General features: G+C 71.6%; 103 protein-coding genes and 1 riboswitch (1 of these 104 only partly in view). Of the genes, 54 read left to right on the top strand and 49 right to left on the bottom strand.

Features of this window, described 5'->3' with window-relative positions; all coding sequences use genetic code 11:
* Both ABZX11_RS19765 and ABZX11_RS19770 read right to left on the bottom strand, forming a co-directional pair.
* A protein-coding gene (locus tag ABZX11_RS19765; protein WP_354914730.1) for a hypothetical protein crosses the window boundary here: on the bottom strand, positions 1-303 show its 5' end (the start). 696 nt of this gene lie to the left of the window's left edge; 303 of the gene's 999 nt are visible here — the first part of the coding sequence; the start codon lies at positions 301-303; its stop codon lies beyond the left edge, outside the window.
* A gap of 51 nt (positions 304-354) precedes the next feature.
* Entirely contained in the window at positions 355-648 is a 294-nt protein-coding gene (locus ABZX11_RS19770; RefSeq protein ID WP_176171803.1) for a hypothetical protein, read from the bottom strand.
* 58 nt (positions 649-706) lie between these two features.
* Here ABZX11_RS19770 and ABZX11_RS19775 point away from each other — a divergent pair, with 58 nt between their 5' ends.
* Entirely contained in the window at positions 707-3,328 is a 2,622-nt protein-coding gene (locus ABZX11_RS19775) for a valine--tRNA ligase (protein ID WP_176171802.1), read from the top strand.
* An 83-nt stretch (positions 3,329-3,411) separates the two neighbouring features.
* Here ABZX11_RS19775 and ABZX11_RS19780 read toward each other — a convergent pair whose 3' ends face one another.
* Positions 3,412-4,287, bottom strand: coding sequence for a LysR family transcriptional regulator (locus ABZX11_RS19780; protein WP_354914733.1), 876 nt, complete (start codon positions 4,285-4,287; stop codon positions 3,412-3,414).
* Between the two features lie 87 nt (positions 4,288-4,374).
* Here ABZX11_RS19780 and ABZX11_RS19785 point away from each other — a divergent pair, with 87 nt between their 5' ends.
* Positions 4,375-5,136: an alpha/beta hydrolase gene (locus tag ABZX11_RS19785; protein ID WP_354914735.1), complete on the top strand. Its 762-nt coding sequence runs from the start codon at positions 4,375-4,377 to the stop codon at positions 5,134-5,136.
* 3 nt (positions 5,137-5,139) lie between these two features.
* Entirely contained in the window at positions 5,140-5,916 is a 777-nt protein-coding gene (locus ABZX11_RS19790; protein WP_354914737.1) for an alpha/beta hydrolase, read from the top strand.
* Here the strand turns inward: ABZX11_RS19790 and ABZX11_RS19795 are convergent.
* On the bottom strand, positions 5,900-6,772 hold the full coding sequence (locus ABZX11_RS19795) for an SGNH/GDSL hydrolase family protein (protein WP_354914739.1): 873 nt from the start codon (positions 6,770-6,772) through the stop codon (positions 5,900-5,902). The genes ABZX11_RS19790 and ABZX11_RS19795 overlap by 17 nt on opposite strands.
* An 88-nt stretch (positions 6,773-6,860) precedes the next feature.
* Positions 6,861-7,481, bottom strand: a complete 621-nt coding sequence (locus ABZX11_RS19800) for a class I SAM-dependent methyltransferase (protein WP_354914741.1) — start codon at positions 7,479-7,481, stop codon at positions 6,861-6,863.
* Positions 7,482-7,555: 74 nt separating this feature from the next.
* Here ABZX11_RS19800 and ABZX11_RS19805 point away from each other — a divergent pair, with 74 nt between their 5' ends.
* From ABZX11_RS19805 to ABZX11_RS19815, 3 genes are read left to right on the top strand one after another with little or no spacing between them, the layout of a single operon-like run.
* A complete protein-coding gene (locus tag ABZX11_RS19805) occupies positions 7,556-9,211 on the top strand; it encodes a folylpolyglutamate synthase/dihydrofolate synthase family protein (protein ID WP_176171796.1) in 1,656 nt (551 codons plus the stop codon).
* Positions 9,208-9,597 carry a DUF4233 domain-containing protein gene (locus tag ABZX11_RS19810; RefSeq protein ID WP_217709610.1) on the top strand — a complete coding sequence of 130 codons (390 nt, stop codon included), beginning with the start codon at positions 9,208-9,210 and terminating at the stop codon, positions 9,595-9,597. Before ABZX11_RS19805 ends, ABZX11_RS19810 begins: the two co-directional genes overlap by 4 nt.
* Positions 9,598-9,616: 19 nt before the next feature.
* The gene (locus ABZX11_RS19815) at positions 9,617-9,826 is read left to right on the top strand and encodes a hypothetical protein (RefSeq protein ID WP_354914743.1); all 210 of its coding nucleotides are present in this window, start codon (positions 9,617-9,619) and stop codon (positions 9,824-9,826) included.
* A 30-nt stretch (positions 9,827-9,856) separates the two neighbouring features.
* Here ABZX11_RS19815 and ABZX11_RS19820 read toward each other — a convergent pair whose 3' ends face one another.
* Positions 9,857-12,214 (bottom strand): penicillin acylase family protein, encoded by a 2,358-nt coding sequence (locus ABZX11_RS19820; RefSeq protein ID WP_354914745.1) that lies wholly within the window; start codon positions 12,212-12,214, stop codon positions 9,857-9,859.
* Between the two features lie 125 nt (positions 12,215-12,339).
* Here ABZX11_RS19820 and ABZX11_RS19825 point away from each other — a divergent pair, with 125 nt between their 5' ends.
* From ABZX11_RS19825 to ABZX11_RS19855, 7 genes are all read left to right on the top strand, one after another.
* Positions 12,340-13,887 carry an alkaline phosphatase D family protein gene (locus ABZX11_RS19825; RefSeq protein WP_354914747.1) on the top strand — a complete coding sequence of 516 codons (1,548 nt, stop codon included), beginning with the start codon at positions 12,340-12,342 and terminating at the stop codon, positions 13,885-13,887.
* A gap of 122 nt (positions 13,888-14,009) precedes the next feature.
* Positions 14,010-14,420, top strand: coding sequence for a nucleoside-diphosphate kinase (gene ndk, locus ABZX11_RS19830; protein WP_176171787.1), 411 nt, complete (start codon positions 14,010-14,012; stop codon positions 14,418-14,420).
* Between the two features lie 52 nt (positions 14,421-14,472).
* A complete protein-coding gene (locus tag ABZX11_RS19835) occupies positions 14,473-15,186 on the top strand; it encodes a maleylpyruvate isomerase family mycothiol-dependent enzyme (RefSeq protein ID WP_354914750.1) in 714 nt (237 codons plus the stop codon).
* Between the two features lie 126 nt (positions 15,187-15,312).
* Positions 15,313-18,585, top strand: coding sequence for a phosphodiester glycosidase family protein (locus ABZX11_RS19840; protein WP_354914871.1), 3,273 nt, complete (start codon positions 15,313-15,315; stop codon positions 18,583-18,585).
* 30 nt (positions 18,586-18,615) lie between these two features.
* On the top strand, positions 18,616-19,572 hold the full coding sequence (locus tag ABZX11_RS19845; RefSeq protein WP_354914752.1) for an ABC transporter ATP-binding protein: 957 nt from the start codon (positions 18,616-18,618) through the stop codon (positions 19,570-19,572).
* The gene (locus ABZX11_RS19850; protein ID WP_176171784.1) at positions 19,572-20,375 is read left to right on the top strand and encodes an ABC transporter permease; all 804 of its coding nucleotides are present in this window, start codon (positions 19,572-19,574) and stop codon (positions 20,373-20,375) included. Before ABZX11_RS19845 ends, ABZX11_RS19850 begins: the two co-directional genes overlap by 1 nt.
* Before the next feature lies 1 nt (position 20,376).
* Positions 20,377-21,198 (top strand): ABC transporter permease, encoded by an 822-nt coding sequence (locus tag ABZX11_RS19855; RefSeq protein WP_354914754.1) that lies wholly within the window; start codon positions 20,377-20,379, stop codon positions 21,196-21,198.
* Between the two features lie 133 nt (positions 21,199-21,331).
* Here the strand turns inward: ABZX11_RS19855 and ABZX11_RS19860 are convergent, their stop codons facing one another.
* Positions 21,332-22,753, bottom strand: a complete 1,422-nt coding sequence (locus tag ABZX11_RS19860) for a S8 family serine peptidase (protein WP_354914756.1) — start codon at positions 22,751-22,753, stop codon at positions 21,332-21,334.
* A gap of 549 nt (positions 22,754-23,302) precedes the next feature.
* Between ABZX11_RS19860 and ABZX11_RS19865 the strand changes: the two genes are divergently transcribed.
* The 5 genes from ABZX11_RS19865 (at position 23,303) to proB (ending at position 29,692) form a co-directional block, all read left to right on the top strand.
* Entirely contained in the window at positions 23,303-26,239 is a 2,937-nt protein-coding gene (locus ABZX11_RS19865; RefSeq protein WP_354914758.1) for a translation initiation factor IF-2 N-terminal domain-containing protein, read from the top strand.
* Between the two features lie 165 nt (positions 26,240-26,404).
* Positions 26,405-26,719, top strand: a complete 315-nt coding sequence (gene rplU, locus ABZX11_RS19870; protein ID WP_086678418.1) for a 50S ribosomal protein L21 — start codon at positions 26,405-26,407, stop codon at positions 26,717-26,719.
* Between the two features lie 42 nt (positions 26,720-26,761).
* Positions 26,762-27,019, top strand: coding sequence for a 50S ribosomal protein L27 (rpmA, locus tag ABZX11_RS19875; protein WP_176171780.1), 258 nt, complete (start codon positions 26,762-26,764; stop codon positions 27,017-27,019).
* 109 nt (positions 27,020-27,128) lie between these two features.
* Complete coding sequence (obgE, locus tag ABZX11_RS19880) at positions 27,129-28,586, top strand: GTPase ObgE (RefSeq protein ID WP_354914760.1); 1,458 nt, start codon at positions 27,129-27,131, stop codon at positions 28,584-28,586.
* Positions 28,583-29,692: a glutamate 5-kinase gene (gene proB / locus ABZX11_RS19885; RefSeq protein WP_354914762.1), complete on the top strand. Its 1,110-nt coding sequence runs from the start codon at positions 28,583-28,585 to the stop codon at positions 29,690-29,692. The genes obgE and proB overlap by 4 nt, the downstream gene beginning before the upstream one ends.
* 178 nt (positions 29,693-29,870) lie before the next feature.
* On the opposite strand, the gene ABZX11_RS19890 is transcribed toward proB, so the two are convergent.
* Complete coding sequence (locus ABZX11_RS19890; protein WP_354914764.1) at positions 29,871-30,584, bottom strand: SDR family oxidoreductase; 714 nt, start codon at positions 30,582-30,584, stop codon at positions 29,871-29,873.
* Positions 30,585-30,646: 62 nt separating this feature from the next.
* On the opposite strand from ABZX11_RS19890, the gene ABZX11_RS19895 reads away from it, so the two are divergent.
* On the top strand, positions 30,647-31,285 hold the full coding sequence (locus ABZX11_RS19895; RefSeq protein WP_354914766.1) for a TetR/AcrR family transcriptional regulator: 639 nt from the start codon (positions 30,647-30,649) through the stop codon (positions 31,283-31,285).
* Here the strand turns inward: ABZX11_RS19895 and ABZX11_RS19900 are convergent.
* The 4 genes from ABZX11_RS19900 to ABZX11_RS19915 form a co-directional block, all read right to left on the bottom strand.
* The gene (locus ABZX11_RS19900) at positions 31,260-31,646 is read right to left on the bottom strand and encodes a PPOX class F420-dependent oxidoreductase (protein ID WP_176171775.1); all 387 of its coding nucleotides are present in this window, start codon (positions 31,644-31,646) and stop codon (positions 31,260-31,262) included. The two genes, ABZX11_RS19895 and ABZX11_RS19900, sit on opposite strands and share 26 nt — an antisense overlap.
* Before the next feature lie 12 nt (positions 31,647-31,658).
* On the bottom strand, positions 31,659-33,383 hold the full coding sequence (gene argS / locus ABZX11_RS19905) for an arginine--tRNA ligase (protein WP_354914768.1): 1,725 nt from the start codon (positions 33,381-33,383) through the stop codon (positions 31,659-31,661).
* A gap of 71 nt (positions 33,384-33,454) precedes the next feature.
* Positions 33,455-34,741: an MFS transporter gene (locus ABZX11_RS19910; protein ID WP_354914770.1), complete on the bottom strand. Its 1,287-nt coding sequence runs from the start codon at positions 34,739-34,741 to the stop codon at positions 33,455-33,457.
* Between the two features lie 99 nt (positions 34,742-34,840).
* Positions 34,841-36,952 (bottom strand): RecQ family ATP-dependent DNA helicase, encoded by a 2,112-nt coding sequence (locus ABZX11_RS19915; RefSeq protein ID WP_354914772.1) that lies wholly within the window; start codon positions 36,950-36,952, stop codon positions 34,841-34,843.
* Positions 36,953-37,137: 185 nt separating this feature from the next.
* Between ABZX11_RS19915 and nadD the strand changes: the two genes are divergently transcribed.
* From nadD to ABZX11_RS19950, 7 genes are all read left to right on the top strand, one after another.
* On the top strand, positions 37,138-37,731 hold the full coding sequence (nadD, locus tag ABZX11_RS19920; RefSeq protein WP_176171771.1) for a nicotinate-nucleotide adenylyltransferase: 594 nt from the start codon (positions 37,138-37,140) through the stop codon (positions 37,729-37,731).
* A gap of 60 nt (positions 37,732-37,791) precedes the next feature.
* Positions 37,792-38,187: a ribosome silencing factor gene (rsfS, locus tag ABZX11_RS19925; RefSeq protein WP_003067112.1), complete on the top strand. Its 396-nt coding sequence runs from the start codon at positions 37,792-37,794 to the stop codon at positions 38,185-38,187.
* On the top strand, positions 38,184-38,798 hold the full coding sequence (locus ABZX11_RS19930; protein WP_176171770.1) for a histidine phosphatase family protein: 615 nt from the start codon (positions 38,184-38,186) through the stop codon (positions 38,796-38,798). The genes rsfS and ABZX11_RS19930 overlap by 4 nt, the downstream gene beginning before the upstream one ends.
* Before the next feature lie 3 nt (positions 38,799-38,801).
* A complete protein-coding gene (gene octT / locus ABZX11_RS19935) occupies positions 38,802-39,530 on the top strand; it encodes a diglucosylglycerate octanoyltransferase (protein WP_176171769.1) in 729 nt (242 codons plus the stop codon).
* Between the two features lie 4 nt (positions 39,531-39,534).
* Positions 39,535-40,386 carry a DegV family protein gene (locus ABZX11_RS19940; RefSeq protein ID WP_176171768.1) on the top strand — a complete coding sequence of 284 codons (852 nt, stop codon included), beginning with the start codon at positions 39,535-39,537 and terminating at the stop codon, positions 40,384-40,386.
* A gap of 96 nt (positions 40,387-40,482) precedes the next feature.
* Positions 40,483-41,199, top strand: coding sequence for a ComEA family DNA-binding protein (locus ABZX11_RS19945; RefSeq protein WP_354914775.1), 717 nt, complete (start codon positions 40,483-40,485; stop codon positions 41,197-41,199).
* Between the two features lie 1,009 nt (positions 41,200-42,208).
* Positions 42,209-44,581 (top strand): ComEC/Rec2 family competence protein, encoded by a 2,373-nt coding sequence (locus tag ABZX11_RS19950; RefSeq protein WP_354914777.1) that lies wholly within the window; start codon positions 42,209-42,211, stop codon positions 44,579-44,581.
* 57 nt (positions 44,582-44,638) lie between these two features.
* Here the strand turns inward: ABZX11_RS19950 and thrC are convergent, their stop codons facing one another.
* Entirely contained in the window at positions 44,639-45,904 is a 1,266-nt protein-coding gene (gene thrC / locus ABZX11_RS19955; RefSeq protein WP_033261177.1) for a threonine synthase, read from the bottom strand.
* Between the two features lie 13 nt (positions 45,905-45,917).
* A riboswitch (SAM riboswitch) is annotated at positions 45,918-46,051 on the bottom strand.
* A 144-nt stretch (positions 46,052-46,195) separates the two neighbouring features.
* On the opposite strand from thrC, the gene holA reads away from it, so the two are divergent.
* Positions 46,196-47,176: a DNA polymerase III subunit delta gene (gene holA, locus ABZX11_RS19960; protein ID WP_176171765.1), complete on the top strand. Its 981-nt coding sequence runs from the start codon at positions 46,196-46,198 to the stop codon at positions 47,174-47,176.
* Between the two features lie 271 nt (positions 47,177-47,447).
* Here holA and rpsT read toward each other — a convergent pair whose 3' ends face one another.
* A complete protein-coding gene (rpsT, locus tag ABZX11_RS19965) occupies positions 47,448-47,708 on the bottom strand; it encodes a 30S ribosomal protein S20 (RefSeq protein WP_091316168.1) in 261 nt (86 codons plus the stop codon).
* A 348-nt stretch (positions 47,709-48,056) separates the two neighbouring features.
* Here rpsT and ABZX11_RS19970 point away from each other — a divergent pair, with 348 nt between their 5' ends.
* On the top strand, positions 48,057-48,920 hold the full coding sequence (locus tag ABZX11_RS19970; RefSeq protein ID WP_354914780.1) for a DMT family transporter: 864 nt from the start codon (positions 48,057-48,059) through the stop codon (positions 48,918-48,920).
* Positions 48,921-48,943: 23 nt separating this feature from the next.
* Positions 48,944-49,318, top strand: a complete 375-nt coding sequence (locus ABZX11_RS19975; protein WP_354914782.1) for a VOC family protein — start codon at positions 48,944-48,946, stop codon at positions 49,316-49,318.
* On the opposite strand, the gene ABZX11_RS19980 is transcribed toward ABZX11_RS19975, so the two are convergent.
* On the bottom strand, positions 49,315-49,935 hold the full coding sequence (locus tag ABZX11_RS19980) for a class I SAM-dependent methyltransferase (RefSeq protein WP_354914784.1): 621 nt from the start codon (positions 49,933-49,935) through the stop codon (positions 49,315-49,317). The genes ABZX11_RS19975 and ABZX11_RS19980 overlap by 4 nt on opposite strands.
* 115 nt (positions 49,936-50,050) lie before the next feature.
* Between ABZX11_RS19980 and lepA the strand changes: the two genes are divergently transcribed.
* Together lepA and ABZX11_RS19990 are read left to right on the top strand one after the other, a co-directional pair.
* On the top strand, positions 50,051-51,889 hold the full coding sequence (gene lepA, locus ABZX11_RS19985; RefSeq protein WP_176171761.1) for a translation elongation factor 4: 1,839 nt from the start codon (positions 50,051-50,053) through the stop codon (positions 51,887-51,889).
* A 132-nt stretch (positions 51,890-52,021) separates the two neighbouring features.
* On the top strand, positions 52,022-52,591 hold the full coding sequence (locus ABZX11_RS19990) for a Uma2 family endonuclease (protein WP_354914873.1): 570 nt from the start codon (positions 52,022-52,024) through the stop codon (positions 52,589-52,591).
* Positions 52,592-52,597: 6 nt separating this feature from the next.
* Here ABZX11_RS19990 and ABZX11_RS19995 read toward each other — a convergent pair whose 3' ends face one another.
* Positions 52,598-53,176 (bottom strand): hypothetical protein, encoded by a 579-nt coding sequence (locus ABZX11_RS19995; RefSeq protein WP_176171760.1) that lies wholly within the window; start codon positions 53,174-53,176, stop codon positions 52,598-52,600.
* Between the two features lie 26 nt (positions 53,177-53,202).
* Entirely contained in the window at positions 53,203-53,649 is a 447-nt protein-coding gene (locus tag ABZX11_RS20000) for a pyridoxamine 5'-phosphate oxidase family protein (protein WP_354914787.1), read from the bottom strand.
* A 299-nt stretch (positions 53,650-53,948) separates the two neighbouring features.
* Here ABZX11_RS20000 and ABZX11_RS20005 point away from each other — a divergent pair, with 299 nt between their 5' ends.
* On the top strand, positions 53,949-57,011 hold the full coding sequence (locus ABZX11_RS20005) for a hypothetical protein (RefSeq protein WP_354914789.1): 3,063 nt from the start codon (positions 53,949-53,951) through the stop codon (positions 57,009-57,011).
* 23 nt (positions 57,012-57,034) lie between these two features.
* Here ABZX11_RS20005 and ABZX11_RS20010 read toward each other — a convergent pair whose 3' ends face one another.
* On the bottom strand, positions 57,035-58,798 hold the full coding sequence (locus tag ABZX11_RS20010) for a family 20 glycosylhydrolase (RefSeq protein WP_354914791.1): 1,764 nt from the start codon (positions 58,796-58,798) through the stop codon (positions 57,035-57,037).
* 109 nt (positions 58,799-58,907) lie between these two features.
* Here ABZX11_RS20010 and ABZX11_RS20015 point away from each other — a divergent pair, with 109 nt between their 5' ends.
* From ABZX11_RS20015 to ABZX11_RS20025, 3 genes are read left to right on the top strand one after another with little or no spacing between them, the layout of a single operon-like run.
* Positions 58,908-59,417 (top strand): MarR family winged helix-turn-helix transcriptional regulator, encoded by a 510-nt coding sequence (locus ABZX11_RS20015; RefSeq protein WP_354914793.1) that lies wholly within the window; start codon positions 58,908-58,910, stop codon positions 59,415-59,417.
* A gap of 51 nt (positions 59,418-59,468) precedes the next feature.
* Positions 59,469-59,825, top strand: coding sequence for a nuclear transport factor 2 family protein (locus ABZX11_RS20020; RefSeq protein WP_354914795.1), 357 nt, complete (start codon positions 59,469-59,471; stop codon positions 59,823-59,825).
* Between the two features lie 17 nt (positions 59,826-59,842).
* Entirely contained in the window at positions 59,843-60,892 is a 1,050-nt protein-coding gene (locus ABZX11_RS20025) for a nitronate monooxygenase (protein ID WP_354914797.1), read from the top strand.
* On the opposite strand, the gene ABZX11_RS20030 is transcribed toward ABZX11_RS20025, so the two are convergent.
* The 3 genes from ABZX11_RS20030 to ABZX11_RS20040 all read right to left on the bottom strand — a co-directional run bounded on the left by ABZX11_RS20030 (position 60,889) and on the right by ABZX11_RS20040 (position 64,566).
* Positions 60,889-62,331 carry an amino acid permease gene (locus ABZX11_RS20030; protein ID WP_354914799.1) on the bottom strand — a complete coding sequence of 481 codons (1,443 nt, stop codon included), beginning with the start codon at positions 62,329-62,331 and terminating at the stop codon, positions 60,889-60,891. The two genes, ABZX11_RS20025 and ABZX11_RS20030, sit on opposite strands and share 4 nt — an antisense overlap.
* A gap of 89 nt (positions 62,332-62,420) precedes the next feature.
* Positions 62,421-63,464, bottom strand: coding sequence for an alpha/beta hydrolase (locus ABZX11_RS20035; protein WP_354914801.1), 1,044 nt, complete (start codon positions 63,462-63,464; stop codon positions 62,421-62,423).
* Positions 63,465-63,600: 136 nt separating this feature from the next.
* Positions 63,601-64,566: a zinc-binding dehydrogenase gene (locus ABZX11_RS20040; protein WP_354914803.1), complete on the bottom strand. Its 966-nt coding sequence runs from the start codon at positions 64,564-64,566 to the stop codon at positions 63,601-63,603.
* 59 nt (positions 64,567-64,625) lie between these two features.
* On the opposite strand from ABZX11_RS20040, the gene ABZX11_RS20045 reads away from it, so the two are divergent.
* The 3 genes from ABZX11_RS20045 to ABZX11_RS20055 are packed head-to-tail and all read left to right on the top strand — an operon-like array spanning position 64,626 to position 65,670.
* Entirely contained in the window at positions 64,626-64,829 is a 204-nt protein-coding gene (locus tag ABZX11_RS20045; protein WP_176171751.1) for a hypothetical protein, read from the top strand.
* An 11-nt stretch (positions 64,830-64,840) separates the two neighbouring features.
* Entirely contained in the window at positions 64,841-65,314 is a 474-nt protein-coding gene (locus tag ABZX11_RS20050; RefSeq protein ID WP_354914806.1) for a ribonuclease domain-containing protein, read from the top strand.
* Positions 65,311-65,670: a barstar family protein gene (locus ABZX11_RS20055; protein WP_354914808.1), complete on the top strand. Its 360-nt coding sequence runs from the start codon at positions 65,311-65,313 to the stop codon at positions 65,668-65,670. The genes ABZX11_RS20050 and ABZX11_RS20055 overlap by 4 nt, the downstream gene beginning before the upstream one ends.
* 17 nt (positions 65,671-65,687) lie before the next feature.
* Here ABZX11_RS20055 and ABZX11_RS20060 read toward each other — a convergent pair whose 3' ends face one another.
* From ABZX11_RS20060 to ABZX11_RS20105, 10 genes are all read right to left on the bottom strand, one after another.
* Entirely contained in the window at positions 65,688-66,455 is a 768-nt protein-coding gene (locus tag ABZX11_RS20060; protein ID WP_176171748.1) for an enoyl-CoA hydratase family protein, read from the bottom strand.
* A gap of 38 nt (positions 66,456-66,493) precedes the next feature.
* A complete protein-coding gene (locus tag ABZX11_RS20065) occupies positions 66,494-66,997 on the bottom strand; it encodes a DUF3291 domain-containing protein (RefSeq protein ID WP_354914810.1) in 504 nt (167 codons plus the stop codon).
* Between the two features lie 43 nt (positions 66,998-67,040).
* Positions 67,041-67,670, bottom strand: a complete 630-nt coding sequence (locus tag ABZX11_RS20070) for a cyclase (RefSeq protein ID WP_176171746.1) — start codon at positions 67,668-67,670, stop codon at positions 67,041-67,043.
* A 153-nt stretch (positions 67,671-67,823) separates the two neighbouring features.
* Positions 67,824-68,558, bottom strand: a complete 735-nt coding sequence (locus tag ABZX11_RS20075) for a sirohydrochlorin chelatase (RefSeq protein ID WP_176171745.1) — start codon at positions 68,556-68,558, stop codon at positions 67,824-67,826.
* Positions 68,555-69,817 (bottom strand): GTP-binding protein, encoded by a 1,263-nt coding sequence (locus tag ABZX11_RS20080; protein ID WP_354914813.1) that lies wholly within the window; start codon positions 69,815-69,817, stop codon positions 68,555-68,557. Before ABZX11_RS20080 ends, ABZX11_RS20075 begins: the two co-directional genes overlap by 4 nt.
* Positions 69,817-70,737, bottom strand: coding sequence for a sulfate adenylyltransferase subunit CysD (cysD, locus tag ABZX11_RS20085; RefSeq protein WP_176171743.1), 921 nt, complete (start codon positions 70,735-70,737; stop codon positions 69,817-69,819). The genes ABZX11_RS20080 and cysD overlap by 1 nt, the downstream gene beginning before the upstream one ends.
* Positions 70,738-70,757: 20 nt before the next feature.
* Positions 70,758-71,453, bottom strand: a complete 696-nt coding sequence (locus ABZX11_RS20090) for a phosphoadenylyl-sulfate reductase (protein ID WP_176171742.1) — start codon at positions 71,451-71,453, stop codon at positions 70,758-70,760.
* Positions 71,450-71,632, bottom strand: coding sequence for an Insertion element protein (locus ABZX11_RS20095; protein ID WP_254896876.1), 183 nt, complete (start codon positions 71,630-71,632; stop codon positions 71,450-71,452). The genes ABZX11_RS20090 and ABZX11_RS20095 overlap by 4 nt, the downstream gene beginning before the upstream one ends.
* Positions 71,596-73,284: a nitrite/sulfite reductase gene (locus ABZX11_RS20100; protein WP_354914816.1), complete on the bottom strand. Its 1,689-nt coding sequence runs from the start codon at positions 73,282-73,284 to the stop codon at positions 71,596-71,598. The genes ABZX11_RS20095 and ABZX11_RS20100 overlap by 37 nt, the downstream gene beginning before the upstream one ends.
* 105 nt (positions 73,285-73,389) lie before the next feature.
* Complete coding sequence (locus ABZX11_RS20105) at positions 73,390-73,599, bottom strand: putative leader peptide (RefSeq protein ID WP_354914820.1); 210 nt, start codon at positions 73,597-73,599, stop codon at positions 73,390-73,392.
* 48 nt (positions 73,600-73,647) lie between these two features.
* On the opposite strand from ABZX11_RS20105, the gene ABZX11_RS20110 reads away from it, so the two are divergent.
* Genes ABZX11_RS20110 through ABZX11_RS20120 form a run of 3 tightly spaced genes read left to right on the top strand, consistent with a single transcriptional unit; the run spans position 73,648 to position 76,322 of the window.
* Positions 73,648-74,064, top strand: a complete 417-nt coding sequence (locus ABZX11_RS20110; RefSeq protein ID WP_354914822.1) for a VOC family protein — start codon at positions 73,648-73,650, stop codon at positions 74,062-74,064.
* Positions 74,065-74,124: 60 nt separating this feature from the next.
* Entirely contained in the window at positions 74,125-75,342 is a 1,218-nt protein-coding gene (gene hemW / locus ABZX11_RS20115; RefSeq protein ID WP_354914824.1) for a radical SAM family heme chaperone HemW, read from the top strand.
* Positions 75,343-75,401: 59 nt separating this feature from the next.
* Complete coding sequence (locus ABZX11_RS20120; protein WP_354914826.1) at positions 75,402-76,322, top strand: NADP-dependent oxidoreductase; 921 nt, start codon at positions 75,402-75,404, stop codon at positions 76,320-76,322.
* On the opposite strand, the gene ABZX11_RS20125 is transcribed toward ABZX11_RS20120, so the two are convergent.
* Complete coding sequence (locus ABZX11_RS20125; RefSeq protein WP_303246964.1) at positions 76,319-77,023, bottom strand: TetR/AcrR family transcriptional regulator; 705 nt, start codon at positions 77,021-77,023, stop codon at positions 76,319-76,321. The genes ABZX11_RS20120 and ABZX11_RS20125 overlap by 4 nt on opposite strands.
* Positions 77,024-77,106: 83 nt before the next feature.
* Here ABZX11_RS20125 and ABZX11_RS20130 point away from each other — a divergent pair, with 83 nt between their 5' ends.
* From ABZX11_RS20130 to ABZX11_RS20145, 4 genes are all read left to right on the top strand, one after another.
* Positions 77,107-77,517, top strand: coding sequence for an SgcJ/EcaC family oxidoreductase (locus ABZX11_RS20130; RefSeq protein WP_354914875.1), 411 nt, complete (start codon positions 77,107-77,109; stop codon positions 77,515-77,517).
* Positions 77,514-77,846, top strand: a complete 333-nt coding sequence (locus ABZX11_RS20135; RefSeq protein ID WP_354914828.1) for a hypothetical protein — start codon at positions 77,514-77,516, stop codon at positions 77,844-77,846. Before ABZX11_RS20130 ends, ABZX11_RS20135 begins: the two co-directional genes overlap by 4 nt.
* 63 nt (positions 77,847-77,909) lie before the next feature.
* Positions 77,910-78,722 (top strand): siderophore-interacting protein, encoded by an 813-nt coding sequence (locus ABZX11_RS20140; RefSeq protein WP_354914830.1) that lies wholly within the window; start codon positions 77,910-77,912, stop codon positions 78,720-78,722.
* Positions 78,723-78,835: 113 nt separating this feature from the next.
* Positions 78,836-80,065, top strand: coding sequence for a serine hydrolase domain-containing protein (locus ABZX11_RS20145; protein ID WP_354914832.1), 1,230 nt, complete (start codon positions 78,836-78,838; stop codon positions 80,063-80,065).
* Between the two features lie 9 nt (positions 80,066-80,074).
* On the opposite strand, the gene ABZX11_RS20150 is transcribed toward ABZX11_RS20145, so the two are convergent.
* The 3 genes from ABZX11_RS20150 to ABZX11_RS20160 form a co-directional block, all read right to left on the bottom strand.
* Complete coding sequence (locus ABZX11_RS20150; RefSeq protein WP_354914834.1) at positions 80,075-80,599, bottom strand: GNAT family N-acetyltransferase; 525 nt, start codon at positions 80,597-80,599, stop codon at positions 80,075-80,077.
* Positions 80,600-80,653: 54 nt separating this feature from the next.
* A complete protein-coding gene (locus ABZX11_RS20155) occupies positions 80,654-80,821 on the bottom strand; it encodes a hypothetical protein (protein ID WP_354914836.1) in 168 nt (55 codons plus the stop codon).
* Positions 80,822-80,901: 80 nt separating this feature from the next.
* The gene (locus tag ABZX11_RS20160; RefSeq protein WP_354914838.1) at positions 80,902-81,570 is read right to left on the bottom strand and encodes a DJ-1/PfpI family protein; all 669 of its coding nucleotides are present in this window, start codon (positions 81,568-81,570) and stop codon (positions 80,902-80,904) included.
* 63 nt (positions 81,571-81,633) lie between these two features.
* Here ABZX11_RS20160 and ABZX11_RS20165 point away from each other — a divergent pair, with 63 nt between their 5' ends.
* On the top strand, positions 81,634-82,971 hold the full coding sequence (locus tag ABZX11_RS20165) for a PLP-dependent aminotransferase family protein (protein ID WP_354914840.1): 1,338 nt from the start codon (positions 81,634-81,636) through the stop codon (positions 82,969-82,971).
* A 21-nt stretch (positions 82,972-82,992) separates the two neighbouring features.
* Here the strand turns inward: ABZX11_RS20165 and ABZX11_RS20170 are convergent, their stop codons facing one another.
* The 5 genes from ABZX11_RS20170 to ABZX11_RS20190 all read right to left on the bottom strand — a co-directional run bounded on the left by ABZX11_RS20170 (position 82,993) and on the right by ABZX11_RS20190 (position 89,295).
* A complete protein-coding gene (locus ABZX11_RS20170) occupies positions 82,993-84,438 on the bottom strand; it encodes an alpha/beta fold hydrolase (protein ID WP_354914842.1) in 1,446 nt (481 codons plus the stop codon).
* Positions 84,439-84,508: 70 nt separating this feature from the next.
* Positions 84,509-85,507, bottom strand: a complete 999-nt coding sequence (locus tag ABZX11_RS20175; protein WP_354914844.1) for a TIGR03842 family LLM class F420-dependent oxidoreductase — start codon at positions 85,505-85,507, stop codon at positions 84,509-84,511.
* Positions 85,508-85,566: 59 nt separating this feature from the next.
* Complete coding sequence (gene hydA / locus ABZX11_RS20180; RefSeq protein ID WP_354914846.1) at positions 85,567-86,949, bottom strand: dihydropyrimidinase; 1,383 nt, start codon at positions 86,947-86,949, stop codon at positions 85,567-85,569.
* Entirely contained in the window at positions 86,949-87,731 is a 783-nt protein-coding gene (locus ABZX11_RS20185) for a nitrilase-related carbon-nitrogen hydrolase (RefSeq protein ID WP_249027179.1), read from the bottom strand. Before ABZX11_RS20185 ends, hydA begins: the two co-directional genes overlap by 1 nt.
* A 10-nt stretch (positions 87,732-87,741) precedes the next feature.
* Entirely contained in the window at positions 87,742-89,295 is a 1,554-nt protein-coding gene (locus tag ABZX11_RS20190; RefSeq protein ID WP_354914848.1) for an NCS1 family nucleobase:cation symporter-1, read from the bottom strand.
* Between the two features lie 220 nt (positions 89,296-89,515).
* Between ABZX11_RS20190 and ABZX11_RS20195 the strand changes: the two genes are divergently transcribed.
* The 3 genes from ABZX11_RS20195 to ABZX11_RS20205 all read left to right on the top strand — a co-directional run bounded on the left by ABZX11_RS20195 (position 89,516) and on the right by ABZX11_RS20205 (position 92,895).
* Positions 89,516-90,211: a response regulator transcription factor gene (locus tag ABZX11_RS20195; RefSeq protein WP_176171721.1), complete on the top strand. Its 696-nt coding sequence runs from the start codon at positions 89,516-89,518 to the stop codon at positions 90,209-90,211.
* Positions 90,208-91,200, top strand: a complete 993-nt coding sequence (locus ABZX11_RS20200; protein WP_354914850.1) for an ATP-binding protein — start codon at positions 90,208-90,210, stop codon at positions 91,198-91,200. The genes ABZX11_RS20195 and ABZX11_RS20200 overlap by 4 nt, the downstream gene beginning before the upstream one ends.
* Before the next feature lie 108 nt (positions 91,201-91,308).
* Entirely contained in the window at positions 91,309-92,895 is a 1,587-nt protein-coding gene (locus ABZX11_RS20205) for a DUF4173 domain-containing protein (protein ID WP_354914852.1), read from the top strand.
* A 31-nt stretch (positions 92,896-92,926) separates the two neighbouring features.
* Here the strand turns inward: ABZX11_RS20205 and ABZX11_RS20210 are convergent, their stop codons facing one another.
* The 4 genes from ABZX11_RS20210 to ABZX11_RS20225 all read right to left on the bottom strand — a co-directional run bounded on the left by ABZX11_RS20210 (position 92,927) and on the right by ABZX11_RS20225 (position 96,098).
* The gene (locus ABZX11_RS20210) at positions 92,927-93,139 is read right to left on the bottom strand and encodes a DUF397 domain-containing protein (protein WP_176171718.1); all 213 of its coding nucleotides are present in this window, start codon (positions 93,137-93,139) and stop codon (positions 92,927-92,929) included.
* A gap of 1 nt (position 93,140) precedes the next feature.
* Positions 93,141-93,986 (bottom strand): helix-turn-helix transcriptional regulator, encoded by an 846-nt coding sequence (locus tag ABZX11_RS20215; protein ID WP_176171717.1) that lies wholly within the window; start codon positions 93,984-93,986, stop codon positions 93,141-93,143.
* A gap of 83 nt (positions 93,987-94,069) precedes the next feature.
* The gene (locus tag ABZX11_RS20220; RefSeq protein WP_354914855.1) at positions 94,070-94,402 is read right to left on the bottom strand and encodes an SSI family serine proteinase inhibitor; all 333 of its coding nucleotides are present in this window, start codon (positions 94,400-94,402) and stop codon (positions 94,070-94,072) included.
* Positions 94,403-94,460: 58 nt separating this feature from the next.
* Positions 94,461-96,098, bottom strand: a complete 1,638-nt coding sequence (locus ABZX11_RS20225; RefSeq protein WP_354914857.1) for a PucR family transcriptional regulator ligand-binding domain-containing protein — start codon at positions 96,096-96,098, stop codon at positions 94,461-94,463.
* Between the two features lie 132 nt (positions 96,099-96,230).
* On the opposite strand from ABZX11_RS20225, the gene ABZX11_RS20230 reads away from it, so the two are divergent.
* The gene (locus tag ABZX11_RS20230) at positions 96,231-97,721 is read left to right on the top strand and encodes a CoA-acylating methylmalonate-semialdehyde dehydrogenase (RefSeq protein WP_176171714.1); all 1,491 of its coding nucleotides are present in this window, start codon (positions 96,231-96,233) and stop codon (positions 97,719-97,721) included.
* On the opposite strand, the gene ABZX11_RS20235 is transcribed toward ABZX11_RS20230, so the two are convergent.
* Positions 97,693-98,517 carry a helix-turn-helix transcriptional regulator gene (locus ABZX11_RS20235; RefSeq protein ID WP_354914859.1) on the bottom strand — a complete coding sequence of 275 codons (825 nt, stop codon included), beginning with the start codon at positions 98,515-98,517 and terminating at the stop codon, positions 97,693-97,695. The genes ABZX11_RS20230 and ABZX11_RS20235 overlap by 29 nt on opposite strands.
* Before the next feature lie 114 nt (positions 98,518-98,631).
* Between ABZX11_RS20235 and ABZX11_RS20240 the strand changes: the two genes are divergently transcribed.
* On the top strand, positions 98,632-99,690 hold the full coding sequence (locus ABZX11_RS20240) for an aldo/keto reductase (protein ID WP_354914861.1): 1,059 nt from the start codon (positions 98,632-98,634) through the stop codon (positions 99,688-99,690).
* Here the strand turns inward: ABZX11_RS20240 and ABZX11_RS20245 are convergent.
* Genes ABZX11_RS20245 through ABZX11_RS20260 form a run of 4 tightly spaced genes read right to left on the bottom strand, consistent with a single transcriptional unit; the run spans position 99,671 to position 102,067 of the window.
* The gene (locus ABZX11_RS20245; protein WP_354914863.1) at positions 99,671-100,165 is read right to left on the bottom strand and encodes a hypothetical protein; all 495 of its coding nucleotides are present in this window, start codon (positions 100,163-100,165) and stop codon (positions 99,671-99,673) included. The genes ABZX11_RS20240 and ABZX11_RS20245 overlap by 20 nt on opposite strands.
* On the bottom strand, positions 100,162-101,343 hold the full coding sequence (locus ABZX11_RS20250) for a hypothetical protein (protein WP_354914865.1): 1,182 nt from the start codon (positions 101,341-101,343) through the stop codon (positions 100,162-100,164). Before ABZX11_RS20250 ends, ABZX11_RS20245 begins: the two co-directional genes overlap by 4 nt.
* Positions 101,340-101,657, bottom strand: a complete 318-nt coding sequence (locus ABZX11_RS20255) for a type VII secretion target (protein WP_176171709.1) — start codon at positions 101,655-101,657, stop codon at positions 101,340-101,342. Before ABZX11_RS20255 ends, ABZX11_RS20250 begins: the two co-directional genes overlap by 4 nt.
* Positions 101,657-102,067: a YbaB/EbfC family nucleoid-associated protein gene (locus tag ABZX11_RS20260; RefSeq protein WP_254896872.1), complete on the bottom strand. Its 411-nt coding sequence runs from the start codon at positions 102,065-102,067 to the stop codon at positions 101,657-101,659. The genes ABZX11_RS20255 and ABZX11_RS20260 overlap by 1 nt, the downstream gene beginning before the upstream one ends.
* A gap of 210 nt (positions 102,068-102,277) precedes the next feature.
* Between ABZX11_RS20260 and hrcA the strand changes: the two genes are divergently transcribed.
* Genes hrcA through ABZX11_RS20275 form a run of 3 tightly spaced genes read left to right on the top strand, consistent with a single transcriptional unit; the run spans position 102,278 to position 105,252 of the window.
* On the top strand, positions 102,278-103,303 hold the full coding sequence (gene hrcA / locus ABZX11_RS20265) for a heat-inducible transcriptional repressor HrcA (RefSeq protein WP_176171708.1): 1,026 nt from the start codon (positions 102,278-102,280) through the stop codon (positions 103,301-103,303).
* Positions 103,304-103,334: 31 nt separating this feature from the next.
* Positions 103,335-104,498, top strand: a complete 1,164-nt coding sequence (dnaJ, locus tag ABZX11_RS20270) for a molecular chaperone DnaJ (protein WP_176171707.1) — start codon at positions 103,335-103,337, stop codon at positions 104,496-104,498.
* Position 104,499: 1 nt separating this feature from the next.
* On the top strand, positions 104,500-105,252 hold the full coding sequence (locus ABZX11_RS20275; RefSeq protein ID WP_176171706.1) for a 16S rRNA (uracil(1498)-N(3))-methyltransferase: 753 nt from the start codon (positions 104,500-104,502) through the stop codon (positions 105,250-105,252).
* The last annotated feature ends 371 nt before the right edge of the window (positions 105,253-105,623 follow it).

Below are 105,623 nucleotides of genomic sequence, written 5' to 3' on the forward strand. Positions count from 1 at the left end.
CGCGTACGGGCGCGCCAGGTCGACCGGGGCGACGTCCGGCACCGACGTCGGGTCCGGTGGGCCGGCGTCGTGGGCGGGCCGGCGGCCGGCCAGCACGATCGCCGTCGTCGTCACGGCCAGGACGAGCAGGAACGCCGCGAAGCCCCACCACCGGCGGCTCGGGCGGCGCCTGGCGCGGTTCTGCTGCTTGCGGAGCTGCTTGCGGTCCTTCTTCGCACCGAGCCAGGCATCGGTCTGCGCGTGCTTGCGCCAGTCCGGGTCCATCAGGTCCGGGTGCGTTTCGAGCAGGTTGTCCTCGTCCACGTGCGTCCCCCCAAGGTCGACGACTGACTCATCGACGGTGGGGGACGGGCGTTACCCGAAGTACGCGAATTCGTTGACGCCGACGCCCTGCAGCTGGTGCACGATGATCGCCGCGGCGACCAGGCCGACCACGATGAGCAGGGCGAGCACGCCCGGCCAGCGGCTCTGGCCCGGCTGCTGGTAGCCGCCCGCGCGGCGTTCTCGCCTGCGCCGCTTCTTGAGGTCCTTCTTCGCGCCCAGCCAGGCGTCCCGTGCGGCGTACTTCTGCCAGTCCGGGTTCATCAGGTCCGGGTGCGTCTCGAGGCGCCGGTCGTCCGGCTCCTGCGGCTGCTGAGGCTCTGCCATCGTCAGAGTGCCTTCCCCCTGGGTGACCCGCCGTGACGGGTTCGTAGACTTGTCCATTGTGACCGAGAACGCTCCGCAGCAGACCACCGACCTTCCGGGTGCCTGGGACCCGGCCGCCGAGGAAGCACCGATGTACGACCGCTGGGTAGCGGCCGGGTACTTCACGGCCGACGCCTCGTCGGAGAAGCCGCCGTTCTCGATCGTACTGCCGCCGCCGAACGTCACCGGTTCGCTGCACATGGGGCACGCCCTCAACCACACCCTGATGGACGCGATGAGCCGCCGCCGTCGCATGCAGGGCTACGAGGTGCTGTGGCTGCCGGGCATGGACCACGCGGGCATCGCGACGCAGAACGTCGTCGAGCGCCAGCTGGCCGGCGAGGGCCTTTCGCGCCACGACCTGGGCCGCGAGAAGTTCGTCGAGCGCGTCTGGGAGTGGAAGGCCGAGTACGGCGGCAAGATCCTCGGCCAGATGAAGCGCCTCGGCGACGGCGTCGACTGGTCGCGCGAGCGCTTCACCATGGACGAGAACCTGTCCAAGGCCGTCCAGACGGTGTTCAAGAACTTCTTCGACGAGGGCCTGATCTACCGGGCCGAGCGGATCATCAACTGGTGCCCCCGCTGCCAGACGGCGCTGTCGGACATCGAGGTCGACCACAACGACGACGACGGCGAGCTCGTCTCGATCCGCTACGGCGACGGCGACAACGCGATCGTGGTGGCGACCACCCGCGCGGAGACGATGCTGGGCGACACCGCGGTCGCCGTCCACCCGGACGACGAGCGGTACGCGCACCTGGTCGGCACCGAGGTCGAGCTGCCGCTGACCGGCCGCCGCATCCCGATCGTGGCCGACAAGCACGTCGACCCGGAGTTCGGCACCGGTGCGGTCAAGGTCACCCCGGCGCACGACCCCAACGACTTCGAGATCGGCCGCCGCCACGACCTGCCGATGCTGACGATCATGAACGAGCGCGCGGAGATCACCGCGCCGGGGCCGTTCGAGGGCCTCGACCGGTTCGAGGCGCGCCCGGCGATCGTCGCGGCGCTGCGCGAGCTGGGCCGGATCGTCGCGGAGAAGCGGCCGTACGTGCACGCGGTCGGGCACTGCTCGCGGTGCGACACGGTGGTCGAGCCGCGGCTGTCGCTGCAGTGGTGGGTCAAGGTCGAGCAGCTGGCCAAGCTGGCCGGCGACGCGGTCCGCGACGGCCGGACGAAGATCCACCCGCCGGAGCTGGGCAAGCGGTACTTCGACTGGGTCGACAACATGCACGACTGGACGATCTCGCGCCAGCTGTGGTGGGGCCACCGCATCCCGGTGTACTACGGCCCGGACGGGGAGGTCGTGTGCGTCGGCCCGGACGAGCAGCCGCCGACGGGTGAGGGCTGGACGCAGGACCCGGACGTGCTGGACACGTGGTTCTCGTCGGGCCTGTGGCCGATGTCGACGCTGGGCTGGCCGTCGTCGTCGGAGGACCTGGCCAAGTTCTACCCGACGAGCGTGCTCTCGACGGGCTACGACATCCTGTTCTTCTGGGTGGTCCGGATGATGATGTTCGGCGTGCACCAGATGCACGGCGCGCAGCCGTTCGACCACGTGTACCTGCACGGCCTGATCCGCGACGCGCAGGGCAAGAAGATGTCGAAGTCGCGCGGCAACGTGATCGACCCGCTGGAGTGGATGGACGCGTACGGCGCGGACGCGACCCGGTTCACCCTGGCCCGCGGCGCCAACCCGGGCGCGGACATGGCACTGGCCGACGAGTGGGCGGCGGGCTCCCGCAACTTCTGCACGAAGCTGTGGAACGCGACGAAGTTCGCAATGATGAACGGTGCTTCGGTCGCTTCGCCGTTGCCGGAGGCTTCTTCTCTGACGGAGGCGGACCGCTGGATCCTGGGCCGCCTCGGCGCACTGGTGTCCGAAGTGGACGGCCTGTTCGAGGAGTTCCAGTTCGCGAAGGTGGCGGGCGCGCTCTACCAGTTCACCTGGAACGAGCTGTGCGACTGGTACCTGGAGCTGGCGAAGGTCCAGCTGTACCAGGGAGATGACGCTCGGGTCGCCGCAACGCGCGCTGTCCTGGGCCACGTGCTGGACACGGTGCTGCGGTTGCTGCACCCGTTCATCCCGTTCATCACGGAGAAGCTCTGGACGGCGCTGACCGGCGGCGAGTCGCTGGTGATCGCTTCGTGGCCTTCCGCTTCGCCGGGTTACGCCGACCCGGTCGCGGACGCCCGGATCGCGGACGTCCAGAAGCTGGTGACGGAGATCCGCAGGTTCCGCGCGGACCAGGGCCTGAAGCCGGGCCAGAAGGTGGCGGCGCGCCTGGCGGGTTACGCGGGCGGCCACGAGGACGCGGTCCGTTCGCTGGTCCGGTTGACCCCGCCGGCCGACGACTTCGCGGCGAGCGCCTCGCTGGAGGTGGCCCTGGCGGACGGCGTGGTGACGGTGGAGCTGGACCTGTCCGGAACGGTCGACGTCGCGGCGGAGCGCAAGCGCCTCGAGAAGGACCTGGCGGCGGCCCGGAAGGAGCTGACCCAGACGGAGGCGAAGCTCGGCAACGAGGCGTTCATCGCAAAGGCCCCGGAGCAGGTGGTGGCGAAGATCAAGACCCGCAAGGAAACGGCGGAGGCGGACATCGACCGCATCACGGCCCGCTTGGCGGCGCTGCCGGCTTCCTGAGGTTGTGGACGAAAGCCCGGCACTCTTCCGCGGAGTGCCGGGCTTTGTCGTACCCCTCGGGTAGCGTGGAAAACGGGGGCTGCTCAGCCGTCTTCGGTCGCCCGCGCTGCTTCGATCAACGCCACCACCTCGGCCGTCACCCGACGGTCCGAAGGCGTCGCCAGGTACGTCTGCATTCGGGGCGTCGGCTCTTTCAACGGCCGGAAGGCCACCCCCGGCACCGGCAGCAGGTTCGCGTGCGCCCGGTAGAACACCGTCCAGTGTGGACGGCCGAACCCCAACGTGTCCTGCGCCGTCGTGAAGTCCGGTCCCAGCACCGGCTCGAACCCCGCCTCCCGGCAACACGAAACCACCAGGTCGTACAGCGGCTGGTTCCGCGAAGGCGGGCTCAGCCGCGCCGGGAGTGAAGCCAGCGAAGCGAAGTCCACCACAGCAGACGAAGCCAGCGGGTGCGAAGCCGGCAAAGCCACCATCACCTCGTCCGTCCACAACGGACTGAAGTCCAAGCCCGAGGAAGGCCACGAGCCCCGGACGATGGTGGCGTCCAGCGACCCGTCCCGGACCCGCCGCAGCCGCTCGGCCGTCGGCGCGTGGACCAGCTCCAACGACGCCGAAGGGGCCCGCCGCGCGAACTCGGCCAGCAGCACCTCCAGCCGGTCACCCAGACCCTCGCTCGTGCCGAGCCGCAGCAACCGGACGTCGCGCAGCGATGCCACCGACTCTGCCGCCCGCCGCGCCGCCGCCAGCACCTCCCGTGCCTCTGGCAGGAACCGCTGCCCCGCCTCCGTCAAGACCACCGAACGCGTCGTGCGGGAAAACAACGTCACGCCCAGCGACCGCTCCAGCCGCCGGATCTGCTGGCTCACCGCAGGCTGGACGATGTGCAGGCGCTCCGCCGCGCGGCCGAAGTGCAGTTCCTCCGCCACCGTCACGAAGTACCTCAGCTGGCGCAGCTCCACCGACCGGCCCCATTCATCAGGATTCGTGATCAGTGTAGGAGCGTCTTGGCCATCGAAAAGCCGGCGCCCGCGAACGACGCTGAACCCATGCCGATCACGGAAGTCAACGGAACCCGCCTCCACTACGAAGACGACGGCACCGGCCCGGCCCTGCTGCTCCTGCACGGCTGGGGGACCAGCGGCCGCGTCTGGGGCTCGTGCCTGCCCGACCTCGTGCGCGACCACCGCGTCGTCACCCTCGACTGGCGCGGGTGCGGCCGCTCCGACCGCCCCGCCGAAGGCAACACCATCGCGCAGATCGCCGACGACCTCACCCGGCTGGTCGAAACGCTGGAGATCGAGCCCACCGTCGTCGGGTCCAGCATCGGTGGCCTCTTCGCCACCGAACTCGCCCTCGCGCGGCCGGACCTGGTCGACCACGTCGTCGCCGTCGGCAGTCCCGGGTACTGGCCGGGCACCGGCATGCTCGACCAAGTCCTCAGCCTGCGCGAACAGCTCGTCGACGACCGGGCGGGCACGCTGGCGGGCTGGGTACCGGGCTGGTTCGCGCCCGGCGCCGCGCGCGAGCTCGTCGACTGGACGCTCCGCCAGCTGCTCGACTCCGGCACCTACATCGACGCCCTGTTCACCGAATGCACCACCTACGACCCACGGCCGCGGCTGAAGGACCTGAAGACCCCGATCACCTACCTGCACGGCGAGCTCGACGCCCAGATTCCTCTGGAGGTGCCGCGCACCTGCGCCGCGGAAACGCCCGGCGCCCGCGTGCACGTCCTCGCCGGCTGCGGGCACCTGCCGCACCAGGAAAACCCGCGCGCGTTCACCGCCGCCCTGCGAGAGATCGTCTGAACGATGCCGGAAGTGACGCTCGAAGACACCGTCGTCCACTACGACCGTACCGGCGGCGGCCCCGTGCTGCTCCTGCTGCACGGTACCGCCGCCTCCCGCGAACAGTGGGCACCGCTGACCGCGCAGGCGGACGGCTTCACCGTGCTGGCCCCGGACTTCCCCGGCTCCGGCCGGACCACCGACGACGGCGGCCCGATCACCGTCGAAGCCCTCGCCGCCCAGGCCGAAGCCGTCCTGGACGACGCCGGGTTCGACACCGCCCACGTCGTCGGGCACTCGCTCGGCGGGGTCGTCGCGGCCCAGCTGGCCGGTACCCGCCCGCGCCGCGTCCGGAGCGCCGTCCTGCACGCCGCCTGGCCCGCGACCGAGGTCCGGCAGGACGCCGAGTTCCGCTACTGGCTGGACCTGCTGGAGACCGGGACCTTCGCCCGCATGCTGCCGCTGATGGCCTTCGGGCCGCGGTACTGGGAACAGGCCACCGCGGAGAGCAACGAACAGCTCGTCAAGACGCTCGAGACGGTGATCCAGCCCGGCGCGGACCGGCAGATCGAAGCCGACCGCGCCGTCGACCTGCGGCCGGTGCTCGGCCGGATCACCGCGCCGGTGCTGGTGCTCGGCAGCGCGCACGACCGGATCGTCACCGCGGACCAGCAGCGTGCGCTGGTCGCCGCGATCCCGGACGCGCGCGCCGCCGAGATCGACGCGGGGCACGGTGCCCCGGCCGAACTGCCGGACGAGTTCGCCCGGCTCGTGCTGGACTTCGTCAGGTCAGCGCCTTGAGCACGGCCGCGGCGGCGCCGGCCATCCCGGCTTGGAACGGGTGGTAGGCGGCCGCCGCGAAGATGTTCGGGTCCTTGCCGTTGATCCACGCCGCCCCGCCGCGGGCGCAGGCGTCGTGGCCGGTCGACGGGCCGAAGGTGTCGACGTACTCCGCGGCGGTGTTCGCCGCGGCGGCGGCGAGGGCCGCGTTGAGATCGCTCTCGACGCGGTTGAGCCAGGCGTAGTCGCCGTCGGCGAACGGGAGGACGTCCGGGCACGACCCGGTGTCCGGGGCGATCCGCGGGTAGCCGACGACGATCACCCGGGCCCCGGGCGAGCGCTGGTGGATCGCGGCCAGAACGGCCTCGATCCGCGGCTGGATGGCGGTGACGGCCATCGGCACCGTCTCGACGCCGTTGACCGTGAAGTGCTGTTCGCAGGGGTTGCCGGCCGGGGCGCCCGCGCGCAGTCCCGGGCAGGTCGCCAGCAGCCGGCCGAAGAGGTCGAAGTCGTTGCCGCCGATGCCGAGGGTGACCAGGTCCGTGTCGAGGCGCAGGGCGTTCAGCTGCGGGGGGTTCGTGGCGTTGAACGCCACCGGCTGCGGCGCGGTCATCGAGGCCGTGGTCGCCCCGGCGCAGCTGACGTCGGTGAACACGCCGGGCTTCAGCGCCGCCGCGAGGATCGACGGGTAGTTCGCCGTCGACCGCCCGCACCCGAGCGGGTCGGACCGCTGCAGCGGGATGAACGGCCCGGAGGTGTAGGAATCGCCGAGGGCGACGTAGTGGTGGACGGTCCCGGCCGCCGACGCGGCGGCCGCGGTGGCGGTGAGCAGGACGGCTGCCGAAAGGACAGCGACGAGCAGCCGGGTGGTGCGCATGAAGACCTCGCTCTCACTCTGGGGACGGCTGTCCCCAGATTTAGCGAGCCCCGGGCGCCCACGGGACGGACTTCACCCGTCAGTCGGGTCACCCGTCGCCGTGCTCACGGTAAGTGATCAAGGTGCGCCAGAACAGCAACGGCCGGACCGTGCTCCCGGGGAGTAGCCGGGCCGACTCGCGGCGCAGCTCGGCCAGCGTCGGGTAGTCGTCGACGACCGGGGCCTTCGGGCCCTCCTCGGGGCCGCCGTTCAGCCGTTCGCCGGCGTAGACGACCAGCCGCGCGAGCGCGTTGACCGGGACCGCCGCGACCGCCTTCGCCCAGTCCGCCGGCGTGCTCGGCTTCGCCAGGCCGAGCACCACGAGCACGCCGCCCGGCACCAGCGCGCGGCGCAGCTTGGCGACCGTCTCGAACGGCATGTGGTGCAGCGACGCCAGGCACGAGATGTAGTCGTAGTGCGCCTCGGGCAGCGGGTCGGTGGTGACGTCGGCCTGCCGGTAGACGATCTCGCCCGGCCCCGGCGACCCCAGCCCGGCCGCCGCCGCGACCATCGCCGCCGAGACGTCGACCGCCTCCACCGCCATGCCGGTCGCGGCGAGCCGCCGGGCGAACCGGCCGGTGCCGCAGCCGACGTCCAGCGCGATCCCGGGTCCCGGCGGCAGCAGGTCCAGCAGCAGCGGGTGGTAGTGGTCGTTGTGGTTGAACGGCATGCGTCGAGAGTGCCACCGCTCACGCACGTAGACTCGGAAGGCAAGTGTGAAAACCCCAGGCCGGAGGAGATTCAGTGCCGCAGGATGAGACAGGTCGCAAGCCGGACCTGTCGGATCTGGACAGCTTCGCGGGCGTCGACGAACTGGGGACGTCGGGGTACGAGGAGTCCGACGACCACGACCCGGAACTGGACGTCCGCGACGTCGCGTTCGAAGCCGGCGGCGGCTCGCGCGGCGGGATCGGCGGGGTCGGCCAGCTCGGCGACAACCTGGCCACCGGCCCGGTGCCCGACCTCACCGTGCCCGAGGACACCGAGCTGCACGAGCTCGACGACCAGGGCGAACAGGTCGACTACGGCGACCCGGACGGCCCCGAGGCGCGGCGCGAGCTGATGGCCGTCGAGGCCGAGCTGAACCAGCGCTGGCCGGAGACGAAGATCGAGCCGTCGCTGACCCGGATCTCCGCGCTCACGCAGCTGCTGGGCGAGCCGAACCGCGGTTACCCGGTGCTGCACGTGGCCGGCACGAACGGCAAGGGCTCCACGGCCCGGATGATCGACGCGCTGCTGACCCGGATGGGCCTGCGCGTCGGCCGCTACACGAGCCCGCACCTGCAGCTGGTCACCGAGCGGATCGCGCTCGACGGCCGGCCGATCTCCGCCGCGCGCTACGCCGAGCTGTGGCACGACATCGCCCCGTACGTGTCCATGGTGGACGGTGCGTCGGCGGACGGCGTCGAGATGAGCAAGTTCGAGATCCTGACCGGAATGGCGTTCGCCGCGTTCGCCGACGCGCCGGTGGAGGCGGCGGTGCTCGAAGCCGGCCTCGGCGGCGCCTGGGACGCCACGAACGTCGCGGACGCCGACGTCGCCGTCATCACCCCGATCGGCCTCGACCACGTCGAGTACCTGGGGCCCGACGCGGTGAGCGCGGCTCGCGAGAAGGCCGGGATCATCAAGCCCGGCTCGGTCGCGGTGATCGCCGAGCAGGACCCCGAGGTGCTCAAGGTGCTGCTGGAGCGGGCGGTCGAGGTCGACGCCGCGGTGGCCCGCGCGGGCAGCGAGTTCGGCGTGCTGGAGAAGGAGGTCGCCGTCGGCGGGCAGCTGCTGAAGCTGCAGGGCCTCGGCGGCGTGTACGACCAGATCTTCCTCCCGCTGCACGGTGCCCACCAGGCCGCGAACGCCGCACTGGCTCTGGCCGCGGTCGAGGCGTTCTTCGGCGCGGGCAAGGACAAGCAGCTGGTCGTCGAGGCGGTGCGCGAGGCGTTCGCCGAGGTCGAGACGCCGGGACGGCTCGAGCGCGTCCGCTCGGCGCCGACGGTCCTGCTCGACGCGGCCCACAACCCGCACGGTGCCCGCGCGCTGGCGACGACGGTGTCCGAGGAGTTCGCCTTCCGCCGCCTGGTCGCGGTGGTCGGCGTGATGGCCGACAAGGACGCCCTCGGCATCCTCGACGCGCTCGAGCCGGTGGTGTCGGACATCGTCGTGACGCGCAACTCGTCGCCGCGGTCGATGCCGCTGGAGGAGCTGAACCAGCTGGCGATCTCGGTGTTCGGCGAAGACCGCGTGGTCGCCGAGACGGACCTGGAGACGGCGATCGAGACGGCGATCGCGCTGGTGGAGACCAGCGACGACCCGGAGGAGCCGCTCTCGGGCGGCGGCGTGCTGGTCACCGGATCGGTCGTCACGGCAGGCGAGGCCCGCACGCTGTTCGGGAAGGAGCCGGCGTGACCACGCCTGCGCAGAAGCCGAAGGACCCGATGAAGGGCTTCCGCGGCGTCATGTCAGGGACGCTGATCATGGAGGCGATCACGGTCGCACTGGCCCTGCCGGTGGTGAACAAGCTCGGCGGCGGGATCTCGACGGGTACGGGCTGGACGGTCATCGCGGTGGCGGTGCTGCTGGTCGTGACGTGCGGGTTCGTCAAGCGGACGTGGGCGGTGCCGGTGGTGCTGGCGCTGCAGGTGGTGCTGATCGCCCTGGTGTTCTGGCTGCCGGCGATCGCGGTGCTGGGCGTGATCTTCCTGGCGGTGTGGCTGTGGCTGCTGTGGCTGCGCCGGGACGTCGCCCGCCGCATGGCGGCGGGGACGCTGGCGAGCCAGCAGCCCCAGCCGTGACCCGTCAGAGGTAGTCGCCGTGCTCGGTGCTCACCCGGCCGGCGGGCATGACCAGCGTGCCGGACGTGCTCACGAACGGCTTGCCCGAGCCGAGCGGGGCCCGGCCGAGCGTCTCGATCGCGCTCCGGTCGCGGCGGGTCGGGTCGTCGAGCGTGAGCTGGCGAAGGCCGCGGCGATGAGCGACGCGCTGGCGAACCTGCGCACGTTGTCGGCGGAGACGGACGGCTGAGCGCCCGCCTCCGCCGAGCCGAGCCGGACGTCAGCGCAGCACGACCACCCGCAGCGCCGGCGAGCGGAGGATGTCGGTTTCGCAGAACCGTTCCCGCACCCACTCACCCCGGCTGAAGAGCTTCGTCTGGTCGCTGAAGTACGGCGATGCCGGGTTGGCCGACTGCGAATACGTCAGCAACGTCGACGAGTCCGGGCAGCCACGCCCGCTGAAGCCGACCACCTGGAGGTAGCTCGACCCGTGCGCGACCTCGACGTTGCCGCGGTTCGGGTCCCACACCGGTGTCAGCACGTTCAGCACCCCGAGGAAGCCCTGCCCGCCGTGGACCGGGATGCGCTCGCCGTTGCGCGTGACGGCCTGGCCGTCGCGCAGCCGCGCGTCCGGGGCCAGCCCCGCCGTGCGCAAGTCCACCAGCGCGTCCCCGAACGCCTTCCGAACGTCCGGGTTGCCGACGTTGAGCGTGTTCGGCGTGGTCAGCGGCGCCTTCGGGTCGAACGGCACGGTGAACCGGGCCACGTTGCCCAGCCGCGCGGCGAACCGTTGGAACAGCAGCGAACCGCGGCTGTCGAGCGAATACGTGTGATCCCAGTTCGCGAGCGCCTGGCACGCCGGGCCGACCGGCACCGGACCGGACGACGACGGTGCCTGCCCATCCGGGAACGACGCGCACAGCTTCGCCAGGTCCGCCGCCGTCAGGTCGGCGAAGAGGCTGTGGTCGGCGAAGAGCATCTTCTTCATCGAGTCCGTCGTGAACTTGCTCGCTTCGGCCGTGAGCAGCGCTTCCCGGGTGCGCGGCGAACGCTCGGTGTCCTGGTCGGCGACGATCCGCGGGAACCCGGTGAGCGGCGCCTTGGCGTTCGCCAGCCACGCGCTGTCGTTGGTGTTCAGCTCGTAGTCCCGGCGCTGCTGCCGCGGCAGCCGGTCCGGCGCGAAGATCCCCGGCTCCACCGCGCCCGGGTCCGCACCCCACCGGCACGACGACCGCGAACCGTCCAGAATGGCCAGTCCGTCGCTCGCGAGCAACTCCTTCCCGGCCGGCGTGCTGCACTTCGCGGCCAGCTCGTCGGTGACGTGCGGGACGACCTGGATGTCGGCGTAGAGCGCGTTGCCCGCCCGGTCGGTGGCGATCGTGTTCACCCACGGCACGCCCTGCGTGCTGCTCAGCGCGCGGACGACGTCGGCCGTGCTGTGCGCCTGGTCGAGCTCGAACCACGTGTTCAGCCCGCGCATGTTGGTCGCGTTGGCGTCCCGCAGCGCGTACACCGACTTCGCCGTCCACGGCACCGGGATCCCGCCGACGTCGTCCAGCACCGGGCCGTACCGCGTCGACCAGAACGTCTGCCGCACCGGCTTCAGCGTCCCGTCGGCCTGGCGCACCTGGACGGTGACCGTGCGGGAGGTCATCTTCTCGGGCTTGCCGTCGACCACGTACGTCGTCGGATCCCCGGCCGCCAGCGGCACTTCGAACAGGCCGAACGTGACCGGGGTGGACACCGTGTGCGTCCAGGCCGCGTCCGCGGTGTGCCCGATCATCACGAACGGCATGCCGAGCAGGCTCGCCCCGGCCACGTCGACCCGGCCCGGGATGGTCAGCTGGCTCTGCCAGAACCGGCGCCCGTCGTGCCACGGGTAGTGCGGGTTGCCGAGCAGCACGCTGCCCTTGCCCGCCGCGGTCCCGTCCGCGCCGACGGCGATGCCGTTGCTGCCCAGCCCGCCCTTGCCCAGCCCGTCCCGCAGGCTCGCCGACAGCTGCGCGGGCGTGCCCGCGGCCGGTGCCGGTGCCCCGGACGGCGGCGCGGCGAACAGCCCTTCGGTGACGAAGCCCAGGCCGCCGGTGACGGCGATGGAGTAGAAGTGCCGGTAGAAGTCCTGCTCGGTGATCGGCCGCACCCAGTCCGCGCCCCGGCAGGCCGGATCGGTGATCCCGGACCGGCCGGTGCGGGCGAGGTAGGCGTTGAACCCCTTGACGTAACCGGAAACGACCTGCCGGACCTCGGGCCGCGGCCCCTGCGGCGCGGGCTGCGCGACCAGCCGGTCGACCACGCCGGAGTCGTTGAGCTGCTGGAAGAACAGGTCGCTGTGCAGGTTGTCCTTCGCCTCGGACAGCGACCGGTAGCCCTCGCCGTCCGGGCCGAAGTACCGCGACCGCTGCGCGCTCACCGTGAGGTAGATCTTCGCGAGCTCGCAGACGTTGTCGGTCGCCGCCGCGTAGCCGTACCCGTAGCCGAGGCCGGCGAAGTCCCCGGCGACGATGTGCGGGATGCCGTGTTCGGTGTAGCGGAGGACGGCTTTCGCGCCGTCCTGCCCGGCGTTCGCCACCCCCGCGCCGAGCGTGGACACCGAGAGCGTGACCGCGAGAACGGCCAGCGCCTTCCTGATGTGTGACATTGCGGACCCCCTTGTCGTGATCACCACGCTACCGACGGCGATGACCGCGGGGATGGGGGAAATCCCCCGATATCCGTTCACCCGCGCGCAAGCCGGTGTTGGCCGCGGCGGGATAGAAACCGCGCATGACCGAACACTCCCGCCGCACCCTCATCAAGGCCGGGCTGACCGGCGCCTCCGCGGTCGCCGCCGGCCTCGTCGCGCCGTCCTCGGCTTTCGCCGCGGTCCCGCTCGTCCGCCGCGACCGGCCGGTGCTCACCCACGGCGTCCAGTCCGGCGACGTCACCCCGGGCTCGGCGATCGTCTGGTCCCGCGCGGACCGGCCGTCGCGCCTCGTCGTCGAGATCGCGCGGGACCCGTCGTTCCGGCACGCCCGCCGCGTGCCCGGCCCCCTGGTGGGCCCGGACAGCGGCGGCACCGGCCGGGTGCGCGTCCCCGCGCTGGCGCCCGGCACCGACTACCACTACCGCGTCACTGCCGAAGCTCTCGACGGCCGCGCCACGAGCGAGCCGCTGACCGGCCGGTTCGCCACCGCGCCGGTGGGCCGCCGCGACGCCCGGATCCTGTGGTCGGGTGACGTCGTCGGCCAGAACTGGGGCATCAACCCGGGCCTCGGCGGGATGACGATCTTCTCCGCGATGGCCGCCCGCTGCCCGGACCTGTTCCTGCACAGCGGCGACACGGTGTACTCCGACGGCCCGCTCACCGAGACCGTCACCCTCCCCGGCGGCCGGACCTGGCGCAACGTCGTCACCCCGGAGAAGTCGAAGGTCGCCGAGACCCTCGACGAGTTCCGCGGCCAGCACGCCTACAACCGCCTCGACGACAACTTCAAGCGCTTCGCCGCGCAGGTCCCGTCGTACGTCCAGTGGGACGACCACGAGGTGCTGAACAACTGGTACCCCGGCAAGATCATCGACAACCCGGCCTACACCGAGAAGCGCGTCGACGTCCTCGCGCCGCGGGCGTACCAGGCGTTCCACGAGTGGCACCCGATCGACTCGCGCCGGGCCGTCGACGGCCGCGTCTACCGCAGCTTCACCTACGGCTCGCGCGTCGAGGTCTTCGTCCTCGACATGCGGACCTACCGCAACGCCAACACGGCCGACCGGACGAAGCCGGGCTACATCCTCGGTGACGCCCAGGCCCGCTGGCTGGCCGACGCGCTGGGCCGCAGCACGGCGACCTGGAAGATCGTCCAGGCCGACATGCCGCTCGGCCTGGTCGTCCCGGACGGCGCCGACATCGAAGCCGTCGCGAACAACCTGCCGGGCGCGCCCGGCGGCCGCGAGACCGAGCTCGCGTGGGTGCTGCGGGAGATCCAGCGCCGCCGCGTCCGCAACGTCGTCTGGCTGACCGCGGACGTCCACTACACCGCCGCGCACCACTACTCACCCGACCGGGCGGCCTTCCAGGACTTCGACCCGTTCTGGGAGTTCGTGTCCGGGCCGCTGAACGCGGGCGCGTTCGGGCCGAACACCCTGGACCCGACGTTCGGCCCGCAGGCGGTGTTCGTGCACGCCCCGCCGGCGGCGAACACGGCCCCGATCGACGGCTTCCAGCACTTCGGCGAGCTGAACGTCGACGGCGCGAGCGGCGACCTGACCGTCGACCTCCGGGACGCCACCGGGGCGTCGCTGTGGTCGAAGACACTGCACCCGCAAGGCCGCTGAGCAGGGTCGGCTACGCTCACGCGCACCGAAACCACACGTACAAGGGACATCCGGGGCCTCGCCCCGAGCCGGGGGCTTCGCCACCCGGACCCCCGAAAAGATCATTGAGGAGAAGTACCGTCGTGACTGAACGCACGCTGGTCCTGGTCAAGCCCGATGGCGTCGCGCGCGGCCTCGTCGGCGAGGTCGTTTCGCGGATCGAGCGCAAGGGCCTCAAGCTCGCCGCCCTCGAGCTGCGGACCGTTCCGCAGGCGCTGGCCGAGGAGCACTACGCCGAGCACAAGGAGCGTTCGTTCTTCGGCGACCTGCTGGAGTTCATCACCTCGGGCCCGCTGGTCGCGCTCGCCGTCGAGGGCCCGCGGGCCATCGCCGCGTTCCGCCAGCTGGCCGGCGGCACCGACCCGGTCGAGAAGGCCACCCCGGGCACCATCCGCGGCGACTTCGCGCTGGAGACCCAGTACAACCTGGTCCACGGCTCGGACTCGCCGGAGTCGGCCGAGCGCGAGCTGAAGCTCTGGTTCCCCGACCTGTGATCGGCGCCGGGGCCGCGCCCTCCGCGCGGCCCCGGTTCTCCCGGGAGACCCCATGACGACCATGCCGTTCCCCGCCCGCGAGTACCTGCCCGTGCTGCGCGAGCTGACCGGTGCCTTCGCCGAGCGGCTGCGTACCGGCGACCCGGCGGCGAAGGTGCCGGACTGCGCGGGCTGGACGCTGGCCGCCCTCGGCACCCACCTCGGCAACGTGCACCGCTGGGCCGCCACCGTCGTCACCACGGGTGAAGCCCGCCCGCAGGACTTCGAGCGGCAACCGGACGCCGAGCTGGCCCCCTGGTACGCCGAGAGCGCCGGAATCCTGCTCGATGCGCTCGCCGAAGCCGTCCCGGAAGACCGGTGCTGGCACTTCGGCGGCACCGGGAAGACCAAGGCGTTCTGGTTCCGCCGCCAGGTTCACGAAACCGCCGTCCACCTTGCCGATTCGGGCAGCGGCCACGTGCTCGACCCGGCCGTCGCCGCGGACGGCGTCGACGAGGTCCTCGGCGCGATGCTGCCGCGCGTGACGCGCTGGCACGCCGTGCCACAGCTGTCCGGGCCGGTCACCCTGCGCGCCACCGACACCGGTGACGTCTGGACCGTGCACCCCGGCGAGCCGCCCGCGCTCGGCCCGGCCGTTCCGGACGGCGCGACCGTCGAAGCGCCCGCGCGCGATCTCCTGCTGCGCCTGTGGAAGCGCACCGGGCCGGACCCGCGCATCACCGGCGAGGCCGCGGAAGCGCTGCTCGCCGCACCGCTGACCCCGTGAGGGTGTTCTAGACCATTCAGGCGGCGTTCACCGGGAAGCCTTCCGCCGGCCGTGCCGCTGCGCTGTGCTGGTGCGGATCGCTCTCACTCGATACTGGGGTACCTGGTGAAGAAGTCACGCATCGCGTTGCCGCTCGTTGCCCTGTTCGCGACGGCGTTCGCCGTCCCCGCCGATCGCCTGGATGCTCCGCTCGGCACGCCGCCGGTCGAGGCCGCGCCCGCGGCATCTTCGGCCCACGAAGGCCCGAGCGTCTTCGCCGCCGCCGACCCCGACGACGGCCTGGTCACCGGCAGCGCGACCACCGAGGTCGCGCCCGGGCTGAACCTGACCCAGTTCGACCGGTTCGACCCGGCAGGCTGGATCCGCGGCGACACCTTGTCCGTCGACCTGGGCAGCAGGGTGCTGAAGCCGACGTACCTGAGCCCCGGCACGGTCTCCGCGCGCACGCCGCTGTCGCAGCAGGTCACCCGGGCGGGCGCGGTGGCCGGCGTCAACGGCGACTTCTTCGACATCAACGCCACCGGCGCGCCGATCGGCGTCGGCATCGACCGCGGGCAGCTGCAGACCGCGCCCGCCGCCGGGCACAACCTCACCGCATCGATCACCGACGCAGGGAAGGCGCAGCTGGCTTCGGTCTTCCTCGAAGCGAGCGTGACGCTGCCCGGCGGGACCGTGCGGGCGACCAACTTCAACAGCCCGGTCCTCGGCACGGACGCGATCGGTGTCTACACGCCGTTGTGGGGCGCGTCGGGCCGTCAGACGTCGGTCGCCGGTGCGTCCCGGGTGCGCGAGGTCGAGCTGCGCGACGGCGTCGTCACCGCCACGCGCGAGCAGCCCGCGGCCGGCCCGATCGCGGCGGGCACGACACTGCTCCTGGCCCGCGAAGCCGGCGCGGACGCCCTCGCCGCGGTGAAGCCGGGTGACCCGGTGGCCGTCACCTACGCGCCGCGTTCGGACGCCGGGAAGATCGCGGTCGCCGTGGGCGGCAACGAAGTCCTGCTGCGCGACGGCGTCGTGCAGCCGGTCGACGACGTCGCCATGCACCCGCGGACCGCGGTCGGTTTCTCCGCCGACGGCCGGAAGCTGTGGCTGGCCACCGTGGACGGGCGGCAGGCCGACAGCCGCGGGATGACCGAGCTCGAACTCGCGCGGCACATGAAGAGCCTCGGTGCCGACGACGCGATCAACCTCGACGGCGGCGGGTCGTCGACCCTCCTGGCGCGCACCGAAGGCGAAGCCGCACCGAGTGTCCGGAACGCGCCGTCCGACGGAGGGGAACGCCTGGTGCCCAACGGGATCGGCTTCGCGACCGTGCCGGGCAGCGGCCGGCTCACGGGCTTCGCGCCGGCCCCGGCGGTGGCGGCCGACGGCGCGGACCGCGTGCTGACCGGCCTGACCCGGCACCTAGTCGCCGACGGCCACGACGAAACCGGCGCCGCGGTCGCCGCCGACCCGCGCTGGAGCACTTCGGCGCCCTGGCGGGCGACGGTGACCCACGGGGTCGTCACCGGGCACGGCGCGGGCCGCGTCGACGTCGTCGCGAGGGCCGGTCGCGCCTCGGGGAAGACGACGCTTTCCGTGCTGGGCAGGGCGATCCGGCTCGGGACGAGCACCGAGCAGGTCGCGCTGTCGGCCGTGGGCGCGAAGAGCACGTTCAAGGTCTACGGCTACGACGCCGACGGCTACGGCACCTGGCTCGAGCCCGACGACGTCAAGCTCGACTACGACCACTCCGTGGTGAAGGTCGTGCCGGCGGGCGACGGCTACGAGGTGACGGCGCTGACCGCGTCCGGGGCTTCGGCGATCACCGCTTCGGCGGCCGGCCTGACCACCCACCTCGCCGCGTCGGTCGGCACGGTGGCGCAGGTGGCGTCGCCGCTGGACGGCCCGGCGGGCTGGACGGCGACGGTGTACCCGGCGGTCGTCGGCGCGGCGCTGTCGGCGGCACCCGGCCGCGACGGCGGCGCCGGGCTCGCGCTGGACTACCGGCTGACCGGCACGACCGCGACGCGCGCGGCCTACGTGACGCCGTCCACGCCGCTCGCCGTCCCCGCGGGCACGCAGAAGCTCGGGCTGTGGGTCGACGGCGACGGCAAGGGGGCGTGGCTGCGGGCGGAACTGCGGGACGCGGCCAACGTTGCGTCCATTGTGGACCTTTCGCTGAGCGTGGACTGGACGGGCTGGCGGTACGTCACGGCCGCGATCCCCGCCGGGCTGCCCGCGGGCCAGCGCCTGGCGCGCTTCTACGCCGTCGAGAACGTGCCGGACCAGCAGTACGAAGGCCGGCTGGTGTTCGACGACCTGACCTTCGAAGTCGCGCCGACGACCGCCGTGCCCGCCGACCCCGCCCCGCACGACCCGGCCCTGGTCACCGACGGCGTCCTGACCGGCGGCCTGCGGGTCGCGGTGGTCAGCGACGCGCAGTTCACCGCGGACGACCCGGCCGGGCCGCTGGTCGCCCAGGCCCGCCGGGCACTGCGTGAAGCCGTCGCCGCGAAACCGGACCTGGTGCTGCTCAACGGCGATTTCGTCGACCGCGGCACGGCGCCGGACTTCGTGCTGGCCAGGCAGGTGATCACCGAAGAGCTGGGCGAGCTGGTGCCCTGGTACTACCTGCCGGGCAACCACGAGGCCGAAGGCGGCAACGGGCTCGCGAACTTCCAGGCCGCGTTCGGGGTCACCCACCGCGTCGCCGACGTGCACGGCATCCGGCTCGTGCTGCTGGACTCCTCCCGCGGCTCGCTGCGCGCGGGCGGGTTCGACCAGGTCCGGATGCTGCGCACCGCGCTGGACTCCGCGGCCGCGGACCGGTCGATCCGCGGGGTCGTCGTCGCCATGCACCACCCGGTGAGCGATCCGAGCCCGACCGGGAACTCCCAGCTCGGCGACCGGAAGGAAGCGAAGCTGCTGACGCAGTGGCTGACCGGGTTCGAGCAGGCGTCCGGCAAGCCCGCGGCTTCGGTGGCTTCGCACGCCGGCGTGTTCTCGCTGTCGCGGGTCGACGGCGTGCCGTACCTGGTCAACGGCAACTCGGGCAAGGCGCCCGCGGCCGCACCCGGCGACGGCGGCTTCGTCGGCTGGACGCTGCTGCGCGTGGACCCGGCCGACCGGGACCAGCCGGTGCGGTTCGAAACGCGGCCGAACGTCGACGCGCTGACGCTGACCGGGCCGTCGTCGATGGCGCCGGGGGAGCGCGCTCCGGTGCGTGCTTCGGTGCGCCAGGGGACGCGGGACGTGCCGGTGGCCTACCCGGTGAGCGCGGACTGGACGGTCGGCCGGGGTGTCGTCGCGTTCGACCCCGATTCGGGTGTCCTGACGGCGTTGCGGCCGGGGGTGGCGCGGCTGTCCGTGCAGGTCAACGGGGTGTCGCGGACACTGGTGGTGACGGTAGGCGGGTAATCCGCTCGGTTTTTGTCGGTGGGGGGTCCTATGGTGCGAAGCGTGGACGATACGGAGGACCGGGAACCGGCACTGGTGCAGGCCAAGGCACTGGTGAAGCGCTTCGGCGAGTTCGAGGCGGTGCGCGGGATCGACGTCGAGGTGCGGCGCGGGGAGGCGTTCGGCTTCCTCGGCCCGAACGGTGCGGGCAAGTCGTCGACGATGCGGATGATCGCGTGCGTGTCACCCCGCACCGACGGCGACCTCCGCGTGCTGGGGCTCGACCCGGAGATCGCCGGCCCGCGGATCCGCGCTCGGCTCGGCGTGGTGCCGCAGCAGGACAACCTGGACGTCGAGCTGACCGTCCGGGAGAACCTGCTGATCTACGGCCGCTACTTCGGCCTGTCGCGCGCGGCGGCGCGGCGGAAGGCCGCGGAGCTGCTGGAGTTCGCGCAGCTGAGCGACCGGGCCGACGACAAGGTGGACCCGCTCTCCGGCGGCATGAAGCGGCGGCTGACGATCGCCCGCTCGCTGGTCAACGACCCGGAGCTGCTGCTGCTCGACGAGCCGACGACGGGCCTCGACCCGCAGGCCCGCCACCTGCTGTGGGACAGGCTGTTCCGGCTCAAGGCCCAGGGCACGACGCTGATCGTCACCACGCACTACATGGACGAGGCCGAGCAGCTGTGCGACAGGCTGGTGGTGATGGACCACGGCCGCATCGCGGCGGAGGGCTCGCCGGCGGAGCTGATCCGGCGGTACTCGACGCGCGAGGTGGTCGAGCTGCGGTTCGCCCCCGGGGAGCAGGTCGCGGCGGCCCAGCAGGCCGAGGGCCTGGTCGAGCGCGTCGAGGTGCTCCCGGACCGGGTCCTGCTGTACAGCGACGACGGCGAGGACACGCTGGAGCGGGCCCACTCCCGCGGCGTGCGGCCGGTGTCGAGCCTGGTCCGCCGCAGCTCGCTGGAGGACGTGTTCCTCCGGCTCACCGGCCGGACGCTGGTGGACTGATGGCGACGATCTCGACCGGCCGGGTGGTCGGCAAGTGGACCGGCGCCTGGCTGCTGGTCGAGGGGCGCTGGACCTGGTACCGCAGGCACTGGGTGTCCACTTTGTACTCGACCGGGCTGCAGCCGGTGCTCTTCCTCGCCGCCATGGGGCTCGGGTTCGGCTCGCAGGTGCGGCCCGGCGCGGTCACCGGCGGCCTGTCCTACCTGCAGTACATCGCGCCCGCGCTGCTGGCCGCCGGGGCCGCGCAGCAGGCCGTCGGCGAGTCGAGCTACCCCGTGCTCTCCGGGTTCAAGTGGCAGAAGGAGTACCTCGCCGTCACCGCCACGCCCGTCTCGCCGGGCCAGGTCTTCGGCGGCCACCTGATCTGGTCGGCCCTGCGGCTGACGCTGGCGGGCGCGATCTACGCCCTCGTCGCGCTGTTCTTCGGCGCGTGGACCGGTCCGGGCGTGCTGCTGGTGATCCTGGCCGGCACCGTCACCGGCCTCGCCTGCACCACGCCGATGAGCGCGCTCGCCGCGCACACCTTCGACGAAGGCCAGCGCTTCGGGCTGATCTTCCGGTTCGTGGTGATGCCGATGACGTTGTTCTCCGGCACGTTCTTCCCGATCTCCCAGCTGCCGGGCGCGATCCGCTGGCTGGCCTGGCTCTCGCCGCTGTGGCACGGCTCGCAGCTGGCCCGCGGCGTGAGCATCGGCGGCGTCGGCGGCTGGGCGATGCTCGGTCACTTCGCCGTGCTGGCGGCCCTGTTCGCGGCCGGGTGGGTGCTCGCGCACCGGGCCTTCTACCGGAGGCTGGTGGTCTGACGTGACGACCGTCGAAACCCGCGCCGGGTTGTTCCTGCGCATCCTGCCGCCCGGGCTGTACGCGGGCCGCGCCCGCATGATCGTCGAACGCTCGGTGATGGTCTACCGCGGCAGCTGGCTGATCTTCCTGTCCGGCGCGGTCGAGCCGTTCCTCTACCTGCTGGCCTTCCAGCTGGGCTTCGGCAAGCTCGTCACCGCGGTCGCGGGCCCGGACGGGCAGCCGATGAGCTACGTCGCCTTCGTCGCGCCGGCGCTGCTGGCGACGTCGGCGATGAACGGCGCGGTGTTCGAATCCACGTACAACCTGTTCTTCAAGCTGCGCTACGCCAAGCTCTACGACGCGATGCTGGCCACCCCGATCGGCCCGCTCGACGTGGCTCTGGGCGAGATCGGCTGGGCGATCACCCGCGGCGGCATCTACGCGGTCGCGTTCCTCGCGATCGCGGCGGCGATGGGGCTGCTGGCCTCGTGGTGGGCGCTGCTGATGGTCCCGGCGGCGCTGCTGGTCGGCCTGGCGTTCTCGGCGATCGGCATGGCACTGGTGACGTTCCTGCGCTCGACGGCCCAGTTCGACTACATCCAGCTCGGCCTGACCCCGATGTTCCTCTTCGCGACGACGTTCTACCCGCTGTCGGTGTACCCGGAACCCCTGCAGTGGGTGGTCCGCTGCCTCCCGCTCTACCACGCGATCGAGCTGATGCGCGGCCTGGCCACCGGCCTGCTCTCGGGCGGCATGCTGATCAACCTGGCGTACCTGCTGGTCCTGGGCGCACTGGGCCTGTGGGCATCAACCCGCCGGATCGCCAAGCTCCTCCTGACCTGATGCCCCGCCGATCACGCGAGATGCCCCGCCAGTCACGCGTGTGACGCGCCCGATCACGCGAGATCCGCCTCCGATCACGCGAGATCCGGCCACAAGCACGCGAGATCCGGCTTCCCGCACCAGCCGTGGCCGGTCAGCGGGCCGGGTCGGGCCGTCCGGACGGCACCCCCGACGGCGGGACGTGCACCATCCCGTGCCCGTAGAACCCGTTGTACCCCTCGTACCCCGCGCAGTACGCGTCCTGCAGCCCGTCCCCGGTCAGGTCGTAGTCGGCCGGGCAGGGCATCGGCGTCGCCTGGGCCTCGAGCGTCCGCCGCAGCTGCCGCGGCCGGGCCTCCGGGGCCGCCGACGCCAGCAGCGCCAGCACCCCGGTGACGTGCGGCGCGGCCATCGACGTCCCGCACAGCGGCGCGTACCCGCCCGGCACCGTCGAGAGGACGCATTCGCCCGTCTCGCCGCCCGGGGCGGTGACGTCGATCACGCCCAGTCCGTACGAGCTGTACCCCGCCTTCACCCCGTCCGCGCCGACGGCCGACACCGCGACGACGTCCCGCAGCCCGGCCGGCAGGGCTTCGCACCCGCTGCTCGCCCCCCGCGCCCCCGAGCGCGCCGACGGCGTCAGGTCCACCGCCTCGTTCGTCGCCGCCGCCACGTTCAGCGTCCCCGCCGACGTGCTGTACTCGACCGCGCGGGCCAGCACCTCGTGCACCACCCCGCGGTCGTGGCCGCGGATGCACGACAGCGACCACGGGTTGACGAAGAAGCTGCTGTTGGTCACCCGCATGTGCCGGGCGGCCGCCCACATCAGCCCGCACACCGCGGCCTCGGGATCGGCGTAACCCCGGTCGTCGATCACCTTCACCGACGCCACTTGCACCCCGGGGGCCACACCCGTCACGCCGTGCCCGTCGCCGGTCGCCGCGATGATCCCGGCCACGTGCGTCCCGTGCACCGACGTCGTCGGGGCCCACGCCGAGGGCGACCGGTCGGGTGCACCCGTCAGGCAGCCGGCGGAGTCGTCGCGGTCCAAGGCGCCGGCCAGGTCCGGGTGGTCCGGGTCGATCCCGGAGTCCAGCACGCCGACCACGACGTCACGGCGGCCGGGCGAGGTGTCCGGGCCGGCCGGGGCCCCGATCATCCGCATGTCCCACTGCTGCCCGCTCAGGTCCGTGGCCGGCACCCGCGCGGGATCGGTCACGGGCAGCGCGGCCCGCGCGGGCTGCGGCTTGACCTCGGCGGCGCGCTGCGCGGCCAGCCGCTCGGCCTGCGCGCTGAACGCCCGGTCCGGCCCGATCCGGGTACCGAAATCCGGGTCGCCGGAGGTGGCGACCGCGACGGCGATCTGCGGGTAGTAGACGGTGGCGGCGCCGCAGGCACCGCCGATTTCCGCACGGGCGGCGGCTTCGGTCGTGCCGCGGTCGAAGGTGACGACGTACCGCAGGGCCCGGCCGTGGGCGCAGCCGGGGTCGGCCGCCGCCGGGCCGGCGGTGACGCATCCCGAAAGCACCAGGACGGTGCACACGGCCGCCCGCAGGGGCCGCGCCAGCAGGGACACCGGACCTCCCACCGGATGCAGGAACCGCGGGTGCCGGCGCGCGAGAACCCGGGCACCCCGAGCCGCACCGTAGCCACCCGGTGCTCCGCGGACAAGCGCTGCGGCGAAGTTCCCCCGGCGGTGGGGCGAGTGAGAGCGCCACGGCACGCCCGGGTGCCTGCGGGAGGTACCGAGTACACCGGAGTGGTCACCCGGTGTGGGATACTCGGGGTGGCCGCTGGGCCGCGGGGCGCACGTGAGAGGTGCTGCCTGCGGCGTTGTGGCCCGGTGATGTGCGTGAACTCCCGCGGCGCGCGTCGCCGCCCGTGAACCGGGCGGCTGGACGACGTGGCGGGCGGTCGGGGGCCGCGAATGCCTCACGCACGCACGCCGCCGAGCAGACCTTTGACCGGGTTGCGCGTCACCGGAGAGCCGGTGCGACGTCCGGTTGTCGGGCAAGGATTCCCGCCGCTGGTGACCACCACGGCGGAACGAACAGAAAGGGGCCCCTGCGCGGCCGCGTCCCTGCCGGTGCGAACCGGCAGACGCGCCCGGGGGCGGAGGAGACACATGTCGAACGCGGAAACACCCGCCGAGCACACCGGCGGGAATCCCGCCACACCCACGGGCGGCCCGCTGGCCGACCTGCCCGCCCGGATCCGGGTGCACGCGCTGGCCAAGCTGCTGGAGTCGCACAGCCGGGACGTCCTCGCCAAGCTCGCCGAGCTGGGCGAAAGCGTGCGCAGCGCGCAGTCGAGCGTGACCAGGGACGTGGCGCTCAAGGTGGCCGAGGCCTTCGCGCCGGCCGAGCCCGCCGGTGAGACCGGGAACACCCCGGCCGAGCAGCCCGCCGAGACCCGCCCCTCGGTGCCCGAGGTGCCGGTCGCCGAGGCCGAGAAGCCGCGGCCGCGGCAGAAGACCCGCGCGCACCTGCCGGTGTTCGCCGCCCCCTCGCCGGTCTTCCTGCCGCCGGAGCCGGCCGAGGTCGCCGTCAAGCCGGCCCGCAAGCCGGCCGACCCGTTCGCGGAGCCGCCGTCGCGCCCCGAGCCCGAGGCCGCCGCCGAAGAAGAGGTCGAAGACACCACGCCGGGCGCCGACGCCGGTGCCGACGAGGACGGCGACGACGCCGGCAGCCGCCGTCGCCGCCGCCGCGGCCGTCGCGGCCGGGGCCGCGGCAAGGGCGCCGAGGGCGGCGAAGACACCGCCGAAACCGAGGACGACCAGGCCGAGGAACAGCCGCGCCGCAAGGGCCGCAACAGCGACGAAAAGCCCGAAGCGGACACCGAAGAGGCCGAGGAGACCGCTGAGTCTTCCGCGGACGCCGAGAGCGACGCCGACGAGGGCGAAGGCGGCAGCCGCCGTCGCCGTCGCCGCCGTCGCCGCAAGGGCTCGGACGGCGAGGACGCCGAGGCCACCGACGACCCGCCCAACACCGTCACGCACGTCCGCCAGGCGAAGGCCGAGCAGCCCGAGCGCCCGGCGCGCGACGAGGTGCGCAGCGTCCGCGGGTCGACCCGGCTGGAGGCCAAGCGCCAGCGCCGCCGTGACGGCCGCGAGGCGGGCCGCCGCCGCGCCCCGATCCTGTCCGAGGCCGAGTTCCTGGCCCGGCGCGAGTCGGTCGAGCGCACGATGGTCGTCGCCGAGCACGGCGACTCCACGCAGATCGCGGTGCTCGAGGACGGCGTGCTGGTCGAGCACTTCGTGACGCAGTCGGGCTCCGGCTCGATCGTCGGCAACGTCTACCTCGGCCGCGTCCAGAACGTGCTGCCGAGCATGGAGGCCGCGTTCATCGACATCGGCCGCGGCCGCAACGCCGTGCTGTACGCCGGCGAGGTCGACTGGGACGCCGCCGGCCTGGAGGGCAAGGCCCGCAAGATCGAGCAGGCGCTGTCCACCGGCGACTCCGTGCTGGTCCAGGTCACGAAGGACCCGGTCGGGCACAAGGGCGCCCGGCTGACCACGCAGATCTCGCTGCCCGGCCGCTTCCTGGTGTACGTCCCCGCGGGCGGCGCCACCGGCATCTCCCGCAAGCTGCCGGAGAACGAGCGCCGCCGCCTGAAGGACATTCTCAAGCGGATCGTCCCGGAAGACGCGGGTGTGATCATCCGCACCGCCTCCGAGGGCATCGGCGAGGAGGAGCTGGGCCGGGACGTCGACCGCCTGAAGGCGCAGTGGGACGTCATCAAGGAGAAGGCCGCCGCGGGTTCCGCCAAGAAGGGCGGCGCGCCGACCATGCTCTACGAAGAGCCCGACCTGCTGGTCAAGGTCGTGCGCGACCTCTTCACCGAGGACTTCACCAAGCTGGAGATCCAGGGCGAGCGGTCCTGGGAGACGATCAACGGCTACGTCAGCCACGTCGCCCCGGAGCTCACCGAGCGCCTCAAGCGCTACACCGGCACCGGCAGCGCCTTCGCCGACCACCGGATCGACGAGCAGATCACCAAGGCGCTCGACCGGAAGGTCTGGCTGCCGAGCGGCGGTTACCTGGTCATCGACCGCACCGAGGCGATGACGGTGATCGACGTCAACACCGGCAAGTTCACCGGATCGGGTGGCAACCTCGAGGAGACGGTGACCCGCAACAACCTGGAGTCGGCGGAGGAGATCGTCCGCCAGCTCCGGCTGCGGGACATCGGCGGCATCATCGTCATCGACTTCATCGACATGGTGCTCGAGTCCAACCGCGAGCTGGTGCTGCGCCGGCTCACCGAGTGCCTCGGCCGGGACCGCACGCGCCACCAGGTCGCCGAGGTCACCTCGCTCGGCCTGGTCCAGATGACCCGCAAGAAGATCGGCACCGGCCTGCTGGAGGCGTTCTCGACGCCGTGCGAGCACTGCAAGGGCCGGGGCGTGATCGTCTCGACCGAGCCGCAGCGCATCGCCGGTGGCGGTGGTGGCGGTGGTCACAACCACGGCGGCCACAACCAGGGCGGCAACGGCAACGGTGGTGGCGGCAACGGCGGCGGGGAGAAGAGCTCCCGCCGGTCGCGGGGCCGTGGCAAGGCCGAGGAGGCCGCCAAGGAGCCGGCCGAAGCCGCCAAGACCGAGGTGCACGCGGTCCCGCCGCCCGAGAAGCGCGAGTCGATCGCTTCGGCGGTGGCGGCGATGGCGAACGCCTCGAAGGCCGCCAAGGAGCACGACCACGGCGCGCTGAACGGCAACGGGCCCGCCCCGGAGCCGGCCAGGGAGGTCGCGGACGTCCCGGCGACCACGGAGGCGGACGAGACGCCGGTGACGGCCGAGCCGCCCGCCGAGCCCGCCCAGGAGGTCGCTGGCACCCCGGTGACCACCGAGGCCGACGAGACCCCGGTCCCGCAGGACGAGGAACCCGAGGTCGAGGTCTCCCCGGCGCCGGAACCGGCCGAGGAGCCGGTGACCGACGCCGTGGAGCCGGTCGTCGACGTCAGCGTGCCCGAACCGGCCGTGCGCTCCACCCGGCGCCGTCCGCGCCGGGCGGCGTCGCGGCCCGCGGGCCCGCCGGTGCACGCCTCCGACCAGAGCCAGTGAAAGACTAGGGGGACCCCGGTGGTAACGCACCGGGGCACCCCACGTAACCTGTAGTACGGCCTGCCACCAGAGCAGGTCGCCTGCGCGAGTCCAGGACCGCCGTTCCATCAGGTGGGCCGATCGCGCGGAGCCCCCACCCATTGTCGAGTAATGCAGGAGACTTCCGTGTCGGCGTACGCGATCGTCAAGACCGGCGGCAAGCAGTACAAGGTGGCCGTCGGCGACGTCGTCGAGGTCGAGAAGCTCGAGGGCGAGCCGGGCACCGAGCACATCCTCCCCGCCGTTTTGTACGTCGACGGTGGCGAGGTCACCACGGACGCCGACGCGCTGGCGAAGGTCTCGGTCACCGGCAAGGTCGTCGAGCAGACCAAGGGTCCGAAGATCCGGATCCACAAGTTCAAGAACAAGACGGGCTACCACAAGCGCCAGGGTCACCGGCAGAAGCTGACCCGCGTCGAGGTCACCGCCATCTCCCTGTAAGGGTTTCTCCGGATCTTCGTTTTGCAGAAAGAGGACTGAGCTATGGCTCACAAGAAGGGTGCGTCCAGCTCCCGCAACGGTCGTGACTCGAACGCGCAGCGCCTCGGCGTCAAGCGCTTCGGCGGCCAGGAAGTCAACGCCGGCGAGATCCTGATCCGCCAGCGCGGCACCAAGTTCCACCCCGGCGTGAACGTCGGCCGTGGCGGCGACGACACGCTGTTCGCCCTGGCCGCCGGTGCGGTCAAGTTCGGCGAGAAGCGTGGCCGCAAGACGGTCAACATCGTGCCGGTCGAAGCCTGAGTCCTGGCTTCGATCTAGACCTCTGACGAGGGGTGGGGCCGGAATATCCGGTGCCACCCCTCGTTTGTTTTGTGCATACCCTTTTCGGCTAGTGAAGTGAGGCAGAGTCATGGCGTCCCGGTTCGTGGACCGCGCGGTCATCCACCTGACCGCCGGTGACGGGGGCAACGGCTGTGCCTCGGTGCACCGCGAGAAGTTCAAGCCCCTCGGTGGCCCCGACGGCGGCAACGGCGGCAACGGCGGTGACGTCCTGCTGGTCGTCGACCCGAACGTGCACACGCTGCTGGACTTCCACTTCCGCCCGCACGCCAAGGCCGGCAACGGCAAGATGGGCCAGGGCAGCAACCGGGCCGGTGCGGCGGGGGAGACGCTGGTGATGAAGGTGCCGTCCGGCACCGTCGTGTTCACCGAGGACGGCGAGATGGTCGCCGACCTGATCGGCCCGGGCACCACGTTCGTCGCCGCCCAGGGCGGCCGCGGCGGCCTCGGCAACGCCGCGCTCGCGTCGAAGGCCCGCAAGGCCCCCGGGTTCGCGCTGCTGGGCGAGCCGGGCGAGGCCCGCAGCCTCACCCTGGAGCTGCGCTCGGTCGCCGACGTCGGCCTGCTCGGCTTCCCCTCGGCCGGCAAGTCGTCGCTGATCTCGGTGCTGTCCGCGGCCAAGCCGAAGATCGCCGACTACCCGTTCACCACGCTGGTGCCGAACCTCGGCGTCATCACCGGCGGCGACACGGTGTTCACGATGGCCGACGTGCCCGGCCTGATCCCCGGCGCGTCCGAGGGCAAGGGCCTCGGCCTGGACTTCCTCCGTCACATCGAGCGCTGCGCGGTGCTGGTGCACGTCGTCGACTGCGCCACGCTGGAGCCGGGTCGCGATCCGGTGTCCGATGTGGACGCGCTGGAGGAGGAGCTCGCCAAGTACACGCCCAGCCTGGGCGGCAAGCTCGAAGAACGTCCGCGCGTGGTCGTCCTCAACAAGATCGACGTCCCGGAGGCGGCCGAGCTCGCCGAGTTCGTCCGCCCCGACTTCGAGGCCCGCGGCCTGCAGGTGTTCGAGGTTTCGACGGCCTCGCGCAAGGGCCTGCGCGAGCTGACGTTCGCGCTGGCCGCGATCGTCGACAAGTACCGCGAGGCGCAGCCGGTGCTGGAGCCGGAGAAGATCGTCCTGCGGCCGCTGGCCGTCGACGACTCCGGCTTCACCGTCGAGGTCGACCCGGAGGAGGAGGGCGCGTTCATCATCCGCGGCGCGCGCCCGGAGCGGTGGATCCGCCAGACCGACTTCGGCAACGACGAGGCCGTCGGCTACCTCGCCGACCGGCTCAACCGCCTCGGCGTCGAGGACGAGCTGGCGAAGCTCGGCGCGCGGCCGGGCAGCCCGGTCACGATCGGCGACGTCCAGTTCGAGTGGGAGCCGTCGACGCCTTCGGTGGCGGTCCACCTGTCCGGGCGCGGCACCGACGTGCGGCTGGAGCGCACCGACCGGGTCGGCGCGGCCGAGCGCAAGGAAGCCCGCCGGATCCGCCGCGACGGCACCGGCGAGGACGACGACGAGCTGGACCTCGACGCGTGAGCGGCACCCGCGAAGCGATCGCGTCGGCCCGCCGGCTGGTGGTCAAGGTCGGTTCGTCGGCCTTGACGACGGCGGGCAGCGGGCTCGACGCGGCCCGGCTGGACGCGCTGGTCGACGCGATCGCCGAGCGCGTCGCCCGGGAAACCCAGATCGTCCTGGTGTCCTCGGGCGCGATCGGAGCCGGCCTCGCCCCGCTCTCGCTGGGCAAGCGCCCGCGTGACCTGGCCACGCAGCAGGCGGCGGCGAGCGTCGGGCAGCTGGCGCTGGCGCACGCGTACGCCGAGTCGTTCGGCCGGTACTCGTTGACGGTCGGGCAGGTGCTGCTGACGTCCGACGACGTCGTCCGTCGGTCGCACTACCGCAACGCGCAGCGAACGTTCTCGCGGCTGCTCGCGCTGGGCGCGGTCCCGGTGGTCAACGAGAACGACACGGTGGCGACCGAGGAGATCCGCTTCGGCGACAATGACCGCCTGGCGGCCCTGGTCGCCCACCTGATCGGCGCCGACGCGCTGGTCCTGCTGTCCGATGTGGACGGCCTGTACGACGGTGACCCCCGCAGCGGCGCCACCCGCAAGCTGACCGAGGTCCTCTCGGAGTCCGATGTGGACGGAATCTCGGTCGGCATGTCCAGCTCGGGCCTGGGAACGGGCGGCATGGTCTCGAAGCTCGCGGCCGCCCGCACGGCGGCCGGAGCGGGCATCCCGGTGCTGCTGGCGGCGGCTTCGGAGGCTTCGGCGGCGTTGACGTCGGCGTCCCCCGGAACGGCGTTCGCCCCGGCGGACACCCGCCTGTCGGCCCGCAGGTTCTGGCTGGGCTACGCGGCGGACACGACGGGCAAGCTCCGCCTCGACGACGGCGCGGTGACGGCGGTGGTCCGCCGCCGCCGGTCCCTGCTGGCGGCCGGGATCACCGGCGTGGACGGCGAATTCCAGGCGGGCGACGTGGTCGACCTGGTGGACGCCAAGGACCGTCCGGTGGCCCGCGGAGTGGTGGCGTTCGACGCCACCGAGCTCCCGGACCTGATCGGCCGCTCGACCCCCGAGCTCCCGGAGGAGCAGCGGAGAGAGGTCGTCCACGCCGACGACCTGGTCCCCCTCCGCCGCTGACCCCCGTGTCGACCCTCCCCTCACGCGTGATGCCCCCTCAATCACGTGTGATGCCTCCCCGATCACGCGAGACCCGCCTCTGATCACGCGAGATCCGGCTTCGATCACCCGAGATCCGCCTGGGATCACGGGTGATACCCGCCTGTGGCCGGCGCTCCGGCCGAAAGCGCCGCCGTACTCAGCCCAGCGAGACCAAGCGGGCGCCGCCGTCGGCTTCCAGGACCGTGCCGGTCAGGTTCCGGTTGGTCGCCGCCAGCGTCACCACCTCCGCCACGTCGTCCGCCGTCGCCACGCGGCGGGACGGGAGTGAAGCCGCCGCCTGCGCGAAGAACCCTTCGCGCACCTCGTCCGGGAAGCCGCTCCACCACGCCGTGTCGACCACGCCCGGCGACACCGCGTTGACCCGCCGCGGCGCCAGCTCCACCGCCAGGGGCTTGACCAGCGCTTCGACCGCCGCATTGATGGCGCCGATGCCCGCGGTGCCGGCCATCGCCGCCCGGGCCGTGATCGCGCTGAGCAGCGTGATCGACCCGTCCGCGGCCAGGTGCGGCAGCACCGCCTGGATCGTCGTGAGGTGCGCCCAGAACTTCGCGTCGAACGCCTGCCGCAGCACCGCGAGGTCCAGCGCGTCGATCGGCCCCATTCCCTCGGCGCCGGACAGGCTCACCACCAGCACGTCGACCGTCCCCAGCGTTCCGGCCAGCGTGGCCATCGCCTCGGCGTCGCCGCCGTCGGCCTGGTGCCCGGTCAGTTCCGGATCGCTCGAAGCGACGTCGTCGAGGCGCGCCTTGTCGCGCCCGGTGACGTGGACGTCGTATCCCCGCTGCTGCAGCCGCCGCGCGGTTGCCAGGCCGATGCCCGAGGTGCCGCCGGCCACGAGAGCGATGCTCATGTCTTGTTCCCCATTTCGAACCGGTACGTCTCGTTTCGAATTCGACGCTACCATCGGATGCCATGACCGACCAGTCCCGCCCCGGCCGCAAGCGCAGCGAGCACAGCCGGCTGGCGATCCTCGCCGCGACGCTCGACCTGGTCGCGGAGGCCGGCTACGGCGCACTGACGATCGAAGGCATCGCGGCGCGTTCGGGTGTCGGCAAGCAGACGATCTACCGCTGGTGGCCGTCGAAGGCCGACGTCCTCCTCGACGCGCTCGCGACGAAGGCGGACCTGCAGATCCCGATCCCCGACGCGGGCTCGTTCCGCGCCGACCTCGGGCACTTCCTGGACAGCACGTTCGAGCTGGGGGAGAAGAACCAGGTCGCGGACACGCTGCGGGCGCTGATGGCGCAGGCGCAGATCGACCCGGAGTTCGGCCACCGCTTCCGCGAGGACTTCCTGTACCGCCGCCGCGAAGCGCTGGGCACGATCGTGGACCGCGCCCGCGAGCGCGGCGAACTGCCGGCCGGTGTCGCTCCCGGCACGATCATCGACGTCGTCTTCGGCACGCTCTGGTACCGGCTCCTCGCGACGCGGGAGCCGATCGGCCGCGGCCTGGCCGGCGAACTGGTGGCGCTACTGGCGGGTCAGGGCGCCTCGACCGACTCGGCCTCCGGTAACGCGTCGAGGATCACGACGCGATCCGGTCCGCTTTGATCGTGAGCAGCAACCGCGTCTGGTCGCGCCCGCCCCACCACGGGTACGGGCCGCCGAGGTAGCGCTGCGCCAGCGCCTCGATGTGCTCGACGGCGCCGTCCTCGGTCGTGTCGATGACCCGCCCGCGGATCGCGTAGTAGCGCGACGGCCGCTCGCGGTCGGCGACGTTGAGCGCCACCCGCGGGTCACGCGCGATGTTGCGCTGCTTCTGGTGGCCCAGCACGGTGTTGACGAGGATGTGCGTGCCGTCGGTGTCCACCCAGGTCTGGGTGAGCTGCGGCGAGCCGTCCGGCATCAGCGTCGACAGGAAGCACAGGCTGGGCGCGCGCAGCAGAGTGAGCAGGTCGCCGGGCAGTTCCACAGTGGTCTCCCGCTAGAGCTGGTCGGGCGCTTCGATCCCGAGCAGCGAAAGCCCGAGCGCAAGCGTGTTCGACGTCAGCGTAGTCAACCTCAGCCGTGACGCGCGCAGCTCCTCCGTCGCGGCCTTCAGGACCGGACAATCGTCGTAGAACCGGGAAAACGCGACGGCCGTTTCGTACAGGTAAGTACACAGCTTGTGCGGCGCGTACGCGGCTGTCGCGGCCTTCACCGCTTCGCCCAACCTGAGCAGCTTCAAGGCCAACGCCCGTTCCGCCGGCGCTTCCAACAGGATCTCCGCGCCGCCGGGCGCCCCGCCCGCCTTCTGGAGGATCGACTGCGTCCGCGCGTGCGCGTACTGCAGGTACACCGACGTGTTGCCCTCCTTGGCCAGCATCCGGTCCCACGCAAAGACGTAGTCGCGTTCGCGATCACCGGACAGGTCGGCGTACTTGACGGCGCCGATGCCCACCGCCCGCGCGACTTCCGCCTGCCCCGCCGCATCGAGTTCACTGCGTTCGGCGACGACAGCCGCGGCCTGTGTCACGGCTTCGGTGAGCAGGTCGGCCAGCTTGACGGTCTCGCCGGCCCGGGTCCGCATGGCCTTGCCGTCCGCGCCCAGCACGGTGCCGAAGCCGATGTGCTCCGCGTGCCCGGTCAGCCAGCCCGCCGCGCGGCAGGCGGCGAACAGCATCGCGAAGTGCTGCGCCTGCGGCGCCCCGACGACGTAGAGCAGGTCCGTGGCGCCGCGCTCGGCCGTCCAGTACCGGACGGTCGCCAGGTCCGTGGCCGCGTACCCGTAGCCGCCGTCCCGCTTGCGGACGATCAGCGGCAGCCGGTCGCCTTCGCGGTTGCGGAACCCTTCGGGGAACACGCAGATCGCGCCGTCACTGACCTCGGTCAGTCCGGCGGCTTCGAGGTCGTCGACGACCGCGGCGAGGTACGGGTTGTAGAAGCTCTCCCCGTAGATGTCCTCGGTCGTCAGGGAAATCCCGAGCAGGTCGTAGACCTCGTCGAAGTGCCGGGTCGACTCGTCGACGAGCTCCTGCCAGACGGCGAGGGTCTCTTCGTCGCCGCTCTGCAGCTTGACGACGCGCGTGCGCGCCCGCGTCGCGAACGCTTCGTCGCTGTCGAACTTCCGGCGTGCTTCGCGGTAGAAGGCGTCGAGGTCGGCGATCGTGCGTTGCCCGGCGGAGACGTCGAGGAGGTGCTCGATGAGCATGCCGAACGGCGTGCCCCAGTCGCCGAGGTGGTTGTGCGGCAGTACTTCGTGGCCGGCGAACCGCAGCAGCCGGGCGAGGGCGTCGCCGATCACGGACGAGCGCAGGTGCCCGACGTGCATTTCCTTGGCGACGTTCGGGCTGCTGTAGTCGAGCGCGATCCGGCGGGGCGCGGGGGTTTCCGGCACGCCGAGACGCGGATCGCCGAGCAGCGCGGCGGTGCGCGCCTGCAGCCATTCCGTGCGCAGCACGAAGTTCAGGAAACCCGGCCCGGCCACTTCCGGCGGATCGGCGATCCCGTCCAGCACCAGCGCCCCGGCGATCAGCGCGGCGACCTCGCGCGGCGGGCGGCCGAGCTGCTTGCCCAGGCTCATCGCGAGGTTGGCCTGGTAGTCGACGCCCTCGCGCGGGGACGCCTGGACGAGCGCCTGTTCCGGCGTCAGTTCGACGTCCAGCGCCCGGCCGGCGGCGGTCACCACGCGGCGCGCCAGCTCCTCGGTGACGTCGGCGGTCTGCTGCACGGTGTCCCTCCTTCGGCTCGGTCGCGGGAAGCCCGCAGCGTAGCGAGCGTGACCGGCCGACGACGAAGGGTTTACCGCAGCTCGCTGCCCTTCGTTTCCGGGAGCGTGAGGATCACCGCGAACGCGATCGCGGCGCCCACGGCGACGTACCAGAAGTAGAGCGTCTGCGAGACCGCGCCGAACAGGGTGATGAGCAGGGGAGCGGTGCCGCCGAAGATCGCGACGGTCAGGTTGTACCAGGCCCCGATGCCCAGCGCGCGCAGTTCGGTGGGGAACAGCTCGCTCATGATGGCCGGCGCGATCGACGTCATGGCCGTGTACAACCCGAGCCCGACGCAGAACACCACGAGCAGCCCGCCGAAGTCCGGACCGATCAAAGTGGACAGTGGCACGACGACCACCGCGGTCACCCCGGACCAGACCAGCAGCTGCGGCTTCCGCCCGGCCCGGTCGGCGAGCGCGCCCATCGGGTACTGCAGCGCGATGAACAACGCCGTGCCGACCGACAACGCGAGGAAGACGGCGTCCGCGTCCGCGTGCCGGTTCTTCACCGCGAACGACGTCAGCGCGCTGAAGAACGTGTAGTAGCAGAGGGTCGAGAGCATCGTGAAGCCGACGAGCCTGCCGACGGCCTTGGGGTGGTGCGTCAGCGTCGTCAGCAGCGGCCGTTCGAGCTTGCGCGCCTTCGCCTTCGTTTGCTCGAACAGCTCGGTCTCGGCGATGCTCCGCCGCAGCCACAGGCCGACCAGGCCGAAGACCCCGCCCAGCAGGAACGGCAGCCGCCAGCCCCACGACGCGAGCTGCGCCTTGTCCAGCGTCCGGGCCAGCACGAACCCGAGCACGGTCGCGACCAGCACGGCCGACCCGGTCGAGATGTAGAAGAACGCCGAGTACCGGCCACGCCGCTCCGGCGGCGCGATCTCGCCCAGGTAGGCCGACGCGTTCGACACCTCCCCGCCGAGCGACAGCCCCTGCGCGACACGCGCGAGCAGCAGCAGGATCGGCGCAAGCCACCCGACCTGCGCGAACGTCGGCAGCAGCCCGATCGCCACCGACCCGCCCGCCATGAGCAGGATGGTGAGGATCATGGCCGGCTTCCGCCCGCGCGTGTCCGCGAAGCGCCCGAGCAGCACCCCGCCCAGCGGGCGGAAGAAGAACGCGAGCGCGTAGGTGGCGAACGTGTTGATCAGGGCGAGTGTGTCGTTCCCGGCGGGGAAGAACGCACTGGCGAAGTAGATGCTGAACGTCGCGTAGATCGTCCAGTCGAACCACTCCAGCGCGTTGCCGGCGCTCGCCGCGAACAGCTTGCGCACCGGCAGCCGGTGGCGCTGCGACACCTGGACGGCGGATTCGGTCATGGCGGCCTCCACGTCACCCGAAGGTGGAACGGGACTTTGCCACATTCCTTCGCAGTGCGAAAGATCCTGACTGTTTGGTTTGCTCGTGCTCCTCCTTCCTCAGGCCGTGCTGGCCAGCGCGAACGGCAGCACCGCGGGCGCCCCGGCCCGCCGCAGCAGCCGCGCGGCCAGCGTCATCGTCCAGCCCGTGTCGATCACGTCGTCCACCAGCAGCACCGGCCCGGACGGCAGCACGTCCGCGAGGTCGGTCGGCATGCTCAGCCGTCGCCACAGGTCCGCCAGCCGTTGGGCGCTGTTCGCCTGACGCGGGGGCGGCCCCTCGGCGTCGAGCGCCCCGAGGAAGTCCAGCCTGCCGACCTCGGCCAGCCGCGTCGCCAGGCTGTACACGAGCTGTGGGCGCGTCTCCGACGGAACGGCGACCACCGCGACCGGCCGTTGCGCCCACTGCCACCCCGCGAGCACCTGAACGCACGCCTTGAACACCGAGTCCGGCACCTCGGCGTCCGCCGCCTGCGGACCGACGAGCTCCCGCAGCCGGTTGCCCCACCCGACGTCGGTGAGGCGCCCGAGCACCTGGCCCGGCTCGGCCTGGTCGTCGGCCGAGATCCGCCCGGACACCGGAACGTCCAAAGAGGACATCCCAGTGGGCCACTGCTTCCGCGGCGCGACCTCGACGCCGGGCCGCTGCAGCCGTTCGCGGGTCGCCTCGGCGACGTCGTCGGCCACCGACGTGTCCCAGTGCTGCCCGGTGCAGTTGTCGCACCGGCCGCACGGCGCCGCCTCGGGATCGTCGAGCTGGCGCCGCAGGTACTCCATCCGGCAGCCGCCGGTGGCGAGGTAACCGAGCATCGCCTCCTGCTCGCGATCGCGCGCCTCCGCCACCCGCTTGTACCGCCCGCGGTCGTACTGCCACTCCTCACCCGTGCTCGTCCAACCGCCCTTCACCCGCCGGACCGCGCCGTCGACGTCCAGGACCTTGAGCACCATTTCCAGCCGCGACCGGGAAAGCTCGACCGACGGCTCCAGTGCGGCCGTCGAAAGCGGACGGTCGGCGTAGGAAAGGGTGTTCAGCACCTGGGTCACCCGAAGCTCGTCCGGGAAGGCCAGGGACCCGAAGTACGCCCAGATCGCCTTGTCCTCCTCACCGGGCAGCAGCACGACCTCGGCGCGCTCCACACCACGCCCCGCGCGGCCGACCTGCTGGTAGTAGGCGATCGGCGACGACGGCGCGCCGAGGTGCACGACGAACCCGAGGTCCGGCTTGTCGAACCCCATGCCCAGCGCGGACGTCGCGACCAGGGCCTTGACCCGGTTGCCGAGCAGGTCGTCCTCGGCCGCCTGCCGGTCGGCCGGGTCGGTCTTGCCGGTGTAGGCCGCCACCGGGTATCCGCGGTCTTTCAGCAGCGAAGCGACGTCGTGCGCCGCCGCCACGGTCAGGCAGTAGATGATCCCCGAACCCGGCAGCTCGGCCAGGTGCTCCGCGAGCCAGGCCAGCCGCGCCTGCGACGTCGGCAGCCGGCACACCGACAGCCGCAGGCTTTCGCGGTCGAGGCTGCCGCGCAGCACCAGCGTGTCCCCGCCGGTGCCGAGGCCCAGCTGCTCGGCGACGTCGGTGACCACGCGGTCGTTCGCCGTCGCCGTCGTCGCCAGCACCGGCACGCCTTCCGGGAGATCGCCCAGCAGCGTGCGCAGCCGCCGGTAGTCCGGCCGGAAGTCGTGGCCCCAGTCCGAAATGCAGTGTGCCTCGTCGACCACCAGCAGCCCGGTGCTCGCGGTCAGCTTCGGCAGCACGTTGTCGCGGAAGTCCGGGTTGTTGAGCCGCTCGGGGCTGACGAGCAGGACGTCCACCTCGCCCGCCGCGACCGCCGCCTGGACCTGGTCCCACTCCTGCGGGTTCGCCGAGTTCATCGTCGCCGCGTGGATCCCGGCCCGCGCCGCCGCCGAGATCTGGTTGCGCATCAGGGCGAGCAGGGGCGAGACGATGACCGTCGGCCCGCTGCCCTGCTCGCGCAGCAACGCCGTGGCCAGGAAGTACACCGCCGACTTGCCCCACCCGGTGCGCTGCACGACCAGCGCGCGGCGCCGCTGCGCGACCAAGGCCTCGATGGCCGTCCATTGGTCTTCGCGCAGCTTCGCCGCGTCGCCGGCCAGTGCCCGGAGGAGGGTCTCGGCGCGGTCGCGGAGTGCTGAGGTGGTGCTGGTCGTGTCCACGTCCCCACGTCTACCCCATGACACCGACAGACCGGGAATCGGCGGCGCCGCGAACGGAGGGTTCCGGACGCATACGGGCCGTAATGTGACCTGAATCACGCGTACTGACCGGTAGACTTCCCGGTCGGGCGAGGTGGCGCACAGCACCCCGAATCCCGGCCCTCCGCTGTATAGGCTCTCCGGTCATGTCACCACGGCGGATCGGGGTCATGGGCGGCACCTTCGACCCCGTGCACCACGGCCACCTCGTCGCGGCCAGTGAGGTCCAGTCCCGGTTCGGGCTCGACGAAGTGATCTTCGTCCCCACCGGGCAGCCGTGGCAGAAGACGGCCCGCGAGGTGACGAAGGCCGAGGACCGCTACCTGATGACGGTGATCGCGACCGCGTCCAACCCGGTCTTCTCCGTCAGCCGCGTCGACATCGACCGCGGGGGCCCGACCTACACCGTCGACACCCTGCGTGACCTGCACGCCGAGTACCCCGAAGACGAGCTGTTCTTCATCACCGGCGCCGACGCGCTCGAACAGATCCTGACCTGGCACAAGGCCGAGGAGCTGTTCGACTTCGCGCACTTCATCGGCGTCACCCGGCCCGGTTACCGGCTCAACTCCCACCACCTGCCGAGCGGCAAGGTGAGCCTGGTCGAGGTCACCGCGATGGCGATTTCCTCCACGGGCTGCCGTGACCGGGTCGAACGCGGGGAGCCGGTCTGGTACCTCGTGCCCGACGGCGTCGTCCGCTACATCGCCAAAAAGGACCTTTACCGGAAGAGCGACTGAACCCCTGCCGGTGCCTGCGGGTACCCTTCTCGGGCGAACCCGATCTGGAAAAGGAGCACCGTGGCAGCCACGTCCGAGGCTCGAGAGCTGGCCGTAGCGGCCGCCCACGCGGCGGCGGACAAGAAGGCCAGCGACGTCGTCGTGCTGGACGTGTCCGAACAGCTCGTCATCACCGACGCCTTCGTCATCGCCTCCGCGTCCAACGAGCGCCTGGTGGGCGCGATCGTCGACAACGTCGAGGAGAAACTGCGCGAGAGCGGGCACAAGCCGGTCCGGCGCGAAGGCGCCCGCGAAGGGCGCTGGGTCCTGCTCGACTACGTCGACGTGGTCGTGCACGTCCAGCACGTCGAAGAGCGCACCTTCTACGGCCTCGAGAGGCTGTGGAAGGACTGCCCGCGCATCGAGGTGGCCGGCCTCGAGGAGCCACCCGCCGACGAGGACCCGGACGTCCCGTGAGCCCGCGGCGGCTGGTGCTCTGGCGGCACGGTGAGACGGACTACAACGCCGCCGGGCGGATGCAGGGTCACCTCGACTCGGCGCTGACCCCGCGCGGCTGGAACCAGGCCCGGTTCGCGGTGCCCGCGCTGGCCCGCTTCTCGCCGGACCTCGTCATCGCCTCCGACCTGCGCCGGGCCACCGACACCGCCACCGTGCTCACCGACGCCATCGGTGTCCCGCTGCGGATCGACAAGCGGCTGCGCGAGACACACCTCGGCGAATGGCAGGGGCTCACCGGCGAAGAGGTCGACCAGGCCTACCCCGGCGAACGCGACCACTGGCGCACGGACGCGACCTGGGCCCCGCCGGGCGGCGAGAGCCGGGTCGACGTCGCCGAGCGCGCGGTCGAGGTCGTCACCGACCTGCAGCAGGCCAATTCCGCGGTGGGCGACACCGTGCTGCTGGCCGCGCACGGCGGGCTGATCATCGCGCTGACCGCGCGGCTGCTGGCCCTGCCGGTCGCGACCTGGCCGTCGTTGGGCGGCATCTCGAACTGCCACTGGGTCGAACTGGGCCGCCGCGACGGGAAGTGGCGGCTGCACGCCTACAACGCGGGGATGCACGGCTAGCCGATGGGGCCGCGCCTGCTGGTGTTCGGCGATTCGCTGAGCTTTCACGGTCCGGAAGGGCCCTGCGCCGCGGACGAACCGCGGCTGTGGCCGAACGTCGCCGCTGCCGCGCTGGGCGGCACCGCGGACCTGGTCGCGGGCATCGGCTGGAACGCACGGGACGCCTGGTGGTCGCTGACCGGCGACCCGCGGGTCTGGGCCGACCTGCACCACGTCGACGCGGTCGTGTTCGCGATCGGCAGCATGGACACGCTGCCCTCGCCGCTGCCGACGTACCTGCGCACCGGCCTGCGCTACCTGCGGCCCGACCCGGTGCGCCGCGTCGTGCGCAAGGCCTACCTCGCGGCGCAACCGCGGCTGGCGGTGGCACTGCGCGGGCGGCCCGCGGTGCTGCCGGCGAAGCTCACCGTGCAGTACCTCGACACCGCCGTGGGCGCCCTGCGCGTGCTGCGGCCGGGGCTCCCGATCTTCGGCTGGCTGCCGTCGGTCCACCGCGCGGCGGCCTACGGCGGCGTGCACACCGCGCGCCCGGCCGCGGCGGCGGCGATGACCGCGTGGAGCGCGCGGGCCGGAGTGCCCTTGCTGGACCTGGAAGCCGTCGTGGGCGAGCACGTGCTCAGCGGGGCGGGCAATCCGGACGGCATGCACTGGGGCTGGGCGGGGCACGCCGCGGTGGGCGAGGCGATGTCCGCGTTGCTGGCGCCGGTGGCGGCCCCCGGCCACGTAGGCTGACGGCGTGTCGGTCGCCGTAGTCACGGATTCCACCGCCCACCTGCCGGAGGGCTTCGCCGAACGGCACGCGGTCCGGGTGGTGCCCCTGCACGTCCTGGTCGACGGTGTGGTCTCCCTCGACGGCGTCGAAACCGGGCCCGCGGCGGTCGCGGAGGCGATGAAGCAGCGGAAGATCGTGACGACCTCGCGGCCGACACCGACCGAGTTCGTGAAGGAGTACCAGGCGGCCTTTGCCGAGGGCGCGGACGCCGTCGTGTCGGTGCACCTGTCGCGCGAGCTGTCGGGAACCTGGGAAGCGGCGGTGCTCGCGGCGCAGGAGGTGGGCCCGGAGCGGGTCCGCGTCGTCGATTCGCGGACCACCGCGATGGGGCTCGGGTTCGCGGCGCTGCACGCCGCTTCGGCGGCTGCCGCCGGGGCTTCGGCGGCCGAGGTCGAGGCCGCGGCGGTGACGGCGGCGGGCTGCTCGTCGACGTTGTTCGTGGTGGAGACCCTGGAGCACCTGCGCCGCGGCGGCCGGATCGGCCCGGCGGCAGCGCTGCTGGGTACGGCGCTGGCGGTGAAGCCGGTGCTGCACATGTCCGACGGCCGCATCCTGCCGCTGGAGAAGGTCCGCACGATGAACCGGGCGATCGCCCGCCTGGTGGAGCTGGCGGCCCAGGCGGCGGCCGAGGACGACGTCGAGCTCGCGGTCCACCACCTCGCCTCGCCGGAGCGGGCGGTCGAGCTCGCGAACCGCCTGGAGGAGGCCGTGCCGCGTTCGGCGGGCTGCGTGGTGTCCGAGCTGGGGGCGGTGATCGGGGCGCACACGGGTCCCGGCGTGCTGGGCGTGGTCGTCCAGCGGACGGTCCCGAGCTAGCCCGGCTCCGGGAAACCATCCACAACACCCCGGTTGTCCACAGGACGCGACGCCACCCCTGTCGGACCCCTCCCCGCGGGCCCTAACGTCGATCGTGTGTTCGAGCAGTCCGCCCGGGATCCGGGCTCTCCCGTCAACGACCGGCTGTCCTGGCTGGCCGACCAGCTCTCGCCCGACGCGAGCACGGTCGGCCCGGGCGGCCGGTTCATCCGGCGCTGGCTGCCGGGCGGAGCGGCCGGAGCAGGCCGCCGCCGCTGGGCACTGGCCGGCGTCCTGGCCGCGGTGGTGGCGATCACCCTCGCAGCGGTGGCACTGGCCGGCACCGGCCCGGCACCCGAGCCACCGCCGGCACTGCCGGCGGCAAAACCGGCGGCGGAGGCCCGCGCGGCGCCCCCGGCGGGCTTGGTGATCAGCGTGATCGGCCGCGTCCGCTCGCCGGGCTTGATCACGGTCCCCCAGGGCGCCCGCGTGGCGGACGTCCTGAGGGCGGCAGGAGGCCCCGAGCCGGGAGCGGACGTGGGAACCTTGAACCTGGCCCGCAAGGTAGCGGACGGCGAGCAGGTGGCAGTCGGCATCCCGGCCCCACCGGCACCGGACCCAGGCTCCCCGGCGCCAGGAGGAAAACTCAACCTCAACACGGCAACGGCCGACCAGCTGGACACCCTTCCGGGAGTGGGAGAGGTAACGGCCAAGCGAATCGTCCAATGGCGTACGGACCACGGCGGCTTCGCCAAGGTGGAGCAGCTGAGGGACGTCGACGGTATCGGCGAGAGCCGGTTTGAGAAGCTCCGCGAGCAGGTGACGGCCGGATGACCACCATCCCCGCACCCGAGGCCCGCCAGGCGGTTTCCGCGTGGCAGGAAAGCGCGCTGGGCGCCGACCCCGCACCCAACACCCGCCAGGACGTGCGCCTTTCGCGCGGCAAGGAAGCGCCCGTGGGCGCCCCCCGCACCCAGCACCAGCGAGGACATGCGCCTTCTGCATGGCAGGGGAGCGCCGCTGGGCGCCCTCGCACCCAACACCAGCGAGGACATGCGCCTTCCGTGTGGCAGGGGAGCGTCTCCGCGCGGCGGGTCGTCGCCGGCCCTGATCCGGGGCGCTGGCCGGGCGTCCCTGTCTTCTGGAGCGAGCGGCAGACTGTCGCCAGCTCTCCCTGGCGGCAGCCGGATGGTCCGCTTCGCCGGTGCGAGCGGCAGGCTGTCGCCGGCTCTCCGTGGCGGCAGCCGGATGGTCCTCTTCGTCGGCGCGAGCAGTACTTCCGCCCCTGCCTTGCGGGGGCAGGCGGGCGTGCTCGCTTGCCAGCAGCGGCTACGGCCGGCGATTCACGTCTGCTCCAGTGTGGGCAAGCATGTTCGGTCCCTGGAGTTGGCGGCCGGATGAGCACCTTTCCCGCACCCGTCTCCCGCCAAGACATGGGGCTTAGGCGTGTCGGGGGAGCGACCCTAGGCGCCCGCGCCACCTGCCAGGGCGTGTGCTTTCTGCATGGCAGGGGAGCGCCGCCGGGTGCCCCCGCACCCGATATCCGCCAGCACATGCGCCTTCCGCGCGGCAGGGGAGAGTTCCCGGGCGGTGGGTCGTCGTCGGCGCTCATCCGGGGCACCAGTCGAGCGGTCCCCTTGTCCGGAGCGAGCGGCAGGCTGTCGCTGGCCCGTAGCAGCAGCCGCACGGCCTTTTCCGCTGGAGTGGGCGGCAGGCCCTCCGCCCGTGTCTCGCAGTGGCAGGCGGGCGTGCCCGCTTACCGGCGGAGGCAACGGCAGGCGAGGGCGGTCCGCGTCTGCTCCGGTGCGGGCAAGCGTGTTCGCTACCCGAAGGTGATGGCCGGATGAACACCATCCCCGCACCCGACACCCGCCAGGACATGCGGCTCATCCCAGCCGCAACAGCATGCTGGCTGGCCGCCTTGTCCGGCCTGCTCCTCGGCTGGTGGATCGCACTCGCCACCGGCCTCGCCGCGGCAATCCTCGCCGTCCTGATCCTATGGCGTGCCCGACGAAACCCCCGGGCACGCGACACCGCAGCAGCCCTCCTGATCCTGGGCCTCCTGGCTGCCGGCCCCATCTCCTGGCGGATCCGCGACGCCCAGCGAGACGAGCTTCGCACAGCCGCGACCGAAGGTCGCCCGGCGGCGCTGCGAGTCACCATCGCCGAGCGTCCGAAACCCGTACGCAGCGCCGGATACGCCGACCAGCAAGCAGGAGCCCGATCGGTGGTGCTGGCAGCCGACGTACACACGGCATCGGTCGACGGACAGCCTGTCTCCACAACCGGTCGCATCCTGCTGCTGGCCCCAGTCACACAGTGGGCGCCCCTGCTGCCAGGCCAAGAGGTCACCGCAACCGGCATGCTCATGCCCCCGCGAGGCGCGGACCTGACCGTCGCCGTGCTGTCGGTCCGCGGCCCACCCGCCGCGCCCGGCCTGGCACCATGGTGGCAACAGGCGGCAGCACAACTACGCTCAGGCCTTCACGACCTGTGCCAAGCCCTCCCGGACGAACCCGCCGGACTCCTCCCGGGCCTGGTCCTGGGCGACACGAGCGCGTTGTCCCCACGCGTCGAGCAGGAGTTCGTCGCCGCCGGGCTGGCGCACCTCACCGCCGTCAGCGGGGGCAACCTCGCGGTCGTCTGCGGGGCAGTCCTGCTCCTGTTGCGCCTGCTCCGGCTCGGCCCCCGGCTGTCGGCCACAGCGGCCGGGGCGTGCCTGGCGGGATTCCTCGTCCTGGTCGGCCCGGAGCCGAGCGTGCTGCGCGCGGGCGTCATGGCCGCCGTCACTCTCCTCGCCCTGGCGCTGGGACGCCGCGGATCTGCGCTCCCCGCGCTGGCCTTCGCGGTGTGCCTGCTGGTGGTGGCGGATCCAGCAATGGCCACGGACTTCGGCTTCGCGCTCTCGGTCTGCGCCACCGGCGGGCTGGTCCTGCTCGCGCCCCGCTGGGCCGACGCCCTGGTCCGCCGCGGGGTGCCGCCGGGGTTCGCCGAAGGGCTGGCGGTCCCGCTCGCGGCCTTCCTGGTGACGGCGCCCGTCCTGGCGGGCATGGCGGGCTCGGTGAGCCTGGTCTCGGTCCTGACCAACGTCCTCGCCGCACCCGTGGTGGCCCCGGCGACGGTGCTCGGCGTGCTGGCGACGGTCACCGGCCCGTGGTGGCCGGGCGCCGGGAAGGTGCTGGTGCACCTGGCCGATCCCGAGGCGAGGTGGCTGATCACGGTGGCCCGCCACGGCGCGCGAGCCCCGGGCGCCGTCATCGCCTGGCCGGGCGGCTGGCTGGGTGGGCTCCTGGCCGCCGCCGTCCTCGTGGGGCTGGTGCTCGCGGTCCGGCACCGGCGGGTGCGGGTGCTGCTGGCCCTGCTCGTCGCCGGTGCGCTGCTGGTATTCGTGCCCGTCCGGGTGCTGGCGCCGGCGTGGCCACCGCGGAACTGGGCAATGGTCGAGTGCGACGTCGGACAGGGCGACGCGGTCGTGCTGGCCACCGCCGATCCGGGGCGCGCGGTCGTCGTGGACGCCGGGCCCGAGCCGGGGCCGGTCGACGAGTGCCTGCACCGGCTGGCCGTCGACCGGATCCCGCTGCTGGTCCTGAGCCACCTGCATGCCGACCACATCGGCGGTCTCGCCTCGGTCTTCGACGGCCGCACGGTCGGCGCGATCGCCGTCGGCCCGGGGCGGTCGCCGGGGTGGGCGTGGCGTCAGGTCGCCGCCGAGGCGGCCCGGCAGGCGGTCCCGCTGGTGGAGCTCAACCCGGGCGAGCGGCTCGACTGGCCCGGCCTGGCGCTCGAGGTCCTGGGCCCGCGCTACGTCCCGGCCCGCGCGGACGGCCCCCAGGACGGCACGACGATCAACAACAGCTCGGTGGTGCTCCGGGCCGAGACACCGGCGGGTCACGTCCTGCTGACCGGTGACGTCGAACTGGCCGCGCAGGCCGACCTGCTGGCCGACATCGGCAATCTGAAAGCGGAGGTGCTGAAAGTACCCCACCACGGCAGTCGCTACTCGCTGCCATCGTTCCTCGCGGCGGTGGCTCCACGGGTGGCGATGGTCAGCGTGGGCGCGGGAAACACATACGGCCACCCGAGCAAGTCCACAATGGACACGCTGGTGGCGCTCGGCGCACGAGTCACCCGAACCGACCTGGACGGCGACACGGCGGTGATCACCGGAGCGGCAATAGTGCGCCGGGGCGAGCCGCGTGGGCCGCCCCGGCGGTGACAGCCCGCGGCGCGCCTGAGCCCCGGGGCGGGCCGAGGTGCCCGCCCCGGGCGGTGCTCAGTAGCCGAGGGCCTCGTTCACGGCCGCGGCCGACGGCGGCAGGGTTGCCTTGGGGCCGACGTGGTTCTCGATCGCGTCGAGGGTCTTGAGGCCGTCGCCGGTGATCAGGAGGACCGTCTCGGCGTCCGGGTCCAGCTTGCCCGTCTCGACCAGCTTCTTCGCCGTGGCGACGGTGACCCCGCCCGCGGTTTCGGTGAAGATGCCTTCGGTGCGGGCCAGCAGGCGGATGCCCTCGACGACCTCTTCGTCGGAGACGTCCTCGATCGCACCGCCGGTGCGGTTGACGATGTCGAGCACGTACGGCCCGTCGGCCGGGTTGCCGATCGCCAGCGAACGGGCGATCGTGTCCGGCTTCACCGGCTGGACCACGTCGTGGCCCTCGCGGAACGCGGCCGACACCGGCGAGCAGCCGGTCGCCTGCGCGCCGAACACCTTGTACGGGCTGGCTTCCACGAGACCGAGCTGGCCCAGCTCGCGGAAACCCTTGTCCACCTTGGTCAGCTGCGAACCGGAGGCGATCGGGACGACGATCTGCGGCGGGATGCGCCAGCCGAGCTGCTCGGCGACCTCGAAGGCCAGCGTCTTCGAGCCCTCCGAATAGTACGGCCGGACGTTCACGTTCACGAACGCCCACTTCGGGTGCTCACCGGCGAGCTCGGTGGCGAGGCGGTTGACGTCGTCGTAGTTGCCGTCGATGGCGAGGAGGTCGCCGTCGTACACCGCGGTGGTGAGGATCTTGGCGCGCTCGAGGGTCTTGGGGATCAGCACGACCGACCGCCAGCCGGCGCGGGCCGCTGCCGCGGCCGTCGCGTTGGCCAGGTTGCCGGTCGAGGGACACGCGAGCACCTCGAACCCGAACTCGCGGGCCGCGGCCAGCGCGACGGCGACCACGCGGTCCTTGAACGAGTGCGTCGGGTTGCCGGTGTCGTCCTTGACCCACACGCGCTTGAGGCCGAGTTCCTTGGCGAGGCGGTCGGCGCGCACCAGCCGCGTCGCGCCCGGCTCGGTGTTCGGGATCTCTTCGACGTTGGACGGAACGGGAAGGAGTTTCTTGTAGCGCCAGATGTTCTTGGGGCCGGCTTCGATGTCTTCGCGGCGGACGCGGCCGAAGTCGTAGGCGACCTCGAGCGGCGAGAAGTCCTCGGCGGAGACGAATTCCGGAGCGAGCGGCTGCCGGTGGCCCTCTTCCTTCGACACCAGCTCGACGGCCGGACCGAGATCCGGGGTCTTCGTGGTGGAGGTCGTGCCGAGGGTGGCGGTCATCGCGAGGTTCCTTTCCTCATCTGCCCCGCCGAAGCGGGCCGGAATTGGCACCGTGGTCGTCAGCTATCCCGCGATCGCGGGATGACAGGCTGTACGCCGGTTGCCGGGGCTTCGTCGGGCCGTTCCCTCTGCCCCTCTGGATGAGCGGTATTCGGTTGTCGGTGCCACGCGCCGGAGATCCGGGGCGGCTGCCTCGGCTACACCGTACGACATCGCGCTCGGCCCGTGCCACGGTGGCGGCCCGACATCACCGGAGCGGGCGCACAAGAGCGCAAGTGAGAGGATTTCGGGGTGACCGCGCAAGCCACCGCCCCGGCCCCGCTGCACCTGGTGCTGGGAGAGGAAGAACTGCTGATCGAGCGGGCCGTCCGCGAGACGCTCGCCGCCGCCCGCGCGACGGACGCGACCGCGGAGCTGACCCGGGTCCGGGTGTCCGATCTCACAGCGCCTGAGCTGGCCGAACTGGTCAGCCCGTCGCTGTTCAGCGAGGGCCGGGTGATCGTTCTCGAGTCGGCGCAGGACATCTCGCAGGAGCTGTCCGACGCCGTCGCGGCCTACCTGAAGGACCCGGCGGACGGGGTCGTGCTCGTCGTCGTGCACACGGGTGGCGGCCGCAGCAAGGCGGGCAAGTCACTCCCCGCGACGCTCAAGAAGGCCGGCGCCGAGATCACCGAGTGCCCGAAGCTGACCAAGCCGGCCGAGCGGGAGCAGTTCGTGCGCCACGAGGTCCGCCGGGTGGGCGGCAAGATCGACCCGGCCGGGGTCGCCGCCCTGCTCGACGCCGTGGGCTCCGACCTGCGGGAACTCTCGTCGGCGGCGACGCAGCTGGTGGCGGACACGGGCGGTGCTGTCGACGCCGATGCGGTCCGCCGCTACCACCGAGGCCGCGCGGACGTGACGGGGTTCGCGGTCGCGGAGAAGGCGGTCGGCGGCGACCGCGCGGCGGCGCTGGAGTCGCTGCGGTGGGCGATGCAGCTGGGTGTCCCGCACGTCCTGGTGGCCGACGCACTGGCCGACGCGGTCCGCACGATCGCCCGGGTCTCCGGCGCGGGCCGGGGCAACCCGAACCAGCTGGCGGGCGAGCTGGGGATGCCGCCGTGGAAGATCCGCAAGGCCCAGGGCCAGTCCCGCGGCTGGAACCCGGACGGCCTGGCCACGGCGATGCGCGTGGTCGCCCGGCTGAACGCCGAGGTCAAGGGCGTGGCGGCCGACCCGGGCTACGCGCTGGAACGAGCGGTCCTCGAGGTGGCGGCAGCCAAGGGCGACCGCTGATCGCTGCCCACCGGCACGAGCTACTCGCGGCCGCTGGCAGGGCCGCGCCGCCACAGGCGGTCGCTCTGGGCTATTCGCAGGGGCCTCACCGGCGCGAGCGGCTCGGTGGTCGCCAAGCTCGCGGCCGCTGTCTGCATCGCTCCGGGGTAGTTGCCGGCGCCGACCGCAGCCAGGCCCTGGCGCCGGGTCCGCGCCGGGCGCCGCCCTAACGCGGTCCAAGACACGAAGAAGGCCCCGGCCGAAGCCGGGGCCTTCTCAGAAATCAACCAGCTCAGAGCGCGTTGACGCGCTTCGCGAGCGCCGACTTCTTGTTGGCGGCCTGGTTGGCGTGGATGACGCCCTTCGAGACGGCCTTGTCCAGCTTCTGGGCGGCGTCGCGCTGCAGCTCGGCGGCCTTGGCCTTGTCGCCGGCCTCCGCAGCTTCGCGGACCTTGCGGATCGCGGTCTTCACCGAGGACCGGATCGCCTGGTTGCGCTGACGCGCCTTCTCGTTCGTCGTGATGCGCTTGATCTGCGACTTGATGTTGGCCATAGGGCAACTCCTGTTTCACTCGGTGAGATCGCCGCCGCGCTGAAGTGGCCCCGCGAAAACGCGGGTTTCCTCCATGACGGAATGCCGCACGGGCAGCGAGCCGTCACTCTACCAACCCGGCCACGCGCGGCCGGAGCCGGGAGTACCGTGGGTGACGGCAGTGCCTAGGGTTCCGTCGCCGGTCCGCGCAGCCAGAGCATTCGGTGCAGCCCGCACCACACAACCAGGGCCGGCGGGGCTGGTCCGAGCGGCACCATCGGCGGGCCCGGACGGCCGGTCGTTCATCTGACGGGGCAAAAGCCTGGAGGACCCGGTTTTCGCGCGCGCGAAAACCCACGAAAGGGTCCCGTGAACGCCACCGCGCTTTCCCTCGTCCTCGTCGCCGCCGTCGTGCACGCCGTGTGGAACCTCGCCGCCAAGCGGGTCACCTCGGGCGGCACCCAGTTCGTCTGGCTCTACTACACCGCCAGTGCCGTCCTGCTGCTGCCGATCACCATCGTGCTGGTCGCGGTCGAAAACCAGCGTCCACAGTGGAGCTGGCTGCTCGCCGCCGTCGTCACCTCTCTGCTGCACATCGCCTACGGGATCGTCCTTCAGCGCGGATACCGCGTCGGGGACCTCTCCGTCGTCTACCCCGTCGCGCGCGGTACCGGGCCGCTGCTTTCCGTGCTGGCCGCCGTCCTGGTGCTCGGCGAACGGCCCGGCCCTCTCGGGCTGCTCGGCGCGTTCCTCGTCGTCGCCGGGGTGCTGGTGATCAGCACCGGCCGCAAGGCCGAGGACCCCGGGGCCGTCAAAGCCGGCGTCCTCTACGGCCTGCTGACCGGGGCCGTCATCGCCGGGTACACGCTCTGGGACGCGCACTCGGTGACCGGCCTCGGCGTGCCGCCGGTCGTCTACTTCGGCCTCGGCTCGATCCTGCAGAGCGTGCTGCTCGTGCCCGGCGCACTGGCCGACCGCGCCCAGGTGCGGCGGCTCTGGCGCGAACAGCGCCGCGAAGTCCTCCTCGTCGCGGTCCTGTCGCCGATCGCCTACATCTTCGTGCTGTTCGCCCTCACCATGGCGCCGGTCAGCCTGGTCGCGCCCGCCAGGGAGCTGAGCATCGTGCTCGGCGGCCTCGCCGCGTGGCTGGTCCTCGGCGAGCGGGACGCCGTGCGGCGGCTGGCCGGGTCGGTGATCGTGCTGTCCGGCATCGCCGCGATTGCGGCCGCCTGAACCCGTCGGGTAGGGATGGTCGGATGGAGATCCTGAAGAGCCGGCTGCTGATCCGCCCGCGGGACGCCGCCGCGTCGACGGCCTTCTACCGCGACACCCTGGGCCTGGCCGTGGAGCGGGAGTTCCCGGGCGGCACCGTGTTCTTCCTCGGCCACGGCTCCCTGGAGGTCTCCGGCGCCGGCGAGACGGGCGCGTCGCCCGATCTGGTGCTCTGGCTGCAGGTGCGCGACCTCGCCGGAACCCTGGGCGAGCTGAAGGCACGGGGCCTGGAACCGGTGCGGGACGCCCAGCGCGAGCCCTGGGGCCTCGACGAGGCCTGGATCGCCGATCCGGACGGCACGCGCATCGTGCTGGTCGAGGTGCCCGAGGGCCACCCGATCCGCACCGACACCCGCTAGGCGGGCTTGACCGCCCGCAGCTGCGCGGCGAGCGCGGCGAACCCCGGCGGCTCCCAGGTCCAGGTTTGCAGGTCGGCGAAGCCCGCGGCGGCGGCTTCGTCGGCCAGCACGTGCCTGCTCACCGGCAGCCACTTCTCGTGCGCGGACAGCAGCAGCCGCCCGCCGGGGCGCAGGACTCGGAACAGCTCGGCGAACCCGGCCGCGCGGTCGTCCCACAGCATGACGTTGTTCACGCTCAGCACGACGTCGACGGACGCGTCGGGCTCGCCGGTGTGCGCCGCCGACCCTTCGCGCAGCTCGGCCCGGTCGCCGCAGCGCTCCTGGCACAGCGTGAGCATCTCGAGGGAGGGGTCGACACCGACGGCGCGGCCGGCCAGGCGGGCGGCGGCCTCCAGGCCGACGCCGGGGCCGGGGCCGACGACCAGGACGGTCTCGTCCGGCTCGATCTTCGCGAGGTCGACGACGCGGTGTTCGGTGGCGGCGTTGCCGCGGGCCATGACCCAGCCGCCGAGGCGGCCGAGTGCGCCGGAGGGGTGACCGAACGTCCGGTCGAGGACGCGGGCGAACCCGCTGGTCTCCGGCTGGGGAGGGGGTGCCGGCTGGTGCGGAGTGCTCATACTTCGAGGGCACCACGGATCGCGGAACCCCGCATCGGGGATGACCCCCACCCGCACCCGGAGGGCCATGGGAACATAGAGGTGGCCATCCCCGACTTTCCGAGGACTCATTCGAGTGACGACGTTCGCCGACACCACCTTCACGCCGCCGGAGCTGATCCGGAACTTCTGCATCATCGCGCACATCGACCACGGCAAGTCGACCCTGGCCGACCGCATGCTGCAGCTCACCGGCGTGGTCGAAGAGCGCGCCATGCGGGCCCAGTACCTCGACCGGATGGACATCGAGCGCGAGCGCGGCATCACGATCAAGGCGCAGAACGTCCGGCTGCCCTGGCAGGTCGACGGGCAGGACCACGTCCTGCACATGATCGACACGCCCGGCCACGTGGACTTCACCTACGAGGTGTCCCGGGCCCTCGAGGCGTGCGAAGGCGCGATCCTGCTGGTCGACGCCGCGCAGGGGATCGAGGCCCAGACGCTGGCCAACCTGTACCTCGCGCTGGAGAACAACCTCCAGATCATCCCGGTGCTGAACAAGATCGACCTGCCCTCGGCCGACCCCGACAAGTACGCGGGTGAGCTGGCCCACATCATCGGCTGCGAGCCGGAGGACGTGCTGCGGGTCTCGGCCAAGACCGGCATGGGCGTCGCCGAGCTGCTCGACGAGGTCGTCAAGCAGGTCCCGGCGCCGCAGGGCGACGCCGACGCGCCGGCCCGCGCGATGATCTTCGACTCGGTCTACGACACCTACCGCGGCGTCGTCACCTACATCCGGGTCGTCGACGGCAAGATCACCCCGCGCGAAAAGATCAAGATGATGTCGACCGGCGCCACGCACGAGCTGCTGGAGGTCGGGATCATCTCGCCGGAGCCCAAGCCGAGCAAGGGCCTGGGCGTCGGCGAGGTCGGCTACCTGATCACCGGCGTGAAGGACGTCCGGCAGTCGAAGGTCGGCGACACCGTGACGTCGGAGCGCCACGGCGCCAAGGAGGCGCTGGCGGGCTACCGCGAGCCGAAGCCGATGGTCTACTCCGGCCTGTACCCGGTGGACGGTTCGGACTACCCCGAGCTGCGCGAGGCGCTGGACAAGCTCCAGCTGAACGACGCCGCGCTGGACTACGAGCCGGAGACGTCGGTGGCGCTGGGCTTCGGCTTCCGCTGCGGCTTCCTCGGCCTGCTGCACCTGGAGATCACGCGCGACCGGCTCGAGCGCGAGTTCGGCCTCGACCTGATCTCGACGGCGCCCAACGTCATCTACCGCGTGGTGCTGGAGGACCGCAGCGAGGTGGTCGTGACCAACCCGTCGGACTGGCCGACCGGGCTGAAGATCGCCGAGGTCCACGAGCCGGTGTCGAAGGTGAGCATCCTCGCGCCGTCGGAGTTCGTCGGCACGATCATGGAGCTGTGCCAGACCAAGCGCGGCACCCTGCTCGGCATGGACTATCTGTCCGAGGACCGCGTCGAGCTGCGCTACAACATCCCGCTCGCCGAAATCATCTTCGACTTCTTCGACACGCTGAAGTCGCGTACGCGCGGTTATGCGTCTCTCGATTACGAAGAGGCGGGCGACCAGATTTCCGACCTGGTCAAGGTGGACATCCTGCTGCAGGGTGAAACCGTGGACGCGTTTTCGGCGATCGTCCACAAGGACGCGGCCTACGGCTACGGCAACCGGATGGCGACGCGCCTGCGCGAGCTGATCCCGCGCCAGCAGTTCGAGGTCCCGATCCAGGCGGCGGTCGGTTCGCGGATCATCGCCCGCGAAACGATTCGCGCCATCCGCAAGGACGTGCTGGCCAAATGCTACGGCGGTGACATCTCGCGGAAGCGGAAGCTGCTGGAGAAGCAGAAGGAAGGCAAGAAGCGGATGAAGACCGTCGGCCGGGTCGAGGTTCCGCAGGAAGCCTTCGTCGCTGCACTGTCCACTGAGGACTCCGGCAAGAAGAAGTAACTGTTCCGTTGATGTGACAGTGGCACCCATATTCACGCCTCCGCGTGAATATGGGTGCCGAACTCGCGTTCGATGCGGTTTCTGTCGGTGGTCTCTGGTTTGCTCTGGTGCGAAGAGCGAAAGGAGAGCACCATGACGGTCATGGCTGACATCGAGCATCCCGCCGATTCGGGCCCCCTGACGGTGCAGGACCTCGCTGGGATGCCGGACGATGGCCGACGTTACGAACTCATCGACGGGGTGCTCCTCGTGAGCCCCGCGCCCGGTCGAAGACACCAGAAGATCGCTTACCGGCTCTACGGTGTGCTCGAAGCATCGTGCCCGCCTGAGTTCGAGGTGGTCGGCGCGCCGTTCGCGGTGCACTCGGGTGACAAGGTCGAGCTCCAGCCGGACGTCCTGGTCGGCTTGGACGAGGACTTCACGGACAAGGATCTCCCGGCAGCACCGGTGCTGGCGGTCGAGGTGCTGTCGCCGAGCACGGCGATCCACGATCTCAACACCAAGAAGGCGGTCTACGAACGACTCGGGACCCACAGCTACTGGGTGATCGACCCGGATGAGCCCGCGCTGACGGTGTTCGAGCTGGACGAGGAGGGGCACTACTGCCAGGTGGCCAAGGCGGCGGGCGACGAGGTCTTCGAGACAGAGCGGCCCTTCCCGGTGCGGGTCGTGCCACGGGAGCTGCTGGGCCGCCTTGGCTGAGCTGCGTCAGTCCTGCAGGAAGCGAGTGCCGCGGAACTGGGCGTCCAGCTGCCGGTTGCGCAGTTCCTTCCGGAGCCGGTCGAGCATCGCGTCGAACAGGGCCGGGGGCAGGATCGCCGTCTGCTCGAACTGCCGCCGCCCGGGTGGCGCCGGCTGGAGCTTGCCGCGCGGTGCGTAGCGCTGCACCGAGCTCTCGACGCCGCCGCCGGTGACCAGGTCGACCCAGAGGGCGTCGCGCAGGTAGCCGTCGCCGAAGCGGGCCGACCGGCGCACGGTCACCTCGGCGATCTCCGGCCAGGGGACCAGGCGCGTGCTGAGCGTGCCCGCGGGCAGGCGGATGCCCTCGTCGCCGATGGTGAGGTCACGCAGGCCCTCGAAGCCGCGCTTGAGGTCGCGTGCGCGGGAGACGCGGAAGGCCACGACAGCGACGAGCACGGTCGCCGCGTAGGCGCCGCCGATCAGCCACGGCGAGAGACCGCGCACCAGCCCGGTGGCGAGTGCCGCGCCGAACCCGGCGTCGGCGACGACGAGCAAGCCGACGAGGACCTTGACCGGTCTGGTGACGCGAGGCGGTGACTCGGACAACGGGACGACTCCTGGGGCCGGAGGGGTCAGGGATTGCCGATTATCCGGTCTGCCCGGATGAACACCGCGACCCGCCGCTCTTCGGCCATGACGCGGTCGTACTCGGCCCAGTCGTCGTGGGTCCCGGTGGCGGCGATGAAGACGTCCCGCAGCAGCTGCGGCAGCCCGGCGGGGTCGAACGCGGGGTCGGGGTCGTCCGGCCCGATGAGGTGGGTGGCCCCGGTGACGGAGAGCCAGTTCCAGCCCCGCCGGAAGGTGAGGGTGGCGTGCCCGGCCCGCCGGAGCAGCGCCAGCTTGTGCGCCTTCCCGACGGCGACGTACGCGACACCGGGAGCCCCGGTCACCGGATCGTCGAAGACGCCGGCGTTGACGACGGAGGCGTGCACGGTGCCGTCCGCGCGGGTGGTGGCCACCGTGGCCAGGCCGTGTTCCTGCAGCGACAGCGTGCGAACCTGCTCCAGATCAGCGCTCATGACCCCAACCTAGCCCGGCGCGCAGCTGGCCCGTCCGGAGTTGACGTTACGTAGTGCCCCGACGACCGCTCGTACGGGACGGCTCCGGACGCGAGCAGCAGACAGCGCGGCACACCGTGGTTGAGCGGATCTCACCGGAATTGCAGCCACCATCGAACCCACGTGGGTGGTGCGTTCGGGTGACCGTCGAGTCGGCGCGTTGCGGAGCAGCACCTCGCGGCGATCTCCTGGGTCGACACCTAAGGGGGACGATGGCCAGGGGTCTTTGCTTTCGCGACGCAGTTCGGGTCCTCGGCGGTGTGGACAACCGGACCGTTACCGCGCTCGACAAGCTTGCGGGCGGCATGCTCCTGACCGCGGCAGCCGGTGGCGTGGACTTGGTGCTCAGTCTGTTCGATCCGAAAGCCGAGCTTGCTCGCCTGACCGGCGCTCTCGCCTCGGGCCTCCGGGACCGACTGAGCGGCCTGGGCCGCGCGGAGCGTAGTCATCGGCTCATCGCCGCGCATGCGGTCGCGGTCCTGGCGGCCTTCTTCGAGCTGTTGTCGGAGATCGAGCTGCCCCCGGAGCTGCGGGACCTCCGGCTCGATCGCGCTGATCAACTGCGCGTGGCGCTCGGCGGCCCGCACTTGGCCCGCCGGCTGGATCGCCTGCTCGCCGCCGTCGTGGAGGACGACATCCCGATTCCCGCTCCGCACCAGCCGTATGAGGCCGTGCTCGGGAGCTTGACCCACTACTACCGGCAGCTGGCGACGCGGGCACGGGATTTCCTGGCCGGGCTGGCCGGGTGGGAGTCGATGGACGAGACCGAGCGCGCCCGGTTCGAGCGGAAGCTGGCCGAGCTGGACACCCGAGCCGTCACCCGGTACGAAGCACATTACCGGCGGCTGGCCACGGAGTTTCCCGAGTTCGCCTTCTGGGCCGGCCTGCTGGACCACCAGGCGACCAGGGCCGCGGTCCGTGACCTCGGTGCCGGTCTGGCCGGATTGGAACGCGCACTGACTGGCCTCACCCGCACGCCGCCGGTCGCCCACCCCTTGCGGCTCGTCCACCGCGATGCCCTCGACCGGCCCATGATCTCGATCCGGGACGCCCCCGCCGGCCTCTGCATTCCGGCGCTGGGTGATGCCTACGTGACGCCCAGGTTTCGCGTGGCCGAGGTCGGTGTCTCCGATCAGATCGCGTCGGAACGCTGGTGGTCGCAGCGGGAAGTGCGCGTGGATCTCCCGGCATTCCTGGTCGGCCATCTGACGGCGCCGCAGGCGACGCGGACTCCGCTGCTCGTCCTCGGCCAGCCCGGCGCCGGAAAGTCGATCCTCACGCAGGTACTTGCGGCGCGGCTCGCGACGGCTGAATACCTCGTGGTGCGGGTGGTGCTGCGTGAGGTACAGGTGGAAGCCGACTTGCAGAGCCACATCGAAGAGGCGGTGCGGATCGCGACCGGGGAGAACCTCACCTGGCCGGCGTTGACCCGCGAGGCCGCCGGCGCGCTGCCGGTCATCCTCCTCGACGGCTTCGACGAGCTGCTTCAGGCCACCGGAACCAGCCAATCCGACTACCTCGAGCGGGTCGCCGAGTTCCAGCGGCGGGAAGCCGCACTCGGCCGGCCGGTGGTGGTGCTCGTGACCAGCCGGATTGCCGTCGCGGACCGGGCGCGCCCCGCCGACGAGATGATCGCCGTGCACCTCGAACCGTTCGACTCTGGCCAAATCGGGCAGTGGCTCGATGTGTGGAACGGTAGCAACGAGGCCTACTTCACTGCGAACAGCCTGTGCCCGCTGACCGCTGATGTGGTTGCGCCTCACGCCGATCTCGCCGGCCAGCCGCTGATGCTGCTCATGTTGGCGCTTTATGACGCCGACGACAACTCACTGCAACACCACGACGTCGCGCTCGGTCAGGCCGAGCTGTACGAACAGCTGCTGGTCCGCTTCGCCGCGCGGGAGGTGCTCAAATCCGGTGGCGGGCTGACACCCACCGAGTTCCACCGCGCCACGGAACAGGAGCTGCTGTGGCTGTCGATCACGGCGTTCTCGATGTTCAACCGCACCCGGCAGTGGGTCACCGAAGCGGAGGTGGACGCCGACCTGGCGGCCTTGCTGGCTGCGCCGCAGCCGCACGCCAGCGGACTTCGGGCCGGTCTGACTGCGGCTCAGCTGATGTTCGGGCGCTTCTACTTCATCCACGAGACCCAGGCTGTCCAGGACGACCGGCGGCTGCGCACTTACGAATTCCTCCACGCGACCTTCGGTGAATACCTGGCCGGCCGGCTCGTGACGGAAGAGTTGGGCGACCTCGTCGCCGCCGCACGGACGGTGGCTCATCGAGGCCGCCCCGGAGTGCTCGACGACTCCTTCCTCTACGCGCTGCTTTCCTTCGCTCCTCTGGTCACGCGCGAAACCACCGTCTCGTTCATCGGTGAGCGGCTCGCCGCGGTTTCGGAAGCCGATCGTGCGATCCTGCGTGAGTTGCTGCTTTCGCTGGTGCGGCAGGCACTTCAGCCGAGGCACACTGACGCGTTCGCAGGCTACCGGCCGCGGTCAGCGAACCAGCCGGAACGGCATGCGGCATACTCAGTGAACCTGACCGTCCTGCTCGTCCTCGCGAGCGGGCGCCTCTGCGTCGACGATCTGTTCCCGGACGCAACCGAACCGGTCGACGCATGGCGCCGGTGGACGTTGCTGTGGCGTTCGCAGCTGCCCGGCGAGAGCTGGAAGGGGCTCATCCGCCAGTTCACGGTGGAGCGCGAGTGGAAAGGCGAGCGCCGCACCGCGTCCGTGGTCCCGATGCACTCGGCAGACGCGTGGACGCCGGACACTTATTGGACCTACGGCCGCTTCTGGCCAGGTCACCCGAAGCGGCCGATAGAGCCGTTCGAGGGATTGGGGTGGTACGAGGGGACTTACGGCTACCTGCGCAACCAAGGCCGATTCCACTGCGAGGCCGACGACGAAGTCATCGTGCACGCACTCGACCCGTTCCACCCGCACCTGAGTGCGGCCGTCTTCACCTTCCACCACACCGGCGGCCGGCCGCGACCGGTGTCCGGAGCGCACGCGCTGATCACCTTTTGCCTGGCGGCCACCAGCACCGCTGACCCCGAGGCCCTGACTCAGGCATTCACCACGGCCTGGGAGTTCGCGGCCCACGGCTTCGCGCCGAGCGACGTCGACCAGCGGCATCGGTACCGGGGTCACGTCCTGCGGCAGCTGGCGCTGATCGCCCGGCGGATGCCCCGCAGCTGGCTCGCGGCACAGTTGTCCGCACTTGGCGACTTGGCGCTTGAAGAAGACCGGGAGCACGACAACAGCCTCCTGGTCCTGCTCGAAGACCTGGAACTGAACGACCCCGACGCCCTCGCTTGACGACGTCGGGGTCGCCGCTCGGCTTAACAGGCGCCGTTGTCGGTCCAGACGCCCCACTGGCCCGTCGTTCCCGGCTCCTCGCCCTGTGTCCACCACTTCGCCGTCCACTTGTGGCCGTTGTGGGAGACCACGTTCCCGCCCGTGTAGACCTGCGTCGCGCTCCAGGCCGGGTCCGTGCACGTGCCCGGGTTCGTCGTTCCGCCCGTGTCCCACGCGACCTGGGACGACCGGTAGAAGTTGATCCCCTGGGCCACCCAGCGGGGCGCCTGGGCGCCGAGCCGGGTGCGGAAGGCCGTCCAGTCGTGCGTCGACCACGGGGACCAGCCCAGCTCCGCGTACGCACCCAAGCGCGGGAACGCCAGGTAGTCGATGTCCGACGGTGTCACCACCGTCTCCGTCCACAGTGGTGACTCGACGCCGCGGACCGCGGACTCGCCCACGCCCGACAGGTACGCGCCCGGGTTCCAGTTGTACGCGTCCTGGACCTCGATGTACCCCGCCCACGACAGGCCGATCGGCGTCGAGCTGTTGTACTTCATGTCCAGGTACGCCTTGTTCGCCGGCGACAGGATCACCTTGCTGCCGCGGGAAACCGCCGCCGTGACACCGGCGTCCGATGTGGACGTTCCCCAGAACTGCGGGCTGGCCGAGGCAGGCAGGGTCGCCTTGGCGATGTCGTGCCAGCCCACCACCGACTTGCCCGTCGCCGCCACCAGCGGGAGCACCTTGCCGACGAACGTCAGGTAGTCGGCCGAAGAGGTGGAAGATGCTTCGTCGCCGCCGATGTGGAGGTACGGGCCCGGGGTCAGGGCCGCCAGTTCGCGCAGGACGTCCGCGACGAACGTGTACGTGATGTCCTTCGAGATGCACAGCGAGCTGTAACCGACCGCCGTGTCGGTGCGCAACGCCGGCGCGACGCCGTTGCAGTTCAGCTCCGCGTACGACGCCAGGGCCGCGTTCACGTGCCCCGGCATGTCGATCTCCGGGATGATCGTGATGTGGCGTGAAGCCGCGTAGTTCACGATGTCGGTGTACTGCGCCTTCGTGTAGTAGCCACCCGCGCCGCCGCCGACCTGGGTGCTGCCGCCGTAGGTCGTCAGGCGGGGCCAGCTGTCGATCTGGATGCGCCAGCCCTGGTCGTCCGCCAGGTGCAGGTGCAGGTGGTTGATCTTGTACTGGGCCAGCTGGTCGATGTACCGCTTGACCGTCGACACCGGGTGGAAGTGCCGGGCGACGTCGAGCATCGCGCCGCGGTAGGCGAACCGCGGGTAGTCCACGATCGTCGCGCCGGGGATGCTCCACGGCCCCGGCTGGGCCGAAGCGCTCTCGACGCGGCCGGGCAGCAGTTGCCGCAACGTCTGGACGCCCGCGAACAGCCCGTCGGCGGTCGTGGCCCGCACGGTGACCGAGGACGCCGTCGACACCAGCTGGTAGCCCTGCGCGCCGACCGACGCGGGTGCGCCGCTGAGCAGCAGCGCGATGCTGCCGGAAGGCACGGACGCGGGCGCGTCGGACACCGGCAGTGCGAAGCCGGTCGACGGCCGCAGCACGCCCGCCAGGTAGTCGCCGACCTGACGCGCGGGTGCCGAACCGGCTTCGGTGACGATCGAAGTGGTCGCGACCAGCGGGAACGTGACGCCGGCCGCCGGGGTCACCGAGACCGGCACCGGCACGATCGACTGCAGCGCCGGCGTGGCCGCCGCGGCCGGCGTGAGCTGGGTACTGGCGCCGATCAGGGCCAGCACGGCGAGTGCGCGGCCGAGCCGCCGCGCCAACGAATGCTTCACCGGGGGACCTCCAGGCAGAAGGGGGCGCGACCTCGCCGTCGCACCTGCCCGGATCGTCGCACTTCCTGCGCCGATGGTCTAGACCAGTTTGGGTGGTTAAGCTCGCCGCGTGACAGGGGACTTCGCGCCGGGGTCGCCGTTCGCGCTGCTCTCGGGCGCCGAGACGGCCGCCTGGTACGCCTACATGAAGGTGCACCTCCGGCTGGAGTACGAGCTGAACCGGCAGCTGCGCGCCGACAGCGGGATCTCGCTCGCCGACTACCACGTGCTGGTCGCGCTGACGAGCGCGCCCGGCGGCCGGATGCGGGTGACCGACCTCGCGGTCCGCATCGGCTGGGAGCGCAGCCGGCTGTCGCACCACCTGAAGCGGATGCGGGCGCGCGGGCTGGTCGAGACCGGGACCGCCGCCGACGACCGCCGCGTGACCGAGGTTGAGCTGTCGGGAACGGGCTGGGAGACGCTGCGGCAGGCGGCGCCGGACCACGTCGGCTTCGTCCGGCAGGCGTTCCTGGATGCCCTCGGCCCGGAGGAGAAGGCGCAGCTGACGACGCTGCTGGACCGCGTCTACGACACGCTCGTCGAGCACGGCAGCCTGCCCCGGCCGGACGACCACCCCTGACAGTTACGTGACATGTCACGTAATATGGGTGCCGACCCGAGGAGGACGTGCATGGCGACGGTGGCCGAGCTGATGGAAGCCAACCTGCTGAAGGTGTTCAACGAGCGCGACGACGAACGGCGGGCGAAGGCGATCGCCGAGACGTACGCGGCCGACGTCGAGTTCGCCGACCCGGAAGGCGTCACGACCGGCCACGAGGAGCTGAACGCCAAGGCGAAGGGCCTGCTGGAGCAGTCCCCGGGCTTCGTGTTCGCGCCCGACGGCCCGGTGCTGGTCAACCACGACCTGGGCCACCTCGCGTGGCGGCTCGGCCCGGAAGGGCAACCGCCGGTCGTGCGGGGGATCGACGTCGCGCTGGTCGGGAACGGGCTGATCACGAAGCTCTACACGATGCTGCTGCCCGCCTGAGGACTACGCTCGGTGGCATGTTCGACGAGCTGACGTTCCCGGTCGTCGCCGCGCCGATGGCGGGCGGGCCCACCACCCCGGAGCTGGTCGCCGCGGTGACCGAGGCCGGCGGCTACGGCTTCCTCTCCGCCGGCATGCTCACCCCCGCCGCGCTGGCCGCGCAGATCGACCGCACGCGGGAGCTGACCGACGGCGAGTTCGGCGTCAACCTCTTCGTCCCGCAGCCGGACACCGGCGCCGACATCGGCGCGCACCGCGAGCGGCTCGAGGAGTTCGCCCGGGAGTACGACGTCGAACTCGGCGAACCGAAGTGGGACGACGACCACTACCCGGCGAAGCTGGACGTCGTGCTCGAGAAGCGCATTCGCGTGGTGTCGTTCACCTTCGGCCCGCCCACGCCGTCGGACGTGCTGCTCCTGAAGGAAGCCGGGAGCGAGGTCGTCGTCACCGTGACGACTCCGGAGGCCGCGCACCGGGCCGCCGACCTCGGCGCCGACGCGCTCGTCGTCCAGGGCTTCGAGGCCGGCGGGCACCGGAGCCTGTTCACCGACGACCCGCGCTTGCCCGGCGGCGGCGCCGAATACGGCGTGCTCGCGCTGCTGCGGCTCGTCGCCGCCCGGGTCGACCTGCCGCTGATCGCCGCCGGCGGGCTGGTGCACGGCGCGGACGTCGCCGCCGTGCTCGCCGCCGGGGCCACCGCGGCCCAGCTGGGCACGGTCTTCCTGCGCGCGGACGAAGCCGGGACGTCGGAGGCGCACCGCAAGGCCCTCGCCCTCGCCGAGCGCGAGACGGCCTTCACCCGCGCCTTCAGCGGCCGCCCCGCGCGCGGGCTGGTCAACAAGTTCATGGACGCGCTGTCCGAGGGCGCCCCGGCCGCGTACCCGCAGCTCAACCACCTGGCGGGCCCGGTGCGCAAGGCCTCGGCGAAGGCGGGCGACCCCGAAGCGATCTCGCTGTGGGCGGGCCAGACGTACCCGCTCGCCTACGACGCTTCGGCCGCCGTGATCCTCGAGCGGCTGAAGGTCGAGGCGCGCGAAGCCGCCGCGCGCCTCGACCGGATCCGCTAGGCGTCCGTGCGGTTCAGCACCGAGTGCCGCCGGCTGTACAGGAAGTAGATGACCAGGCCGATCACGAACCAGACGGCGAACCGCAGCCAGGTCGCCGGCTGCAGGAACGTGATCAGCCAGATCGAGAACACCACGCCGATCGCGGGCACCACCGGCATGCCGGGCGTCCGGAACGTCCGCGGCAGGTCCGGCTGCTTGTAGCGCAGCACGATCACGGCGACGCAGACGACGACGAACGCGAGCAGGATGCCGATGTTCGTCAGCTCCGCCGCCTCGCCGATCGGCAGCACCCCGGCGATGACCGCCGACGCGCCACCGAGGATCCAGGTCATCCGGCTCGGCACCTGGCGCTTCTCGTTGGTCTTGCCGAACCACGCCGGGAGCAGGCCGTCGCGGCTCATCGAGTAGCCGACGCGGGTCGCGCCCATCAGGAACGTGAACAGCACGGTCAGGATGCCGACGATCGCGCCGATCGCGATGACCGTGGCCAGCCCGTCGAGGCCGACCGACTTGAACGCCGTCGAGAAGCCGCTCTTCGGGTCGATCTCGGTGTACTTCTGCATGCCGGTCAGCACCAGGCAGGCCAGCACGTACAGCACCATCGAGATGGCCAGCGAGTACAGGATCGCCTTCGGCATGTGCCGCTGCGCGTCCTTGGACTCCTCCGCGGCGGTGCTCATGGCGTCGTAGCCGAAGACGGCGAAGAACACCGTCGCGGCTCCGGTCACCGCGCCGCCGAAGCCCGCGGGCGCGAACGGCGTGTAGTTGCCGGTCTTGACGTAGAAGAAGCCGACCAGGATGACCACCAGCACGATCAGGACCTTGATCCCGACCATCGCCGTCTCGAACCGGGCGGCGCTGCGGATGCCGCGGTTGAGCAGGAACGCGATCAGCAGGCACAGCAGCGCGGCGAACAGGTCGACCTTGTGGCCGGGGCCGGTGCCGGGCGCGCCGAGCATCCACGCGGGCAGGTCGAGGCCGATCTGGCCGAGCAGGAAGTTGAAGTAGCCGGAGATGCCGATCGCCACCACCGACACGATCGCGGTGTACTCCAGCAGCAGGTCCCAGCCGATGAACCAGCCGACGACCTCGCCGAGCACCGCGTAGCCGTAGGTGTAGGCCGAGCCGGCTTTCGGGATCAGGCCGGCGAACTCGGCGTAGGAGAACGCCGCCGCGGCACTGGCCACGCCGGCGATGAGGAACGAGATCAGCACGGCCGGGCCGACCCCCGGGATGCCCGCCGCGTCGTCGCCGTGCGCGACGCTGCCGGCGAGGGCGAAGATCCCGGCGCCGATGATGCCGCCGATGCCGATGGCGGTCAGCTGCCACAGCCCCAGGGTGCGTTGCAGGCCGCCGCTTTCCGTCGTGTCCTGGATCTGGTCGATCGGCTTGCGCCGGAAGATGCCGGAGCTCGAGCCCAAGCCTCCTGGAGCGGACATCATCGTCTCCCGAACGGTCGGTGGAAGGCCCGGATCACGGGCCTTCGCGGAACCTACCGCCATCCGCGCGTGAAGACAGCGTGAGCCGCTCAGCCCGCCGCGGTGTCCTCGCTCACGGCCTTCGGGGCCGTCGCCGCGGCCCGCTTGGCCTGGGTGGTCCGGACCGCGCTCGCCGCGAAGTAGGTGAGCAGCTCCGCGATCTCCACCGGGTCGTCCAGCTGCGGGCAGTGGCCCCAGTCCTCGCGGACCAGCAGCCTGCTGTGCGGCACCAGCGTGTGCAGCTGCCGCCCGGACGCCGCGGTGACGAGCTTGTCCTTGCCGCACGCGACGACCAGCAGCGGCACCTCGACCGAGTCGAGCCGGTAGGCGTCGGCGAGCTCCGCGACGAGCTGCCGGGCCTGCTCGAGGCGGCTCTTGGTCGCGCGGTAGTCCGGGAAGAGGGCGGTGAACCGCTGCACCTGCACGGCGTCGGCGACGCTCGAGTCGGCGTACAGCAGCCGCGGGACGAGCTGCTCGGCGACCTTGCGCACCAGGAACCCCGGCACCGGGACGGGCAGCGACGAGTACAGCCGCAGCGGCAGCGGGTAGCGCGCGACCGTGCGGATCAGCCACGAGTCGACGAAGCCCGGCGCGGCGATCGAGACGACGCCGGAGATCGGCAGGCGGCTGTTCTGCGCCGCGCGCAGGCTCATGGTGCCGCCGAGGGAGTTGCCGGCCAGCACGACCGAGCCGAGCACGGCCTGCTCGCGGACGACGGCGGTGGTGAACGCGTCGAGCTGGGGCAGCATCGGACCCGGCCGCAGCGGCTGGGCGTCACCGAAACCCGGGAGGTCGACCGCGACCGCCGGGATGCCGGCGGCCGCGAGCTGCTCCAACGCGGGGCGCCAGGTGTCGGCGCTGTCGCAGTAGCCGTGCAGGAGCACCAGCCGCGGGGCGCTGGGCCGGACGTGCGGTGCGGCCGCCCGGCGGCGCAGGGAACGACGGGGAGCCTCCGGCTCGGGGGCGAGGTCGCCGACCTCGAGCACGCGGGTGCGGACGCCGGCGTAGCGCCGGAAGGAGACTCGGATCGGGTCCGGGTCGCTGCTGGGCCGGCCGTCCGGTCCAGCCGGAGTGGGCCGCTTCGTCGCGGTCATACCCCAAGATTACCTTGCAACCATTGGGTTTCGGTCGAAAATAGGGGCTAACAACCAGATCTCGAACTGAGTACGTCGAAGAATCACCGAATGCCGAGCCGGGCGGACACGCCGATCCGCCCAGCTCAGCGGCGGTCTAGCGGGTGAACACGATCTTGCCGGCGGTGTCCCCGTCCAGCATCGCCTGGAAGCCCTTGGGTGCTTCGGAAAATGAAAGTTCCGCGCCGATCTGCGGCCGGACGCCGGTCAGGTCGAGGTAGGCGAGCAGGTCGGCGAGCTCGTCACGGGTGCCCATGGTCGAGCCGGCGACCCGCAGCTGGAGGAAGAAGACGCGCTGCAGCTCCGCGTGCGCGTCCGGGCCGCTGGTCGACCCCGAGACCACGATGATCCCGCCCGGTTTGAGCGACTTCACCGAGTGTGACCAGGTGGCCTTGCCGACGGTCTCGAACACCGCGTCGACGCGCTCGGGCAGCCGCGCGCCGGACTCGAACGCCTGGTGCGCGCCGAGGCTCGTGGCGAGGGCCCGCTTCTCCTCGGTGCGGCCGGTCACCCAGACCCGGAACCCGGCCGCGCGGCCGAGCTGGACCAGCGCCGTCGAGACACCGCCGGAGGCACCCTGCACGAGCATCGTCTGCCCCGGCCGCAGCCCGGACTTCACGAAGAGCATCCGGTAGGCGGTCAGCCAGGCCGTGCCCATGGTGGCGGCCTCGGCGAAGCTCAGCGCCGCGGGCTTCGGCACGACGTTGCGGGCCGGCACGACGACCTGGTCGGCGAAGGTGCCCTGGTGCTTCTCGGTGAGCAGGGTGCGCTTCGGGTCGAGGGTGTCGTCGCCCTGCCAGCCCGGCGCGTTGATCACCGAGTGGATGACGACCTCGGAGCCGTCGTCGAGGGTGCCGGCGCCGTCGCAGCCGAGGATCATCGGGAACTGCTCCGGCTTGATCCCGACGCCGCGCAGCGTCCAGAGGTCGTGCATGTTGAGGCTGGCCGCCTTGACGTGCACGCGGACCCAGCCGTCGGGCACTTCGGGTTCGGGGCGCTCGCCGACGACGAGCGAGTCCAGCGGGCTTTCGGCGTTGGGTTCCTGCGCGTACACGGCGAACATGCTTCGCAACGTACCGCCCCTGAGGCGCGGTGGCAGCAGGGCGCGCGTAGGCTCACACCGTGTTCAACGGGCTTGCCGACTGGTGGGACGGGGTCGAGCTGTGGCTCGCCCAGGCCTGGTTCCCGGTGCAGTTCGTGCTGGTCATGGTGGTTGTCGTGCCGTTGTGCCTGGCTGCCGCGTGGGTGCTCGACAAGGTCGTCGGCCTGTTCGCCCGCCGGCTGGCTCCGGGGCGTGACGACGAGTCCCCCGACGGGTCGGCATAGGCTCGCGAACCATGTTCAACCGAAGGCGGATCACCGCCGCGCTGATCGGGCTCCTCGTGCTGGTGCTGGGGGGCTGGCTGGTCAAGGACAACCTCGGCAGCAGCTCGACGTCGTCTTCGCCGAGCACCTCGGCGAGCGCGCCCGCGAAGAGCAGCACGCCCGCCAAGGGCAGTGCCGCCGTGCCGGGCGCGGACTCCGGGCTGCCGGTGAAGGCGCTTTCCGCGCTCCCGCCGCAGGCCACGGACACGTGGAAGCTGATCGAGGCGGGCGGCCCGTACCCCTACCCGCGCAACGACGACGTCGTCTTCGAGAACCGCGAGAAGAGATTGCCCGGCAAGAAGTCCGGCTACTACCACGAGTACACGGTGAAGACGCCCGGGAGCCCCGACCGCGGTGCCCGGCGGCTGATCACCGGGCAGGCGCACGAGCTGTACTACACCGGCGACCACTACGCGTCGTTCGTCGTCGTGGACCCGGCCCGATGAGCGCCGGCGAGCTGGCGAAGGCCGCCGCGGAAGAGGCGTTCGCCCGGGGCGCGTACCCGCACCTGGTGAACTCGCGGCCGACCGTCGACAAGGCCAGCACGCTCGAAGCGTTCGCCGAGGCACTGTCCTTTCCGGACTACTTCGGCCACAACCTCGACGCGCTCTACGACTGCCTGACCGACCTGTCGTGGCTGCCGCCGGGGGAGCACGTGCTGATCTGGCCGGGTTCGGACGCGCTGCGCAAGGCCGAGCCCAAGACGTACCTGGCCATCCGCAGCGTGCTCTCGGACGCCCAGCGAGCGCTCGGCCCCGGCGCCGGTTCGTGGCGGCTCACGGTGGTGCTGCCGGACGCCTGAGCGGCGTCCGGCCCGGCTCAGTCCTGCGGGACCCAGTTCGGCTTGCGCTTCTGGGCGAAGGCCAGGATGCCTTCCTGGCCTTCCTCGCCGGCGAAGAACTTCGCCGACAGGCCGAGCATCTCCTCGAAGCCGTCCGAAGGCGTGGCGGGACGGGGGCGGCTCAGCAGCGCCTTCGTCTCGGCCAGCGCCTTCGGGCCGCCCGCCGCCAGGGCCTTCACGAACCGGGTGACCTCGGCGTCGAGGTCGTCGGTCGCCGAGTTCAGCAGGCCGATCTCGACCGCGCGGCGCGCGTCGAAGGTGTCGCCGGTCAGGAACAGCTCGTGGGCCGCGCGCGGGTTCAGCCGCGGGAGCACGGTCAGGGAGATGATCGCCGGCACCACACCGATGCGGACTTCGGAGAAGGCGAACGTCGCGTCCGGCACGGCCACGGCGATGTCGCAGGCGGCCACCATGCCGATCCCGCCGGCCCGCGCGGGCCCGGCCAGGCGGGCGACCACCGGCTTCGGGCTGGTCCACAGCTGCTCGAGGATCCGGGGGAACTCGTTCACGCCCTGGTCGCCGGCGCCGGCGCCGCGGGCCTCCTTGAGGTCCATCCCCGCGCAGAAGACCGGACCGGTGTGGGTGAGCACGATCACGCGCACGGCGTCGTCGGCGACCGCCTTGGCGAGGGAGTCCGAGAGCTCGCGGCGGAGCTGCGCGGAGAGCGCGTTGCGGTTGTGCGGGGAGTCCAGGGTGATCGTGGCGGTGCCGCCCACCACGTCGTAGTGCACCAGTTCGTCAGCCATGGTCGACACCCTTGCACACTCGCCGCCGGTGGCCGGTGTTACGCGGGGCACAGCCAGCCGGGCTCACCCTCGCGAGCGTCGGCGGCCGGGGAGAAGTGCTGCTTGAGCGTGAACGCCTCGGGGGTCGGGCCGTGGACGCGGAGGTGCTTGATCTTCTCCTCGGCTTCCGCGGTCGTCGGCCGGTGCCCGGTTGGGACCCACCAGAGCACGGTCATCGCCTCGCGCACGTGGTGGAACCACTCGCGGCGGCGCCGGAGGATCGCCAGGTGCTCGCCGGAGAAGACGAAGGCCGCCAGTGCTTCCACCGACGTCCAGACGGACATGTTGACCAGGATCCCGGACGTGCCGCGCACGTCCCACTCGAAGGCGCGGATCGACGTCGCGTCGCCGTCCTCGGTCTGCAGGCGCCACACGAAGCCGGGCGCGCGGTCGGCGATCGCGTTCACCGGCTCCAGCGCTTCGACGAACCCGCGGAAGGACTCGTCGTCGAGCGGTGCCTTCATCCGGCTGATGTTGACCTGAGCGAGTTCGAAGTTCCCCATGTGGATCACCCTACGGGCTTCCGCCCGCAGGGTGATCCGGCGTTCAGCCGATGGTCGTCGTGGTGAAGACCGGGCTGGGGTTGGGGAAGCAGGCCGTCGGGGCGGTGAGGTCGCCGATGATCGTGCCGGCCACCGCCTTGAACGTCAGGCCCGGGTCGCTGTAGCTGGTCCCGGCGAGCCTGGTCTGGATGGTGCCGGACTGGCCCGCGGTCAGGTGGGCGGTGACGGTGGGCAGTTCGAACGTGGCCCCGCCGGCGATCGGGCCGGGGAAGCTCAGCGTGGCGACGCCGTTCGCGACGGAGATGGTCGGCGGGGTCGAGCCGAGGCCGGAACCGCCCGCCAGGTCCGCGCCGACGTACGACGAGTTCGCCGGGATCGGGATCTTGAGCGCGAACGTGTTGATGTTCTTGACCTTGTTCCCGCTGACCGTGCTCGGAACGGTGTTCGGCGCGGGGTCGATGACGACGTCGAACGCGGCCCCGGGCGCGACGGTGGCGGGCGCGGTGACGGCGGCGTCCTGGTTCAGCGCCACCTTCTGCGGCCCGACGATGGGGGCGTTGGCCTGGCAGTCGAAGGTGACGGTGGTGGCCGCCGACGCCGGGGCGGCGAGGGCGATCGGGAGCACCGCGGCCGCGGTCAGCGCGGCGAGCCGGGAAAAGTGAAGAGCTTTCATCTGTGTCCACCTACCTGCGGTTTCACGAGGGGAGGAAGAAAGCTGCGCAGCCGCCCTGATTGTTACCGGCAAGTTAAGTAGGAGGTCAAGAATTTACCGTTCCCATGCACGGGTGGTAACGAAAATGTGAATAAGACTCGCCTTTTGGCGGTGTCAGGCGTACTGGCGGAGCAGTCCGCTGACCGCGGACGCGTACCGGCTGACCACGACGTCCGCGACGCGCGGATCGTCGGCCAGCGGCGCCGCGATGAACGCCGCCGGATCCGCCTCGCGGGCCAGCCGCGCGATCCGGTCCGGAAGCAGGCCCGGCGCCAAAAACCACGAAGCCACCACGAGGTGCCGCGCACCTCGCGACCGCAACGAAGCCGCCGCCGCCGGGATGTCCGGCTGGGCGGCCGACGCGAACGCCTCGCTCACCGGCACCCCGAGCCGCTCTTCCCAGCGGGTGGCCAGCGCAGCGACCACGGCGTTCGCGGAAGCGTTCGACGAACCGACCGCGCTGACGATCACGCCCCGGCCGGAAAGCGGCGCCGCGGCCAGCCGGTCCAAGGCGACCGCCTGCAACGCCGGGTCGGCACCGAGCACGTCCGACACCTGCACCCGGAAGCCCGGGCAGGAGTCGGTCACCGAGTCGATCAGGGCCGGCAGGTCGACCCGGGCGTGGAACGCGCTGCCCAGCAGCAACGGCACCACGACCGCCGACCGGTGGCCGTCGGCGTGCAGCGACCGCAGCACGTCGGTGACCGACGGCGCCGAAAGGTCCAAAAAGGACTCGTAGACCGGCACCCCCGGGGCCCGGTCGCGCACGACGTCGACGAGGGCCCGCACGGTCGCCGCCGAGCGGGGGTCGCGGCTGCCGTGGGCGACGGCGACCAGCGGTGGTGTCACGAGAAGCGCTCACCCACCAGTCCCGCGGCCAGCGTGTCGCCGTCCTTCGGGTCGATGACCAGGAACGCGCCGGTGCGCGGGCTGGTGCCGTAGTCGTCGACGCCCAGCTCCTCGGCCAGCCGCAGGGTGACGCGGCCGATGTCGTTGAGCTCCAGCGACGCCGGAGAGTCCACACTGGACAGCGTCTGCTCGTCGAACCGGGCGTGCAGCTCGTCCACCAGCGCCTGCACCGTGCGGGTGCCGTGCTTGACGAGCAGGCGCGCGCCCGGCTTCAGCGGCTTGGACGACAGCCAGCACAGCGTGCCGGTGATCTCGTCGGTGACCTGCGGCGGACTGTCCGCGGCGGCGATCAGGTCGCCGCGCGAGATGTCGATGTCGTCGGTGAGCAGCAGCGTCACCGACGTCCCGGCGCCGGCTTCGGCCAGCGGCCCGTCGGCGGTGTCGATGCGCTCGACGCGGCTGCGGATGCCCTGCGGCAGCACGACGACATCGTCGCCGGGCCGGACCGTGCCGGCCGCGATCTGGCCCGCGTAGCCGCGGTAGTCCGGGTACTCGGCCGTGCGCGGGCGGATCACGTACTGCACCGGGAACCGCAGCGCCGAGTCGTGCGGGTCGGGCGCGACCGGCACCTCTTCCAGGTGCTCCAGCAGGCTCGGCCCGGTGTACCACGGCGTCCGCTCCGAGCGGGCCGCGACGTTGTCGCCCTCCAGCGCGGACACCGGGATGGCGAGCACGGACCCGCGCTCGTAGCCCAGCGACAGCGCGTGCTCGGCGAACTCCTCGGCGATCACGGTGAAGGTCGCCTCGTCGTAGCCGACCAGGTCGATCTTGTTCACCGCCAGCACCAGCTGCGGCACGCCGAGCAGGGCCAGCACGGCCGCGTGCCGGCGGGTCTGCTCGATGACGCCCTTGCGCGCGTCGACCAGCAGCACGGCCAGCTGCGCGGTGGACGCGCCGGTCACCGTGTTGCGCGTGTACTGCACGTGCCCCGGCGTGTCGGCCAGCACGAACGACCGCTTCGGCGTCGCGAAGTACCGGTAGGCGACGTCGATGGTGATGCCCTGCTCGCGTTCCGAGCGCAGGCCGTCGACCAGCAGCGAGAGGTCCGGTGTGGACAATCCCTTGTCGACGGACGCGCGGGTGACGGCGTCGAGCTGGTCGGCGAGCACCGACTTCGTGTCGTACAGCAGCCGGCCGACCAGGGTCGACTTGCCGTCGTCCACGCTCCCGGCGGTGGCCAGGCGCAGCAGCGAACTCATCAGAAGTACCCCTCACGCTTGCGGTCTTCCATGGCCGCTTCGGACATCCGGTCGTCGGCCCGGGTCGCGCCGCGCTCGGTCAGCCGCGAGGCCGAAACCTCGGCGATGACCTCCTCGACGGTGGCCGCGGTGGATTCGATCGCGCCGGTGCACGAACCGTCGCCGACGGTCCGGTAGCGGACGGTCAGCTCGCGGACCTCTTCGCCCGGCCGCGGGCCACCCCACGGGCCCTCGGCCAGCAACATCCCGTCGCGCAGGTACACCTCGCGCTGGTGCGCGTAGTAGATCGACGGCAGCTCGACCTTCTCGCGGGCGATGTAGTTCCAGACGTCGGCCTCGGTCCAGTTGGACAGCGGGAAGACCCGGACCTGCTCACCAGGGCGGTGCCGCCCGTTGTAGAGGTTCCACAGCTCGGGCCGCTGGCGGCGCGGCTCCCACTGGCCGAAGGCGTTGCGGAGGCTGAAGATCCGCTCCTTGGCCCGGGCGCGTTCCTCGTCGCGGCGGCCGCCGCCGAAGACCGCGTCGAACTTGTGCTCGGCGATCGTGTCGAGCAGCGGCGTGGTCTGCAGCGGGTTGCGCATCCCGTCCGCGCGCTCCTCCAGCCGTCCGTCGTCGATCCAGTCCTGCACCTTCGCGACGACCAGGCGCAGGCCGTGCCGCTCGACGACGCGGTCGCGGAACTCGATGACCTCGTCGAAGTTGTGCCCGGTGTCCACGTGCAGCAGCGGGAACGGCACCGGCGCCGGCCAGAACGCCTTGATGGCCAGGTGCAGCAGCAGCGTCGAGTCCTTGCCTCCGGAGAAGAGGATCACCGGGCGGTCGAACTCGCCTGCCACCTCCCGGAAGATGTGGATGGCCTCGGATTCGAGGGCGGCCAGGTTGTCCTGTGCCGCATCGGTCGCGGGTTCCAATGTTGTCATGCGTCCCTCGGTGTCTGACATCAGCCGTGCAGTCCGCACTCGGTCTTCGACTGGCCCGCCCACCGGCCACTGCGCGGGTCCTGCCCCGGCTCGACGCGAGCCGTGCAGGGCGCGCAGCCGATCGAGAGGTAGCCGATCGACACCAGCGGGTTTTCGAGGATGCCGTGCTCACGGATGTAGCCGTTGAACTCGTCGTCGGTCCACGCCGCGATCGGGTTGACCTTGACCAGGCCGTTGCGGTCGTCCCAGGTGACGATCGGGGTGTTCGCGCGGGTCGGGGCGTCCACCCGGCGGACACCGGTGACCCAGGCGGAGTAGTTCGCCAGCGTCTTGCGCAGCGGCACCACCTTGCGCAGGTTGCAGCACAGCGTGGCGTCACGGTCGTGCAGCTTGGGGCCGTACTCGGCGTCCTGCTCGGCGACGCTCTGTTCGGCTTGCGCGTTCACGATGTGGACGTCCGGGTACACCGCCTGAACGGCGTCGCGCGTGCCGATCGTCTCCGGGAAGTGGTAGCCGGTCTCCAGGAACAGAACGTCCACATCGGACTTCACCTTGGTGGCGAGGTCGATGAGCACGGCGTCCTGCATGTTGGACGCGACGATGAAGTCGTCGCCGAACGTGTCCACGGTCCAGCGCAGCGCTTCTTCCGCGGTGGCGTCGGCGAGCTCCTTCGAAGCGCGCTCGGCGAGGGTCTTGTAGTCGGCGGTCGCGGTCATCGGGAAACCTCCGGAAGGGACAGACCGAGGAACTTGACCGAGAAAACCCGGCGACAAGCGGAACACAGCCAGCCGCCGTTCTCTTCCGGCCGCAGATCCTCGTCACCGCAGTACGGGCAGTAGTACGGCGCCGCTCGCTCGGTCACTGGAGGGCGCTTTCGTCGGCGCGGGCGGCCCATTGCGCGAACCGCTCGCCGTCCTCGCGCCCGGCGACGTAGTTGCGCACCACCCGCTCGACGTACCCGGTCAGCTCACCCGACGTCACCTTGTGGCCACGCAGCTTCCGGCCGAACCCGGCGTCGAGGCCGAGCCCGCCGCCGAGGTGCACCTGGAAGCCTTCGACCTGGTTGCCGTCGGCGTCGGTGACGATCTGGCCCTTGAGGCCGATGTCCGCGGTCTGGATCCGCGCGCACGAGTTGGGGCAGCCGTTGAGGTGCACGGTGACCGGCGTCTCGAGGCCGTCCTGGATGTCGGCGAGTGACTTCTCGAGGTCCGCGACGAGCAGCTGCGCACGGGCCTTCGTCTCGACGATGGCGAGCTTGCAGAACTCCAGCCCGGTGCAGGCCATCACCCCGCGCCGCCACGGCGACGGCTTCGTCTCCAGGCCCAGCTCGGCCAGTTCGGCCTGGAGCGCCGGGACGTGGGCCTCCGGGACGTCGAGCACGACGAGCTTCTGCTGCGGGGTGAGCCGCACCCGGCCCGAGCCCGCCCGCTCGGCGGCCTTGGCGACGGCGACGAGCGTGCCACCGGACACGCGGCCGGCGACCGGTGCCGCGCCGACGTAGAACTTGCCGTCGACCTGCGGGTGCACGCCGACGTGGTCGATCGGGACGGCCGGGTCCACCGGCGGCGGGCCGTCGATCAGCTCGCGCTTGAGGTACTCGTCCTGCAGCACCTGGCGGAACTTCTCCGCGCCCCAGTCCTTGACCAGGAACTTGATGCGGGCCCGCGAGCGCAGCCGGCGGTAGCCGTAGTCGCGGAAGATCGAAATGACGCCTTCCCAGACGTCCGGGACCTCGTCCCGCGGGATCCAGGCGCCGAGGCGCTGCCCGAGCATCGGGTTGGTCGAGAGGCCGCCGCCGACCCAGATGTCGAAGCCGGGCCCGTGCTCGGGGTGGTCGACGCCGACGAACGCGACGTCGTGGATCTCGTGGGCGACGTCCGGCTGGCCGGAGATCGCCGTCTTGAACTTGCGCGGCAGGTTGGCGTACTCGGGCTTGCCGATGTAGCGGCGCTTGATCTCCTCGATCGCCGGCGTGCCGTCGATGACCTCGGCGGCGGCGATGCCCGCGACCGGCGAGCCGAGGATGACGCGCGGGCTGTCGCCGCAGGCCTCCATCGTGGTCATGCCGGCGTTCTCGAGCTTGGCCCAGATCGTCGGCACGTCCTCGATCCGGATCCAGTGGTACTGGATGTTCTGCCGGTCGGTGATGTCGGCGGTGTCGCGCGCGTACGCCTGCGAGATCTCGCCGAGCACGGTGAGCTGCCCGGTGGTCAGCGCGCCGCCGTCGAGGCGGACCCGCAGCATGAAGTAGCGGTCGTCGAGCTCTTCGGGCTCCAGCGTCGCCGTGCGGCCGCCGTCGATCCCCGGCTTGCGCTGGGTGTAGAGGCCGAACCAGCGGAACCGGCCGCGCAGGTCACCCGGGTCGATCGCGTCGAACCCGCGGTGGGCGTAGATGTTCTCGATCCGCGCGCGCACGTTGAGCGGGTGGTCGTCCTTCTTGGACCGCTCGTTCGGGTTCAGCGGCTCCCGGTAACCGAGCGCCCACTGCCCTTCGCCGCGCTTCTGCTTGGCGCGCGCGGGGCGGGCTGGGGTTTGGGGCGTGGCCATGGCGGCGTCCTCCGAGAGGCTCTTCGTGGCGGCGGAGGACGACCGGCTCGCCGGGTTCCTCCGCGCCGGCTGTCCAGATTTCGTGGCAGGTGGTGGCGACGGTAGTCAGCGAACGGGTGCGCAGAGGGCGCTCGCGACCCGCAGGAGGTCGACGTGGCGGCGGGCCACGAGCAGAACACCGGCATGAGTCACGACGTCAGCGTGCCACGCGTCCACAATGTGGTCCAGGTCTGCCCGGATGGTGGGAGAAGGGTCACTTACCTGCGGAAACCGTGTCAACCGCCTTGCGCAGGCTCTCTTGTCCGGTTGAACCACTACATGTAGAGTACTCCAAGTACAGTGGTTTGAAGAGAGGAACCGGGGATGCAGGTCAAGGGTTTCGGGGCGGGTTACCTGGTCGACGACGTCGCCGCGACCACCCGCTTCTACGCGGACGTCGTCGGCCTGCCGGTCACCGTCGAGCTCGACTGGTTCGCCAGTGTCAACGCCGGGGCGCCGGGCTACGAGATCAGCTTCGTGCAGCGCGGGCACGAGTCGGTGCCGCCGGGCTACCGGGCGCAGGAGACGGCCGGACTGATGTTCGGGCTGGTCGTCGAAGACGCCCGCGCCGAGGCGAAACGGCTGGAAGAGGCCGGTGTCGAGCTGGTGACACCGGTCGTCGACGAGGTCTACGGGCAGCGGCACTTCTACTTCGCGGATCCGAACGGCGTGCTGCTCGACGTCATCGAGGTCATCCCGGTCGACCCGGACTGGGCGGCGGCCAACCTGCCGGTGTCGTAACGGTGTTGACCCGATCGGCCCCTTGAGGCGACCGGGCGTGACCGGGTGGACAATTCGACCGTGCCCGAACTGCGTTCCGACCCCGCCACACCGATCGATCCGGCGTTGCCGGAAAGCGCGCTGAAGGGGCTGGGCAGCAGAGCGTTCGGGGTGTACGTGCACGTCCCGTTCTGCGCCACACGCTGCGGGTACTGCGACTTCAACACCTACACCGCGGGGGAACTCGACACCGGCTCGTCGCCGCAGTCCTGGCTCGAAGGGCTGCGGCGCGAGCTGGAGCTCGCCGCGCGCGTGCTGGTCGTGCCGCCGGCCGCCGACACGGTGTTCGTCGGCGGCGGCACGCCGTCGCTGCTCGGCGCGGACGGGCTGCGTTCGGTCCTCGACGCCGTCCGCGACGTCTTCGGGCTGGCGCCCGGCGCCGAGGTGACGACGGAGTCGAACCCCGAGTCGACGTCGCCGGAGTTCTTCGAGGGGATCCGCGAAGCGGGCTACACGCGGGTGTCGCTCGGCATGCAGTCGGCCGCGCCGCACGTGCTGAAGATCCTCGACCGGGTGCACACCCCGGGCCGTCCGGGCCGGGCCGCCGCCGAAGCGCGCGCGGCCGGGTTCGAGCACGTGAACCTGGACGTGATCTACGGCACACCGGGGGAGCGTCCCGACGACCTCCTCGCGACGCTCGACGCGGTGCTGGCCGCCGGCGTCGACCACGTCTCGGCGTACGCGCTGATCGTCGAGGAAGGCACGGCGCTGGCCCGGCGCGTCCGCCGGGGCGAGCTGCCCGCGCCGGACGACGACGTACTGGCCGCGGACTACGAGATGATCGACGCGGCGCTGTCCGCGGCCGGGTTGCGCTGGTACGAGGTGTCGAACTGGGCGGCGTCCGACGCGGCCCGCTGCCGGCACAACCTCGGTTACTGGCGGGGCGACGACTGGTGGGGCGCCGGTCCGGGCGCGCACAGCCACGTCGGCGGCGTGCGCTGGTGGAACGTCAAGCACCCGGCCCGCTACGCCGCTTTGCTCGCCTCCGGCGACTCGCCCGCGGGCGGGCGTGAAGTGCTCACCGACGACGACCAGCACCTCGAGCGGATCATGCTCGAACTGCGCGTCGCCGAAGGGCTGCCGCTCGACGTGCTCGACGAGCCGGGACTGGCCGAGGCGCGCGCCGCGGCGGCCGAGGGGCTGCTCGACCCGTCCGCGATGGACTCCCGGGGCCGCGCGGTGCTCACCGACCGCGGCCGGCTGCTGGCCGACGGGGTGGTCCGCCGCCTCGCCGGTTAGGGATTAAAACCGGGGACCGGGTCGTTGCTTGTATTCAGCAACGACTTCGAGGAGGCCCCATGGCGCGCGCGATCAGGTTCGACGAGTACGGCGACGTGGAGGTCCTCCGGGTCGAGGAGGTCCCCCGGCCGGTTCCGGGTGCGGGGCAGGTGCTCGTCGAGGTGCGGGCCGCCGGCATCAACCCGGGCGAGGCGTCGATCCGGCAAGGTCTCCTGCATGCGCGCTTCCCGGCGACTTTCCCGTCGGGGCAGGGAAGTGACTTCGCGGGGGTTGTCGCTTCGCTCGGTGAAGGCGTCTCGGACGTCGCTGTGGGCGACGAGGTGATCGGGTTCGTCGACACCCGGTCGAGTCACGCGGAGTTCGTCGTCGCGGAGGCCGCGAACCTCACGCCTCGGCCGGACGGCGTCCCGTGGGAGGTCGCCGGCTCGCTGTTCGTCGCCGGCACGACCGCGTACGCGGCGGTCGGCGCGGTGTGCCCGCGTGAAGGGGACACCGTCGTCGTCTCGGGGGCGGCCGGCGGGGTGGGCTCGCTCGCCGTGCAGCTGGCGCAGCTGGCGGGCGCGACGGTGATCGGCCTGGCGGGCGAGGCGAACCACGAGTGGCTGCGCGAGCTCGGCGTCATCCCGGTTTCCCACGGCGAAGGCGTGCTGTCGCGGATCCGCGAAGCCGCGCCGTCCGGGGTGGACGCGTTCGTCGACACGTTCGGCTCCGGGTACGTGGAACTGGCCCTGCACCTGGGCATCCACCCGGGGCGGATCAACACGATCATCGACTTCGCGGCGGCGGAGAAGTACAACGTGAAGACGGACGGCAACGCGGCCGCGGCGTCGGCCGACGTGCTGCGTGAGCTGGGTCTGTTGCTGGACAAGGGGTTGCTGACGCTGCCGATCGCCCGGGTGTACCCGCTGGAGGAGGTCCGGGAGGCCTACCGGGAGCTCGAGCAGCGGCACACGCGCGGCAAGATCGTGCTGCGGCCCTAGTTCTTCTTCGCCAGCGCTTTCAGCCCGGCCAGGAACGCCTCGAGTGCGAACTCGAGGCGTTCCTTCGCTGTTTCCGCGGAGAAGAACTCGCCGACGTGCAGCAGGTTCGGGAACGACTCGGCGGGCAGTGACCGCATGTACGCCACCATCTGCTTGCCGCGTTCGTCGGCTTCGGCCTGGTCGATCTCGCCCCAGGTCCAGCCGCTCGCTTCGTACGCGTACGCCTTGGCGTAGAGCGCCAGCGCGTCACCCGCGAAAGTGGCCTGCTTGAGGGTCAACCCGCCCGCGCGAAGCAGGGCGAGGGTTGCTTCGCCCAGCTTCAGCGTGTTGGGCGTGACCGGCACGGGGATGTCCCACGCGATGCGCGCGATGCCGCGGTGGGCGGCCATCACGTGGATCTGGTCGCGGACGAGCTGCTTGACCTGCTCGTCCCAGTGCGCCGGGTCCGGTTCGGGGATCAGGATGTCGGCGAGCACGGCGTCGAGCATCAGCTCCGCCAGCTCGTCCTTGTTGGCGACGTGCGCGTAGAGCGAGGCCGGGCCGGTCTCCAGTTCCTGGGCGATCCGCCGCATGGTGACCGCGTCGAACCCCTCGTCGTCCAGGACGATCAGGGCCGCTCGCACGATCGAGGCCTGGGAGAGAACGGGTTTCGCGGCGCGGCGGCTCGGCGCACTGCGCCACGGCGGCGGGGGAACGGTCACCGGAACACTGTACTTGACGCGAACGCTGTTCGAGAGTAGAACGGTGTTTGTAAGACGAACGCTGTTCGAAGGGGGATTCGATGGTGGCCACTGCCGAAGCCGATGTCCGTGGGGTGCTGGACCGGCTCACCGACGCTTGGAACTCGGGAGATGCCGCCGCGTACGGGCGGCTGTTCACCGAGGATGCGGATTACGTGACGTTCTTCGGGGCGAACTTCCCCGGGCGGGAGGCGATCGAGAGTTCGCACCGGGCCTTGTTCGAGGGGCCGTTGCGGGGGTCGAAGCTCACCGGGGCGCTGGGTGGGGAGGCGAAGGTGCGGTTCGTCCGGCCGGACGTCGCCGTGGCGGTCGTCGGCGGCGGTTCGTCGCTGACCGGGGCGGAGGTTGCCGACGAAGGGCGTGAGTCGACCGTTTCGTTCGTGCTTGTCCGGGAGGAGGGCGAGTGGCTGATCACGGCGTTCCAGAACACGCGGGTTTCGGATCCGCGCGGGTGAAAACGCTTGCGGAGGCGTCGGGGGTGGTCGCGCGGCCACCCGCGGAGGTCTTCGAGCGGCTGCGGCTGAAGCTGGTCGTCGGCCATCCGATGCGGATGGAGGTCGATCGCGAGCGTGGGTTCGTCGCCGTGCAGGGCGGCTGGTGGTACCGCGGGGAGTACCGCGTCACGGCTGATCTGGCGGGCGCGCGCGTCGAGCACCGGGTGGTCAACGCGGCCACGCGGGGGCGGTGGGGCGTGCCGTTGGCGAACCGGTTCTTCGTGGGGTTCCGGAAGGAGGTGGCCATCGGGTTCGGGAGGTTGCTGGCGGATCTGGGTACACCTGAGTAGCCGCGCGCCGTTTCCGGCGCGTAGGGTGACTTAGGTAAGCCTTAGTGATGGTTGGAGTGGCCGATGGCTGAAGCACCCCGGCGGTCCGGGCGTCCCGCGGCGCGGCTGCGGGTGCTGCGGACCGAGCGGCTGACCCCGCACATGATTCGGATCGTCGCGGGCGGCGAGGGGATCGCGCAGTTCACGCCGAACGAGTTCACCGACGCGTACGTGAAGGTGCTGTTCAAGGTGCCGGGGGTCGAGTACCCGGAGCCGTTCGACGTCCAGGAGTGCCGGGCGACGATGCCGCGCGAGCACTGGCCGCGGCAGCGTTCGTACACCGTCCGCGGGTTCGACCCGCAGGCCGGCGAGCTCGTGCTCGACTTCGTCCACCACGGCGACGAGGGCATCGCGGGTCCGTGGGCGGCCTCGGCCCAGCCCGGTGACGAGCTGCTGGTCCTGGGGCCGGGCGGCGCGTACGCCCCGGGCGCGGACGCGGACTGGCACCTGCTGGCGGGGGACGAGAGCGCGCTGCCGGCCATCGCGGCGTCGCTCGAAGCGCTGCCGGCCGGTGTCCCGGCGCACGCGGTGATCCTGGTCGAGAACGAGGCCGAGGAGCAGCCGCTGGTCACGAAGGCGGACGCGCAGATCACGTGGCTGCACCGGGCGTCGGGCGGCGACGTCGCGGCGGCGGTGCGGGAGCTGCCGTGGCGGGAGGGCGTCGTCCAGGCGTTCGTCCACGGCGAGGCGGGCTTCGTGCGCGAACTGCGGCGCTACCTGCTCGACGAGCGCGGCGTGCGGCGTGAGCTGCTGTCGATCTCGGGCTACTGGCGCCACGGCAAGAACGACGAAGCGTGGCGCGAGGAGAAGGCGGCCGAGCGGGCGCGCGAGAAGTAACGTCGCCGGCCAAAAGCAGGCCGCCCCTCCGCGGGGCACGTGACCGTCGCCACCAAGCCATGCGGCCGTGGCTGTGGTCGGCTTGTTGCTCGATGGCGCAGTAACCTCGCCGTATGGCGGACTTCGAGGTAGACATCGATCCGGCTGAGGCCGGCTTCGATGCGGCACGGCTCACCCGGATCGATGCGCATTTCGACCGGTACGTCGAGGATGGCCGGTTGCCGGGCTGGCTCGCGGTGGTGAGCAGGCACGGCCGGATCGTGCACATCGGCCGTGGTGGGTCGCGGGACGTCGAGGCCGGGTTGCCGGTGGAGACCGACACGCTGTGGCGGATCTTCTCGATGACCAAGCCGATCACCTCGGTCGCGGCGATGATGCTGGCCGAAGAGGGCCTGCTGGAGCTGGACGACCCGATCTCGCGGTGGCTGCCGGAGTTCGAATCGCCGCGGGTGTACGTCAAGGGGTCGGCGCTGGCGCCGTTGACCGAGCCGGCCACGTCGCCGATCCGGGTGTGGCACCTACTGACGCACACGGCGGGCCTGACCTACGGCTTCCACCACAGCCACCCGGTGGACGCGATCTACCGCGCGGCGGGCTTCGAATGGGGCAGCCCGCCGGGGCTCGATCTGGCGGCGTGTTCGGAGAAGTGGGCGTCCCTGCCGTTGTTGTTCCAGCCGGGCACGGAGTGGAACTACTCGGTGGCCACCGACGTGCTCGGCCGGCTCGTCGAGGTGGTGTCGGGCTTGCCGCTGGACGAGTTCTTCGAGTCGCGGATCTTCGGGCCGCTGGGCATGACGGACACGGGTTTCGTGGCCGCGTCGCCGGACCGCCTGGCGGCGATGTACGTCCGCAACCCGGCCTCGGGCCGGGCGACCCGCAACGACGCGTTCGGCCGCATGGGAACAAGCCGCCCGGACTGCCTCTCGGGCGGCGGCGGCCTGGTGTCGTCGGCCCAGGACTACTGGCGCTTCACGGAGATGCTCCTCCGCGGCGGCGCCCTCGACGACGTGCGATTGCTGGCCCCGCGAACGGTGGCGCTGATGGCGAGCAACCACCTGCCGGGCCACGTGGACCTGGAGGCGTTCGGCCGTCCGTTGTTCGCGGAGATGCCCTTCGACGGCCACGGTTTCGGCCTCGGCTTCTCGGTCCTGGAGGACCCGGTGAAGGCCCGAACGGTGGCCTCGGCCGGCGAGTTCGCCTGGGGCGGCGCGGCTTCGACGGCGTTCTGGGTGGACCCGGACGAGGACCTGACGGTGGGTTTCTACACGCAGCTGCTGCCGTCGAGCACGTACCGCCTGCGCCCCCAGCTGCGGCAGCTGGTCTACCAGGCACTGGTGGACTGAGCGGGAGGTCTAGCGGTAGGCCTGGTCCAGCACCACTTCGGCCTCGGCCAGGCCTTCCGCGATGACCTGCCGCCCACCGGCGTCGTCGAGCAGCTCCGCCACCGGTTGGTTGTCCGCGAAGTACACGGCCGTGAACCGTTCGAAGCCCCGCGAGAGGGCGGCTTCGCCGAGAAGCCGGACGAGCACCGAGGCGAGCCCGGCCCGCCGCCAGCCCGGGGTGACCACCACGGCAACCTCCGCCACCCCGGCGGTCTTCGTCGCCTCGTACCGGGCGATCGCCACCCCGAGCCCCGACGGATCCCGCGCCACCAAAGCAAACCGGCGCTGGTAGTCCAGTGAGGTCAACCGTTCCATCAGCCGCGGAGTAACCCGCGGCGGAGTGCCGCAGAAGCGCCGGCGCAACGTCACCGGATCGGCCGAACGGATGGCCTCGGCCAGTTCCGGAGCGTCGCGCCGGGTGAGCGGACGAACGGTGACCAGCCGGCCATCGCGAAGGCGAACCGTGCGGTCGAATCCCAGCGGGGGTTTCGTCACCCGGCCACCTTAGGACAGGAACGGCGTCACGTTGCCCGCGCTCGCGCCGAAAAGTCACCAGGCGCTGGTGGGCTCCGGCACAACCACGTCCGGCGTCGCAGCCTGCGAACGCGAGCCGGCGAGATACCTCGAGACAGTGCTCCGCAGGTGGTCGGCGTGCTGGTAGATGTCCTCGACCGCGGTGATCGGCAGCCGGGTTTCAACCTTGTTCTCGTCGAACACGCCGAGGTACTTCTTGGACCGGTTGAACCACAGCCGCGCGATCGGCCAGCTCGGAGCAGGGTGCCGTTTGCTGCTGTGAGCTATTTCTCGGACCGGGAGGATCGAGAGTGAAACCCGGCCGGAACGAGAATCTGCTCCTCGCCGGCGTTGCCGGCAGGTTCCAGGTACGGCGTCACGTTGCCCAGCGCCCGCGTCACGTACTCCTCCTTCTCCCCAACCGGCGCCACATAATGCATCGCGCTCTCCGCCGCCTCCAACCCCGCGAGCCGGGCGATGATCCATGTCGCCAAGTACGTCGAAGCCAGACAACCTCCGGCCGTCGCGATGTTGCCGCGGGCGAAGAACGGCTTGTTCAGCACCTCTACGCCGGCCGCGAGGACCCAGGGCTTTGTTGTCAGGTCCGTGCAGGCCGGGATGTCCCTCAACAGGCCCAGTTTGGCCAGCACCAACGTCCCCGAGCACTGGGCCGCCAGCAGGGTGCGGTTCGGGTCTAGCCCGCGCAACACCTCCATGATCTCCGCGTCCTCCACCACTTCGCGGGTTCGGATGCCGCTGCCGATGATCACCGCGTCCGCCTCGCACGCCTGCTCGAGGCCGATTGCCGTGTCGATCGTGACGCCGTTCATCGAACGGACTCGCGGTGCCGGGCCCGCGATCGACGTCCGCAGGCCCGCTCGGTTCAGCACCCCGAGGGCGATCAGGGAGTCGAGTTCGTTGTAGCCGTCGAAAGTCAGGATGGCGATGTGCATGCCCGACACGCTAAGGCCGTCGATGCAGGACAGTCCAAGAATTGTCCTGCCTACAATCCGCTCGTGCGCGTTCCCAAGTACAAGCGCGTCGTCGACGCCTTCGCCGAAGAGATCCGCGCCGGGCGGTGGGCCGCCGGGACGAAGCTGCCCACGCACCGGCAGCTCGCCGCCGAGGAAGGGATTGCCGTCGTCACCGCATCGCGCGTCTACGCCGAGCTTGAAGCGATGGGGCTCGTCAGCTGTGAGCAGGGGCGGGGCACCTTCGTCCGCGATCCCGCGGGCGAGCCCGGCGAGGTGGCCGACGAGCGGTCCGTCGCCGCCGATGCTCTCGACCTCAGCTTCAACTACCCCGCCGTCCCCGGGCAAGCCGATCTGCTGCGCCGAACCCTTCGGGAGCTCGCCACCGCCGGGGACCTCGATGCGCTGCTGCGCTACCAGCCCCACTGCGGGCGGGCGCACGACCGCGCCGCCGTGGCGCGGCACCTGCGGCGGCGGGGCCTGGACGTCGGGCGGGAACGGATACTGCTCGTCGACGGTGCCCAGCACGGCCTCGCCGTCACCGCCATGACGCTGCTGCGGCCCGGCGACGTGGTCGCGGTGGACGCCCTCACCTACCCCGGCTTCCGGGCGCTCGCGCGCACCCTCGGCCTGGACCTCGCGCCGCTGCCCGGCGCCGCGGACGGGCCCGACCCGGACGCGCTCGAGCGGCTGTGCCGGCGCCGGCCCGTCCGCGCCGTGTACGCGATGCCGACGCTGCACAACCCGCTGGGCTGGGTCCTCGACGACGCCCGGCGCGCGCGGCTCGTCGCGATCGCCCGGCGGCACGGGGTCACGATCATCGAGGACGCCTCCTACGCCTACCTCGCCGAAGAGGCGCCGCCGCCGCTGGCGGTGCTTGCGCCCGAATGCACCGTCTACGTCTCGGGGTTGTCGAAGAACGTCGCCACCGGGCTGCGGTTCGGGTTCGTCGTCGCTCCCGATGCGCTCGTGCCGTCGCTCGAACGGGCCATCCGCGCCACGACGTGGAACACGCCCGCGCTCACGGCGGAAATCGCCCGCCGCTGGCTCGAGGACGGCACGGTCGACCGCCTGGAGACGCAGAAGCGCGCAGACGCCCGGCGGCGGCAGGCGATCGCCGCCGACGTGCTGGCCGGGCTGCCGGTCGTCGCGCATCCGTCGTCGTACTTCCTGTGGCTGCCGCTGGCCCCGGACGCCCGCCCCGACCGGATCGCCGCGGCCCTGGCGCGGCGGCGGGTCGCGGTCGCCACCGCCGAACCGTTCGCGACGACGCCGGCCGTGCCCCACGCGCTCCGGCTGGCGTTGGGCTCCGTCGGGCTCGCCGAGCTGCGCCACGCCTTGGAAGCCGTCCGGGAGGAAGCCGGGGCGGACGCGTTCCGGTGAGCAGCCCCGGCGCCCCGTCCCTCAGCCGAACGGTCCTCGGTCCGGCGCGCACACCGTGCCCGGTGCCGGTACCACGCCCGTTCCGAAGTAACGGTTCAGCCAGCCGTCGATGCACGCGCTCTTGCCCCGTGATCCGTGGCCGTACGTGTCCAAGGTCAGCAAGCGCGCGTTCGCCAGCAGGTGCTCGGTTCTCACTGCTCCCGCATACGGCGTCTCCAGGTCGCCCTGGCGGTTGGCCAGGAGCAGGATCGGGGCCGTCGGGCGGTTCCACGGTCCCGCGTAGCGGCCCGGGTCGGTCAGCTCCCACGTCGCGCACGGCAGCGTCTTGTAGACGTCGTAGCGCCCGAAGCCGCGGGCGATGCCGTCCGCGCGTTCGGCGTAGTCCCACCAGACCGCCGGATCGCGTGGGTTGGCCGCGTCCGTGCACAGGGTGGCGCCGCCGCCGAGAAGGGAGTCGACGTCCGGTGGACCTCCAGTGGTGGCCGGTGCCGGGAGCGCCGGGTCGGCCAGGGCCTGGAGGAAGGCCGTCAGCCGGGGTGCGGAGCCGGCGTCGGTCAGGTAGTCGTGGATGCGGGCGATCGCGCTCTGGTACGTGACCACCGTCGGCCGCCCGGACGTGTCGGTCACCGTGATCGGGCCGGTTTCGAGGCGGTCGAGGATCGTGTTGTAGCCGAACGGGCAACGGGACCCGCAGGCGTCCAGAAAGGACTGGAGGGCTCGTGGGGCGTCCGAGAAGCCCTCCAGCCGGTAGCTCATCGGGCCGGGGCCGGTCGACCAGCGGACCGGGTCGTCGACCGCGTCGAGGGCCAGGGTGCCGACGCGGCCGGGGAAGAGGTTCGCGTACGTCTCGCCCAGGTACGTGCCGTACGACTTCCCGTAGTACCGCAGCTTCGGCTCGCCGAACGCCGCGCGCAGGCGGTCCAGGTCGCGGGCGATCGTCCCGGTCGACAGGTGACCGGCCAGTGGTCCGGCGTTCTGCTCGCAGAGGTCGGTGACCGTGCGGGTGTCGGCGATCTGCTGCTGCTCGGCCGCGCGGGTCAGCGGGAACGTGCCGAGGGCGCGCTGCAGCACTTCGAGCTGCGACGGGTCGGTGAAGCAGTGGATCTTCGCGCTCGCGCTGACGCCGCGCGGGTCGAAGCCGACGATGTCGAAGCGGGCGTGCAACGCGGGGGTCAATGCCGGTGCGAACCGGCCCGACGAGCCCGGCCCGCCCGGGTTGAAGAAGATCGTGCCCAGCTTGTGGGCCTGGTCGGTGGCCGGCAGACGGCTCACCGCGATGCGGACCGTGCCCGCGGACGGGTCCTGATAGGACAGTGGGACGTCGAGGTGGCCGCAGTCGTAGCCGGCCGTGCAGGAGTCTTCCCAGACGATCCGGGCGGGGCTCGCCGCGGCCGCGGGCGCACTCAAGGCGACCGCGCCCGCGGTGGCCCCCAGCGCCAGCGCAACACGGAGTTTCCGAGGTTTCATCCGCCGATGGTCCCGCCCCGGATCCGCCGGCACAGGGGGGTGTGCCACCGGATCCGGGGTGGGGCGGGCCCTACGCGGTGAGCTTCGGGATGATCTGCGACCCGTAGGACGCCAGCGTGGCCTCGCGGTCGTCGTGCATCAGGTACAGCGAAAACTGGTCCACACCCAGCTCCGCCAGCTCCTGCAACCGCGATACGTGGGCGGAAGCCGGCCCCAGGAGGCAGAAGCGGTCGACGATCTCGTCCGGGACGAACTCCGTCGACGGGTTGCCCGCCTTGCCGTGGTGGCTGTAGTCGTAGCCCTCCCGCTCGCGGATGTAGTCCGTCAGCTCCCGCGGTACCGCGCCCGACGAGCCGTATCGGGCGACCAGGTCCGCGACGTGGTTGCCGACCATTCCGCCGAACCAGCGCAGCTGTTCACGCTGGTGCGGCAGGTCCTCGCCGACGTACGCCGGGGCTGCGACGCAGATCGTGATGCCGCCCGGGTCGCGGCCGGCCGCTCGGGCCGCGTCGCGGACCGCGCCGATCGTCCAGCGGGCGATCGCCGGGTCCGCGCACTGGAGGATGAAGCCGTCGGCGTGCTCGCCGACCGTCTGCAGCGCCTTCGGCCCGTACCCGGCCATCCACATCTCGAGCTGGCCGTTGGAGATCCACGGGATCTGCACGGTCTTCTCGTTCATCGTCACCGCGCGGCCTTCGGCGAGGTCCTTGACCACGCGCATGCAGTCGCGCACGGTGGCCAGGGTCGACGGCGGCTTCCCGACGACCCGGTGCGCGGAGTCGCCGCGGCCGATGCCGCAGACCGTCCGGTTGCCGTACATGTCGTTCAGCGTGGCGAACGTCGACGCCATCACCGACCAGTCGCGCGTGCCCGGGCTGGTCACCATCGGCCCGACGACCAGCGACGACGTCGCCGCCAGGATCGCCGAGTAGATGACGAACGGTTCCTGCCACAGCACACAGGAGTCGAACGTCCAGCCGTAGCGGAACCCGGCGGCCTCGGCGTCCTTCATCAGCCGTACGACGTCCCGCGCGGGCGGGTCCGTCTGCAACACGATCCCGAAGTCCATCCGCCTTCCTCCCCTCCACCACCCTCAACGGAGTGGCTTCGCCACACTGTGTCTTTTGCTCAGTTCAGGTACTGGTTCAGCGACCGGGACAGGAACTTGCCGTGCGAGGTCGACCCCGAGAAACCGGAAGGCGACACGACGACGCGCCCACGCGACAGCACCGTGTGCACCCGGCCCGTGATCTCGAACCCTTCGTACGCCGAATAGTCCACGTTCATGTGGTGCGTCTCAGCCGACAACGTCTGCTTCGCCGAGGGGTCGTAGATCACGATGTCCGCATCCGAACCTGCCGCGATGACTCCCTTCTTCGGGTACAGCCCGAACATCCGCGCCGGCGTCGCCGAGCACGTCTCGACCCAGCGCCCCAGCGTCAGCTCACCCGCGACGACGCCCTGGTGCAGCAGGTCCATCCGGTGCTCGACCCCCGGCATCCCGTTCGGGATGGCCCGGAAGTCACCACGCCCCAGCTCTTTCTGGTCCTTGAAGCAGAACGGGCAGTGGTCGGTGGACACCACGGACAGGTCGTTCGTGCGCAGCCCCCGCCACAGGTCCGCCTGGTGCGACTTCTCCCGCAACGGCGGCGAAGCGACGTACTTCGCGCCCTCGAAGTCCGGCTTCGCGAGGTCCTCAATGGACAGGTACAGGTACTGCGGGCACGTCTCCGCGAAGACGTTCTGGCCGTCGTTACGCGCCTCTGCCACCGCCGCCAGCGCTTGCGACGCCGACAGGTGCACGATGTACAACGGTGAGCCGGTCACCTTGGCGAGCTGGATCGCCCGCGATGTCGCTTCTCCCTCCAGTTCCGGTGGCCGCGTCAGCCCGTGCTGCACCGGGTCGGTGTTCCCGGCCGCCACGGCCTGCGCCGCCAGCTGGTCGATCGCGATGCCGTTTTCCGCGTGCATCATGATCGTAGCGCCGATTTCGCGGGCTTTCTGCATCGCGAGCAGGATTTCCCCGTCCGTGGAGTAGAACACTCCCGGGTACGCCATGAACATCTTGAAGCTGCCGACGCCGGCGTCGACGCAGGCTTCCATCTCCTTCAACGACTGGTCGTTGACGTCGGAGACGATCATGTGGAAGCCGTAGTCGATCGCGCAGTTGCCGTCGGCCTTGGCGTGCCACTTGTCCAATGTGGACAACAAGGACGTGCCCTTGGCCTGCACGGCGAAGTCGATGATCGTGGTCGTGCCGCCCCACGCCGCCGCGGTCGTCCCGGTCGAGAACGTGTCCACCGAATGGGTGCCGCCGAACGGCATCTCCATGTGGGTGTGGGCGTCGATGCCGCCGGGCAGCACGTACTTCCCGGTGGCGTCGATCGTCTCGTCGCCGGTCAGCGCGCCGGGCGCGCCGACGGCGGCGATGGTCTCGCCGTCCACCAGCACGTCCGCGGCAAAAGCGCCCGACGGCGAGACGACCTGGCCCCCGGTGATGAGCGTGGTCATCAGGCCTCCGTGAGGGGGCCGTAGGTGTCCGGCCGGCGGTCGCGGTAGAACGCCCACAGGTCACGGACCTCGTCGAGCTGCGCCATGTCGAGGTCGCGCACCACGACCTCGTCCTCGGTGTCGGACGCGGCGTCGCCGATCAGCTGCCCGCGCGGGTCGGCGAAGTACGTCTGGCCGTAGAAGTCGTTGTCGCCCAGCGGTTCCTTGCCGACGCGGTTGATGGCGCCGACGAAGTACTCGTTGGCCACCGCGGCCGCCGGCTGCTCCAGCCGCCACAGGTACTGCGACAGCCCGCGGCTGGTCGCCGACGGGTTGAACACGATCTTCGCCCCGGCCAGGCCCAGCGCGCGCCAGCCCTCCGGGAAGTGCCGCTCGTAGCAGATGTAGACGCCGATGCGGCCCACCGCGGTGTCGAACACCGGGTAGCCCAGGTTCCCGGGCCGGAAGTAGAACTTCTCCCAGAAGCCCTTGACCTGCGGGATGTGGTTCTTGCGGTGCTTGCCGAGGTAGGTGCCGTCGGCGTCGATCACTGCGGCGGTGTTGTAGTACACGCCCGGCTGCTCGACCTCGTACATCGGCACGACCAGCACCACGCCGTGGCGCTCGGCCACCTCCTGCATGAGCTTGGTCGTCGGGCCGTCCGGGATGCCTTCGGTGTAGGAGTAGTAGTCGGTGTCCTGCACCTGGCAGAAGTACGGCCCGTAGAACAGTTCCTGGAGGCAGACGACCTGGGCGCCCTGCGAGGCGGCGGTGGCGATGTGGTCGACCGCCGCCTTGATCATGGACTCCTTGTCACCCGTCCACCGCTGCTGGATCAATCCGGCTCGGACGACGCTCACTTGCTTCCTCCTTGTTCGCGGATACCGAGAGGGCGGCGAAGACGACGAACGCGCCGACGAAGCCGACCACCCAGTTGTAGTCGTAAAGGGGCTTGAGGAACGGGATCAGACCGCTGTCGGGGAACGGCCCGCCATAGGCGCCGCCGACCGCGAGCACGGCTCCCACCAGCGTGGCGACCAGCGCGCGCCAGTTCCAGCCGCCGCTGAACCAATACACCCCATCGGGTGTGTACAGGTCCTTCAGCCACAGCTTCGTGCGGGCGGTGACCCAGTACCCGGCGACGAGCACCCCGGCGACCGCGCCGAGCAGGCCGCCGTAGAAGCCGAGCCAGGCGAAGATGTAGATGTTCGGGTCGGAGTACAGCCGCCACGGCTGGATGAGGATGCCGATGACACCGGTGATCCCGCCGCCGACGGCGAACGTGATCCGCTTCGGGAACGCGTTCGAGAAGTCGTAGGACGGGCTCACGACGTTGGCCGCGAGGTTCGCCGAGATCGTGGCCAGCACCAGCGCGACCAGCGCGACGACGACCACGACCGGGCTCGAGAACTTGTCGGCCAGCTGTGCCGGGTCCCAGATGTCCTCGCCGTAGAGCACGTGCCCGCCCGACGTGGTCAGGATGGCCACGATCGCGATGAACGTCATGGTCGTCGGCAGGCCGAGGATCTGCCCGCGGACCTGCTTGCGCTGGCTGCCGCCGAAGCGGGTGAAGTCGGGCATGTTCAGCGACAGCGTCGACCAGAACGCGATCATCGCCATCAGGGACGGCGCGAACACCTTCCAGAAGTCCGGGCCCCAGCCGAGCTTGCCGCCGTCGGACAGGATCGGACCGAGCCCGCCCGCCTTGACCAGCACGTACCCGAGCATGATCAGGAAGCCGACGGACACCAGCGGCGCGGTCCAGTTCTCGAACCGGCGGACCGCCTCCATGCCGCGCCAGATGATCAGCAGCTGGCCGATCCAGAAGACCACGAAGGACAGCCACAGTGTCCAGTGCTGGCCGGCGACCACCGGCGAGTCGCGCCACCAGGAGCCGAGCAGCCGGCCGAGGATGACGTAGATGGCCTCGCCGCCGACCCACGTCTGGATGCCGAACCAGCCGCACGCGATGAACGCGCGCAGCAGCGCGGCCAGGTTGGCGCCGCGCAGGCCGTAGAACGCGCGGGCGAACACCGGGAACGGGATGCCGTACTTCGTGCCGGCGTGGCTGTTGAGCAGCATCGGGACCAGCACGACGAGGTTGCCGATGGTGATCGTGATGAGCGCCTGCACCCAGTTCATGCCGAGCGCGATGAGCGACGCGGCCAGGGCGTAACTGGGGATGTTGTGGGCCATCCCCATCCAGAGCGCGAAGTAGTTGTAGGTGGTCCAGGTCCGTTTTTCGACGGGGACGGGGGCCAGTTCCTCGTTGAAGAACCGGCTGCCTTCGAGAGACCGGACGTCGGCGGGGTCGAGCTCGACCCGGCCGTCGTCGTGCACGCGCTGGTCTGCGGGTGTCGGCGCCATTGCGGAATCCTGCGCGCCGGGTCAGGGCCGGGGCAACGGCAGTCTGTTCACTCTTCGCTGATCAGGAGTGCAGTCTGTCGATTGCGCGAGGGGGTGCCGGAGTGCATGACCTGAGTCACACATCCGGCCGTCATGAACCGGCAAAGAGGGTGAAACGTCTCCACAGGATCTTCACACTTCACGCGAACCGTCTCCACCGGGGGTGCTTAGGGTCGTGGTCATGGAACTGGGTGGGCGGCGCGTGCTCGTCGTCGAGGACGACGTCACGATCGCCGCGTCGATCGCGGCCCGGCTGCGGGCGGAGGGCTTCGGGGTGGACGTCGTCCACGACGGACCGGCGGCGGTCGCGGCCGAGGCGTCCGGGGAGCCGGACCTGGTGGTGCTCGACGTGATGCTGCCGGGGTTCGACGGCCTGGAGGTTTGCCGCCGGATCCAGGGACGGCGGCCGGTGCCGGTGCTCATGCTGACCGCGCGGGCCGACGAGACGGACATGCTGGTCGGGCTGGGTGTCGGCGCCGACGACTACCTCACGAAGCCGTTCTCGATGCGGGTGCTGACCGCGCGGGTGCACGCGCTGCTGCGGCGGGTCGAGCGGTCGTCGGCCGGCGCTTCGGGGGCCCGGATCGTGCTGGGCGACCTCGAGATCGACGTCGACCAGCGGCGGGTCGCGCGGGCGGGGGTCGCGGCGCAGCTGACGCCGATCGAGTTCGACCTGCTGGTGCACTTCGCGCGGCGGCCGCGGGTGGTGCAGCCGCGCGAACGGCTGCTGTCGGAGGTGTGGGACTGGGACGTCCACGGCACGGCGTCGGGCACCCGGGCGGTGGACAGCCACATCAAGGCGCTGCGGCGCAAGCTCGGCGCGGACCTGATCCGGACCGTGCACGGCGTCGGCTACGCGCTGGAGGCGGGCTCGTGAACCTCGTCCCGCGGCCGCTGGACCGGATCCGGTCGATCAAGCTGAAGCTGGCGATCCTGATGGTCGCCTCGGGTGGGGTGGCGTTCGCGTTCTTCAACTGGCAGATCGGCTGGCTGCCGCCGAAGACGACGGTCACCGCGATGGTACTGGCGCTGGTGCTGTCGCAGGTACTGGCGCACGGGATGACCCGGCCGCTGCGCGAGATGACGGCGGCGGCCCGAGCGATGGCGAAGGGCGACTACACGCGGCGGATCCGGGCCACCACACGGGACGAGGTCGGGGTGCTGGCCCAGGCGTTCAACCAGATGGCGGGCGACCTCGGGAACGCCGACCGCCAGCGCCGGGAGCTGATCGCGAACGTCTCCCACGAGCTGCGGACGCCGATCACGGCGTTGAACGGAGTGCTGGAGAACCTCGTCGACGGCGTCGAGGACCCCGATCCGGCGACGCTGAAGACGGCGTTGCAGCAGACCGAGCGCCTGGCTTCGCTGGTGGACGAGCTGCTGGACCTCTCGCGGCTGGACGCGGGGGCGTCTTCGCTGCACAAGACGTCGTTTTCGCTGTGGTCGCTGTTGTCCGAGGTGGTGGGGGAGGCGGCGTTCGCGGGCCGCGGGGTGACGTTCGAGGTGTCGGTGTCGCCCGAAGGAGCGGTGGTGACGGCGGATCGCGGGCGGCTGTTCCAGGTGGTGGCGAACCTGCTGGAGAACGCGGCCCGCCACGGCCCGGCGGGCGGGCAGGTCCGGGTGGTGGCGCAGGTGCGTGCGGGGGAGGTGCGCATCGACGTGTGCGACGAGGGGCCGGGGATCGCGCCGGCGGACCGGGAGCGGGTGTTCGAGCGGTTCACGCGGGGGGAGCGGCCGTCCGGCGGGGGGACCGGGCTGGGGCTGGCGATCGCGCGGTGGGCGGTGGAACTGCACGGGGGGACGATCGGGGTGGTCGACCCGTCGGCGGGGACGGGGAGCCGGATCCGGGTGAGCCTCCCGGCTTGAGAGTTGTGTCGTCGGTGGTCTGCGGGGGTGGCGGGCCGTGGGATTTGCGAATGGGAAGGGGTGGAGATGCCGAAGAGCAGTTTTGGCGGGGGCGGCGGGGAGCCGGGGGTGCCGCGGGGGAAGCGGGCGGTGCGGGAGGCGGGTTCGGGGGCCGGTGGGGCCGCGGCGGCCGGAGGTGGGCCGGGGGCCGGTGGTGCCTTCGGGACTCCGGCCGCGGGTGGTGGTGTTGCCGTTGCCGCGCCGCCGTTTCTGCTGCGGCCGATACCGCCGCCGAAATCGGTCGTTGTCCCGCTGCCTCCGGCGGTTCTGCCCGCCGCCGGGCTGGCCGGGGTTGCCGGTGCTCTCCTGCTGCCCGTCGATCGGCCCGGGGTCGGGTGGCTGCTCTGCGGGCTGGCCGTCGCCGGGGCGGTCGTCGTTGCCGATCGGCGGTCTCGTGGTGGTTCGGCCGGGGCTCTCACCTGGCGCAATGGCGGGTGGGCCGCGCTCGCTCTCGCGTTGCTCGCCGTCGGGACCGTTCGGGCGTCGGGGTGGCTGTTCGTCCTCTGCGTGCTGGCCGCCGTGGTCGCCGGGTCGCTGGCCGTTGTCGGGGAACGGACCGTGCACTCCGTCCTCTACGACATGCTCGCCGTCCCGATCGAAGCCGTCCGGGCCGTTCCGTGGGTCGGGCGCGGGGCCGGGCGGTTCGCCTCGCGGCGCGACGGGGTCGCCCGGCGGATCGCGCTCGCCGTGCTCGCCGCCGCCGGGCTCGTCGGGGTCTTCGTCCCGCTGCTGGCCAGTGCCGATGCCGCCTTCGCCGCCGTCGTCAGCGCCGTCGTCCCCGAGCTCAGCGTCGCCACGCTCGTGCGGTGGTGCTCGGTCTTCGCCGTCGTCACGCTGGTCGTAGCCGGCGCCTGCTATTTCCTGGCCGCGCCGGCGCCGCGGGCGTCGGCCGATCGTCCACACCGGACGAAGTACGGTCTGGAGTGGACGGTCCCGTTGGTCGTCCTCCTCGTGGTGTTCGGGGTTTTCGTCGGGGTGCGGCTGGTCGTGCTGTTCGGCGGCACCGAGTACGTCCTGCGCACCGGCAACCTGACGTCCGCGGAGTACGCCCGCGGCGGCTTCTGGCAGCTGTGCGCGGTGACCGTCCTGACGCTGGCCATCGTCGCCGCGGCGCTGCGGTGGGCGCCGGACGCGACGAAGGCCGACCGGCTCCGGCAGCGCCTCCTGCTCGGCACGCTCAGCGCGCTCACCCTGGTGCTCGTCGGCTCGGCGTTGAGTCGCATGTGGACGTACCAGGAGGCGTACGGCTTCACCGTGCTGCGGCTGCTCGTCGAGGTCTGCGAACTGTGGTTCGGCGCGGTGTTCGTCCTGGTGCTGGCCGCGCTGGTCCGGCTGCGCCCGGCCTGGCTGCCCCGCGCGGCGATCGGGACGGCCGCGGCGGCGCTGCTCGCGCTGGCCGTCCTCGACCCGGAACGCCTCATCGCCGACGCCAATCTCGACCGCGCCGCCGCCGGCAAGCCCCTGGACGACCGCTACCTGGCCGGCTTTTCCGCCGACGTGGTCCCGGTGGTCTCGGCCCGCCTGCCGGAACCGCTGCGCACGTGCGTGCTCAGGCGGGTCCTGCGCGACGACACCCCGGACGGCTGGCCGGCCTGGAACCTCAGCCGTTCGGCGGCTCGCGACGTGCGGTTCGGCCCAGTCACCGGCTGCCGGTGAACCGGACCGCCGGGTAGCGCGTGGATAAGAGTTACGCGGGAGCCACCGGGCCGTCGTGGGGGCGGCCCGGCGGCTTCCGCGCGTGCACGCCGGCCAGCAGGGCTTCCCACGATCGGGTGGTGACGGAGAGTGTGCCGCCCTCGCGGTCTTTCGTGTCGCGGATCTGCGACAGCCCCGCGACTCGCACTTCGACGCATTCCTCGCTGCCACTGTAGGAAGACTTCCGCCAGGCGGCTCCGGGCATTTCAGGCCTCCAGTCCGGTGATCACCCCCTGGATGAGCCGTTCGGAATCGAGTTCGCTCAACGCCAGGGAGGAGAGGGTGTCGATGGCCGCGCGGTAACCAGCCACATCGTCCTCGTCGTAAACATACCCGCTGCCCCGATGGTGCTCCAGGTAGACGAGGGAGGGCAGGTCCGTGTAGTCGAAGACGATGAACGGCCCGAAATGGCCGGGGTGGTAACCGATGCCGTTCCGCACGATGCGCACCGACACGCTCGGCAGCCGCATCCGCGAGCGCAGGTAGGTGAGCTGCTCGGCCATGACCGCCGGGCCGCCGATGTTCTGGTGCAGCACCGCCTCGCTGAGCAGGATCCGGCACGACAGGGGATTCCGGCCGGTCAGAAGGTCGCGACGGGCCAGCCTGACCATGACATGGCGCTCGATATGCGCAGTGGGGTGCTTCATGGTGGCGAAGATCGCCCTGATGTAGGCAGGCGTCTGGAGCATGCCGGGCACCACAGCCGGTGCCCAGCAGGCCATGCTCGCCGCGGCCCGCTCGTATTCGAGGTAGGTCGCCAGCCGCTCCGGTCCGTCCACCGCGTGCTGGTCGAGCCAGTTGGGATCGGTGGCGGTGCGGGCGAGATTGATCAGCCGCGCGCGTTCGGCGGGCTCCACCCTGAGTGCGCCCAGGATGGTGGCGAGCTCGTCGATCTTCGGTACTCGCTTACCGCTCTCCCAATTGGAAATGTTCTGCGGCAGCACATCGACCAACCGGCCCAGCTCGCGGACCTTCAGATTGCGCGCCTGCCTTGCTCTTTTCATCCCGAAACCCAGCGCGCGGGCCCGGGGCGTGGCGATCGGTGGTGGCATGGGGCACAGCCTGCCCGTGAGCAGGCCGTGCCCCATCGGGTGATGCCGTTCTGCTGTCGCAGTGCTGCGTCAAGAAAACCGGGTCAGAACGCGAAGACGCCGTCCGAATCGCGGTCGGCTTCGCACCGGTTCGCGTACGTCGTGCTGTACGACACCGGCTTCCCGTGCCACGTGCCGATCGCCGTGGCCTCGACCGGGGCGTAGATCAGCGTGCACGCCTGGTGGCGCGCGTTGATCCGGGAGAAGTCACCGCCCGCGCCCGTCAGCACCTCGCACGCCTTGTCGCGCTTGGGGTGCGTGCCGCCCGCCGGGTCGCACGTCAGGACCACCGAGCCGATCCGGCCGGCGGTGTCGTGGGTGCTCAGCTGCAGCGTCGAGGCCGGGGGCGGCGCCGGCGCCAGGCAGCCGATGCTCATCAAGCATGCTGCGAAGGGGAGTAGGGCCATATCGGTTCCATCGGCCGTCCGGAGTCGATCACTGTGCTGCACGTCCGGGTGAGTCTTCCTCGCTCGGCCGGGTGAGGTCCGCAGCCAGCAGGGCCACGTACAGCGACAACATCGACTCCGGATCTTCCAGCCGGACGCCGAGGACCTGCTCGATCCGGGCGAGCTGCTGGTAATAGGCCGTCCGGGAGGTGTGGGCCGCCGCGGCCGCCGCCGACTTGTTGCCGCCCTGCTCGCAGTAGTGGCGCAACGCCTGCACCAGCCGGCTCCCCGTCGCTGCGTCGCGCTGGAGCAGCGGGCCGAGCTCGCGCGTCGCGAAGGCCGTCACGCGCTCGTCGCCGGACAACAGGTGCAGCAGGCCGCGCAGGCGGACGTCGGACAGCCGGTGCAGGACGCGCTCGTCGCCCGCCCCGAGCGCGGCCGCCGCGACCTGGATCGCCTCCTGCAGCGTGCGGCGGGCTTCGGCCGGGGACGTCACCGTCGTCCCGACCGCGAGCACGCCCGGCGCGCTGCCGCGGGCTTCGTGGACGTCGGTGGCGAGCCGGTGCAGCACGGCGTCGGCGTTCGCCTCCGGGGACAGCGCGATCAGGGCCCGCACGCCGAGGTCGTCCGTCGCCACCAGTGCCGACACCTTCGCGCGGCGGGCGGCCAGCACCGTCGCCTCGGCCAGCTCGCGCAGCACCGGCGGCGTCGACAACGCGGGCCGCGCCGTCGCGGTCAGCCGCGGCCGGACCGCCAGCCCGACCAGCTGCCGTCCGGGCAGCGGCACGGCCAGCGCCGACGCCCGCGCCAGCAGCTCGGCCGTCGGGGCCGGGGACGCCAGCAGCTCGGCGAGCACCGCGCGGTGGGCCTGGCGTTCGAGGCCGTCGGAGTCCTTGGCGACCAGCCGGTGCACGGCCAGCGCGGACGCGGCCCGCTCGGCGACCACCCGGTGGCGGTGCGGCGGCTGGTCGGCGCACACCAGGATCAGCCGTCCCCAGTCGTGCCCGCGGGCGCCGACCACGGTCACCAGCCAGCCCGACCCGGGGTGGTAGCCGGTCCGCTCGCCGACCTGGACCACCCGCGACCGGGACGGCCAGCCGGTGAGCAGCTCGGCCGGGTCGGTGCCGGCCGCGTCGTAGGCGAGGACTTCGTGCGACAGCGTCTCGAGCACCACCGGCTGCTCGGTCAGCCGGGCGACCTCGCCCAGGACGACGCCGGGCTCGGCGCCCGCGACCGTCAGGGCGGTGAACGTCTCGTGCACGCGCTCGGCGGCGCGCAGCTCGGCGACCTGGGCGTCGACGATCTGGCCGTTCACCGCCTCGGTGACGCTCACGAACCGCGTCTCACGCGAGAGCGTCACCAGGGGAAGCCCGTGCTCGTCGGCCGCGTCGACCAGCGCGGCGGGCAGCTTGTCGCTCCAGTGCCGGACCAGCTCGACCACCACCCCGGCCGCGCCGACCCCGGCCAGGTCGGCGACGTAGCGGGCCAGCGCCGGGCCGTCGTCGGGCAGCGCGACACCGGTGGTCAGCACCAGCTCGCCGCCGCGCAGCAGGTGCGCGATGTCGGCGACCTCGGCGACGTGCGCCCAGCGCACCGGCGCGTCCAGCCCGGCGGCCCCGGCGACGACGTGCGGGCGGCCCTGGCGCAGCACCGGCAGCGCGAGGACCTCGGCGACGGTCGGGTACATGGCTCCTCGAATGATCGGCAGGGACAGACTGTACGGCCGCGGCGGCGAGTCCGTACACGTTGCCGATGGCCTGGCGCGGCGCCCGCACGGAGACTCGGGACGGGATGTTGCCGAGTGCGAGGAGTGCCCGCCGTGACCGACCGCATCAGCCACTGGATCGACGGCAAGCCGTTCGGCGGGACCGCCGCGCGCTCCGGCGAGGTCTTCGACCCGGCCACCGGAGAGGTCAGGGCGCACGTCGACTTCGCCGGGGACGCCGAGGTCGAAGCCGCCGTCGCCGCGGCCAAGGCGGCGCTGCCGGGCTGGCGCGGGACGTCGCTGGCCGGCCGGACCCGCGTCCTGTTCGCCTTCCGCGAGCTGCTGTCCGCCCGCAAGCACGAGCTGGCGAAGATCATCACGAGCGAGCACGGCAAGGTCGAGTCCGACGCGGCCGGGGAGATCGCCCGCGCGATCGAGAACGTCGAGTTCGCCTGCGGCGCCGCCCAGCTGCTCAAGGGCGGGTTCAGCGAGAACGCCTCCACCGGCGTCGACGTCTACTCGATCGCCCAGCCGCTGGGCGTGGTCGGCGTGATCTCGCCGTTCAACTTCCCGGCCATGGTGCCGCTGTGGTTCGTCCCCAATGCGCTGGCCTGCGGGAACACCGTCGTGCTCAAGCCGAGCGAGAAGGACCCGTCGGCGGCGGTGTTCATCGCGGAGCTGTTCGCCGAGGCCGGGCTGCCCGCGGGCGCCCTGAACGTGCTGCACGGCGACAAGGCGGCCGTGGACGGGCTGCTGACGCACGGCGACGTCAAGGCGATCTCGTTCGTCGGGTCGACGCCGATCGCGCGGTACGTCTACGAGACCGGCACCCGGCACGGCAAGCGCGTCCAGGCGCTCGGCGGGGCGAAGAACCACATGGTGGTGCTGCCGGACGCCGACCTCGACCTGGCCGCCGACGCGGCGGTGTCGGCCGGGTTCGGCTCGGCGGGGGAGCGGTGCATGGCGGTGTCGGTGGTGGTCGCCGTCGACCCGATCGGCGACGACCTCGTGCGCAAGATCACCGAGCGGATGGCGGCGCTGCGCGTCGGCGACGGCCGCGACCCGGAGTCGGAGATGGGGCCGCTGGTGACGGCGGCGCACCACGCACGGGTCGAGTCCTATGTGGACGCCGGGGTGGCGGCCGGTGCCTCACTGGTCGTCGACGGCCGCGGGATCGAGGTGCCCGGCGACGGCTTCTGGCTGGGCCCGACGCTGTTCGACCACGTCCGCACCGACATGTCGATCTACACCGACGAGATCTTCGGCCCGGTGCTGTCGGTGGCCCGCACGGCGTCCTACGACGAGGCACTGGAGCTGATCAACGCCAACCCGTACGGCAACGGCACGGCGATCTTCACCGGTGACGGCGCGGCCGCGCGGCGCTTCCAGAACGAGGTCGAGGTCGGCATGGTCGGCGTCAACGTGCCGATCCCGGTCCCGGTCGGGTACTACTCCTTCGGCGGCTGGAAGGACTCCCTGTTCGGCGACAGCCACGCCTACGGGCCGGAAGGGTTCCACTTCTTCACCCGGACGAAGGTGGTCACGTCCCGCTGGCCGGACCGCTCGCACGCCGGGGTCAACCTGGGCTTCCCGCGCAACTCCTGAGCGCGGCCCGGCTCGCCTCGTCCGCGGGACGGCCGATCAGCAGCCGCTGGTCGGACTCCCGCAGCGGCACGAGGACCTCGACGTCCACGGCGATCACGCCGGCGCCGGGGTGGCGCAGCACCTTGCTGCCCCGGCCGGTGCCCCGCACGTCCCGTTCGGCCCACCACCGCGCGAACTCCTCGTTGCCACCGGTGCATTCGGCGATGAGCGCGGTCAGCACCGGGTCGTCCGGGTGCGCGGCCCAGGCGGCGCGCAGGTGGGCGATCCCTTCCCGCACCACGCGTTCGCGGTCGACGTAGTACTCGCGGATCTCCGGGTGCAGCAGGCACAGCCACATCGCGTTCCGCTGTGCCGACGGCAGCGTGGCGAAGTCCAGCAGCAGCCGCGCCATGCCCGCGTTCCAGGCGAGGATGTCGAAGCGGTGGTTCAGCAGCATGGCCGGGAGCGGTGAGAGGTCTTCGACCAGCCGCGCGAGCGACGGCTCCGCGGTCGTGGCCGGCTCGCCGGTGCCGCGGGGACGCTGCCGGGCCAGGTCGAAGAAGTAGGCGCGTTCTTCCCCGGTCAGGCGCAGCGCACTCGACAACGCCTCCACGACGGCCGCCGAAGGGCGCAACCCGCGTGCCTGCTCCAGGCGCACGACGTAGTCGACGCTGACGCCGGCCTGCTCGGCGACCTCTTCGCGGCGCAGTCCCGGCGTCCGCCGCGACCGGCGCACCGGCAGGCCGAAGTCGCGCGGGTCCAGGCGTTCCCGCCGGGTCCGCAGGAACGCGGCCAGCTCCACTGTGGCGGTGCTCATACCCGGGTCCAACCGGCAGGGTGGGACGGCTGTTCCCAGGAAGGTCCCTCCCTTACCGCCGGGCCGCCGCGGGCCGAAGGTGGTCGGAGACGATCACCGACACAGGAGGACCCGATGGCACGCACCCTCGACACCTACCGGCTGCTGGGCCGGTCCGGGCTGCGGGTTTCGCCGCTGGCGCTGGGCACGGCGACCTTCGGCACCGAGTGGGGATGGGGCGCGGAGGCGGCCGAGGCACGCAAGCTGTTCGACACCTACGTCGAGCGCGGCGGCAACTTCCTCGACACGGCCCCGACCTACACCGACGGCAGCTCCGAGCGGCTGCTGGGCGAGTTCGCCCGCGGGCGCCGCGAAAGCCTGGTGCTGGCGACCAAGTACACGACGCTGCGCCGTCCCGGCGACCCCAACTCCGGCGGCCCGCACCGCAAGAGCCTGTTCGCGTCCGTGGAAGCCAGCCTCCGGCAGCTGGGCACGGACTACCTCGACGTGCTCTTCCTGCACGTCTGGGACTTCACGACACCGGTCGAGGAGATCCTGCGCGGCCTCGACGACCTGGTCCGCCAGGGCAAGGTCCGGTACCTGGGGATGTCGAACGTCCCGGCCTGGGAGGTCTCGCGGATGCAGGCGATCGCCGACCTGCGGGGCTGGTCGCCGCTGATCGCGCTGCAGGTCGAGTACAGCCTGATCCGGCGGGACGCCGAACGCGACCTGATCCCGATGGCGCGGGAGCTCGGCCTCGGCGTGACGCCGTACTCGCCGCTGGGCGGCGGCGTGCTGTCGGGCAAGTACCGCGGCGCCGGGTCCGGGGAGAGCACCCGCCGCAGCTTCAACGCGGGGCTGGGCATGGTCACCGACCGCACGCTCGTCGTCGCCGACGTCGTCGCCGAGGTCGCGGCGGAGGCGGGGTACACCCCCGCCCAGGTCGCGCTGGCCTGGACGCTGCGGAACCCGGGCGTGACCGCGCCGGTCGTGGGCGCCCGCACGCTCGCCCAGCTGGAGGGCAACCTGGGCGCCCTCGACGTGGACTTCACGCCGGAGCAGCTGGCCCGCCTCGACGAGGCGAGCGCGATCGAGCTCGGCTACCCGCACGACCTGCTCGGCGGCGACCACCTCCGCGCGGTCACCCGCGGCGACCTGGTGATCGAGCCGCGGGTCACGCCGGCAGGACGTTGACCAGCAGCTTGGACCGCGGCGCGATCAGCACGGTGTTGACCCGCTCCGGCCGGATCCGCTCGTGCAGCTTCCGCTCCAGCGGGTAGGTCCGGCCGCCGGCGCGCAGGCTGAACGATTCGAGGCTCTTGAAGCCCTCCGGGCTGCGGTGCAGGCCGATCGGGTACTCGTCGGTGAGGCGGGCGCTGTCGAAGTCGTGCGTCCAGCCGGTGACCGCGACCAGCCGGCCGCCGAAGGCGTCGGCGAGCCGGCGCCAGCAGACGAACGCGAACCAGCCGGTGATCGCCAGGAGCGGGAGCACGGTGCCCAGCACTTCGCCTGCGGTCTCCGCCACGAGGGCGAGGCTCACCGTCACCACCAGACCGGCGGCGACGAGGGCCGCTGCGGCCCAGAAGTTCAGGTCGAGGAGCCTGCCGCGCTGGGCGGGGTGGAGCCGGCCGTTGCGGTTGGCCAGCTCCACCTCGGGCCGGTCGTTCATTCGGGGTGCTCCTTCTCGTAGGCCTCCCGGGCCTCGTGGTAGCGGTCGGGCTGCTCGTTCTCCTGGCGGCGGCCCTCGGTCACCACGCCGATGGTGTCGGCGGTGTTCCAGCGCACCTTCTCGTCCGGGTCGAGGACCTTGTGCTGGTTCAGCACGCTGCGGCCCTCCTCGGAGTACTTGCCCGGCCCTTCGAGCTTCTCGCGGCCCGGGACGTGTTCCTTGGCGGCGTCGCTCCAGCCCTTCGCCGTCTCCTCGGCGGACTTCGCCTCGCGGCCGGCCTGCTTCAGCTCGTTCGCCTTGCGCTCGATGCCCGCCGCCGTCTCGACGCTGCGGTCCACGATCCGGTCGGCCGCCTTGCCCGCCTTCTTCAGCGCGTTCGCCGCCCCTTCGAGGGCCGCTTTGGACTTGCCCGCGCCCTTGGCCAGGCCCTCCAGCTTCTCGACGATCTTCGCGATGCGCGTGCTGATCTTCTCCGCCAGCACGCCGCCTTCGATCACCGTGTCCGCGATGAACGCCGCGATCGTCCCGCCGAAGGTGCACCACGAGGCCGCCAGGGCGGCGAGTGCCTTGACGATCAGCTCGCCGACGAACGAGGAGATCATGTCCCGGATCAGCCCGCGCTCGGTGCCGACCAGGGCCGCCCCGACGTTCATCGCCGTCGACGCCCCTTCGGCGTGCGAAGCCGCTCCGCGCAGAACGCCGACGTAGCTCTCCGCCGTCCGCTGGTACGCCTCGGCGGACCCGCAGTCGCTGAAGGACTGCTGGACCTCCTTCGCCTTCTGTTCGTAGCTCTCGGCCGTCTCGGTGAGCTGCTTGGCGATGTTCGTCCAGGTCACGGCCTTGGCGGTGATCGCTTCGGGCTTGCCGGCGAGCTTGTCGAGGCCGTCCTTGAGGAAGCTGATGTGCTCGATCAGCCAGCCGACGCCCGCGCTCGCCAGTGTCCCGAGCGGGTCCATCGCCGCGCCGAGCAGGTCGAGGGCGTCGGTGCCGACGTCCATCGCGAGGTTGCCCCAGTCGCCGTTGCGCGCGTCGGTGAGCGTGGCGGCGGCGTCGTTGAAGATGCCCGCGCCGCCGGTCTGCGCGTTGAGGTTGTCCAGCTCGCCCTTCGAGCCGTCACCCGTGCCGCTCCAGAAGCCGCCCGGCGACTCCGCCGTGGCGACCAGCGAGTTCTCCGTCATGCGGGCAGCTCCTTGCCGATGCCTTCGAGCAGGCACTTCGTCTTCTGCTCGTGTTCGCGGAACGCCGTGTGCGCGGACTTCACCCGGTCCGCGACCTCGTGACCGGCCTCGACCGCCGCGGCGAGGAAGCCGTCGGCCGTGGTCAGCCACGCCTGGATGGGCAGCGCGAAGACCTGCCCGACCAGCCCGAAGGCGTCGAAGTCGATGGCCTGCGCGGTGCCCGCGGCGTCCAGCGCCTCCTGGACCTTCGCGGCGATCTCGCGGATCTCGTCCTCGTGGCCGCCGAGGACGTCGAAGTCGACCTTCATCGCCATCACCGCTCCCGGCGCAGGATCGGGCCGCCGAAGTCCTCGTCGGACGGCGGTTTCCGGCGCGGTTCTTCGGCCGGTGTTTCGGGTGCGGGAATCTGTTCCTTCAGGAATTCCATCGCTTCGCTTCCCTCGCCGATCACCGGGGCCATGATCCCGGTCAGCTGCTGCGCCGCGTCGAGCTGGGCCCGCTTGGCGGTGGCCAGGACGGCTTGGGCGAGGCGGGTCCGCGGCAGCTCGTCCGCCCGGGGGCCGAAGCTGAGTTCCTGCAGCGCACCGGCGGTGTTGACGGTGACCGTGACGGCTCCGTCGGCACTCGTGGCGGTCGCCGAGACACGCTGCAACCGCGCCTTCGCCTCGGCCGCGCGCCTGGCGATTTCGGGCATACCGGCCGAAGCCGGGTCAAAATTGTTCACGGCGACCTCGTCAGTCGGGGAAAGATGCGTCGATCAGAGGGAGCAAACCGGTTTTCGGTTCCCCGTTCAAGCCGGAAAATCAGGTCAAGAACAATGCATGGGAAACGGTTTGCGCGCCCTTTACCCGCCGCGGGCGGCCCGTGTTGAGCGCGACCGGCTCAGGCTTCCGTAAACTCGGACGCAGCAGCGAGCGAGGTAGGTGAGGAACCGGTGGCCAACGCGGAGGAGCGCCGCTTCGAAGTGCTGCGCGCGATCGTGGCCGACTACGTGTCCAACCAGGAACCGGTCGGGTCCAAGGCGATCGTCGAGCGGCACAACCTGGGTGTGTCGAGCGCCACCGTGCGCAACGACATGGCGACGCTGGAAGAAGAGGGCTACATCACCCAGCCGCACACCAGCGCCGGCCGGGTCCCGACCGACAAGGGCTACCGCCTCTTCGTCGACCGGCTTTCGGAGATCAAGCCGCTGAGCTCCGCCGAGCGCCGCGCCATCACCACCTTCCTCGACAGCGGCACCGACCTCGACGACGTCCTCAAGCGCTCGGTGCGGCTGCTCGCGCAGCTCACCCGCCAGGTCGCCGTCGTCCAGTACCCGATGCTGACCAACGCCAAGGTCCGGCACCTCGAAGTGGTGCCGCTCACCCCGGCGCGGCTGATGCTGGTCCTGATCACCGACAACGGGCGCGTCGACCAGCGCACGGTCGACCTCGGCGACGTCATCACCGAAGAGGACGTGGCCCGGCTGCGCACCGTGCTCAACGCGGCCATGGCCGGACGGCGGCTCAACGACGCCGCGGCCCGTGTGGCCGAGCTGCCCGAGAAGTCGCCCGGCGGGCTGCGTGACGTGCTCATCCGCGTCACCACCGTGCTCGTCGAGTCGCTGGCCGAACACCCCGAGGAACGGCTGGTGCTCGGCGGCACCGCCAACCTCACCCGCAACGTCGCCGACTTCCCCGGCTCGCTGCGCCAGGTCCTCGAAGCACTCGAAGAACAGGTCGTCGTGCTCAAGCTGCTGGCCGCCGCGCGCAACCCCGGTGCGATCACGGTGCGCATCGGTGAGGAAAATGAGGACGAGCAGATGCGCAGCACCTCGGTCGTCTCGATCGGCTACGGCCGCGACGACGTCGTGCTCGGTGGCATGGGAGTCGTCGGCCCGACCCGGATGGACTATCCGGGCACGATCGCCGCGGTGCGCGCGGTCGCCAACTACGTGGGGCAGATCCTGGCCGGCCGCTGAGCTGGGCAGAGCAGAAGGAGAAGCAGAGACGGTGGCGAGGGACTACTACGGCATCCTCGGGGTGGCCAAGAACGCGAGCGATCAGGAGATCAAGCGCGCGTACCGGAAGCTGGCCCGGGAGCTGCACCCCGACGTCAACCCGTCGGACGACGCCCAGCACAAGTTCGCCGAGGTCACGACGGCCTACGAGGTGCTGTCCGACCCGCAGAAGCGCAAGATCGTCGACCTCGGCGGCGACCCGATGGACAGCGGCGCCCGCGGCGGCGGTGGCGACCCGTTCGCCGGCTTCGGCGGCCTCGGCGACATCATGGACGCCTTCTTCGGCGCGGCAGGCGGTGGCGGCGGGCGCGGGCGTGGTCCGCGCAGCCGCGTCCAGCCCGGCTCCGACGCGCTGATCCGGCTGGGCCTCACCCTCGAGGAGTGCGCGACCGGGGTCGACAAGGAGATCGCCGTCGACACCGCGATCGTCTGCGACCTCTGCCGCGGCGCCGGCACGGCCGAGGGCACCTCGGTCAAGACGTGCGACACCTGCGGAGGCGCCGGCGAGGTCCAGTCCGTGCAGCGGTCGTTCCTCGGCCAGGTCGTCACCGCCCGGCCGTGCCCGGTCTGCCGCGGCTTCGGCGAGGTCATCCCCGACCCCTGCCGCCAGTGCGGCGGCGACGGCCGGATCCGCGCCCGCCGCAACGTCACGGCGAAGATCCCGCCGGGCGTCGGCGACGGCATGCGCATCCGGCTCTCCGGCCAGGGCGAGGTCGGCCCCGGCGGCGGTCCGGCGGGCGACCTCTACGTCGAGATCGACGAGACCCCGCACGAGGTCTTCGTCCGGCAGGGCCACGACCTGCACTGCAACTTCCGCATCCCGATGACCACGGCCGCGCTCGGCGCCACGGTGCCGATCTCGACCCTCGTCGACGGCGACTACGAGCTCGACGTCGAACCGGGCACCCAGCCCAACGCCGAGCTGGTCCTCACCGGCAAGGGCATGCCGCGGCTGCGGTCCTCCGGCCGCGTCGACGGCCGCGGCGACCTGCACGTCCACATCGACGTCGTGGTCCCGACCAAGCTCGACGAGGCCCAGCGCGAGCTGCTGGTCGAGCTGGCCCAGCAGCGCGGCGAAGAGGTCCCGACGCTGGCGTCCAACGGCACCAAGCACGGCGGGCTGTTCTCCAAGCTCCGCGCCAAGAACCACCGCTGACGTGCCCGAAACCACCCTGCCGGTCTTCCTCGCCGCGTCCGTGCCCGCCTCGGGCCGCGCGGTCCTCGACGGCGAGGAGGCCCGGCACGCGGCCACGGTCCGCCGCCTGCGCGCCGGCGAGCGGCTGGTCCTGTCCGACGGCGCGGGCGCGATGGCCCGCTGCGTCGTCGAGAGCGTCCAGGCCGGGCGGGACCCGCTCCTGACGCTGTCGGTCGAGTCGGCCTGGAGCGAGGAGCCGCCCGCGTTGCGGGTCCTGGTGGCCCAGGCGCTGGCCAAGGGCGATCGCGGCGAGCTCGCGGTCGAGCTCGCCACCGAAGCCGGGGTCGACGCGATCGTCCCGTGGCGGGCTTCGCGGAGCGTCGCGAAGTGGGAAGACGGCGGCCGCGGGGAGAAGGCGCTCGCGCGGTGGCGGGCCACGGCCCGAGCGGCGGCGAAACAAGCGCGGCGGGCCCACGTGCCCGACGTCACCGAGCCGGCGACCACCGGGGAACTGGCCGGGCTCGTGGCCACCATGTCACTGGCCATCGTGCTGGAATCGGACGTCCCCGACCGGCTCACCGACCTGGCACTGCCCGACGCGGGAGACGTCCTGCTGATCGTGGGACCCGAGGGCGGCATCACCGACGAGGAGCTCCGGGTCCTTCGCGACGCGGGCGCGCGGGCCGTCCGGCTCGGGACGACGGTGCTCCGGACCTCCACCGCGGCCGCCGTGGCACTGGGCGCCCTCGGCGCCCTCACCACCCGTTGGCAGTAGCCCACGGCGAAAATCGACGCCATAATTTTGCGCCCAGTTATGGCGCGATCACGCTCCGACCCGTTACTCTCATTTACTAACGCACCGACCATCGGCTCGGTGCGCACTGGGAAGAAAGACTCCGCCGGGCACCTCCCCCCTCGGTCCGGCGGCCGCCGCGGCCGCGGTGAGGCGACCCCCAGGCTTCACCGCCGCCGCGGCATCTCCTTGCTCGCTTCGCTCGCCGTCGAGCCGCGGCTTTGGTTTCGTCCTTTTCTCTGGGGGTCAAACCCCCAGACCCCCAGGGGGGGGGGGGGCCCCCCCCCCCCCCCCCCGGGGGGGGGGGGGGGGGTGTGGGGGGGGGGGGGGGGGGTGGGGGGGGGGGGGGGCGC

Source organism: Amycolatopsis sp. NPDC004169, assembly GCF_040610315.1.
GTDB lineage: Bacteria > Actinomycetota > Actinomycetes > Mycobacteriales > Pseudonocardiaceae > Amycolatopsis.

What these genes read in the sequence shown, in the direction of transcription:
- ABZX11_RS19770 (WP_176171803.1), bottom strand. Translation starts at nt 648, where the DNA reads ATGGCAGAGCCTCAGCAGCCGCAGGAGCCGGACGACCGGCGCCTCGAG.
- ABZX11_RS19785 (WP_354914735.1), top strand. Translation starts at nt 4,375, where the DNA reads ATGCCGATCACGGAAGTCAACGGAACCCGCCTCCACTACGAAGACGAC.
- ABZX11_RS19790 (WP_354914737.1), top strand. Translation starts at nt 5,140, where the DNA reads ATGCCGGAAGTGACGCTCGAAGACACCGTCGTCCACTACGACCGTACC.
- ABZX11_RS19795 (WP_354914739.1), bottom strand. Translation starts at nt 6,772, where the DNA reads ATGCGCACCACCCGGCTGCTCGTCGCTGTCCTTTCGGCAGCCGTCCTG.
- ABZX11_RS19800 (WP_354914741.1), bottom strand. Translation starts at nt 7,481, where the DNA reads ATGCCGTTCAACCACAACGACCACTACCACCCGCTGCTGCTGGACCTG.
- ABZX11_RS19820 (WP_354914745.1), bottom strand. Translation starts at nt 12,214, where the DNA reads ATGTCACACATCAGGAAGGCGCTGGCCGTTCTCGCGGTCACGCTCTCG.
- ABZX11_RS19825 (WP_354914747.1), top strand. Translation starts at nt 12,340, where the DNA reads ATGACCGAACACTCCCGCCGCACCCTCATCAAGGCCGGGCTGACCGGC.
- ABZX11_RS19835 (WP_354914750.1), top strand. Translation starts at nt 14,473, where the DNA reads ATGACGACCATGCCGTTCCCCGCCCGCGAGTACCTGCCCGTGCTGCGC.
- ABZX11_RS19845 (WP_354914752.1), top strand. Translation starts at nt 18,616, where the DNA reads ATGGTGCGAAGCGTGGACGATACGGAGGACCGGGAACCGGCACTGGTG.
- ABZX11_RS19850 (WP_176171784.1), top strand. Translation starts at nt 19,572, where the DNA reads ATGGCGACGATCTCGACCGGCCGGGTGGTCGGCAAGTGGACCGGCGCC.
- ABZX11_RS19865 (WP_354914758.1), top strand. Translation starts at nt 23,303, where the DNA reads ATGTCGAACGCGGAAACACCCGCCGAGCACACCGGCGGGAATCCCGCC.
- rpmA (WP_176171780.1), top strand. Translation starts at nt 26,762, where the DNA reads ATGGCTCACAAGAAGGGTGCGTCCAGCTCCCGCAACGGTCGTGACTCG.
- obgE (WP_354914760.1), top strand. Translation starts at nt 27,129, where the DNA reads ATGGCGTCCCGGTTCGTGGACCGCGCGGTCATCCACCTGACCGCCGGT.
- ABZX11_RS19890 (WP_354914764.1), bottom strand. Translation starts at nt 30,584, where the DNA reads ATGAGCATCGCTCTCGTGGCCGGCGGCACCTCGGGCATCGGCCTGGCA.
- ABZX11_RS19895 (WP_354914766.1), top strand. Translation starts at nt 30,647, where the DNA reads ATGACCGACCAGTCCCGCCCCGGCCGCAAGCGCAGCGAGCACAGCCGG.
- ABZX11_RS19910 (WP_354914770.1), bottom strand. Translation starts at nt 34,741, where the DNA reads ATGACCGAATCCGCCGTCCAGGTGTCGCAGCGCCACCGGCTGCCGGTG.
- nadD (WP_176171771.1), top strand. Translation starts at nt 37,138, where the DNA reads ATGTCACCACGGCGGATCGGGGTCATGGGCGGCACCTTCGACCCCGTG.
- octT (WP_176171769.1), top strand. Translation starts at nt 38,802, where the DNA reads ATGGGGCCGCGCCTGCTGGTGTTCGGCGATTCGCTGAGCTTTCACGGT.
- ABZX11_RS19950 (WP_354914777.1), top strand. Translation starts at nt 42,209, where the DNA reads ATGAACACCATCCCCGCACCCGACACCCGCCAGGACATGCGGCTCATC.
- thrC (WP_033261177.1), bottom strand. Translation starts at nt 45,904, where the DNA reads ATGACCGCCACCCTCGGCACGACCTCCACCACGAAGACCCCGGATCTC.
- rpsT (WP_091316168.1), bottom strand. Translation starts at nt 47,708, where the DNA reads ATGGCCAACATCAAGTCGCAGATCAAGCGCATCACGACGAACGAGAAG.
- ABZX11_RS19975 (WP_354914782.1), top strand. Translation starts at nt 48,944, where the DNA reads ATGGAGATCCTGAAGAGCCGGCTGCTGATCCGCCCGCGGGACGCCGCC.
- ABZX11_RS19980 (WP_354914784.1), bottom strand. Translation starts at nt 49,935, where the DNA reads ATGAGCACTCCGCACCAGCCGGCACCCCCTCCCCAGCCGGAGACCAGC.
- ABZX11_RS19990 (WP_354914873.1), top strand. Translation starts at nt 52,022, where the DNA reads ATGACGGTCATGGCTGACATCGAGCATCCCGCCGATTCGGGCCCCCTG.
- ABZX11_RS20000 (WP_354914787.1), bottom strand. Translation starts at nt 53,649, where the DNA reads ATGAGCGCTGATCTGGAGCAGGTTCGCACGCTGTCGCTGCAGGAACAC.
- ABZX11_RS20020 (WP_354914795.1), top strand. Translation starts at nt 59,469, where the DNA reads ATGGCGACGGTGGCCGAGCTGATGGAAGCCAACCTGCTGAAGGTGTTC.
- ABZX11_RS20025 (WP_354914797.1), top strand. Translation starts at nt 59,843, where the DNA reads ATGTTCGACGAGCTGACGTTCCCGGTCGTCGCCGCGCCGATGGCGGGC.
- ABZX11_RS20030 (WP_354914799.1), bottom strand. Translation starts at nt 62,331, where the DNA reads ATGTCCGCTCCAGGAGGCTTGGGCTCGAGCTCCGGCATCTTCCGGCGC.
- ABZX11_RS20035 (WP_354914801.1), bottom strand. Translation starts at nt 63,464, where the DNA reads ATGACCGCGACGAAGCGGCCCACTCCGGCTGGACCGGACGGCCGGCCC.
- ABZX11_RS20040 (WP_354914803.1), bottom strand. Translation starts at nt 64,566, where the DNA reads ATGTTCGCCGTGTACGCGCAGGAACCCAACGCCGAAAGCCCGCTGGAC.
- ABZX11_RS20050 (WP_354914806.1), top strand. Translation starts at nt 64,841, where the DNA reads ATGTTCAACCGAAGGCGGATCACCGCCGCGCTGATCGGGCTCCTCGTG.
- ABZX11_RS20055 (WP_354914808.1), top strand. Translation starts at nt 65,311, where the DNA reads ATGAGCGCCGGCGAGCTGGCGAAGGCCGCCGCGGAAGAGGCGTTCGCC.
- ABZX11_RS20060 (WP_176171748.1), bottom strand. Translation starts at nt 66,455, where the DNA reads ATGGCTGACGAACTGGTGCACTACGACGTGGTGGGCGGCACCGCCACG.
- ABZX11_RS20065 (WP_354914810.1), bottom strand. Translation starts at nt 66,997, where the DNA reads ATGGGGAACTTCGAACTCGCTCAGGTCAACATCAGCCGGATGAAGGCA.
- ABZX11_RS20070 (WP_176171746.1), bottom strand. Translation starts at nt 67,670, where the DNA reads ATGAAAGCTCTTCACTTTTCCCGGCTCGCCGCGCTGACCGCGGCCGCG.
- ABZX11_RS20080 (WP_354914813.1), bottom strand. Translation starts at nt 69,817, where the DNA reads ATGAGTTCGCTGCTGCGCCTGGCCACCGCCGGGAGCGTGGACGACGGC.
- cysD (WP_176171743.1), bottom strand. Translation starts at nt 70,737, where the DNA reads ATGACAACATTGGAACCCGCGACCGATGCGGCACAGGACAACCTGGCC.
- ABZX11_RS20090 (WP_176171742.1), bottom strand. Translation starts at nt 71,453, where the DNA reads ATGACCGCGACCGCCGACTACAAGACCCTCGCCGAGCGCGCTTCGAAG.
- ABZX11_RS20095 (WP_254896876.1), bottom strand. Translation starts at nt 71,632, where the DNA reads ATGGGCCGCCCGCGCCGACGAAAGCGCCCTCCAGTGACCGAGCGAGCG.
- ABZX11_RS20100 (WP_354914816.1), bottom strand. Translation starts at nt 73,284, where the DNA reads ATGGCCACGCCCCAAACCCCAGCCCGCCCCGCGCGCGCCAAGCAGAAG.
- ABZX11_RS20110 (WP_354914822.1), top strand. Translation starts at nt 73,648, where the DNA reads ATGCAGGTCAAGGGTTTCGGGGCGGGTTACCTGGTCGACGACGTCGCC.
- ABZX11_RS20120 (WP_354914826.1), top strand. Translation starts at nt 75,402, where the DNA reads ATGGCGCGCGCGATCAGGTTCGACGAGTACGGCGACGTGGAGGTCCTC.
- ABZX11_RS20140 (WP_354914830.1), top strand. Translation starts at nt 77,910, where the DNA reads ATGGCTGAAGCACCCCGGCGGTCCGGGCGTCCCGCGGCGCGGCTGCGG.
- ABZX11_RS20145 (WP_354914832.1), top strand. Translation starts at nt 78,836, where the DNA reads ATGGCGGACTTCGAGGTAGACATCGATCCGGCTGAGGCCGGCTTCGAT.
- ABZX11_RS20160 (WP_354914838.1), bottom strand. Translation starts at nt 81,570, where the DNA reads ATGCACATCGCCATCCTGACTTTCGACGGCTACAACGAACTCGACTCC.
- ABZX11_RS20170 (WP_354914842.1), bottom strand. Translation starts at nt 84,438, where the DNA reads ATGAAACCTCGGAAACTCCGTGTTGCGCTGGCGCTGGGGGCCACCGCG.
- ABZX11_RS20175 (WP_354914844.1), bottom strand. Translation starts at nt 85,507, where the DNA reads ATGGACTTCGGGATCGTGTTGCAGACGGACCCGCCCGCGCGGGACGTC.
- hydA (WP_354914846.1), bottom strand. Translation starts at nt 86,949, where the DNA reads ATGACCACGCTCATCACCGGGGGCCAGGTCGTCTCGCCGTCGGGCGCT.
- ABZX11_RS20185 (WP_249027179.1), bottom strand. Translation starts at nt 87,731, where the DNA reads ATGATCAAGGCGGCGGTCGACCACATCGCCACCGCCGCCTCGCAGGGC.
- ABZX11_RS20190 (WP_354914848.1), bottom strand. Translation starts at nt 89,295, where the DNA reads ATGGCGCCGACACCCGCAGACCAGCGCGTGCACGACGACGGCCGGGTC.
- ABZX11_RS20195 (WP_176171721.1), top strand. Translation starts at nt 89,516, where the DNA reads ATGGAACTGGGTGGGCGGCGCGTGCTCGTCGTCGAGGACGACGTCACG.
- ABZX11_RS20210 (WP_176171718.1), bottom strand. Translation starts at nt 93,139, where the DNA reads ATGCCCGGAGCCGCCTGGCGGAAGTCTTCCTACAGTGGCAGCGAGGAA.
- ABZX11_RS20215 (WP_176171717.1), bottom strand. Translation starts at nt 93,986, where the DNA reads ATGCCACCACCGATCGCCACGCCCCGGGCCCGCGCGCTGGGTTTCGGG.
- ABZX11_RS20220 (WP_354914855.1), bottom strand. Translation starts at nt 94,402, where the DNA reads ATGAGCATCGGCTGCCTGGCGCCGGCGCCGCCCCCGGCCTCGACGCTG.
- ABZX11_RS20225 (WP_354914857.1), bottom strand. Translation starts at nt 96,098, where the DNA reads ATGTACCCGACCGTCGCCGAGGTCCTCGCGCTGCCGGTGCTGCGCCAG.
- ABZX11_RS20235 (WP_354914859.1), bottom strand. Translation starts at nt 98,517, where the DNA reads ATGAGCACCGCCACAGTGGAGCTGGCCGCGTTCCTGCGGACCCGGCGG.
- ABZX11_RS20240 (WP_354914861.1), top strand. Translation starts at nt 98,632, where the DNA reads ATGGCACGCACCCTCGACACCTACCGGCTGCTGGGCCGGTCCGGGCTG.
- ABZX11_RS20245 (WP_354914863.1), bottom strand. Translation starts at nt 100,165, where the DNA reads ATGAACGACCGGCCCGAGGTGGAGCTGGCCAACCGCAACGGCCGGCTC.
- ABZX11_RS20250 (WP_354914865.1), bottom strand. Translation starts at nt 101,343, where the DNA reads ATGACGGAGAACTCGCTGGTCGCCACGGCGGAGTCGCCGGGCGGCTTC.
- ABZX11_RS20255 (WP_176171709.1), bottom strand. Translation starts at nt 101,657, where the DNA reads ATGGCGATGAAGGTCGACTTCGACGTCCTCGGCGGCCACGAGGACGAG.